We start from the raw sequence: 95291 nt of genomic DNA, 5'->3' as shown, positions 1-95291 counted from the left end.
CAGGTCGGCTACCCGTCGTCGCCTTGGTAGGCCATTACCCCACCAACAAGCTGATAGGCCGCGGGCCCATCTCGCACCGATAAATCTTTCCACCACACACCATGCAGCATGTGGTCATATCCGGTATTAGACCCAGTTTCCCAGGCTTATCCCAGAGTACGAGGCAGATCACCCACGTGTTACTCACCCGTTCGCCGCTCGTGTACCCCGAAGGGCCTTACCGCTCGACTTGCATGTGTTAAGCACGCCGCCAGCGTTCGTCCTGAGCCAGGATCAAACTCTCCGTTGAAGACTCTCAACCAGCCCCGAAGGACCAATCGGAAGTATCTCGAACCAGAGTCCGAAAACCTAACTATAAACGCCAGCCGGAAATTAGCTGACAAAAATGTTCGACACCCACACGGGGGTATGAGCGCCGAAACCAAAATATTTGGCACTGACATTCATCGACACACTATTGAGTTCTCAAAGAACAGGCGCACACCCCATCGGGCCGGTAATCCGACCTTCTGAAGAGGCAACTTTTCCAGCCTAACCACTCGAAGCCGGGGAGTCAAGTCCCAAGTTCGTGTCGGTTTCGTGCTGGCTGTCCGGCGCTCACCGTCCAACCTCGTGTCCCGGCCTCTCGGCCCGGTCGGTGTCCGTGTCGCTCTGACTCGAACCAAGTTACGTGTCGGATAACGCAACGTCAAATCCCCAAGATGAAGATCATCAACGCTGGTCAGAGCGACGCCGATCCGGCCTCCGACCGGCCCGGGCCACCGGATGTGACCCAGGTCATGTCTATCGGTTCGGTGTCCGCCGCACGCCCGCGAAGTTCTTCTTGCCGCGACGCAGGACGAGCCAGCTTCCGTGCAGGAAGTCCGAGTCTCCGGGCGTCCACTCTGGGTCGGACACGCGCGTGTTGTTCACCGACGCGCCGCCTTCGTTCACCGCCCGGCGAGCCGCGCCCCGGCTCTCCGAGAGCCCGGACGCCACGAGCAGGTCCACGATCGTGGCGTCCGTGCCAGCGACCGCGACGCCCCCCTCGCCCGCCGCCTCGGACAACGCGGCCGACAATGTGCCCTCGTCGAGTTCGTGCAGGTCACCCCGCCCGAACAGCGCCTGACTCGCCAGCTGCACCGCCCGCGTATTCGCCTCGCCGTGCACCAGATTCGTCATCTCCGCGGCCAGCCGGCGCTGGGCCTCGCGGGCGTGCGGGCGCTCCTCGGTGGCCTTCTGCAACTCGTCGAGTTCCGCGCGGTCGAGGAAGGTGAACCAGCGCAGGTAGCGCACGACATCGGCGTCGGCGGTGTTCACGAAGTACTGGTACCAGGCGTAGGGGCTGGTCATCTCCGGATCCAGCCACAGGCTGCCGCCGCCGGTGGACTTGCCGAACTTCTTGCCGTCGGCCGAGGTCACCAGCGGAACGGTCAGCGCGTGCACGTGCTCGCCGTCGACGCGGCGGTTCAGCTCGACGCCCGCGATGATGTTGCCCCACTGGTCCGAGCCGCCGACCTGCAAGCGGCACCCGTGCTGACGGCGCAGCTGGAGGTAGTCGTGGGCCTGCAACAGCATGTAGCTGAACTCGGTGTAGGACATGCCGTCGGTCTCGAGCCGCCGCTTGACGGTCTCGCGGGCGAGCATGACGTTGATCGAGAAGTGCTTGCCCACATCCCGCAGGAAGTCGACCGTGCTCAACGGCCCGGTCCACTGCATGTTGTCGACGATGATCGCGCCGTTGCCGGTATCGCCGAGGTCGACGAAGCGGGACAGCTGCCCGCGGATGCGTTCGGCCCAGGCCGCGACCGTGTCGGTCGAGTTCATCGTCCGCTCGCCGACATCGCGCGGGTCGCCGATCAGCCCGGTGGCCCCGCCCGCGAGGACGATCGGCCGATGGCCCGCCTGCTGAAAACGCTTGAGCGCCAACAGCGGAACCAGATGCCCGGCGTGCAGGCTCGGGGCGGTCGGATCGAATCCGGCATAGAGCGTGATCGGACCCTTCGCCAGCTCCGAGCGCAGCTCGTCCAGATCGGTGGACTGGGCGATCAGCCCCCGCCAGGTCAGTTCCTCGATGATGTCGACGCTCACGTCGCCCTATCTTTCCGCACGGCTCCGGTCGCCCGTGCACAGGTCCACCGCCGAGTCTGATCGGCGACGGTCGGGCGGTCCAGCGATTATCAGGCGAAGGCGTCCCGCAAGGACGTCAGGTGGACCCGGCTCGCCGAGGCCGCGGCGGCGGCGTCGCGGCGGCGGACGGCGTCGAGCAGGACCTCGTGCGCGTGGTGGTCGGCGCGGGCGTCGGTCAGCGGGCGGATCCGCAGCATGTCGACCATCGCGTGCCGCGAACGCGGGATGAAGGCGTCGAACATGCCGGTGAGGATGTCGTTGTGCGCGGCGGTGACGACCGCGCGGTGGAAGGCGGTGTCGGCGTCGACGAGTTCCTCGACCGATCCGGTGGCCTCGGCGCGGACGGCCAGGGCCCGCCACAGCGCGCGCAGGTCGGCGGGGGTGCGGCGCGCAGCCGCCAGGGCCGCGGATTCGGCCTCGATCGCCAGCCGCGCCTCGATGACGGCGACGATGTCGGCGCGGCGCAGGATGGCGTCCCAATCCTCGGCGACGTCCAGCGCGGTCACGAAAACGCCTGCGCCCTGGCGACTTTCGAGGACGCCCTTGCCCGACAGTTCCCGGATCGCCTCGCGCAGCGTCGAACGGCCCACGCCCAGTTGCGCGGCCAGCGTGGTCTCGCCGGGCAGCTTGTGGCCCAGCGCCCATTCGCCCGCACGGATCCGCCGCAACAGAAGTTCGGCCGCCTGGGCGGCGAGCGGATGCCGCTGTACGTGCGCCAAAGTTCCCGTACCTCTCTACTTGTCTGAGGACTTTCTCCTCGCTAGTGTAGGCCACATGGGATCCGGTCTGCTTCTCCTTCGCCGCCGCGGCGGGGTCTGATTCGACCGGCACCCTGCCCGCGGGTTGCTTCGCCGCGCCGGTCGTCCCCTCCGACGCGAAAGCACTCATCCCCCATGTCCTGGAATCGCCAACAGCCCTCCGTCATGCCGTCGCACCGGTATCGCGATGTGTACCAACGGGTTTCGGTGCCGCTCACCGAGCGTCGCTGGCCGTCGAACCGGATCACCGCGGCGCCGCTGTGGGTGCCGGTCGATCTGCGCGACGGCAATCAGGCCCTGGCCGAGCCGATGGATCCGCAGCGCAAGCGCCGCTTCTTCGAACTGCTGGTGGCCATGGGCTACAAGGAGATCGAGGTCGGCTATCCGAGCGCCTCGCAGACCGATTACGACTTCGTCCGCCTGCTCGCCGAGACCGATCTCGCCCCCGCGGACGTGACGATCGTGGTGTTCACCCCGGCGCGGCGCGATCTCATCGACCGCACGCTGGAGTCGGTGCGCGGCATCGCCAACGATGTCGTCGTCCACATGTACGCGGCGACCGCGCCGGTGTGGCGCGAGGTCGTGCTCGGCATGTCGCGGGCGGAGACGACCGAGATGATCCTCGCGGGCGGGCGGGCCGTCGCGGCGGGCGCCGGGGACCGGGCCAACATCCGGTTCCAGTTCTCCCCCGAGGTCTTCATGCTCACCGAGCCCGATTACGCGCTGGAGCTGTGCGATCGGATGACCGCGCTGTGGGACGCCACCCCGCAGCGGCCGGTGATCGTGAATCTGCCCGCGACCGTGGAGGTCGCCACGCCCAATGTCTACGCCGACCAGATCGAGTACATGCACCGCAACCTGGCCCGCCGCGACGGTGTCGTGCTGTCGGTGCATCCGCACAACGATCGCGGCACCGGCGTGGCGTGCGCCGAACTCGCGGTGCTGGCCGGGGCGCAGCGCGTGGAGGGCTGCGTATTCGGCAACGGCGAGCGCACCGGCAATGTGGATCTGGCGACGCTGGCGCTGAATTTGCATGCCCAGGGCCTGGATCCGATGATCGACTTCTCCGATATCGACGAGATCCGCCGCACGGTCGAGTACTGCACGCGGTTGCCGATCCCGCCGCGCCACCCGTACGTGGGCGATCTCGTCTACACCGCCTTCTCCGGCACCCATCAGGACGCGATCAAGAAGGGCTTCGCCGAACATCGGGCGCGGGCGGCGAGGGAAGGCGTCGCCGAGCGCGAAATCGATTGGCGGGTACCGTATCTGCCCATCGATCCGGCCGATGTGGGCCGCTCCTACGACGCCGTGATCCGGGTGAACTCCCAGTCCGGCAAGGGCGGCATCGCGTATCTGCTGGAGACGGAGTACGGGCTGCGGCTGCCGCGCCGGGTGCAGATCGACTTCGCCCGGCACGTACAGCGCCACACCGACGGCACCGGCGGCGAGGCGACCGCGGCGCAACTGTACGAATTGCTGCTGGCCGTCTACGCCCCGGAGAATCCGCGAATCCGCTGGGCGGACACCGGCCTCGACATCGACGGCCACGACGTCGGGCACCCGGCCGACGCGGCGGCCGCGGCCGAACTGATCGCCGAGCACGGCCCCCGGGTCGAGGTCCTGTCCGTCACCGACCACCGGGTAGACGACGCCACGGTCGCCTACCTGGAATACCGATCGGCCGGAACCGCCTCCTGGGCAATCGGATTCGGCCGCACCGCGACCGAGGCGGCGTGCCGGGCCGTGCTGTCCGCCGCGCACCGCGCGGCGTCGACCGTGGCGGTCACGGCTTCCTGAATCGCCGGAGCCGCGGGCCGGGAACTCACGCCGACTTCTCGGCTCGCGGCGCGCGCGGACTGCGGCGATACGCCGACACCGCGGGCGAGTCGATCAGCCACAGTCGCCACGGCCGATCCGCGGCCAGGCTGACCCCGACCCGGGGCCCGATCCCGATGGCGCTCGGGTCGGTGATCGGCGTTCCCAATTCGAGCCGGATGGGCGCCCGCGGGTCGAACAGATCGATTCCGTAGTCCCGCAACGAGATTCCGAGGGCGCTTCCGACGTTCCCCGGCCCCCGGGCCAGTGCCGCGTCGGTCCGGGCGGCGGGACGGCGTTCGCGCACCGTCTCGTGCCCGGCGATGATCTCCGCCGCCCGGATGAGCACCGCGCTGGCGACGCCGTCCGGCCCGCTCGTCACGTTCACACAGGTGTGCATCCCGTAACTGAAGTACACGTACAGGTGGCCGGGCGGGCCGAACATGACCGCATTGCGCGGGGTCCGCCCCCGCCCGGAGTGCGCGGCCGGATCGTGCCACGGCCCGGCCGGATCGCCCCCGTACGCCTCCACCTCCACGATCCGTGCGCCGACCGCACCCGACCAGAGGGTCGCGCCCAGCAGTCGGCGGGCGGCGGCAACGGGTTCGACGGCGAGTTCTTCGGCAGACACAACGGACCATTGTCCATTCCGCCATCGCCCGCCCTGCCCGGGGTGGTGGGCGGAGCCGCCTACAAAAAGCGCCACACGCCGCCGTGCCCGGGGCAGTCCACTACAACCAGCGCGACACCCCGCCATGCCCGGAACACGTGCCACTGCGGTGCTGGCTGAAGCTGTAGGTGCCGTCCTTGCACTGGGCCGTCGCCCCGTCGGGCTGGGTGTCGGACTGCTGTGGGCGCGGGACGCAGGCGTTGTCGACATTCTGGTACTCGCCCGCGGGGCAGGCGACGAAGGCGGGCGGCGCGGCGACGGCCGCAGCGGTGGGGGTGAGGACCGCGGCGACGGCCACCCCGACGGCGCAGGCCCAGGACGCGAGCCGAGCTCGCCGATCGGTGTTCATCTGTGAAACTCCCTACAGCAGTACGTCTTTCGTGCGCACCGGTCTCGGTACGGAGGGATCAAGTTACCCATCGCGCCGAGCCGCCACACTCGGATCCGGACAATTGGGGGGTTGTGGGAACCATACGGACCGGTTCCCGGACGTTCCCCGTCACACGTAGGCGCTGTGATCCCCCGCCCGGATGCCCAGATTGTCGTCCGCGATCACCAGCCCGTACCCCACGACAAGCAGCGCGACCAGCTGCCCCCACGCCACCCACGCCACGCCGATCGGCGCGGTCGCCAGCACGGCGAGCGCGACCACCAGCCGGATCCAGGCGCGCGGAATGCCCAGCACCAGCCGGAAACAACTCTGTCCGAAGAAGTACAGCGCCACACCCCCCGACAGCGCCAGCGCCTGGGCCACGGGCACCGGCGAATTGCCGTGCGCCAGAACGGTTCCGATGCCCGCCGCGGTCAGGATGACGCCGAGCAGCATGGGGTACAGGGCGTAGCCGTAGGCCAGCACGGCCGGTCGGCCGCGCCGGGGACCCGCGAGCGCGGCGAGGGCGTGCTCGCCGCGTTCATCGTCGAGCCCGAAGTACGCCCACCACAGCACGTAACTGAGCGTGAGGCCGAGCCCGACCATGGCCACCAGCGGCACGGTCACGGTGTCGGCGTGCAGGCTCGCGCCGACCGCGACGACCGATTCGCCGAGCGCGACCAGCAGCACCAGCCCGTGCCGTTCGCAGAAGTGCGCGGTGCGGATGACGAATCCGCCCGGATCGCTCAGATACGGGGTGGCGATCTGCACGACCAGCGCGACGATCCAGCACCCGTAGCGCGGCCACCCGTGCACACAGCCGCCGACCAGCACCAGAATCGCCGAGACCGCGTTGGGCGGCACGATTCGCAGCGCCGCCGCCGACGCCTGCGTCCCGCCGTTGACCCAGAACAGCGCGGAGTGAACGACATTCACCAGCAGGTAGCCCAGCCCGAAGGCGATGCCCGACCCGGCGAACGCGCCCGGGATCGCCAGCGCGATGACGAAGAACCCGAACATGCCCAGCATCAGCGCGGTCCGGCGCACGGTCGAATTCGGCGCGACCTCGTTGGTCAGCCAGACGTACCCGCTGTACATCCACCACATGATGGCGAAGACCAGGGCCACCCGGCCCAGCGCGGGCCAGCCGGGATGCGCGCCGAAGGCGTGGGTCAGCTGGGTCAGGGCGAAGACGAACACGAGGTCGAAGAACAACTCCAGGGTGGACGCCCGGGTCTGCCCGCCCTCGGCCTCGTCGGAAACAGCACTGCTCACGGGCGAAGACTAATCGGGACTTGCGGACGGCGGGATGGGGGCGCAGAATTCAACGAGCAATGAATTCAACACACGATGAATAGAGGTGGCCCATGGCGGCGCCGGAACTCGCGATCGAGATCACGCACCTGCGGGTGCGGCGCGGCGGACGCGAAGTGCTGCACGACATTTCGCTGACCGTCCCGCGCGGCCGCATCACCGGTCTGCTCGGCCCCTCGGGCTGCGGCAAGACCACGCTCATGCGCAGCATCGTCGGCACCCAGCTCGTCCAGGCGGGCAGCGTGCGGGTGCTGGGCGAGCCCGCGGGCAGTCCGCGGCTGCGCTCGCGCGTGGGCTACGTGACGCAGGCGCCGAGCATCTACGACGATCTGACCGTCACCGACAACGTCTCCTACTTCGCCGCGCTCTACGACCGCACCGACGACGCCGTCCACGCGGCGATCGAGTCGGTCGGGCTCGGCGAGCACGCCCGCCAGCGCGGCAACCAGCTCTCCGGCGGGCAGCGCACCCGCGTGTCGCTGGCGTGCGCGCTGGTCGCCGATCCCGAACTGCTGGTCCTCGACGAGCCGACCGTGGGCCTGGATCCGGTGCTGCGCGCCGAGCTGTGGCGGCAGTTCCACGACCTCGCCGCGCAGGGCCGCACCCTGATCGTGTCGAGTCACGTCATGGACGAGGCCGAGCACTGCGGCGATCTGCTGCTCCTGCGCGACGGCTCCCTGCTCGCCGAACTCAGCCCCGACGAACTGCGCGAACGCACCGGCGAAACCAGTTTGGAGAACGCGTTTCTCGCCCTGATCAGAATGGAGCAGCCGCGATGACCACCGCCCTGACCCGCACCACCCGCTGCTACACCGCGACCACCGTCCGCATTCTCAAACAGCTGCGCGCCGACCATCGCACGGTGGCGATGCTGCTGCTGGTGCCCGCGCTGCTGATCACATTGCTGTACTTCGTCTATCACGACACCCCGGCCGTGCCGGGCATGCCGCGGTTGTTCGACCGGGTCGGCATCAGCATGCTGGGCATCCTGCCGTTCATCGTGATGTTCCTGATCACCGCGATCGCCATGCAGCGCGAACGCAGCTCGGGCACGCTCGAACGGCTGATGACCACCCCGCTGTCCAAACCCGATCTGCTGGCCGGATACGGGACCGCGTTCTCGGTGGCCGCGGCCGCCCAGGCGGGGCTGGCCTGTCTGGTGGCGTTCGGCCTGCTCGGGCTGACCTCGCAAGGCAGCGTGTGGCTGGTACTGCTGATCGCCGTGCTCGACGCGGTGCTCGGGGTGGCGCTGGGTCTGCTCGCAAGTGCCTTCGCGCGCACGGAGTTTCAGGCGGTACAGTTCATGCCGATGATCGTCGGACCGCAATTCTTCCTGTGTGGGCTGCTCGTGCCGCGCGATCAGCTGCCGCGCTGGTTGGAGATCATCAGCGACGTGCTGCCGTTGAGCTACGCCGTCGACGCCCTGCAACAGGTCTCCCGGTCTCCGGGCGCGACCGCGCGGATGTGGTGGGATCTGCTCGTGGTGGCCGGATTCGCCGCCGTCGCACTGGGTTCCGGGGCGGCCACCCTCCGCAGGCGCACGGCATGACCGACACCGGCAACGGCGGGCCCGGGCGCAGCGGTCGCCGCCCCGGGCAGTCCGGCACGCGCGAAGCGATTCTCGACGCCGCCCGCGCACGCTTCGCCGAGGTCGGTTTCGACAAGGCGTCGATCCGTTCGATCGCCGGGGTGGCCGGGGTCGATCCGGCGCTGGTGCACCACTATTTCGGCACCAAGGCCGAATTGCTCACGGCCGCACTGGATCTCCCGATCGACCCGACTCTCATCACCGACCAGATCGCCGCCGTCCCCGTCGACGCGCTCGGCGAGACCATCGTCCGCGCCGTGGTCGGCGTGTGGGACTCCCCCCTCGGCCTCCAGGCCGTGGCGTTCTTCCGCACCGTCCTGGGCGGGGACGCCACACTGGCCCGCCAGTTCCTGCTCGAGGTCGTGCTCAAAGACGTTCGCTCCCGGGTGGATTCGCCCCCCGGCAGCGGCGCGACCCGGGTGGTGCTGGCCGCCTCACAAATGATCGGCGTCCTGGTCGGCCGCAAGATAGTCGGCATCGAACCCCTGGCCTCCATGCCTGTCGACCAACTCGCCCGCATCGTCGGGCCGACCCTACAGCGCTACCTGACCGGCGACATCGGGCTCTGAGTCCCAGTGGTGCCCAGGTCCCTCAACCCTGGGCGCTGAACCTCTCCTGCTCGGCGTCGGACACCTCGCGGGCCTCGTCGACGAGCAGCACCGGGATGCCGTTGTCGATGCGGTAGGCGCGGCGCAGGCGCGGGTTGTACAGCAGGCTCGCGCCGTCACCGTCGTGGACCAGCGACAGCGGGCCCTTGTCCTGCGGGCAGGCCAGCAGGCTCAACAACGTGGAATCCAAGGTTTGCTCCGCCATGATCGATAACTTACCGGTCCTCGGGAACGGGCCGACGCGGCGCTCGCCGGAACGAGAAGTGCCGGTGCCCGAAGAAGCTGCCGACCGCGACCAGACCCATCACGACCAGCGTCGCCGGCGTCTCCGGCAGCCGCCACACCCCGACCGCCACCTGCACGCCCACCGTATTGAGCACCAGCCCGCCGGAGTTCACCAGCACGAACCGGACGAAGTCGCGCAGCACATGCCCCCGCACCCGGAACACCAGCGTGCGATGGGCGAGGAAGGCGAACACGATGCTGACGGCGTAGGCCAGCACCACCGCCACCGCGGGCGGCCAGGCCGGTCCCAGCACCTTCAGCCACAACACGGTCATCGCCATGCCGAGCGCGGTATTGCCCACCCCGACGGCGGCGAAGGCGACCTCCTGCCGCCGGATCAGCCGCAGCAGCGGACCCGGCCGGGCGAGTTCGCCCGTCCCGGTCACGGCCGCGTCGTTCACGAAAGCGCCTCCGCGGGAACGCGTTCCGGCTCCGGATCGGGCGCCGCCGCGGCGGGCTCGTCGTCCTCGGGACGGCGCGAGCGCACGTGCGCCCACTGCAACACCCCGAGCCCGATCAGCCCGGCGACGGCCGCCGCGACGCCGATCTTCCAGCCCGGCGGCCGCCAGGCCACCGTCAGTTCCGCGTCCGTGGTTCCCGCCGGAATGTCCACGGCCACGAACGATTTCGCGACGGTCGTGAACGGAATCCGCTTGCCGTTCAACGTGACCCGATACCCGGGCCAGCCCAGCCGCGCGAACACCACCCGGCCCCCGGCGGGCGAGCTGACCCGGACCGTGCTGGCGGTGTCGGATTCGCCGATCGAGGTCGCGGTCACGTCGTGCGCGTCGGCGACGCGGCCGTTGACCGTGGCGACCGGCCCGCCCTCGCGCTCGAGCACGCTGATCCAGCGCTCGTGACCCGGGTACTCGACCCACTTCCAGCCCTCCGGCGCGGGCCGCGCGTCGGCGTCGGGGAACATGGCCCGCTGCAACACGACTCGATCGACCTTCATCAGATCCACCAGGGTACGGCCGGTGCTCGGCTCGGGGGTGAACACGCGCCGGAACGCGTCCGGGCACACGCTGGAATCCCAGCGCATGCACAGCAGATCACCGAACCAGTAGTGCCCGTTGGGGGTGTAACCGTTGACGTAGTTCAGCTCGAGATCCTTGGCGTAATTGCCGAAGACCAGCGAACCGTAGGCCGCTTGCACGGTACGGTCGCCGGGTTGCAACAGCCCCCGATCACCCAATTGCAGGGTGACGCCGGGAAAGTCGGGGAACGCGGCCTTGGCCTCGGACCGCGACACCGGCAGATTCCACCCCATCGGCGTCGGCTGCGCGGCCGCGACCTGCCCGTAGGCGATGGGGAACATGGCCACGATGGCCAGCGCCGCCGCCGCGCCCGCGCCCCGGCTGCGGCCCAGCCACACCGCCCCAGCGCCCACCGCCGCCACCGCCAGCGCCGAGAGCACATGCCACAACGCGTCGTGCGGATCGGCGGAAAACGTTCGCACCCACAGCAATCCGATCAGCACCGCCGCCGCGACCGCGCGCCCTCGCCAGCCGGACACCGTGCCGAAGCGGCCGATCAGCACGCACACCAGCACCAGCAGCCCGACCGCCAGCATGGGCAGCACGCGTGAGGGCCAGCGCAGCGGCCCGACCGTACCGGGCCCGGCGGTCCACATCAGGAACATGATCGCGAACAGCGCGACCGCGGTCAGCTCCCGCCACGCCGCGCGGGCCCGGCCCCAGTCCACGAAGGCCAGCGCGGGAATCAGGAACCACGCGATATAGGTGACCGGCATCGGCTGGATGTAGCCCCACCACGAGTTGAACGCGGGCAGCGTGGACGGCAGGCTCGCGTTCAGCGATTCCGACCACGGCACGGTGAGGAACTGGTCGTTGTTGATCTGCGAGGTCCCCCGCCAGCTCACCTTCGCCGAGAGCATGCTGGGCAGATACGTCATCAGCCCGGCCAGGCCCGCGCACCCGGCCACCAGCGCCAGCCGCGCCACCGGCCGCCACTTGCGTTGGTACACAAGCTCTCCCACGGCCACCGCGAGCAGCATGAGCGCCGACTCGACGGCCGGGAAGACGTATTCGACCGAGATCGCCAGATAGAGGTAGACGAACACCGGGATCGGCCCGCCCCTGCCCCGGGTGTAGCGCACCGACGCCGCCCACGCGTGCAACATCCACGCGGTCCCCGTCAGCGAGGTCGTCCAGCTGGCCTCGTCGAAGAACAGGAACCAGCCGGTGAGCGGAAAGGCGATGCCCGCCACCGCCGACCACGCCGCGCGCCCGCCGTAGGCCAGGCACACCCGGTACACGCCGAGCGCGGCGATGATCGAGAAGATCAACTTCACGATCGTGGCGTAGAGGGCGATATTGTCCACCGAGGGCGCGATCAGATCGATCAGCAGCTGCGGCGGGTTGAACAGCCCCGCCTCCTCCATGGTGTAGTTGCCGGTCATCCACTGGTCGGGCGCCAGCAGCGGCAGGTGCCCGTCGCGCAGCCGATGGCCGAGCATCACCCACAGCGGGGCGTACTGGGATTCGGTGTCGTCGGTATAGAAATGGCGGGCGTTGGCGAGCAGGACCGCGGCGTAGCCGAGCACCACACCGAGTGCGGTGAGCGCCCCCCACCTGTAGATGTTCTTGCGATCGTCCGCCTGCGCGATCGACCCAGCAGCACTTTCCACCACGAGGACCAGACCCTACAGGGCGGCGGGCTCCCCGCGCCGCCGGGACCGCACGAACATCCACTGCAACACCGCGATTCCGGCGAGGCCCGCCACGAACGTCGCGATGCCGATCTTCCAGCCCGGCGGCCGCCAGCTCACGCGCAGCTCGGCGTCGTTCGTGCCCGCCGGGACGTCCACGGCGACGAAGGACTTCGCGACCGTGGTGAACGGAATCCGCTTGCCGTTCAAGGTGACCCGATACCCGGGCCAGCCCAGCCGCGCGAACACCACCCGGCCGCCGCCCGGCGAGGTGACCCGCACGCGGCTCTCGGTGTCCGATTCCGACAGCGACGCCGCCGTGACGTCCTCGGTCGCAGCGACCCGGCCGCCGACCGTCGACACCGGCCCGTCCACGCGTTCGAGCACCGCGATCCAGCGCTCGTGGCCCGGATAGTCCACCCACTTCCAGCCGGGCGGGGGTTCCTGCTTCGCCGCGTCCGGGAACAGCGCGCGCTGCAAGACGACTCGATCCACCTTCATCAGATCGACCAGCGGGCGGCCCGTCGTCGGTTCCGGGGCGAACACGCGGCGGTAGGCGTCGGGGCAGACGCTGGAATCCCACCGCATGCACAGCAGCTCGCCGAAGTAGTAGTAGCCGGTCGGGGTGTAGCCGTTGACGTAGTTCAGCTCCAGATTCTTGGCGTAGTTTCCGAAAACCAATGAGCCATAGGCTTTTTCGACGCTCTTGTCGCCCGGTTGCAGCAGCCCGCGCTCGCCCAGTTGCAGCGTCTTGCCGCCGAAGTCCGGGAAGGCGGCCTTCGCCTCGGACCGCGACGCGGGCAGCTGCCACGACATCGGCGTCGGCTGCACCGAGGCCACCTGGGCGTACGCGATGGGGAACATCGCGACGAGGGCCAGCGCGCACGCCGCGGCCGTGCCCCGCGCCCGGCCCAGCCACAGCACCCCGGCCAGCAGCGCGCCGACGGCCACCGCGGCCAGCACATGCCACAGCACGTCGTGCGGGTCGGCGGAGAACGAGCGCACCCACAGCGCGAGGATGAGCACCGCCGCCGCGACCGCCCGAGGTTTCCAATCCCGCGTCGCGCCGTACCGGCCGACGAGCACGCACACCAGCACCAGCAGCCCGACGGCCAGCATCGGCAGCACCCGCGCGGGCCAGCGCAGCGGCCCGATGGTGCCGGGGCCCGCGGTCCACATCAGCATCACGACCGAGAACAGCGCGACCCCGCTCAGCTGCCGCCACTCCGCCCGTGCCGCACGCCAGTCGACGAACGCGAGGATCGGGATCAGGAACCACGCGATATAGGTGACCGGCAGCGGCTGGATGTACCCCCACCACGCGCTGAACGCGGGCATCGTGCTGGGCAGGCTGGCGTTGAGCGACTCCGACCACGGCACGGTGAGGAACTGATCGTTGATGATCTGCGAGGTGCCGCGCCAGGTGACCTTCGCCGAGAGCATGCTCGGCAGGAACGTCAGCAGTCCCGCGGCCCCCGCGCACGCGGCCGCCGCGGTCAGCCGGGCCACCGGCCGCCAGGCCCGCTGGTACAGGATCTCCCCCACCGCGACCGCGGCCAGCATGATCATCGCCTCCACCGCCGGGAAGATGTAGGCCGTGGAGATGGTGAGATAGAGGTACACGAAAACCGGTAGCGGCCCGCCCCTTCCGCGCGTGTAGCGCACCGAGGCGGCCCACGCGTGCAGCATCCACGCGGTCCCCGTCAGCGCGGTCATCCAACTGGCCTCGTCGAAGAACAGGAACCAGCCGCTGAACGGGAACGCCACCCCCGCGACCGCCGACCAGGCCGGGCGACCCCCGTAGGCCAGGCACACCCGGTACACCCCGAGCGCGGCGATGATCGAGAAGATCAGCTTCACGAGCGTCGCGTACAGCGCGACGTTGTCCACCGAGGGCGCGATCAGATCCACCAGCAGCTGCGGCGGATTGAACAGCCCCGCGTCGTCCATCGTGTTGTCGCCGGTCATCCACTGGTCCGGCCACATCACCGGGAACCGGCCCGCGCGCAACGCGCGCCCCAGCGCGAGCCACAGCCCGGTGTACTGGGATTCGGTGTCGTCGGTGAAGAAATGACGCACATTGCCCAGCAGCACGGCCCCGTACCCCACGACGACCCCGAGCGCCGTCACCGCTCCCCAGCGGTGAACCCGTCGCCGCGAAAGAGTCTCGGAGTCGTCACCTTCGCTCACAGGTTCCAGACCTTACAGCGGGTTCGGCGCCCGGCTTCTACACCCGCGGCGGCCCGACACCACCGTGCTAGAGTTCTCAGCGGCTCGGGCTCTGGTGACCAGCGAGGAGTACCGGCACGCACCGTCATCGAAAGTTGATCCAGCTGATGCCGATTCCCCCCGAATCCAACGGACACCGCGGGTCCGCCCGGACGCACACCGTCTCCGTGGTGGTCCCGGTGTACCGCGGCGAGCAGACCATCGCCGGACTCGTCGCCGAACTCGCGACCTACGCGCGGCCGACGACCACCCCCGGCGGCGCCACCTTCGTCGTCGGCGAGATCATCCTCGTCCACGACCACGGCCCCGACCGCTCCGACGTCGTCCTGCAGGAGCTGGCCGCCCGCCACGACAACGTGCGCCCGATCTGGCTGTCGCGCAACTTCGGTCAGGACGCGGCCACCATCGCGGGCATGTCGGCCGCACGCGGCGACTGGACCGTCACCATGGACGAGGACGGCCAGCACGACCCCGCCTTCATCGGCGCCTTCCTGGACGCGGCCCTCGCGCAGCGCGCGGACCTGGTCTACTCCAAGCCGATCAACACCCGCCCACACGGCTTCCTGCGCAACCTCACCTCGCGCGGCGCGAAACTCGTGCTGGCCACCCTGTTCGCCTTCCCCGACTCCACCCGGTTCGAGAGCTACCGGCTCATCCGCGGCGACATCGCCCGCCAGCTCGCCGAGGTGGCCTCCAACGGCGTGTATCTCGACGTCGCGCTCACCTGGGTGGTCGACACCGTCGCCCAGGTTCCGGTCGCGCTGCGCGCCGAGGGCCGCGAGGAGTCCGGCTACAACTACCGGCGGCTGTTCTCGCTGTTCTGGAAGATGGTGCTGTGCAGCGGAACTCGCGGCCTGCGCCTGGTCAGCATGTTGGGGGTGACCCTCGCGCTGGGCGGGGCGGTGATGGCCGGGCTCATCGTCTTCGAGGCCCTCACCCGCTCGGACTGGGCGCCGGAGGGCTGGACCTCGACCATCGTGGTGCTGCTGCTCTGCTCGGGCGCGATCCTGTTCTCGCTCGGCCTGATCGCCGAATATCTCGGTGTCGCCCTGCACGTGCTGGTGGGCAAGCCGCTCTATCTCACGGTCGCCTCCCCGACCCCGCGACCCGCGAACCCCACCCCGGACGTGGTAGAGAATCGGGAGACATCCGCGACGATCACCGAGGGGAACGATCGGGTTGACCACCACTGACCGCATCATCTTCAGCCGTCCCTACCGGGCCCGGCGGGAGCTGCCCAACCTCGAGGCCGTGCTGTCGTCGGATCAGAGCCACGGCGACGGTCCCTTCACTCGGTCGGCGACCGAGAAGCTCAAGGCCATCACCGAGGCGCCGCACGCGCTGCTGACCACCTCCTGCACCTCGGCCATGGAGATGGCGGGCCTGCTGCTGGAGCTGGGCCCCGACGACGAGGTGATCGTCCCCAGCTTCGCCTTCACCTCCACCGCGACCGCCATGGCGCTACGCGGGGCGACCTGCGTGTTCGCCGACATCGACAGCGCCACAGGCAATCTCGACCCCGAGGCCGTCGCCGCGGTGCTCACCCCGCGCACCAAGGCGATCATGGTCATCCACTACGGCGGCGTCGCCGCCGACATGGCGGGCCTGCTCGCCCTGGCCAACGCGCACGGCATCGCCGTCGTCGAGGACAACGCGCACGGGCTGGGCGGACGCTGGCGCGGCAGGCCGCTGGGCACCCTCGGCACCCTGGGCGCGCTCAGCTTCCACGACACCAAGAACGTGCACTGCGGCGAGGGCGGCGCGCTGCTGCTCACCGACGAGATCCTGATGGGCCGCGCGGAGATCATCCGCGAGAAGGGCACCGACCGGGCCCGCTTCCTGCGCGGCGCGGTGGACAAGTACTCCTGGCAGGACATCGGATCCAGTTATCTGCCCAGCGAACTCAACGCCGCCGTGCTCGACGCGCAGCTCGACGAGTTCGAGACGATTCAGGCCGGGCGGCACCGGGTCTGGAACGCCTACGCGGCCGCGCTACCCGACTGGGCCGCGCGCAACGACGTTCGGCTCATGCGGGTCCCCGCCGACCGCGAGCACACCGCGCACCTGTTCTATCTGCGACTGCCCACCGAGCAGCGCCGCGACGACTTCATCGGATATCTTGCCGCGCAAGGCATCTCGGCCCCGTTCCACTACGTGCCGCTGGACACCAGCCCGGCGGGTGGCAAGCTGGGCCGCACGCCCCGGCCGTGCGTGCGCAGCGCCGAGTTCTCCGAGACCGTCGTGCGCCTGCCGCTGTGGCCCGACCTCACCGACGCGCAGGTGACGCGGGTGATCGAGGCGGTCACCGCGTTCACGGTGTGAGGACGTAGAGCTTCTCCCGGCCGCCCGCGATGCGCGCCCGGCGCGTGACCCGGGAGCCATAGCGGTCGAACAGCGCGTCGAGGGTGGTCTCGGTGAACCGGTGCGCCTGCGCGCCGTCCCCGGCGTCGGTGCAGCGGCGGGCCAGCGCGGCGACCACGCGGTGCTCGCTGGTGGCGAGATTGCGGATCGGTTCCGTCACGATCACCGCCGTCCCCGCCGCGGCGCGCATCCGGTCCACCACCGGGGCCGCGTCGGGCAGGAAGTGGTACAGGCTGGCCTGCATGACCACGAAATCCGCTGCGGGCAAGGGGGTTTCGTCGCGCACGTCCCACACCCGCCCGTGCCCGCCCGCCGCGATCAGGTCCGCGACGAATCCGGCGTTCCGGTCGAGTCCGGTGTAGTCGATCGACCGGTCGCGCAGGCAGCGGGTGTAGAGGGTCGCGGGGCCGCAACAGACGTCGAGCACGCGCACGCCGTCGGGGATCAGCTCGTCGATCGCGGTGAACCGGGCCGCGTAGTGGGTCCGGTAGAGCCCGCGCATCAACAGCTCGTAGATGCGCCGGTTGCGGTAGACCAGGCTCGTTCTCACCGCCTGTGACCGTACCCGGTCGGGGCCCCGCGCGCCCGCCGGACGCTCTCCGTCCGGGCGCTCAGTCCAGCAGCGCGTCGAGCGCCTCGCGGGTGAGGACCTCGTAGGTCTCGGTGTCGCGGTTGTACCACCAGGTGTTCTCGTCCGGCTCCAGCCGCACCGCCGCCTGCACCGCGCGGGTGGAGGGCCGGTAGGTGGAACTGCGCGGGATCTCGTCGACGACGAAGATCAGGTCCGGCCGCTGGCTCGACTCCAGCGTGCGCAGGCATTCGCTGACGTCCTTGGGCCGCAGCTCGTGTCCCGCGCGGACGCTGATCGCGGCGACCGGCAGCGTGCGGCCCGCGGCGTGCAGGGCGAAGGCCACCTCGGTGTCGACCGCGGTGATGTCGTTGAGCGCGTCCACGATCGGCTGGTTGTACACCGGGCCGCGGTCGGTGAGCACCACGCTGTCGCGGCGGTCCATCAGCCAGTAGTCGCCGTCGCCGTCGCGGCGGAACAGGTTCTCCGTCGGCATCCAGGAGTCGCCGGGGGTGAACACCCCGCGCAGACCGCCCTGGGAGATGTCGACCGTCTCGCCCGCCTTGCCGATCAGCAGCCCCACCTCGTTGTCGGCGGCGCGGCGCGCGAAACCCTGTGCGTCGGTGACGATCCGGCCGCTGTGCGGATCGTAGGAGATGAGTTCCACCCGCGCGGTGCCCGGCACCGGACGGCCCTTGCAGCCGATCTTCACCCCCGCCACGTTCGCCAGCACCACATCGCCCTCGATGGAGGCGTAGAACTCCAGAACCTTTGCGGGCGCGAACCTTTCGAGGGTGCGCCGCCACAGCCCGGCGGGCATGCCCGACCCGATGAACAACCGGATCGGATGCGAATGCCCGTCCGGGAACGGATCGGCGTCGAGGATGTCGCGCATCATCGTCCACGTGTAGGTCACCACGGTGACCCCGTAGCGGTGCACCTCCTCGGCGAAGCGGGCCGGATCCAGCGAGCGGGCCAGCGCGATCCGGCTGCCGCCCGCGACCGCGCCGCCCAGGCTCACCAGCAGCCCCGACGAATGATGCAGCGGCGCCAGGCAGTACACGGTGTCGCGGCGGTCCAGATCGGCCGAGGTGGCGGTGCCGAACGCCGACAGCGCCCAGCGGTGGTTGGTGATGTACTTGGTCTCCAGCTTGTCGCCGGTGCCGGTCACCAGCACGAACGCCAGCTCCCGCGCGAGCCCGGGATCGGGCCGGAACCAGCCGGGCAGCACCACCTTCGACGGATCGATCTGCTCGAGGTCGAGCACGTCCCCGTCCAGCGGCACATCCAGTTCGCGCGTGTCGCCGCCGCCGAGCACCAGCACCCGCGCGCCCGTGGCGCACGCGTCGCGCAAATTCTCCGGATCGGCGATGATCGTGCTCGCCCCGGTCAACTCCACCGCGCGGTCCAGTTCGCCGCCGGGCGGCAGCAGCACCGCGACCGCACCGAGCCGCGACAGCGCCGCGACCGCGGCCAGCGCGCTCGGGCGGGTCTCCATGAGCACGCCGATCCGCGCGGCGGGCCGCACCCCCGCCGACACCAGCCCGCGCACCACGTTGTCGATGCGCCGGTTCACCGCGGCGTTGGTGTGCACCCGGTCGTCGAACAGGAACAGGTCGCGCAGCGGCGCGCGGCGGGCCTGTTCGGACAGCAAGCGCCCCAACGAGATTCGCGTGTGCGGCTGGATCATGCCCAACCGGGTCAGGCGCGGCAGCGCCCGCGCCGCCTCGCCGCCGAGTTCCAGCGAGCCGCGCACCGCGTTGCCGGCGATGCCGCCGAGCGCCGAGCCGAGTCCGGCGCCGGTCTCGGCCAGCGAGGCCGCGGTGTGCACCACGCGGGTGGCGGCGGTGCGCTGCGGGTTGGCCGGTTCGTGCTCGGTCATCGGGGCGATCTGCTCGGGCAGCTCGCCGGTGCCGTCGAGCCACTTCACCCAGTCGCGCACCAGCGGCCAGGTGTGGTTCGTGGCGGTGGACCCGGCGACCAGGCCGAAGTGCCCGGCCACCAGCGTGGCCTCGTAGACGTCGGCGTGCGGCGCGGCGCGCAGGATGCCGCGCACGGCGGCGGGCTGGCCGATGTCGTCGACCTCCCCGACGAACGCCAGGATCGGGCACCTCAGTTCCGCCAGCGACACCGGATGGTCGCGAATCACGAACCCGCCCAACATCATCCGGTTGTGCACCACGAACTGCTTGAGCAGGTCGGCGGCGGCGGGACCGGCGTACCCGACCCAGCCCTCGCGCTCGAGGAAACGCCGCTGCCGCTCCTTGGGCAGCAGCGCCTCGCGGTCGTGCAGCTGGCGCAGGAAGTCCAGCCGGGCCTTGGCGGTCTTGACCGGGTCCAGCATCTGGAAGCCGACCCGGACCATGGCGTCGGTGATCGGCAACCGGGTCAGCACGTGGTCGGCGACGAAATCGGCGACCTCGGAGACGAGACCGTAGGGCAGGCCGAACGGCAGCCCGGCCACCACGTCGACGGGGCTGCCGAAGGTGACGATGCTCTCCACGCCCTTGCCGTAGCGGTAGGCGGCGGTCTGATAGGTGAACATGCCGCCCTGCGAGTAGCCCATCAGGTGCACGTTGTGCCCGGTCAGCTCGTTGACGGTGTCGATCGCGCTGGACAGCGCCAGCACGTGGTCGGCCAGGTCGCGCTTCCAGCCGCCCTCCTCGGTGGCGGGCGAGCCGAAATCGACCACCCAGCAATCGATTCCGGCGCGGTGCAGGATGCCGACCGCGCCGCCCTCGACGTTCACGTCGTAGACGTCGGCGTTGACCATGAGCGGGGGGACGAGCACCGCGACCGGGCGGCCCGGGGTGGTGTCGTCGGGGAAGTAGTGCCGCAGCCGGTACATGCGCTTGCGCTCGGTCACCTCGTACGGCGACGACTCGACGTCGTGGGTCAGCCCGCCGAAGCGGATCACCTCGAGCCCGTTCTGCGCGGTGGCCATCAACCGCTGCACCGACTCGACGACCGACCTCCGCGTCAATCTCACCATGGCTCCCAGCCTATCCGTACCCACCCAGCCCCGGACCCCGATCGGCTACCGGTCGGTCTGGAAATCGAGGCGCCTTGCCGTTTCGTTACCGCCCAATGAAATTCGCGGCCGTTCGAGCGATTTCGCCGCGAACCGGACCGCTGGCGTCCTACCATCGAGGGGCCGGATCGCGATGTCACACTGCTCCGGAACGCGCTGTCGCACATAAATATTCGTTCGCGCCACCTACTTCGCAGGTGTGTCTCCGCCTGCCTGCTCGCCCTGCAAGTAACCGTTCGGTGCCGCCGGACGGCCACCTCGATGTGAGGACTGAGGCATGACCATCGAATTGCCGATCGAAACCGAGAATCACGCACGCAAGAGTCTGTCGACGGGCGCCGCCCAAGTGCTGGCGCACTCCACCAAATCCGAACCGCAGATGCAGGGCATCTCCTCGCGCTGGCTGACCCGCGCGCTGCCCTGGGTCCAGGTGCACGGCGGCGTCTACCGGGTCAACCGCCGCCTGACCCACACGCTGGGCAACGGCGAGATCGAATTCGACGTCGACGGCCCGCGCGCCACCGTCATCCCGGAGGAACTGCGGGAAATGGCCGCCCTGCGGGAATTCGAGGACGAGGAGGTGCTGGCCGCCCTCGCCCGCCGTTTCGAACAAAGCGATCTCGATCCCGATACGGTCGTCGCCGAATTCGGCAATCCGATGGATCAGATCATTCTGGTCGTGCACGGAAAACTCAGCAAGATGGGCACCGGTAAATTCGGCGAGGTGACCCGGCTGGGCATTCTCTCCGACGGCGATTATTTCGGCGATTCCATGCTGCTGGACAACGACGCGATCTGGCCCGCCACGGTGAAAACGCTCACCCCCACGACCGTGCTCACATTGGCGCGCGCGGATTTCGAGCGCATCGCCGACGAGGCGCCCGCATTGCGCGAGCAATTGTCGCGGGTGTCGGCGCGATCGCAACGCCCGCAGAACAAGCACGGCGAGGCGAATATCGAGATCGCCTCCGGGCACTCCGGCGAACCCCTGCTCGAGGGCACCTTCGTCGACTACGACGCCTCCCCGCGCGAATACGAGCTCAGCCTCGCCCAGACCGTGCTGCGCGTGCACACCCGCGTCGCGGATCTGTTCAACGAGCCGCACAATCAGATCGAGCAGCAACTGCGCCTGACCATCGAGGCGCTGTACGAACGCCGCGAGAACGACCTGGTCAACAATCCCGACTTCGGCCTGCTGCACAACTGCGATCTCAAGCAGCGCATCTACAGCGAGTCCGGCGGGCCCACCCCCGACGACATGGACGAACTGCTGTCCATGCGGCGCAGCACCAAACTGTTCCTGGCCCACCCCAAGGCGATCGCCGCGTTCGGCCGCGAATGCAACAAGCGCGGGCTCTACCCCGATCCGGTGGAGGTCGACGGCCACCGCGTCCCGGCCTGGCGCGGGGTGCCGATCTTCCCGTGCGGCAAGATCCCGGTCAGCGAGGCCCAGACCACCTCGATCCTCGCCCTGCGCACCGGCGAGAAGGAGCAGGGCGTGATCGGGCTGCACCAGACCGGCATCCCCGACGAATACGCCCCGAGCCTGAACGTACGGTTCAAGGGCATCGACGACCAGTCGATCATCTCCTACCTGATCAGCTGCTACTACTCGGCCGCGGTGCTGGTGCCCGACGCGCTGGGCATTCTCGACAACGTCCTGGTCGCCCGCCACGCGGCCGAGTGAGGTGAGCGACCGTGTCGGTGTTGTCGCGCATCGCGGCGCCGCCCGCCACCCACGAGGTGGCCGCGACGGTGACCGCGCTGCTGACCGATCTCGAGCACGCGCCGCCCGCGGTGCTGCTGCCGAATTCCGATGGGGGCGAGGCGCTTTCCCCCGCCCTCGCGGCCATGCTGGCCGGCGGCGCGCCGCGTCGGCTGCTCGGTCCGTCCGGGGTGGGCGCGTCGGGTCTGCTGTCCCCGCCGCGCGCTCCCGCGCGGATCCCGTCGCCGGACCGGGCGGCGCCCCGAATACCGTTGGGGCCCACCGGAATCGGCACCACGGCCGGGGTGGTCCGCCCGGCCGCGCCCGGGCGACGCGCGATCCCCCCGCTCTACTGCCCGCCGCCGGTCCGCGACGATCCGGCGCTGGCCGAGGCGGTCAACGCGGGCATCCTCGCCTGGGCGGAGTCGATCGGGCTGTACGAGGGCAAGATGGACGAGCTGCACCGCGCCGACTTCGGGCGGCTGGTCATGCTCTGCCATCCCGACTGCGACGATCCGGATCCGCTGCTGGCCGCGGCCAAATGCGCGGTGTCGGAGTGGTCGGTCGACGACTACTACTGCGAGGAGGACGCCGACGACCGCGCGCCGGACGGCACCCCCTCCAGCGCGGAGGCCGAACTCGGGCCCCGGCTCGAATTGGCCATGGCCGCCCTCGATCCGGTGGCCCTGCCGCGCGGCTATCAGGCGCAGCTGGACCGCGCGCTCGAGGCCGACCCGATCCTGCGGGCCTTCCGCACCTCGTTCGAACATCTGGCCCGCTACGCGAGCCCGGCGCAGCTGGCCCGCCTGCGCACCGAGATCGCGGGCTGGTTCATCGCGCTCGGCGCGGAGGCCGGCTGGCGTGGGGCGCACCGGATGCCGCCGGTGTGGGAGTACCTGACCAACCGGCAGCCGCACAGCTTCCTGCCCTGTATGGCGCCGATCGACGCCGTGGGCGGGTACGAGCTCGATCCCGCCGAATACAGTCATCCGGCCGTGCGCCGGGTGACCACCACCGCGGCGCTGGCCGCGCAGATGGTCAACGACCTGTATTCGATGGCGCGCGAGGATCTTTCGAACGGGCGGGAGTTCAACCTGCCCACGGTCCTCGCCGCCGAGGAGGGCTGTTCCCGGCAGGAGGCGGTGCAGCGCACCGCCGAGGTGCACGACGAACTCGCGCACCGCTTCGAGACCGAGGCGCGGGCGCTCGCGGCGACCGCGTCCCCGCCGCTGCATCGCTTCCTCACCGGGCTGTGGGCGTGGATGGGCGGCAACCGCGCCTGGCACGCCGACAGCCGCCGCTATCACGACATCGATTGAGCGCCAGCGTTGTACCCATCGAGAGGATGTTCCGCCATGACCATGCTCGAACCCCAGGCCGGCCCGGTCCCGCTCACCCCGTATCAGCGGTCGGTCGCCGAATACTGGAACAACAATCCCAACGACGACCGCGTGAACACCAAACTCGGTGAGGTCGACGGCCTCTACCACCACCACTACGGCATCGGCGAACCCGATCTGTCCGTGCTCGAGGGCCCCGAGGACACCCGGCAGGAGCGCCTCGTGCGCGAACTGCACCGGCTCGAGACCGCGCAGGCCGATCTGCTGCTCGACCACCTCGGCGATGTGCGGCCCGATGATCGGCTGATGGACGCCGGATCCGGGCGCGGCGGCACCAGTTTCATGGCCAATCAGCGGTTCGGCTGCCAGGTCGACGGGGTCACCATCTCCGAATACCAGGTCGGCTTCGCCAACGAGCAGGCCGCCGCGCGCGGGGTGTCCGACCGGGTGCGGTTCCATCTGCGCAATATGGTCGACACCGGTTTCGACTCCGCGGTGATGCGCGGCATCTGGACCAACGAGACCACCATGTACGTGGATCTGACGGATCTGTTCGCCGAATTCGCGCGGCTGCTGCGGCCCGGCGGGCGCTACGTGTGCATCACCGGCTGTTCCAACGACGTCACCGGCGGCCGCTCGGCGGCGGTGAGCTGGATCGACGCCCACTACGGCTGCATGATCCACCCGCGCGGCGAGTACTTCCGGGCGCTGGCGGCCAACAACCTGGTACCGGTGAACGTGGTCGATCTCACCGCGGCCACCATCCCCTACTGGGATCTGCGCACGCACTCCGAGCTGGCCACGGGCGTGGAGAAGCCGTTCCTCACCGCCTATCGCGAGGGGAGTTTTCAATACCTGCTGATCGCCGCGGATAAGGTGGGACGGTGACCTCCACCGCCGAGACGACCGATCGCGAGGCCCTGCTCGTCGAGCTCGTGGACGAGCAGGGCCGCGCGACCGGCGCGTGCCCGGTCGCCGCCGCCCACGCCGCCCCCGGCCGCCTGCACCGAGCGTTCTCGGTGCTGCTGTTCGACGAGTCGGGCCGCGTCCTGCTGCAACAGCGGGCCGCCACCAAGACCCGCTTCGCCCTGCGCTGGGCCAACACCTGCTGCGGCCACCCCGCCCCCGGCGAATCGGTCGCCGAGGCCGCGGTCAAACGCCTGCACGAGGAGCTGGGCATCGACGCCGCCGTCCACGAGATCGGCACCTTCCGCTACCACGCCGACGACCCCACCACCGGCCGCGTCGAATTCGAGTTCGACCACGTCCTGATTGGCCGCTTCGACGGCGAACCGCCCCGCCCCGATCCGGCCGAGATCGCCGACTACGCCTGGGTGCGCCCGGAAACCCTCACCGACGCCCTCGACACCCGACCCGAGATCTACACCCCGTGGCTCGGCGGGGTGCTCATGGTCATCGACCGCTCGAACGCCTGACCCGAGACCTACACCCCCCGACTCGGCCGGGTGCTCATGGTCATCGAACGGTCGAACGCCTGACCCGAGACCTACACCCCCCGACTCGGCCGGGTGCTCATGGTCATCGAACGGTCGAACGCCCAAGCCGAGATCCACACCCCTGACCCGGCGGGGTCCCATGATCATCGACCACTCGAACGCCTGACCCCGGGCGCGACCGACATCTCGCCGGGCTGCGCGAGCAGGCCCAGATCCGTTGGGAGCGTGGCGATCACGGTTTCGAGGCGGCGGTGGTGCCGCCGCGCGACCGCGAGCAGCCGATCCACATCGCGGGCCAGGAACGCGTCCAGCAACAGCGCGTGATCGGTGTGCAGCCGCACCCGATCGGCGCGGGTCACATGCACCATCGACTGCACGGGTTCGGTGACGTTCCAAGCGGATTCGAGCATGTGCAGCAGCCGGAACATGCGCGAGGGCCGGGTCAGCGCGAGATGGAACTCCCGCGAGCGCCGATGATAGGCGGCCGGATCATCGTCCCGAATCGCCTGCTCCAGCAGCGCGTTCACCTCCCGCAGCGCGTCGCGGTCCGCCGCGGTCGCGCACGCGGCCGCCGCCGCCAACGCAGCCTCCTCCAAAGCCTCCCGCGCCACATACATTTCGCGCAGCTCCGCCGAGGTCAGTTGTGCCACCGCATATCCCGCGTTCGGCTGATGCGCCACCAGCCCCTCCCCGATCAGCGTCTTCAACGCCTCCCGCACCGGAATATGACTGACATCGAACAACTCCGCGATCTCCCGCAACGGAATCGCCGTCCCCGGCGGCACCGCCCCATCCAAGATCACCCGGCGCAACTCACCGAGAATGATCTGCGGCCGACCAGGCTCATCGACCACCAGTTTCGCCAACAGCGCCGATCGTCGTCGTGGGGGCATGAACCCAAAGGTAGAACCCCGATGTTTGCGCCGATGTTCGCGGATGTGACGATCAGGCAACACGAAGGCACCAGTTCCGTCTGGCAGCATGACCCCCTATGGAGCTGATCGGAGTGGAGCGCATCGAAGCGGCGGCGAAGCTGCTGGCGCCGGTCATTCGGCGCACCCCGGTGGTCGCCTCCCGGGTGCTGTCCGAGCGGACCGGGCACGAGGTGCGGCTCAAGTGCGAGAACCTGCAACGCACCGGATCGTTCAAACCGCGCGGGGCCTACAACCGAATCGCGAATCTGCCCGCCCCCGAGCGGGCGCGCGGGGTGGTCGCGGCCAGCGCGGGCAATCACGCCCAGGGCGTGGCCTGGTCGGCGACGACCCTCGGCATCGACGCCACGGTGTTCATGCCCGAGGGCGCGTCCCTACCCAAACTCGTCGCCACCCGGGCCTACGGCGCGACCGTCCACCAGGTCGGCGAGACCATCGATCGATCCCTCATGGCCGCACGGGAATTCGCCGATCAGACCGGCGCCACGCTCATCCACCCGTTCGACCACGCCGATATCGTGGCCGGGCAGGCGACCGTCGCCCTGGAACTGCTGGATCAGTTTCCCGACGTCGGCACGGTCCTGGTGCCCACCGGCGGGGGCGGCCTGCTGGCGGGCATCGCGATCGCCCTGCGTCACCTCGCCCCCGGCGTCCGGGTGGTCGGCGTGCAGGCCGCCCGCGCCGCGGCCTGGCCCGCCTCCCTGGCGGCGGGCGAACCCGTTGCGCTGGAACGCATGTCGACCATGGCCGACGGCATCGCGGTCGGCCTACCCGGCGTGGTCCCGTTCGCGCACGTCACCGAGTACGCCCCCACGATCGTCACCGTCGACGAGGACGCCCTGTCCGGCGCCCTGCTGCTGTGCATGGAACGCGCCAAACTCATCGTCGAACCAGCGGGCGCCGCCGCCGTCGCCGCCCTCATGTCCCTCGACCCCGCCGAACTCGACCTCACGGGCCCGGTCTGCGCGGTCCTGTCCGGCGGCAACGTGGACCCCCTCCTCCTGACCCGCCTCATCGGCCACGGCCTCAGCGCCGCCGGCCGCTACCTCGCCGTCCGCGTCACCATCTCCGACCACCCCGGCAGCCTCGGCCGCCTCCTGGCCACCGTCGGCGCGACCCGAGCCAGCGTCGTCGACGTCGTCCACTCCCGCACCGGCGCCTGGCTCGGCATCGACGAGGTCGAAGTCCTCCTCACCCTCGAAACCCGCGGCCCCACCCACCGAGACGACGTCCTGTCCACCCTCACCGACGCGGGATACGCTGTGCGCGTCCAGGATTGACCAAGCGCCCCTTCAGGATTGATGCGCCCCACCGAGTTCGAGGGCGAGCACCCCGAGGATCACCAGCGCGATCCCGCCGAGTTGGACGGCGGTCAGGGACTCGTTCAGGAACAGCGCGCCGATGGCGGCGACCGCGGCCACCCCGATGGCCGACCAGATCCCGTAGGCGACCCCGATCGCCATGCCCCGCTTCAGGGCCTGGGACAGGAAGAAGAACGCGGCGACATACCCGATCACCACCACCACCGACGGCACGAGTTTGCTGAATCCCTCGGAGATCTTCAGCGACACCGTCGCGGTCACCTCGGACACGATGGCCAGGCCCAGCAGCAGGAAGGTCATTTCCGCACAATAGCCAAACCGGTCACCGGGCCAACTCGGCGGCCGACCCCACGACAACGCCGTACAGGTCGGCGACGGTGGCGAGCGCGGCCCGATGCAGCGTCTCGGCCTCCACCCCGGCGACCGGCCGCGTCGCGCACGCGTCCGCCACGACGGTCGGCCGATTGCCGCGCAGGAACGCCCCGGCCGCGGTGTAACTCACGCACATGTGCGTCATGAAACCCGCGATCACCACGTTCTCGTGACCCGCGGCATCGACGTGCGCCCCGAGGTCGGTGCCCACGAACCCGTCGGGCACGGACTTCACCACGACCGCCTCCCCGTCGCGCGGCGCGACCAGCGGATGCGGCCGCCCGACATCGGCGCGCACGTCGTAGAGCGTCCCCGGCCCGCCGTCGTTGATCACGTGCACGACCGCCGCCCCGGCCGCGCGAGCGCGCGCCAGCAGCTCGGCCCCGGCCTCGAGCGCGGGCCGCCACCCGGTGAGTTCGAGCACGCCCCGGGTGTAGGTGTTCTGGTAGTCGATCAGGATCAGCGTCGAATCGGCCAGCGCGGGCGCGGTGCGATCGAGGCCGTTGAGTTCGCGAAGTGTCATGGTGCTCATACCGATCGACGCTATGGCCCGACGGCCGTGTCGGAAATGTCATGTAAGGTGCAGATTCGGACACGGCACGGCGAGGAGCGATGAGCGGTATCGAACGGTTGATCGTCGTCGTCCTGTTCGAGGGCGTCGACCTGCTCGACGTCACCGGCCCACCCGAGGTCTTCGCCCTGCTGGCCCGCGAGATGGACGAGCCGAGCGGCTACCGCGTCGTCCTCGCCGCCGAATCCCTCGACCCCGTCACCACGGCCGCCGGGGTCCGGGTGCTGCCCGACGTGACCTTCGCCGATATCGCCGACCGCCGCATCGACACCCTGCTCGTGCCCGGCGCGGTCGAACTCGACGCCGAGCGCCGCGTCCGCGCGATCACCGAACCCGCTGTGGTGCAACGGGTCCGGACGCTGGCCCCCGTCGCGCGCCGGGTGGCGTCGGTGTGCGTCGGCGCGCACGTGCTCGCCGCGGCCGGACTCCTCGACGGCCGCCGCGCGACCACCCACTGGTCGACCGCCCGCCAGCTCGCCGCCGACCATCCCGCGATCGAGGTGGACGCCGACCCGATCTTCATCCGCGACGACCACGTGTGGACGGGCGCGGGCATCACCGCCTGCCTGGACCTCACCCTCGCCCTGATCGCCGAGGACTTCGGCGACCAGTGGGCCCTGCGCGTGGCCCGCCAACTCGTGATGTACCTCAAACGCCCGAGCGGCCAAAGCCAATTCAGCGTCCTACTCGACCCCGTGTCCACGACCCGCCGCATAGAAGCCTTGCGCCACTACATCTCCCGCAACATCACCGCCCCCCTCACCGTCGCCGACCTCGCCGCCCAAGCCCACCTCAGCGAGCGCCAACTCACCCGAGTCTTCAAAACCGACCTCGACACCACCCCCGCCGCCTACGTCGAGGCCGCCCGCGTCGAACTGGCCCGCCACGGCCTCGAAACCACCGACGACACCCTCGACCGCATAGCCACCACCTGCGGCTTCCACACCCCCGACACCCTCACCCGAGCCTTCCGCCGCACCCTCAACACCACCCCCACCGCCTACCGCCACCGCTTCCGAACCACCCCTTAACGCAACCCAGCCGCACCCTTTATTCGAATCCGCACCCGTTCCAGGGCTACACAAGGGGTGCGAATCCGAATAAAGGGTGCGGCTGTACTGCCGTACCCCGAGGGTGGCCCACGCTATCCAGAGGGCTCAGCGCAACCAAGCGCGAGCACCGGCGGTCGCCTCGCCGATCTCCTCGAGCTGCCGGACCACCTGCGGACCAGCCGTGCCCCCGCGCGCGTCACGGGAAGCGATCGACCCCTCCACGGTCAGCACCGAGCGAACCTCGGGCGTCAACGCCGGATCGATGCCCGCGAATTCGGCATCGGTGAGATCGTTCAACCCCACCCCACGCCCCTCGGCGGCCCGCACGCACGCACCCGCCGCCTCATGCGCCACCCGGAACGGAACACCCTGCCGCACAAGCCATTCCGCGATATCCGTGGCAAGCGTAAACCCGGCGGGCGCGAGCTCCGCCATCCGGTCGGTGTGAAACGTCAGCGTCGAGACCAGCCCCGCGATGGCGGGCAACAACAATTCCAGCTGAGCCACCGAATCGAACAGCGGCTCCTTGTCCTCCTGAAGATCCCGGTTGTAGGCCAACGGCTGCGCCTTCAGCGTCGCGAGCAGCCCGGTGAGATTGCCGATCAACCGCCCCGCCTTACCCCGGGTCAACTCCGACACGTCCGGATTCTTCTTCTGCGGCATGATCGACGAGCCCGTGGACCAGGCGTCCGCGAGGGTGATGTACCCGAATTCCGGTGTGCTCCACAGGATCACCTCCTCCGCCATCCGCGACAGGTCGACCGCGATCATCGCCAGCACGAACGCGGCCTCGGCGGCGAAGTCCCGCGCGGAGGTCGCGTCGATCGAATTGGCCGCCGCCGCATCGAAATCCAGTTCGGCGGCGATCGCCTCCGGATCCAGCCCGAGCGAGGACCCGGCCAGCGCGCCGGACCCGTACGGCGACACCGCCGCCCGCTTGTCGAAGTCGCGCAACCGATCCACATCCCGCAACAACGGATGCGCGTGCGCGAGCAGATGATGCGCCAGCAACACCGGCTGGGCGGCCTGGAGATGCGTCTTGCCGGGCATCACCGCGTCCGGATGCGCCCGCGCCTGCTCGACCAGCGCGTCCACCACATCCAACACCCCGGCCGCGACCCGTCGCACCCCGTCGCGCAGCCACATCCGGAACAGCGTCGCCACCTGATCATTGCGCGAGCGCCCCGCCCGCAACCGCCCGCCCAGCTCCGCGCCGACCCGTTCGATCAGCCCGCGCTCGAGCGCCCCGTGCACGTCCTCATCGGATTCGGCCGGACCGAACGCGCCCGAATCCACATCCGCCGCAAGGCGATCCAGCCCCGCCAGCATCTCGGCGAGATCGCTCTCCGACAGCAGCCCGGCCTTGTGCAGCACCCGCGCGTGCGCCTTGGAGGCGCGAATATCGTAGGGGGCCAACGCCCAATCGAAATGGGTCGACTTGCTCAACGCCGCCATCGCCGCCGCCGGGCCGGACGCGAAGCGCCCACCCCACAGCGCCCCCTGATTGGTGCTGCCGCCCTCGCTCATCGCTCTCCTGTCGGTGAAATCGCGGTCATCAGAATCTGTCTGCGCATGTCCTCGGCCACCTCGTCGGGCACCGCGCGGCCGCGCTCGGTCAGCACGGCCACCGGATCCGCCTGTGCCACAACCCATCCGGCGGCAGCGAACCAGTCCCGCGGATCGCTGCGACCCTCGTCGGAGTACCACAGCGAGTTCAACACCAGCCCCGGATCCAGCTGCTGCACCGCCTCGGCGCGCTGGCGGCGCGCCTGTTCGCTCCCCGGCTCACCCCGTCCGATATTGAGCGCCATCCGACTACCGGGCGCACTCAGCGCCGCCACCGCCTCGAACAGCCGGTCCTGCGCCGCGGCGGGCAGATACCGCAACAGCCCCTCGGCCAGCCACGCGGTCGGCGCGGACGCGTCGAAACCGTTGCGCCGCAACGCTTCCGGCCAATCCTGCCGCAGATCCACCGCGACCTCGCGCCGCTCCGCCGCCGGGGCCATGTCCGCGAGCGTGGCCGCCTTATACGCCAGCACCTTCGGCTGATCCAGCTCGAACACCACCGTCCCCGGCGGCCACGCCAGGCGATAGGCCCGCGCGTCCAGCCCCGACGCCAGGATCACGACCTGCCGAATGCCCTGTGCCGCAGCGCTTTCGAAGTACGCGTCGAAGTAACAGGTCCGCGCGATGGCGAAGTTGCCGATCGTCCGGTAGAGCCGCCCGGCCCGGTCGTCGCCGGAGTCCACCTGTCCCCGCACGATCCCCTGCCAGCCGCCCTCACCCACGCCGGTGACGAGCCGTTCCGCGTACGGATCGCGGAACAGCGCGTCCGGCCGCCGCGTCTCGGCCGCGCGCAGTGCCGCGATGCCGAGCGCGGTCACCCCCACGCTCTCGGTGATGTCCCAGCTGTCGTCGTCGGTGCGCACGGGCGCAGGCTACTACTTCTTGCCGAGATCCCGGCGCGCCGCGACCTTGGACGACAGGCCGTGGATCTGCACGAAGCCCTTGGCAAGCGACTGGTCGAAGCTGTCGCCCTCGTCGTAGGTGGCCAGGTTGAAGTCGTAGAGCGACTCCTCGCTGCGCCGCCCGTTGACCACGACGGTGCCGCCGTGCAGCACCATCCGCACCTCGCCGGAGACGTGCTGCTGGGTGTCGCCCACGAACGCGTCGAGGGCGCGCTTGAGCGGGGAGAACCACAGGCCGTCGTAAACCAGCTCGCCCCACCGCTGTTCGACCTGGCGCTTGTAGCGACCCAGCTCGCGCTCGATGGTGACGGCCTCGAGCTCCTGATGCGCGGTGATCAGCGCGATCGCGCCCGGCGCCTCGTAGATCTCGCGGCTCTTGATGCCCACGAGCCGGTCCTCGACCATGTCCAGGCGGCCCACGCCCTGGCGGCCCGCGCGGGTATTGAGTTCGGTGATGGCCTCGTACACGCTGACCGGGCGGCCGTCGATGGCGACCGGCACACCCTTGTCGAAGGTGACGATCAGCTCGTCGGGCGCCTCGAAGTTGATCGTGGGGTCCACGGTGTAGTCGTAGACGTCCTTGGTCGGCGCGTTCCACAGATCCTCGAGGAAACCGGTCTCGACGGCCCGACCCCACAGGTTCTGGTCGATGGAGAACGGCGACTTCTTGGTGACGGTGATCGGGAGCTTGTTCTCCTCGGCGAAGGCGATGGCCTTCTCCCGCGTCCACGCGTAGTCGCGCACCGGCGCGATGACGTTCAGATCCGGTGCGAGCGCCCCGATCCCGACCTCGAACCGCACCTGATCGTTGCCCTTGCCGGTGCAGCCGTGCGCGACGGTCGACGCGCCGTGATACTCCGCGGCGTCCACGAGATGCTTGACGATCAGCGGCCGGCTGATGGCCGACACCAACGGATACCGGCCCATGTACAGCGCGTTGGCCTGAATCGTCGGCAGGCAGTACTGATCGGCGAACTCCTCGCGCGCGTCCACCACGATCGCCTCGACCGCCCCGCAGTCCAGCGCGCGCTGCCGCACCACGTCCATATCCTCGCCGCCCTGCCCCAGGTCGATCGCCACGGCGACGACCTCGGCCCCGGTCTCCTTGCCGATCCAGCTGATGGCGACGGAGGTGTCCAACCCGCCGGAATAGGCGAGTACGACGCGATCGGCCATGTCGATGAGCTCCTCAGGGTTCGTGGTGCCAAGCTGCAAATGATTATGCATCACCATGCAAGCTCATTCATAATCGGGGTGAGGCAATCCAGTGGCAATTGCCGCATTCGTCCCGGATCCCGTTGCGGGACACGACGATATCCGCACGATAGCGCCGACCATATGCCACGCTGAGACCATGATGACGAGTCTGGCCAGCTACTTCTCGGAGATCGGCTCGGACGTGCTGGGGGTGGCCACGTCGGTCGTGCAACTCATCGCCGACCTGCTCGGGGCGGTCGGCACCGGGCCGGGCGGCGCCTACCCGCCCGGGCAGTACCCCCTGGCCTGACCCCTCAGGCCAATTCCTCGATCTTCGCCGCTAGCTCGGCTCCCGTCAGCGGCTCGCGCGCGATAACCGCGATCGTGTCGTCACCCGCGATGGTCCCCACGATCTCGGGCAGCGCCGCGCGGTCCAAAGCGCTGGCGAGGAAGTGCGCCGCGCCCGGCGGAGTGCGCAGCACGGCGATATTGCCGCTGTGATCGGTGGAGACCAGCAGATCCCCGAGCAGTTTCGACAGCCGAGCCGTGCCACCGGTGACCCCCCGCACGGGACTCCCGTCCTCGGGCACGACATAGATCCCCGCACCCCCGTCGGCCGCGCGCAGCTTCACCGCGCCCAGTTCATCCAGATCGCGCGACAACGTCGCCTGGGTGGTCTCGATGCCCTCGGCGGCCAGCAGCGCGGCGAGTTCGGTCTGGCTGCGCACGGCGTGCGCGGTCAGCAGTTCGACGATGCGCTGCTGCCGCCCGGCTCGCGTCCGGGCGATGACCGGTCCGCTCACGCCGGCTCCCCTCGCTTGGCCAGTAACCACACCAGCAGCGCCTTCTGCGCGTGCAGGCGGTTCTCGGCCTCGTCCCACACCGCGCTGTGCGGGCCGTCGATGACCTCGTCGGTGATCTCCTCGCCACGGTGCGCCGGAAGACAGTGCAGCACAACGGCATCGGCGTCGGCGCGGGCCAGCAGCTCGGCATTGAGCTGGAACGGCCGGAACGGGCCGACGCGGTCGCGGCCGTCGTTCTCCTGCCCCATCGACGTCCAGCAGTCGGTCACCAGCGCGTCCGCCCCCGCCGCGGCGGCGATCGGATCGTCGGTCACCCGCACGCTCGCCCCGGTCTCGGCGGCCCGCTTGCGCGCGGCCTCGAGCACCCACTCCTCGGGCACGAAACCCGTTGGGGCGGCGACGGTCACGTCGATTCCGGCCGTCACCCCGCCCAGCAACAGCGAATGCGCCATATTGTTCGCCCCGTCGCCGAGATAGGTCAGCCGCAACCCGCGCAGCTCACCCTTGCGTTCGCGCAACGTCTGGAGATCGGCCAGCACCTGGCACGGATGGAACTCGTTGGACAGCGCGTTGACCACGGGAACCGTTGCGGCCGAGGCCATCTCGTCGAGCCGCCGCTGTTCGAAGGTCCGCCACACCACCGCCTCGACGTAGCGCGACAGCACCCGCCCGGTGTCGGCGAGGGTCTCCTCGCGCCCGAGCTGGGTGTCGCGCCCGTCCACCACGACCGCGTGCCCGCCCAGCTGCGCGATGCCCATCTCGAAGGAGAACCGGGTGCGGGTGGAGTTCTTCTCGAAGATCACCCCGACCCCGCGCGGCCCGTCGAGGGGCCTGCGCGAGAACGGCTCCGCCTTCAATTCCGCTGCGAGCGTGAGGACTTCGAGCTGCTCGGCGGGCGAGAGATCGTCGTCGCGCAGGAAATGCCGAATGGTCACTGGGCTCCCTCCGCCAGCGCGGCATCCAGGATGCCGGGTAGATCGGCCACGAAGTTCTCGGCCTGGGTCTCGGTGAGGATCAGCGGCGGGGCGAGCCGGATGACATCGGGTTTGGCGGGATTCACCAGGTACCCCGCCGCCCGCGCGGAAGCCTCCACCCGAGACGAAACCTGTTGTGTCAGTTGGATTCCGATGAGCAACCCCGCGCCGCGCACATGGTCGATGAGCGGATGCCCGAGATCGGCGATGCCGTCGACGAGCGTCTTGCCCAGCGCCTGTACGTGCGGCAGCAACGCCTCCTCGTCGAGGGTGCGCAGCACCGCCAGCGCCGCCGCCGCGCACACCGGATTCCCGCCGAAGGTGGTCCCGTGCAGGCCGGGGGTGAGCAGGTCGGCGGCCCGGCCCTGCGCCAGCACGGCCCCGATCGGCAGCCCGCCGCCGAGCCCCTTGGCCAGGGTGATGACATCGGGCACGATCCCCGCGGCCTGATGGGCGTAGAAGTGCCCGGTGCGCCCCATACCGGTCTGCACCTCGTCCAGGATCAGCAGCGCGTCGTGCTCGGCGGTGAGCGCGCGGGCGCGGGCCAGGTAGTCCGCGGGCGGCACCACGACCCCGCTCTCCCCGAGGATCGGTTCGAGGAACACCGCGGCCGTCTCGTCGTCCACCGCCGCGGCCAGCGCGTCGGCGTCGCCGTAGGGCACGTGCACGACCTGCGGCGGCATCGGCTCGAACGGGGCCCGCTTGGACGGCTGTCCGGTCAGCGCGAGCGCGCCCATCGTGCGTCCGTGGAACGCCTCCTCACACGCGATGATCTTGGTGCGCCCGGTGAGCCGCGAGATCTTGAACGCCGCCTCGTTGGCCTCGGTGCCGGAGTTGCAGAAGAACGCCCGCCCGTGCCCGTCGCCGAAGTGCGCGAGCAGCCGTTCGGCCAGTTCCACGACCGGTTCGCTGGCATACAGATTCGACACGTGGCCGAGCGTGCCCAGCTGCCGGGTGACCGCCTCGACGACCGCCGGGTGGGCGTGGCCGAGGATGTTGACGGCGATGCCGCCGAGGAGATCGACGTAGCTCTTGCCGTCCGCGTCCTCGACCACCGCGCCCGCGCCGCGCACGAGCGCCACCTGCGGGGTGCCGTAGTTGTTCATCAGCGCGGCCGACCACCGCTGCCGTAGTTGCTCGGTACTCATGGTGTGGTTCCTGACTCGGCGGGGGTCACCATCGTTCCGATGCCTTCCCCGGTGAACAGTTCCAGCAGGACCGCGTGCGGCACCCGCCCGTCGATCACGTGCGCGGAGGGCACGCCGCCCTCGACCGCGCGCAGGCACGCCTCCATCTTGGGCACCATGCCCGCGTCGAGGGAGGGCAGCAGGGCGGCCAGCGCGGCCGCGTCGATGTGGGTGGTCAGCGAATTGCGGTCGGGCCATTCGGTGTACAGGCCCTCGACATCGGTGAGCACCACCAGTTTCTCCGCGCCGATGCCCTCGGCGAGCGCGGCGGCGGCGGTGTCGGCGTTGATGTTGTGCACCACGCCGTCGGCGTCGGGCGCGATGGTCGACACCACCGGGATGCGGCCCGCGGCGATGAGATCGTGCACCGCTTCGGGATTCACGGTGGTGACGTCGCCGACCAGGCCGATGTCGAGCGGTTCGCCGTCCACCACGACGCTGCGGCGGGTGGCGGTGAACAGGTGCGCGTCCTCACCGGAGATGCCGACCGCGTACGGTCCGTGCGCGTTGATCAGGCCCACCAGTTCGCGCCCGACCTGACCGAACAGCACCATGCGCACGACATCCATCACCTCGGGCGTGGTGACCCGGAACCCGCCCCGGAACTCCCCGCGCAGACCGAGTTTCGCGAGCATGGCCGAGATCTGCGGCCCGCCGCCGTGCACGACCACCGGATGCACCCCGACCGTGCGCAGGAACGCCATATCCGCGGCGAAGGCCCGTTTGAGTTCGTCGTCGACCATGGCGTTGCCACCGTATTTGACGACGACGATCTTGTCGCGGAAGCGCTGCAACCACGGCAGCGCGTCGGCCAGCACCCGCGCCTTGTCGAGCGCGGACAGCTCGAACGCGGTCATGAGCTGTAGGCCGAGTTCTCTTCCACGTACCCGTGCGACAGGTCCGTGGTTCGGATGGTGGCCGTGCCCTCGCCCAGGCCCAGATCCACGACGACCTCGATATCGGGCCCGGACAGATCGACCTCCCGCGCACCGGGCGCGCCCGTGCCGTTCACGCAGACCGGACTTCCGTTGAACGACACCGAGATTCGATCCGCCTCCAGGGTGATCGGGGCCATGCCGACCGCGGCCAGCACCCGTCCCCAGTTCGGGTCCGAGCCGAAGAACGCGGTCTTGACCAGCGAGTCGCGCGCGACCGTGCGGGCCGCGACGAGCGCCTCGTCCTCGCCGACCGCGCCGGTGACGGTGACCCGCACCCGTTTGGTGACGCCCTCGGCGTCGGCCATGAGCTGTTCGGCGAGATCGTCGCAGACCGCGAGCACCGCGGCGTCGAGATCGTCCTGGGTGGGAGCGACCGAACTGGCGCCGTTGGCCAGCAGCAGCACGGTGTCGTTGGTGGAGCAGGAGCCGTCGACATCGAGGCGGTCGAAGGTGCGGGCGGTGGCCTTGCGCAGCGCCCGGTCCAATTGCTCCGGGGTGGCGGCCGCGTCGGTGGTGAGCACCACGAGCATGGTCGCCAGCGACGGGGCCAGCATGCCCGCGCCCTTGGCCATACCGCCGACGTTCCACTTGTCGCGGTGGTGGAACGCCACCTCCTTGGGCACGGTGTCGGTGGTCATGATGGCGTGCGCGGCGTCGGTGCCGCCGGACAGCCCGCCGCCCATCTCGCGCACGATCTCGGTGACCGCGGGCAGCAGTTTGTCCATCGGCAGCCGGTCGCCGATCAAACCCGTTGAGCAGACGGCGATCTCACCGGCGCCGGTCTCGGTTCCCCAGTTGCTCAACGCCTTCGCCAGTTCCTCGGCGGTGGCGTGGGTGTCCTGGAACCCGCCCGGCCCCGTACACGCGTTCGCCCCACCGGAATTGAGGATCACCGCGCGCACCTGCCCGCCGCTCAGCACCTGCTGCGACCACAGCACGGGCGCGGCCTTGACCTTGTTGCGGGTGAACACCCCCGCCGCCGAGTACTCCGGCCCCTCACTGAAAACCAGTGCCAGATCGGGCTTTCCGGTGGCCTTGATCCCGGCGGCGATCCCGGCCGCGCGGAAACCCAGGGGTGCGGTCACGCCCTGGTTGCGAACCAGTTTCCCGCCGCTGACGTCGGTCACGGTGCCACTCCTACGGTGGAAAGTCCGGCGGTCTCGTCGAATCCGAGCGCCAGGTTCATGGACTGCACCGCGCCGCCCGCGGTGCCCTTGGTGAGGTTGTCGATCGCACCGATCACCACGAGCAGTCCGGCGTCGGCGTCCACGGCGACCTGAAGGGTGACGGCATTGGAGCCGAGCACCGAACCCGTCTGCGGCAGAACGCCTTCCGGCAGCAGATGCACGAAAGGTTCATCGGCGTAGGCTTTCTCGTAGACCGCGCGCGCCTGCGCCGCGTCCACCGTCGTCGGGGCCGAGCAGGTCGCCAGGATGCCGCGCGGCATGGGCGCGAGCACCGGGGTGAACGCCACGCTCACCTCGGAATCGCTGACGGCACTGAGGTTTTGGATGATCTCCGGCGTGTGCCGGTGCGCGCCCGCGATATTGTAGGCGCGGGCCGACCCCATCACCTCCGACCCGAGCAGCCCCACATCGAGCTTGCGCCCCGCCCCCGATGTCCCGCTCACCGCGACCACATTCACCCGCGGCTCCACGATCCCCGCCGCCACCGCCGGGGCCATCGCCAGACTCGCCACGGTCGGATAACACCCCGGCACCGCGATACGCGTCGCCCCCCGCAACCGCTCCCGCGCCCCCGGCAGTTCCGGCAGCCCGTAGGGCCAACTCCCCGCGTGCGGGCTCTTGTAGTACTTCTCCCACGCCGCGCCATCGGTCAGCCGGAAGTCCGCCCCGCAATCGAGAATCACCGTCGACTCCGGCAACTCCCGCGCGATGGCCGCCGGCTGCCCGTGCGGCAACCCGAGGAACACCACGTCATGCCCGGAAAGGGTCTCCGGAGTGGTCTCCTCCAACACCCGCTCGGCCAGCGGCAGCAAATGCGGTTGCGACTGCCCGAGCGGGGTACCCGCACTCGAGCCCGCGGTCAACGCCCCGATCTCGAGCCGCCCGGATCGGTACGCCGGATGCTGCAACAACACCCGCAGCACCTCCCCACCCGCGTACCCACTGGCACCGGCCACCGCGACCCGTAAGACAGGCCCACTCCCGCTCTCCATGTGATGATTATGCACGAGTGTGCAAGCTCATGCATAGGCGGGTCGGGGTCACCGGCTCCCGGGCGCGAGATCCTGCGTCCCGAGCACACCGAGCAACTCGAGCTGTTCCACCGAGTCCGTCCCCACCGCCTGGGTGAACCACAACAGCCGCTGACGCCCGTCCTCACTGAACAGATTGAGACAGTTGACCTCGAGCACCCCGAGCACGGGATGCACGATGCGCTTGCGATCGTTCCGCCGAACCGCGACCTCCCGCCGCTCCCACAACTCGGCGAATTCGCCACTGCGCGAACGCAATTCCGCGACCATCCCCTCGGCCTCCCCATCCGCCCCGCCCCGCCGAGCGACCGCCGCCGTCAGATCGGCCACGAACGAGCGCGAATGATACGAGTGATCGGCCTCCGGATAGAGCCCCCGAGCCGCCGGATCGGTGAACCAGCGGTAGACGAAACTCGCCCGGAACCCACTCGCGACCGGTGCGGGACCAAGCAGCGCGACGGCCAGCCGATTCTGCACGAGCGTCACATGCAGATCCGTGATCACCTGCGCCGGCGTCGTCGTCAGCCGATCCAGCAGATCGAGCATCCCCGGATGCACATGCGCCGCGGCACTGCCCGCGGGCGGCACCGGACGCCCCGCGAGGTGATAGAGGTGATCCCGTTCATCCCGCGTCAACCGCAGCGCCCGAGCCAGCGCGGCCACCATCTGCTCGGAAGGCTGCGCCCCACTCCCACGTTCGAGCTCGATGTAATAGTCCACCGAGGCCCCCGCCAACTGAGCCACCTCATCCCGCCGCAACCCCGGCACCCGCCGCCGCGGCCCACCCGGCAACCCCACATCAGCGGGCCGAATCCGGTCCCGCCGCGACTTCAGAAACGCCCCGAGTTCGGCCAGGTTCACCTGATCAGTCTGCGCCCCCACGAACAGAACGAGCCAGGGGCTACCAACCCCCGGGTACACAACCACCGGTCCACCGCGCCCGCGCTCTGAGAGTAGAGACCGTCAAGATCCTGGCGAGTTCACATATAAAGATTGTGGCGCATTGATTTCCATTAGAACTCCGCACCAGCGACCATTCAGGCGGCATGCACATATGCCTGAAGCGTCTCACGCATATCATTTGCTCGTCCCGATCCCGGAAAGTGTTTCTCGAGAAGCCCGTCCAGCTGGTTGAGACGTTTCCGCACCCAGGAGAAATGGGCCGACAGCGGCTGAGCCAGTACCGGTTGAACAGCCTCGAGGCTGCCGTCCAGATTGCTCAGACGCGCGTACGCCGACGCCAGGTAGATCTGGCTCAGCATCTCATCCCCAGGCGAGCGCTGGACTTGCCACGCAGCGATAGCGTCGTTGGATGCCTTGACCGACTTCCTGAGGATGCGCTTGTCCTCTGCCCACATCAGAGAGAAGCCGTGGTAGTAGATCTGTTTCGCCGGACTGAAGCTGAACAGCCCCGGAATCTCATCCTTACCGGCTCCGTCCCGCGCACGGTCGGCTTGCTCCAGCAGCTCGAGCGCGCCTTGCGAATCCCCCAGGTTCGCCACCGACGCAGCAAGACCGCACAGCAATCGCGGCTCCGCCGTGCCGGTCGAACCAGTGACGTAATTCAGACCGTCGATCGCAGCGTCCCGGGCTCTCTCGAAGTCCTTGGTGAACCGGAACGCCAGGGCCTGTGTCCCCCGCGACCATGCGCGCAACTGATCATGATTCGCCCGATCGCCGAGCTGAAAGGCAGCTTGCGCGTGTACTCGAGCCGTGTCGGCTTGGCCGAGATCCAACGTCAGGTACGCCAGCACGCCGCACACTCGACCAAGAGCAACGTACAACTCGCGAATCTCCTCGGGACGATGGGCACCGTCCCGTATCCGCCGCATCAGTTCCGAACGAAGTAGCTGCGCTCGAGAAAGCGTTTGGTCGTAGGGCTCGAACCGGGCATTCCTCGCGACATCGATAAGGCCGTCTTGGAGTTCGTCCAGATCCACACCGTCAGGCGCGACCAAGAGCGATTCGGAGTCGCGGCGTGCCTGTTCCAACATGCGCACCGTGTCGGCCGCGCGGGCTCGCTCTCGCTGGTCAGCATCCCACGCAGCTACCAGAGCACCGCCGCCGCCTAGATGGAGGTCCGCCTGCTCGACCCAACCCCGATCCTTCGGCCAACGACGTCCCGCTTCGATGTTGCACAACCACGAGTAGTCCGCGAAGAGAACAGCGGCCAGCTCCCGCAGGCTCAGGCCGCGCGCTTCACGTAGTTGCCGAAGCATCTTCCCAGTGCGTTTCGCGTCCATCCCTGGCAATGCTGCCTTTGCTGAGACCACCGGTTCACGCCCCCGTGTTTTCAGTCCACATATGGCCGATATGGAAACAGCGTAGTGCTTCCGAGCAGGTGTTGGGCGTGATGCTCTGAACATGGCCCCGACGCCATGTGACGCCCTACGCGGCGTCGGGTGCCACCACTTCGCAGGGGATTCAGACAGGGGCCAACGATGGATCGAACGACCAACGCCAATGCGGCAACCACGCCGCCGTCCGTTTTGGACACCGTTCCCGAGGCGTTGACACCCCAACACCGCTACTTCGCGGCGTTGCAGTGCTCCGAACGGCGGGGTGATCATCAGCGGGCCGCCAAATTGCGGACAGCCGGGCCACCGCCCGCCGAACCTCGAGACGGCCTTTTCGGTGCACTGGCTTACTACCGCCACCGGGCCGCCCAAGGCGATCGCGACGCCGCGGATTTCGTCCACCGACATACGTTCTCGGCCGTTCCTCCGCTGCGGGGGTAGGCCGCCGAACCTATAGCCCTGTCTATGCGAAAGATGTTGTAGCAGTGGGTAATTCACTTCGCGAATACGACCCGCGCGATTTCACGCCGTCGCAGGTGAACGCGGTGGTTGCGTTGGGTCGGGCGGGCAAGCCTCAGACGATCGAGCAGTTGGCCAAGGTGGGCAACCAGCGCACGCACGCGGTGCGGAGCACGGTCAATTGGTTGGTGGCGCGCGGGTTGGTGGAGCGGTGGTTTCGTTCGGGGCCGGGGGTGGGGACCGACCCCGAACGATGGATGCTCACCGCCTCCGGGCACAGCCTGTTCCGCACCCTCGGCGCGTATCTGCCCGCTCAGGCCGCCCGCAGGCGAGGCCATCAGCGATGAAAACCCGGCATCAGGGTTCGTTGCCCTTGCTTCGGATTCGATCGGTGCCGGTAACCACAACCGAGCGAAAGGACCTGTGACAGTGAATGTTTCGTACCCGGGCATCGTCACCGGTGAGGCGAGGATGGGGGACTATTCCCGACCGCAGATGACCGTGATCGCGGCGTTGGGGGACGCCGGGGGTCCGCTCACGCTGAAGCAGCTGGCCGGGAACCGGCAGCCGCGCGGAGTCCGCAAGACGGTGAATTGGTTGGTCACCCACGGCTTTGTCCAACCGCATCCCGACAGCACCGCACCCGTCACCGAATGGGTACTGACCAACGACGGGCGCGTCCTGTTCGACCGCATCGTCGAGCGGCGGCAACGCGGAAACAGCAGGAAACGAGCGTGAGCCCCGCGCGTGCCCCCGCACCCGTTACCGGTCCCGCTCTCGTCGACGCCGAGACCCTGGCGGTTGTTGCCAGCGACCCGACCGGCGGCGAGGTGAAAGCGCTCGCCGCCCGCGCCCGCGCCGCCGGATATCGGCTCACCCGCGACCGCCGCGCCCCGCATTGGTGGCTGTTGCGGACGAAATCGACCGGGGCACACGTGCTTTCGGCCTGCGTGCTCGCGCACGTCGAGGCGTGGCTGGACACCTGACACCAACCACCACCGCAGAAGCCCGTATCTCACGAGAAGGACACTGTTTTGCACACTGCCGCAACGATTTCGGACCTTCCGAAGATCATCGACACCAGCGAGCCGTGGATAACCAGCGACCTGTGTCAGTTCGCCATCGCCGACGCCGAGACCAAAGTGTTGCTGCAGGTGGTGTGTCCGGCATGGAACTGTCAAGGCACGGCCCCGGTCGTCGGCAACCGGATCGGCAACCACCATGGCAACAGCGCCGAATTCCAGGTCGTGTTCGGTCCGTGCCAATGGATCGGCACCCAGATCGTCCACATGACCCCGGTAACGCAGTCCCAGCCCGGACCGCTCCCGAACGCCAGCGACTTCCTTGCCGTGTTGAACGGGCACCGGCAGCCCGACACGCCGATATTCGCTCTGGCCGTCGCGATGCGCGAGCACTGGACGCTCACCATCGACGCCTACACCCGAACCGGCGTGTGGGACCCGGCCCAGTTGCGGCAAGTGCGGTTGTTCAGCGATTACCTCGCCGCCGAAGTCCGCGCCGTGCTCGCGGACGGCCCCACACCCGAACCCGACGCCCCCACATCCGGAATCCGCTACGGCGACGAGATTTCCGACCTCACCCGGCTCGTCGTGCTGCTGGCCTTGACCGAGAAAAGCGGCGAAACCCTCGACAAAATCCAGACCATGATCACCGACCAAACCGAATTCCTCAACCGCGCCGTCGACGACATCCGACGCGGCGAAAAACGACTGACCACCACCCAGCCTTACCCGAAACGACCGGAAGGAGGTGGAGGTATAGCCGAATCGACCAGCGGCAAGTAGCCGCCGCAGACCTGTACTACGGGACAGGCACATTCCAGCGGCGTTCGTGCCGGGCCACCACATTCCTTGTGCAGCCCTTCACACAACCGACACGAACGCTGCTGTCTCGCAACAGATTTCACCCGACCCCGACGACAACACCCTTATCCGAGCGAGCGGAGAACCTCCGATGCTCTTGTACGAAACCATGGGCCACGCCACCCACAGAACCGACCTCGGAGACAAGATCGCCGTGTGGGAAGTCGATGGCAGCGGCGTACCGCGGATTCTGTTCCTCCACGACCACACCACCGGCCGCCCCGCCTACCGCTGGCCGGGCACCCCCCTGCGCGGATACCCCAGCGGGCACATCTCGTTCGGCCCCGACACCTACCCCACCCTCGCGACCGCCATCGCGCTTCTCCCCGAGTACGAGGCGACGCTGTGGGAAGCCGTCCGGGCCGAACACCGCGCCACCGACACCAGCCGCGACGAACGGACGAGCTGAATGCAAGCCTGGGAGGCCGACGCCATCTGTCACACCCACCCGCCGGACCCGTGGTTTCCCAACTCGACCGGAGCCCAGCGCAACGCCGACGCCGCCCGAGCCATCGCCATCTGCCGGACCTGCCCCGTGCTGCGACAGTGCGCCGATTTCGCCTTGGTCCACGAAATGCGGGCCGGAATCTGGGGCGGACACGACCTCGGCAACCCCGGCCAACCCCTCAGCGACAGAAAACGCAAAGCACTCGCCAAACCGCAGGACGGACCCTATGAACCTCCCGCGACGCCAACCCCGCCGAGACTTCCCCGACCTCACCGCGCCGCTACCGCCACCACCAGAAGACCTCTGCCGCCGCCTCGCCGCAGCCCTGCACGACTGGACACCCCAACCACGGCCCCCGTCCCCGACCGACCGTGACGGCCCCAGTACCCGAGAATGGACCCCGGAAGAGATCGACCGCATCGCACGAGAGGCAGGACTATGGGCGAATACCGTCCCCACACCGCAGCTGAACTTGCGCGCATGGAGCAGGACCAACACGACCCGAAATGGCTCGCATGGGTCGCACCCGAACTGATGGAAACCCAGCTCCGCAAGTTCCTCACCGACACCGTGCCCGACATGCCCGACGATCCTTGGACCGCCGAAGGACTGGCACAGGCCGAATGCGTCGCTTTGGAACTGTTCCCGACGATGCAAGCGACCAGATCGCCCGAAAACCGCGACGTTGCCGATCAATTCCACAGATTCATCGGTGAGGTATTCCGTCGAAATTTCGAAGGAAGTTGGTACAACGTCCCTTCATTCGATGACAGCCAAGGTACCCACGGCTTCGGTCCTGTCATCAAACTTCCGTTCGCGGAATTCTACTTCACGGTAATACAGCAGCTGACAACTGTCATCGACAGACACACCGGAAAACAATGGGCGTGGATTTATGCGCAGCAGCAGAAGAACTATGACGACTGGAAGAACAGCGGACGTCTTCCCCTTTCGGAATGGCAAGCGCTCAAACAGGCACGGTAGCGCCGCGCCCGACGTTTCGGGGAAATGATGCCCGAATGGAACGACAATCTGGAACAGCAATACCGCCGCTACGGCGGGAACAAGTGGATGCAAGGATTGCCCGCCCGGAGCCGTGAGAACTGGCTCAAAGCGAGAAGTCAATGGATCAGGGCGCGTGAGGTGGGCAATCGCTTCCGTGACGGCATGGCCGCCCTGAATGGGCAAACGCCCCAAAACGGCTACAAGAAAGAGGTTCGCCTCCAGACGTCGCTCGGCGTCAGGGTCGCTGATATCGCCAACCCGGACAGTGCGAGAACCATCGAGTACAAATCCGGGGGAATGGAGAAATCGACAGCCTTGGCGCAATTAGCCAAAGATGAAGAACTTATCCAGTTCGGCTGGAGTTCAACTTGGACAATAGTTGAAGGCGCGCGAATCGACAAAGAAGTCCAGGAACGCATTAGGGAACTTCAAACCCGATACCCCGGACAATTCGTCGTCCGGGAAGTAACACGCGAACAACTCCGCATAGCGCTCACTGTTGCCAAGAATCTGGAAAAGAAGCAGAAGGCGAAAGAGAAGGAAGCGCGACAACTCGAGAAGGCGCAGGAGAACCGCCGCAGGCAGGCCGAGAAGGCAAAAGAGCTTGCCAAGCAGAAAGAAGCTCTCACCCGCACTGTCCAGCAAACAACACAGCAGCTCGCCGTTGCTCAGGAGCAAAGTTTGTCCGTCGATGCCGCGACCGTCGCCGAAGCGCACCAGTCGGCGAAGGATCAGCTTCGGTCGGTCCGCAAGGCCGAGCGCGGCCAAACCAAAGACATGCTGCGAGAGATCGGCGTTCAGGGCGAACACGCCCGCGCTATGGAACAGATCCTTGCCCAGGGCCGGGAGAACCAGCGCCAGGAGATCGTCCAAGGTATCGAGGCCATTGGCCACGCCGCCGCCCGGGAGGCGCAGGCCCAAGCCGCCCGCGAAGCCGCCCTCGCCTGGCAGCGCCAACAAATGGAGCTGGCGAAACAACGCGGCTACGCCCCCGAACTGCAAGCCATCATGGAATTGATGAACCAAGGCCGACCCGCCCCCGGCGTCGCCCTGCCCGGCGCACCAGCCGAGGCCCCCGAGGTCACCCGCGACGGCCGAGCCAAACAACACGCCCTCGAACTGGCCAAGCAACAAGGCTTGGACCCCCGCGGACTGCGCTAGCCCCCGCTCGAACAGTCCCAGCCGCCGCGACGACCACCGGTGCCGGATTCGGCGGCCTCCATACCCGGGTCCCTGCACCCGGGGATGCCGCCCGCTCGCGTCGCTGATCAGGCGGGAGAACCGATCCATCCCGCGAAATCCGTTGTGCCGCAGTCTTGTTGGTTCCTGTGTAGAGATGCGAAGAAGTGAGAGACCCCCGGCAGAAGAAAGAAAAAAGAAGCGGGAAAGCCCAACGAAAGAATTTGCCGAATTTCCCCTCTACAGAATCAAGAGCGGCGCGCAAGCGCGCCGCCCGGGGCGTCCGCCCTACCGCTCCGCTCCCGGGCGGGCGCCCTGGCGCAAACCCAGAGTAAGTACCTGAACCGCTGCGACGGCACTTACATGCCCGTGAAGAGATGCGGGGGTACTGCCGCGCCCCTCCGGGGCTTGCCACCGAAACCCTCGCGGACGTTCGGCCGGAGGCCGTTTGTCCGTCCGCGGTCGTCAGACACTAGCTCAGAGGTGTCAACACCACGAAATTGAACACGCGATCCATGGGCACGTGCCAATGATTCTCATACGCAGGTCGTCCATCAACTTCTCCATGACGGAGCCATAGGGTGACTCCAGGTGCCTTTCCCTCTCGGACTACTCGATAGTTCAACAACTTAACCTGATAGTTCGCACCGGTAGCTTCATCACCATTCTGGAAATAGCGGCCAATATCCGCTGGGCTGAGTTCATCTGCCCGAACAGGTGTCAGTTCAACCTTTCCCCGAGTGTAAGGGCCGCTCTGGGTCAGGTCGATTTCAAATGTCTCCGTCCGCCTTCCTTCCGGAAGCGATGCATACTTGCTCGGATCGGCGATAAGTTCAGCAGCAGCAGTATCCGGTGCTGCTTTCGTTGTGGCATCTTCAGTGATCGTAAGTTCTGCGTCAAATGTAATTTTGACATTCTCGACATATGCATCAGTCGCTGGCGTTTCCGCCCATTCGATCTTGGTCAACCAGACCCCCTGGGGGTCGGTGACTATAGGAATAATATCCAAAATGCGGCCGGGTTGTTGATATCCATTCTTAGACCGTACGATGAGAGTCCCTCGACTCGATTGCGAGAGATCTCGACCATGTATGTTCCGTTCGGCGGAGCTGGGGTCGTTCGTCATCTAACCAACCTCACTTCCTGAACTTGGCACCAGTTTTGGCGCGGTCGCGGCGAGGTAGCCCACAGTAGGACCAGAGTCGAACATATGTGCGCCCCTCTCGGTGAGGGATACTACACCTTGTGCCAGCAAATCTGAGGACCACTACATGTGGCGTGTCGCGCTGTTTGCTAGTTCAAAGGTGTGTCTGTGGCCGTTGAGGAGTGCGTTACCGACATGTGACCCCCGCCAGCTGAGCCACCTCATCCCGCCGCAACCCCAGCACCCGCCGCCTCGGCCCACTGGGCAACCCCACATCAGCGGGGCCGAATCCGGTCCCGCCGCGACTTCAAAAACACCCCGAGTTCGGCCAGGTTCACCCACAACCAGTCTCCGCCCCCACGAACAGAACGAGCCAGGGGCTACCAACCCCCGGGTACACAACCACTGGTCCACCCACGCCCCTACCCGCAGAGTAGACACAGTCACCGATCGGAAGGGAGCACCTCATGACCCCCAAAGTCGCCATAGTCACCGGCGGCTCCCGAGGCATAGGCCGCGCGATCGTCACCCGCCTGGCCGCCGACGGTTTCGCCGTCGTCGTCGGCTACGCCGGGCGTAAGGATCGCGCCGACGAGGCGGTCGCCGCCGTCGAAGCCGAAGGCGGGCAAGCCGTGGCCGTCCAGGCCGACGTCGGCGACGAACACGCCGTCTCGGCCTTGTTCGACGCGGCCGAAACAACCTTCGGCGGCATCGACGTAGTCGCCCACGCGGCCGGAAAGATGATCCTCACCCCCGTGGCCGACCTCGCCCTCACAGACCTGGACACCCTGTACCACACCAACATTCGCGGCACCTTCGCCGTAGCCCAACAAGCCGCCCGCCGCCTGCGCCCCGGCGGCTCCCTCATCATGTTCTCCACCTCGGTCGTCGGCCTGGCCTTCCCCGAGTACGGCGCCTACACCGCCACCAAGGGCGCGGTCGAGGCACTCACCCTCATCCTGGCCCGCGAACTCCGCGGCCACGACGTCACGGTCAACACCATCGCCCCCGGCCCCACCGCCACCGACCTGTTCCTCGACGGCAAGGACGAGCAGACCATCGCCCGCCTCGCCGCCCAACCCCCACTCCAACGCCTCGGCACCCCCGAGGACATCGCCCACGTCGCCGCCTTCCTCGCCTCCCCCGAAGGCCACTGGGTCGACGGCCAAATACTCCGCGCCAACGGCGGAATCATCTGACCCCCACCACAATTCGAAGGAGAAACCCCATGCCGTTCGCCAACTTCAAGGTCCCCGCCGGAACCCTCACCCCCGAACAGAAGGAACTCATCGTCCACCGCACCACCGCCCTCTACGCCGAGATCTACGGCGACCGAGCCCGCCCCAACACCATGGTCCTCGTCGAGGAGGTCGCCGACGGCGGCTGGGGCATCGGCGACATGGTCCTCACCAAAGCCATGCTGGAGGGCCACCAGTAACGGCGTACCGTCACCCCATGAGCATCTCCGAGCGGTTCCGCGAACTCCATCAGCCCGGCCGCCCCCTGATCCTCCCCAACGCCTGGGACTACTGCTCCGCCGCCGCCCTTGTCGCCGAAGGCTTCCCCGCCATCGGCACCACCAGCCTCGGCGTCTCGGCGGCGGCGGGAGTGCCCGACGCGGCCGGAGCCACCCGCGCGGAGACCATCGACCTGGCCCGCAAACTGGCCCGCCTCCCGGTCCCGATCACCGTCGACATCGAAGCGGGCTTCGGCGACGCCCCCGAGGTGGCCCACGAGCTGGCCGAGGCCGGTATCGCGGGCGTGAACGTCGAGGACGGCCGAGGATCGGAACTCGCCGATCCGAACACCCAGGCCGAACTCATCGCCGCGATCAAGTCACGCACCCCGCCCCTGTTCGTCAACGCCCGCGTCGACACCCACTGGCTCGGCCTCCACCACGATTCCACCATCGATCGAATGCGCCGCTACGAAAAGGCCGGAGCGGACGGCCTTTTCGTCCCCGGCGTCCGCGACCCCGCCGAGATCGCGCGCCTCGTGAAAACCACCGCCCTGCCCCTCAACGTCCTCTACCTCCCCGGCGGCCCCTCGGTCCGCGAACTGGCCGCGCAAGGCGTAGCCCGAATCAGCACCGGCGGCTTGCTGTTCCGCGCCGCCGTCGCCGCCACGGTCGACACGGCCCGAGCCATCCGCGACAACCTGCCCACCCCACCGAACATCCCCACCTACGCCCGCATCCAAAACCTCGTCAACTGACCACAGCGAACAACACCGCCGCCACCGCGAAACTCACCACCGACAGAATCGTCTCCAACACCGACCACGTCATCAACGTCTGCTTCACCGTCATATTGAAGAACTTCGAAATGATCCAGAACCCACCGTCATTGACGTGACTCAAAATGATCGACCCCGCCGCGATGGCCATGGCGATCAACGCCAGCGACACCTGCGAATAGTCGTGCCCCGGCAGCAGCGGCGCGACGATCCCACCCGTGGTGACGATCGCGACCGTCGCCGACCCCTGCGCGATCCGCAATCCGCAACTGATCAGATACGCCAGCACGATCACCGGCAGCCCGGCCTCGGACATGGTGTGCGCCAACGCGTCCCCGATCCCGGTCGCCGAGATCACCTTCCCGAAGAACGCCCCCGCCCCGACCACCAGCAACAACATCCCCACCGGCCGCAGCGAATCCGCGGTGAGCGCGTTCAACTCCGCCACCGACGACCCGCGCCGCACCCCGAGCACATAGAACGCCACCAGCACCGCGATCAGCAACGCCACCGCGGGCGTCCCCAGGAACGTCAGCACCTGCAACGGCCGAGATCCCTTGTGCAGCAACTGTGTTCCGAACGTCGCGCCGAGAATCAGCACCAGCGGGATCGCGATGATCACCCCGATCAACGCCGCCGACGGCGGTTTCCGCTCCGCCGCAACGTCTTCCACGGGTTCGGGCCGCACCAGGAACTCCTCCGGCACCTCCACCTGCACGCGCTTGCCGATGAACGACCCCCACACGATGCCCGCCGCCACGAACCCCGGCAGCCCGCACACCAACCCCATCAGGATCAGCCACCCCAGACTCACCCCGAGCAGCCCGCCCAACGCCACCGGCCCCGGATGCGGCGGCAGGAACGCGTGCGTCATGGACAACCCGGCCACCATCGGCAGGGCGTACAGCACCAGCGACCGTCCACCGCGCTTGGCCGCCACGTAGATCAGCGGCGCCAGCACGAAGATGCCGATATCGAAGAACACCGGGATACCGAAGATCAACCCGACCAGCCCCATGGCGACCGGAGCGCCCTTGGGCCCGAACAGCGTCAGCAGCCGTTCGGTGAGCACGTCCGCGCCGCCGGATCGTTCGAGGATCGCGCCGAGCACGGTCCCCAGTCCGATGATCACCGCGATATGCCCGAGGATCGACCCGAATCCCGTTTCCAGCAGGGAGTCACCGGATTTGAGCGCGGTGCCCACGATCTTCTCGACCGGCAGCCCGGCCGCCAGCGCCAGCGCGAGCCCGGTGAGCAGCAGCGCGATGAACGGTTCCAGCTTGACGCGGATGATGGCCACGAGCAGGACGGCGATGGCCAGGCCGCACAGCACCAGCAGTCCCGGTGTGGTGGTGCGCAGCCAGTCGACGGCGGACCCCATGATGTACCTCAATTCATGGATCGAACGAAAGACGCCGCGCGCGAGGCGATGACGGACCATCGGCCCGCGGCGACGTCATCGGGTGCCACGACATCGGTGCCCGCGGTGACCGCGGCCGCGCCGTGTGCGAGAAAGTCGGCGGCATTCCCGGCATTGACACCGCCGGAGGGAATGAACGCCGTATCGGGAAAGGGCCCGCGCAGATCCCTCAGGTATCCGGGCCCGAGCGCGCGAGCGGGAAAGATCTTCACCGCCGCCGCCCCGAGATCCAGTGCGGCCAGCACCTCACTGGGCGTGAAAGCCCCCATCACGACCGGTATTCCGTGCCGCGCGGCCACCCCCGCCACCTCGGCCCGAATCCCCGGCGTCACCAGGAACCGCGCCCCCGCGTCGATCGCGGCGGCCGCCTGGTCCCCGGTCAGCACCGTCCCCACCCCGCACACGGCCCGCTCCGACCCCGCCGCCGCCCGCACCGCCGCGAGCACGTCCGGCGTCGTGAAAGTCAGTTCGACACAACGGATTCCGGCACCGGCAAGCGCGTCGGCGAGCGCTCGGGGATCGGGAATCCGCGGCGCACGCACCACCGTCAGCACCCGATCGGCCAGCACGACGTCCAACGCCGAGGTCATCGCGTCTCCTTCCGCACCGAATCCATCCGCAACGCCCGCCCGGCCAACCGCCCCGTGGCCTTCCCGTCCTCGATCGCGAACTCCCCGTTCACCAACACCTGTTCGATCCCCCGCGCCTGCCGCTTCGGATCCTCGAAAGTCGCTGTGTCCCGGACGGTTTCGGGATCGAACACCACCAGATCCGCCGCGTACCCCACCCGCACCAACCCTCGTTCCCGCAGCCGCAGCCGCCGCGCGGGCCGCCCGGTGAGGTGATGCACACACTCCTCGAGCCCGAACACCCCGAGTTCGCGCGCGTAATACCCGAGGTAGCGCGGGAACGTCCCCCACGCCCGCGGATGCGGCCGCTCCCCCACCAGCAGCGCGTCACTGCCGCCCATGTGCCGGGCGTGCCGCATGATCGCGCGCACGTTCTCCTCGTGCCCGACGTGTTGCAGGATCGTCGTCGCCAGCTCGTCGCGCACGAGCAGATCGAAGAACACCGCCACCGGTTCACGTCCCTCGTCCGCCGCGATCTCGGCGACCGTCCGCCCCACGTACCCGCTCAATGCCGCGTCGCCGACCCCGCTGATCTGGATCGTCTCCCACGCCACGGTCACCCCGTGACACCCGTCGGAGCCAAGCACACTCACATCGAACGTGATCCGTTCCCGCGCAACGGGATCCGCGAGCCGCGCCAGCGCCGCGTCCGGCCCACCCGACATGGCCCAGCTCGGCAGCAGCGCCGACAAGGTCGTCGCGCCGGGCAGATACGGGTAGGTGTCGAGACTGATATCGCACCCCTCCGCCAGCGCCGCGTCCACCAGCGCGAGCAATTCCCCCGCCCGCCCGCGATTCTCGGCGAAGTTCATGGTGGCGTGCGTCAGATGCAGCGCGCACCCGGTCCGGCGCGCCAGCCCGATCATCTCCGCGTACGCGTCGAGCGCCCCGGCCCCGTAGGAGCGGGTGTGCGGCGCGTAGAACCCGCCCGCCTCCGCCACCACCGCGCACAGCGCCGCCAATTCCGCTGTGTCGGCGTACATTCCGGGAGGATAGGTCAACCCGCTCGACATCCCCACCGCGCCCTCCGCCAGCCCTTGGGCCAGCAGCGCGCACATCCGGTCGATCTCCGCGGTCGTGGCCGCGCGCCGCTCGGCGCCCACGACCAGCAACCGCAGCGTCCCCTGCGGCACCAGATACGCCGCATTGGGCGTAATCCCCCGATCCAGCCGCTCCAGATACTCCCCGACCGTCCGCCAGGAGAAGTCCAACCCGGCGGGATCACCGTTCCACCCGGCGATCTGCCGCCGCACCATCGCGAGGGTGACATCGTCGACCGGCGCGTACGACAGCCCGTCCTGCCCGATCACCTCGGTGGTGACGCCCTGGCTGATCTTCGCGAAATGCCCCGGCTCGGTCAGCAGATGCAGATCCGAATGCGCGTGCATATCGATGAAACCCGGTGTCAGCACGAGCTTCTCGCCGTCGATCACCCGCCCGGCGCCCTCGATCGCGCCCGGGGCCGCGATATCGGCGATCCGCCCGTCCTCCACCACGACATCCCCGCGATAGCGCGGATCACCGGTGCCGTCGACAACGGCGATATCCCGGAACAACAAGTAGCTCATACGTTCTCGCCGAATCAGAAGAAGGTGTGCACGAAATCGATCACGCGAGGTCGCTCGGCGTCGGCATCGTCGACGACCGGCACCAGCCGCCACTTGTCCATGGCCGTGCACGGATGCGACAACCCCAACCGCACTACCTCACCGACCGCGAGCTCCCCGCCCTCCGACAGCTCCAGAAACGTGTGCTGATCGGCCAACTTGGTGACCCGCGCCGACCCCGAAATCCGTTGCGGCACCGGCAATCCCTCATCGAACGGCTGATCGCGCTTCCCCGCGTCCAGCAACGCCAGCCCCGGCTCCGGCCGCGACAGCACCCGCGCCCACATGTGCATGGCCGACCGCAACCCGGAGATCGGTGTGATCCCCGCGTAGAACCCGTCGTCGTGGATCACATACGCCCCCGACCGCAGCAACACCGTGGTGTCGCCCCCGTCCGCGAGCGACGCCAGCCGCTCCACCACCAGATCGGGATACGCGCTGCCGCCCGCGGACACGATCGCGGGCCGCTCGTACGCACCGGCCAGCTCCCAATGCAGCCGCACGAAGGTATCCAGGTAATCCCGCAGCGCCGCAACCGATTCCGCCGCCCGGTCGTGCGCCAGCGCGCCCTCGTACCCGCCGATCCCGGCCAGCTCCAACCGCTCCGACGCCCGCACGGCCTCGGCCACCGTCCGCGCCGCGTCCAGTCCGCGCGCCCCCGTCCGCCCGTGCGGCCCACCGAGTTCCACCAGCACCGGCAGCCGCACCCGCGCGCCCGCCTCGGTGAGCACCCGATCCATCGCCGCCACGGTCTCGACGCTGTCGGCCCAGCTGACCAGCTCGAACGGCGGTTCCAGCGCGGATTCCGCCGCCGCCCACCGCAATCCGACCGGATCGAGCAACGGGTTGGCCAGCAGCACCCGATCCACCCCGAACGCCCGCGCCACCTGCGCCTGCCACGGGGTGGCCACCGTGATCCCCCACGCGCCCGCGGCCAGCTGCTCGGCCCACAGCCGCGGGGCCATGGTGGTCTTGCCGTGCGGGGCCAGCCGCACCCCGGCCGCGGCGGCCCACTCGGCCATGACGGCGATATTGCCGTCGAGCGCGCCCCGGTCCAGGGTGAGCACCGGCGTCTGGAGATCGTCCAGACGCGGTGCGGTGTCGAGGAATTCGCGCACCGTCGTCCCCCAGGCGCGCGGCGGCAGCGCCTTGTGCTCCGGGCCGATCACCAGATCGGCGAGCGTCGCGACCGCGGCGGTATCGATGCGACCCGACCGTTCCACGCTTCTCCCGCTCTCGATGGACACGGCGCTCCTTCCGATCGGGCCAAAATACTTTCTCGCTATTGCATATTTTGCAACTCGCATTGCGTATCTTGTTTTCCGTGGTTATTCTGCACAGCGACATCGCGACCCGCAAGCGTTCCGAGGAGTTTCCGTGACCCGCCCCACGCCGACCCCGCCGCGCGCCGTCACCGTGGGCGAGGGATTGGCCGTGCTGGTCGCCCGCCCGGGGCCGTTGGAGGATTCCCCCGTCTTCGACCGCACCGCGGGCGGGGCGGAGGTGAATGTCGCGACCGTGCTCGCCCAGCTCGGCGTGCCGACCGCGTGGATATCCCGGGTCGGCGACGACGGTTTCGGCCGCTACCTGATGCGGCATCTGGCCTCCCGGGGCGTGGACACCAGCGCGGTCCACGTGGACCCGGCCCGCCCGACCGGCGTGTACGTCAAGGAGCGCGGCGGCGGCTCGGACCGGCCCACCGATCTCGCGGCGGGCGCCAGCCGGATGCTGTACTACCGCACCGGGTCGGCGGCCAGCGCGCTGTCCCCCGCCGACCTCACCGCCGCCGCACCCCTGCTCGACCGCGCCGCGCTCGTCCACTTCACCGGCGTCACCACCGCGCTCTCCCCGTCGGCCACCGCGCTCACCGAGGCGCTGCTGGACCGCCAGCGTGGCGATCGCCTGATCGGCTTCGACGTGAATTACCGTCCCGCCCTGTGGATTCGGCGTCCGGAGTCGGCGGCCGACGTGCTGGCCGCGCACGTCCGCCGCGCCGACGTGGTGTTCGTGGGCGCGGACGAGGCCGAGGAGGTCTTCGGCACCGGCGATCCGGCGCGGCTGCGCGAGATGTTCCCGCGCCCACGGCATCTGGTGGTCAAGAACAGCGGGCACTCGGTCACCGGTTTCCTCGGCGAACGCTGGATCGAGGTCCCGGCCCTGCGGCTGGAGGTGACCGAGGCGATCGGCGCGGGCGACGCCTTCGCGGGCGGCTATCTGGCGGCCCTGCTGCACGGCCGCCCGCACGAACAGCTGCTGCGCTTCGGTCACCTGTGCGCGGCGGCGGCGCTCACCGGGACCGGCGACGTGGCCGAACTGCCGCCCCGGCAGCGACTCGAAAGGCACGCCGCCGCACCGTGTTCGGAGTGGGCGCGGATACGGGTGGAGGGAACGTCGTGAGCCAGAGCCTGCGCCGAGCGCTGACGATCCTCACCGAACTCGGCGAGGACGCCCGCAGCCTGGACCAGCTGGCCGCCGCGCTGGGCGTGCACAAGTCGACGGTGCTGCGCCTGTTGCAGACCATGGAGGCGCAGCGGTTCGTCACCCACGGCAGCGATCATCGATACACGTTGGGGGCGCGGCTGTTCGAGCTGGCCAACCGCTCGCTGGAGCGCCGCGACGTGCGCACGGTGGCCCGCCCGCATCTGGAGGCGCTCAACGCCGCCACCGGTCAGACCGTGCATCTGGCCACCTACGAATCCGGCGAGGCCGTCTACATCGACAAACTCGACGCCACCCAGAGCGTGCGCATGTACTCGCGGGTGGGCCGCCCCGCGCCGCTGCACTGCACGGCCGTGGGCAAGGTGCTGGTGGCGGGGCAACCGCGGGCGCGGTGGCGCGAGATCGCGGAGCGGATCGACTACCGCCGCTTCACCGAACACACCCTCGGCGACCCGGACAGCTACCTCGCGGAGCTGGAAACCGTTGCCGCGCAAGGCTTCGCCGAGGACCGCGAGGAGCACGAGAGCTTCGTCAACTGCGTGGCGGTCCCGATCCGCGACGGCACGGGCGCGGTGACCGCCGCGCTGTCGGTGTCGGTGCCGGATCTGCTCCTCGATCACGACCAGGTGCTGGGCCTGCTGCCCCGCCTGCGCGCCACCGCCGACAGTGTGTCCGCCGGGCTCGGCTGGAGCCCCGAACCCCGAAAGGCCGTCCATGACCGATAAACTCGCCGTCCGCACCGCCGCCGCGCCCGCCCCGGCGCACACCTTCTCGCAGGGCGTGCGCAAGGGCCCGTTCGTCCAGGTGTCCGGGCAGGGCCCGGTCGACCCGGCCACCGGCGACTACGTCCATCCCGGCGACGTGGCCGCCCAGACCGTCCGGACCCTGGAGAACGTGCGGGCGATCGTCGAGGCGGCGGGCGCGCGCTTCGACGACGTGGTGATGTTGCGGGTGTACCTCACCCGCCGCGAGGATTTCCCGCTCATGAACGACGCCTACGGCGCGTTCGTCGGGAACCACACGACGGGTGACGTACTCCCGTGCCGCACAACGGTCTTCACCGGCCTGCCCCGCCCGGAGATGCTGGTGGAGATCGACGCGCTGGCGATCGTGGACTGACCGGACTCAGCCGGGCAGGTCGTTCACCGCGGCGGACTCGTTGCGCGACAGCGTGATTCCGAGATTGGCCGCGGTCCGGTCGATGTCGTCGTCGCCGGTGTTCAGCTCGACGGCCGAACCCGCCGACAGCACCTCGACATTGAGGCACAGCGACTGGAGCTCCTTGAGCAGCACCTTGAACGATTCGGGCACCCCGGCCTCGGGCACGTTGTCGCCCTTGACGATCGCCTCGTACACCTTCACGCGACCGACCACGTCGTCGGACTTGATGGTGAGCAGTTCCTGGAGCGTGTAGGCGGCGCCGTAGGCCTGCATGGCCCAGCACTCCATCTCGCCGAAGCGCTGACCACCGAACTGCGCCTTACCACCGAGGGGCTGCTGGGTGATCATCGAGTACGGACCGGTCGAACGCGCGTGGATCTTGTCGTCGACCAGGTGGTGCAGCTTCAGGATGTACATGTAGCCCACGGCGATCGGGTACGGGAACGGCTCGCCCGTGCGGCCGTCGAACAGCGTCGCCTTGCCGTCCTCACCGACCATGACCTCCCCGTCGCGATTGGGCAGGGTGGACGACAGCAGCCCGGTGAGTTCGTCCTCGCGCACCCCGTCGAACACCGGTGTCGCCACCTTGGTGTCGGGGTCGGCCGCCAGCAGATCCTCCGACAGCCGCCGCGCCCAATCCGGTCGCGCCCCGTCGGCGAGCCGAACATCCCAGCCCGCCTTGCCGATCCAGCCCAGATGGGTCTCCAGGATCTGGCCGATGTTCATACGACGCGGCACACCATGGGTGTTCAAGATGATGTCCACCGGGGTCCCGTCGGGCAGGAACGGCATATCCTCCTTCGCGAGGATCTTGCCGATCACACCCTTGTTGCCGTGCCGACCCGCGAGCTTGTCGCCGTCCTGGATCTTGCGCTTCTGCGCCACATACACCCGCACCAGCTCGTTCACACCCGGAGGCAGATCGTCGTCGTCCTCGCGGGAGAACACGCGGATACCGATCACCTTGCCGGACTCACCGTGCGGCACCTTCAGCGAGGTGTCGCGGACCTCGCGGGCCTTCTCACCGAAGATCGCGCGCAGCAGCCGCTCCTCCGGAGTCAGCTCGGTCTCACCCTTCGGGGTCACCTTGCCCACCAGGATGTCACCGTCACGAACCTCCGCGCCGATGCGCACGATGCCGCGCTCGTCCAGATCGGCGAGCACCTCATCGGACACATTCGGGATATCGCGAGTGATCTCCTCGGCACCCAACTTCGTGTCGCGGGCGTCGATCTCGTGCTCCTCGATGTGGATCGAGGTGAGCACGTCTTCCTCCACGAGACGCTGCGACAGGATGATCGCGTCCTCGTAGTTGTGACCCTCCCACGGCATGACCGCGACGAGCAGGTTCTTGCCCAGCGCCATCTCACCGTTCTCGGTGCACGGCCCGTCGGCGAGAACCTGGCCCTTCTCCACCCGCTGACCCTCGTCCACGATCGGACGCTGATTCGCGCAGGTGCCCTGGTTCGACCGCGCGAACTTCCGCAACCGGTAGCTGCGCCGCGTGCCGTCGTCGTGCATGACGGTGATGTAATCGGCCGAAACCTCCTCCACCACACCGTCTTTCTCGTTCACCACGACCTCACCGGAATCGATCGCGGCGCGCACCTCCATCCCGGTGCCGACGATCGGGGCCTCCGAGCGGATCAGCGGGACGGCCTGCTTCTGCATATTGGCGCCCATGAGCGCGCGGTTGGCGTCGTCGTGCTCGAGGAACGGGATCATCGCCGTGGCGACCGAAACCATCTGCCGCGGCGACACATCCATGTAGTCGATCGCGGCGGCGGGCACCAGCTCGACCTCGGAGTTCTTGCGCCGCACCGCGATTCGGTCGGCGACGAAACGGCCGTCGGCGTCGAGCGGCTCGTTCGCCTGCGCGACCACGTGCAGGTCCTCCTGATCGGCGGACAGATAGTCCACCTCGTCGGTGACCCGGCCGTCGACGACCTTGCGGTACGGGGTCTCGATGAACCCGAACGGATTGACCCGCGCGTACACCGACAGATACCCCATCAACCCGATGTTCGGGCCCTCCGGCGTCTCGATCGGGCACATCCGGCCGTAGTGGCTGTAGTGCACGTCGCGGACCTCGAGGCTGGCCCGCTCCCGATTCAGGCCGCCCGGACCCAGCGCCGACAGGCGACGCTTGTGGGTCAGGCTCGCCAGCGGATTGCGCTGCTCCATGAACTGCGACTGCTGCGAGGTGCCGAAGAACTCCCGCAGCCCCGCGACCACGGGCCGGATATTGATCAGCGTCTGCGGGGTGATCGCCTCCACGTCCTGGGTCGTCATACGTTCGCGCACAACGCGTTCCATGCGCGACAGGCCGACCCGGAACTGGTTCTGGATCAGCTCGCCGACCGTGCGTAGTCGGCGGTTGCCGAAGTGGTCGATATCGTCCACGTCCACGGGCACCTCGATGCCCCCGGGCGCGGTCATCGTCGTCTCCCCGGCGTGCAGCCGCAGCAGGTACTCGATGATCGCGACGAGATCCTCCTCGGTGAGCACCGGCGCGCCGACCGCCTCGCCGGTGTGGATCCCGAGCTTCTTGTTCATCTTGTAGCGGCCCACCCGCGCGAGGTCGTAGCGCTTCTCGCTGAAGAACAGGTTCTCCAGCAGCGTCTGCGCGGACTCCTTGGTCGGCGGCTCGCCCGGCCGCAGCTTGCGGTAGATGTCGAGCAGCGCCTCGTCCTGGCCCGGGGTGTTGTCCTTCTCCAGCGACGACAGCAGGATGCCGGAGAACCCGAACCGTTCGGTGATCCGCTCGGTGGTCCAGCCGAGCGCCTTGAGCAGCACGGTCACCGGCTGGCGACGCTTGCGGTCGATGCGCACGCCGACGGTGTCGCGCTTGTCGATGTCGAATTCGAGCCAGGCGCCGCGCGAGGGGATGATCCGCGCGCTGTGCAGCGTCTTCTCGGTGGACTTGTCGATGGTCCGGTCGAAGTAGACGCCCGGGGAGCGGACCAGCTGGGAGATGATGACCCGCTCGGTGCCGTTCACCACGAAGGTGCCGGTATCGGTCATCATCGGGAAATCGCCCATGAAGACCGTCTGCGACTTGATCTCGCCGGTGTTGTTGTTGATGAACTCCGCGGTGACGAACAACGGCGCCGCGTAGGTCATGTCCTTGTCCTTGCACTCGTCGACCGAGGCCTTGACCTCCTCGAAACGAGGCTGCGACAGCGTCAGCGACATCGTCTCGCCGAAGTCCTCGATGGGGCTGATCTCGTCGAGAACCTCGGCCAGACCCTCTTCGACCAGCCATCGGAACGAATCGGTCTGAACCGACAGCAACTGCGGAACCGCCAGTGGCTCACGGATTTTCGCGAACGAGACCCGCCCGGTATGACTCGAGACTGCCAAGATGCGTCCTTCCCCACGGTATGCGTTTGGGTGCGGTGAATTGATTGCGCACCGTGCCGGACGCCACCCGAACATGCCTCGACAACGACGGGTAGAGATGTTTCATTCTGGCGAGAGTTGGACAGCACGCGCCCCGGCGCGAGGTCTCAAACTACACGGAAAGAAGAGATATGTCGAGAGCACGACGAAAGAGACACTTGAATGCTTCTGTGTCTTCCCATTTTTAGAATGGCACGGGATCAGGGATTAGTCAAATCGAGAATGCCCAGCACCTGGTCGGAGGTGTAGAAGGGTTCGAGCCGTTCGCGAATCCGGGCCGCCAGCACGCCGTCCCGCTTGGCGGCCTCGATCACCGCGGGGCCGTAGCGCAGGATCTCCTCGCTGATGTCGTCGGGGGTGAGGCCGAGTTCGGGCAGCAGCCCGGCGAGGGTGTGGTCCCCGTACCGGGCGAAGAAGACCTCCACCGACTCGTCGAGCAGCAGGCCGACGTATTCCTTGTTGCGGCTGGTCTTCACGATCTCGTGCACGAGCAGCACCAGCTCGCGCAGATCGGCCTGGCTCAGGTAGTCGCGCAGGCCGCTGACCGGTTCGCCCGCGTGCAGATCCCAGAACTCCATGGCCGCGCCGTGCACGGGCGCCTCGCGCAGGGTCTCGCGGATGGCGTTGGTGACCCGCTTGAGCGCGTAGAGGGTGCCGCGGGCGGCGAGGTCGCCGACGCGGCTGTTCTCCACGGCCTTGCGCGCGGACTTCACCGCGGACTGGCCCAGCGACATCAGCGAACCCGCGCCCGGCACGCGGCCCGCGATCTTCTTGTTCGCCTCGAGGATGTCGTCGATGAGCATGTCGGAGAACTTCGCGGCGACCGGTCCGGCGGTCGGGGCCTCGCTGAGGCGGTCGAGCAGGCGTTCCTGGGTGCCGTACATGCCGAGGATCTTCTCGAGCAGGGCCTCGACCGGTTCGCGCTCGACGACGTCGCCGAGGGTGTAGTCGTCGTTGCCCGCGATGTGGTCGTACAGCGAATTCGCCAGCACGCCGAGCAGTTCGCGCAGCAGCGGGCTGTCGCCGCCGTGGTCGACGACCTTGCGCACGGTCAGCTTGGCCTGGTCGACGGCGACGACGTCGCGGAAGACGATGGTGTCGGCCACCTCGAGCACGGTGGCCACGTCGCGGGCGACGACCTCGGCGAATCGGTCGCCGGACACCTCCGAGAGGATGAAGTCCACCTGGGCGTCGAGCAGTCGTTCGGCGATCTCCCGCGGTTCGGTCATCGGTACCCTCGATTCGTCCGGACCGCCGGACTAGCCGGAGTCGTTGCGGCGCATCGAGTTCCGAATCTCGTCCAAACGGTCGCGCGCGGCCTTCTCCCGCGCTTGCCACTGTTCGTCGGCACTGCGGCCCGCCGGTGTCTGCCGATCGAGTTCGCCCATCCCCTGTGCGGTACCGAAGCGCTGCTCGACCTTATCGCGAACTGACTCGAAAGTAGGTACGCCCCCGGGAGAATAACCCCCGACTTCCCCGATCCCACCGGGCGACATCCCGGTTCCACTCACAGGCGCGACCTGCCCGTATGTCGCAGGCGTGGCATCCGCCACCCCCGGCCCCGGGTCGCCCGTGGTCGAAGTCACATCCCCCCGCACCTCGATATGACCGGTGTGCCCGGCCAATTCGACCGCCACCAGATGCAGCCGATCCAACGCGGGCCGACCGGTGGTCGCGGTAGCGACAACGGCCAGCAGATCCTCATCCTTCAGAGCCGCCAACAGCGCCGCGAAATCCCCGATCTCAGACATACTTCCAGGCTACGCACTCCGCGCACCCCACAGCCCGGGCGCGCACCTATGGCCCAGCCGTGCACGTCACCGCCCTCAAGCGGCCTGTGGCGCGGGCCCGCCGCGCAGGTCCTCGTGGGCCGTGCGGTGCGGGACGCAGCGGTGGACGGGGCCGGGGGTGACGAAGGCCGGATCGAGTCGTTGTACGAAGGTGAGGTTGTCGCGGCGCCAGCAATCGATGCAAACCGGCTCGTTCATGGCGTTCTCCTCGGTCCCTAGCGCTCGAACACGCTGTGCCAGTGGGATTCTCGAACTAGTACCCCACCGGACCCCCGAGATCACCTCCCCGGCGAACCCGCCGCCGAATCGTTATGAACCTCGCCGCCCCGCGAGCCTCCTCGATGGCCCCGGGAAAGTCCCCGCTGCTCAACCACCCTCTCGGGCGGCACCGAATCGCGGTGCCGCCCAGCCTCGCCCGCGAGTCAGCGCAGCGCGGCCCCCACGGCATCGGCGGCCGCGGCCACGGCGGCATCGCGGGCCGCGCTGGCCTCGTCCTCGGTGAGGGTGCGGTCGGGGGCGCGGAAGCGCAGGGCGTAGGTGAGGGAGCGGCGGCCTTCTCCGGCCTGCGCGCCCTCGTAGACGTCGAACAGGGCGATGTCCTCGAGCAGTTCCCCGGCCCCGGACCGCAACGCGGATTCGACCGAGGCGGCGGGCACCGCCCGGTCCACGCTCACCGAGACGTCCTGCAACACCGCCGGGAACGGCGACACCGCGGGCGCCGGGCGAATCTCGCGCAGCGGCAACGCGTCCAGATCCAGTTCGAGGGCGCAGGTGCGCGGCGGCAGACCCGCCCGCTCGAGCACCGCCGGATGCAACTCCCCGGCGTGGCCGACCACCCGGCCCTCGACGACCAGCTCCGCGCACCGGCCCGGATGCCACGGCAGATACGCCGCCGCCCGCCGCTCGATCCGCACCCCGGCCGCATCGCCGATGGCGTCCACGAGCGCGAACGCGTCGGCGGCCTCGGCGGCCCGCCCCGGCCCCCACGGACCGCGCGGTTCGCGCCGCCCGGCCAGCACGGCCGCGACGTGCACCGGCTGTTCGGGCAGCGAATTCAACAGCGCCGCAATCTGTTCGTCGGTCGGCCGCCGGTCCACCGGCAGGGGCTCCACCGGACCCGTGTGCGGCGTCGGCAGCACCACCTGCGCGATCCCGTAGACGGCCAGATCCCGCTCGCCGCGAGAGATGTTGCGCGCGGCCACTTCCAGCAGTCCGGGCAGCAGCGTCGTCGCCAGCTCCGCCCGCTCCACGTCGAGCGGATTGAGCACCCGCAGGGCGTTGCGCCGCGGATCGTCGGCGTCGAGCCCCCACGTGTCGAACGCGGCGCCCGGCATGAACAGCGACACCGGCACCTCCACGGTCCCCGCGAACGCCAGCGCCCGGCTGACCGCTCGCCGCCGCCGCTGCGTCGCGGTGAGTCCCCGTCCGGCGGGCGCGCTCGGCAACACCGACGGAATCTTGTCCAGCCCCTCGAGCCGCAGCACCTCCTCGACCAGGTCGGCGGGCTGGCTCAGATCCGGCCGCCAGCTCGGCGGGGTGACCACCAGCTGCCCGTGCCCGGACTCGCTGACCCCGACCTCGACCGCGCACCCGATCTGCGCGAGCCGCCGCGCCGAACTCCCGGTCGGATACGCCACGCCCGCGGTCCGATCGGCGAGATCGATATCGATGCGGATCGGCCGCGGTCCCGGCGTCGGCACCCGCACATCGGTGAGCGCGGATTCGACCGTGCCCCCGGCGATCTCGGCCAGCAGCGTCGCGGCGCGATCCAGCGCGGCCACATTGATCTCCGGATCGACCACGCGCTCATAGCGTTTCGCGGCCTCGGAGGGCAGCTTGTGCCGCCGCACGGTCCGCGCGATCGCCACGGGATTCCAGGTCGCGGCCTCGAGCAGGATGTCGGTGGAATCGTCGGCCACCTCGGTGGCCGCGCCGCCCATCACCCCCGCCAGCGACTGCACCCCGGACTCGTCGGCGATCACCACGTCCTCGGCGTCGAGCGTGCGCTCCACGTCGTCGAGCGTGCGCAGCGTCTCACCCTTGTGCGCGCGCCGAACCACCAAGCCGCCGTTGAGTTTCCCGGCGTCGAACGCGTGCAGCGGCTGCCCGAGCTCGAGCATCACGTAGTTGGTGACGTCCACGGCCGGCGAGATCGGCCGCACCCCCGACAGCAACAGCCGCCGCTGCAACCACCACGGGCTCACGGCCTTCGGATCGATGCCGCTCACCCGCCGCGCCGCGAACCGCGTGCACAGGGATTCGGGCTCCAGCGTGACCGACCACGCGGGCCCCTCTTCCAGGGCCCCGGCATGCCCTTCGCCGGGGCCGGGCAGCGTGCGCACCGCCGGATCGGCGTACTCGAGATCGAAGCCGCACGCCAGCTCCCGCGCCAACCCGCGCACCGAGAACGCGTACCCCCGATCCGGCGTGATCGCCAGCTCCACCACGGTGTCCCCGAGCCCGAGCAGTTCGTTGGCGTCCGCCCCCGGCTCGGCGGTCCCCGGCTCCAGCACCAGGATCCCCGAATGATCCTTGCCGATGCCCAATTCGGCCACCGAGCAGATCATCCCGTGCGAGGTGTGCCCGTAGGTCTTGCGCGACGAGATGGCGAACCCGCCCGGCAGCACACCGCCCGGCAACACCACCACGACCAGATCACCGACCGCGAAATTCGTTGCGCCGCAGATGATCTCCTGGAGATCAGGCTTGCCGATGTCGACCTTGCAGAACCGGATCGGCTTCTTGAACTCGGTCAACTCGGTGATCTCGGCGACCCGCCCGACCACCAGCGGCCGCTCGAGGTCACCGGTGACCGGCGCGAGGGTCTCGATCTCCTCGACCTCGAGGCCGACCCGGGTGAACCCGGCGTCGAGCTCCTCCGGCGTCACCGACCACCCGGGCGTGGTGCGCTGCAGGACTTCGGCCAGCCAGGACTGTGCTACTCGCACTTGACGTTTCGCTTTCTCGTGGGAAGACGGTCAGGACTGGACACCGAACGGCAGCGTGAAACGCACGTCGCCTTCGACCATGTCGCGCATATCGGGAATCCCGTTGCGGAACTGGAGCGTGCGCTCGAGGCCCATGCCGAACGCGAAGCCGCTGTAGACCTCCGGGTCGATGCCGCTGGCGATGAGCACCCGCGGATTGACCATCCCGCAGCCGCCCCACTCGACCCAGCCCGCGCCGCCCTTCTTGTCCGGGAACCACACGTCCACCTCCGCCGACGGCTCGGTGAACGGGAAGTAGCTGGGGCGCATCCGGGTTCGCGTGTCGGGCCCGAACAGCGCCCGCGCGAACGCGTCCAGGGTGCCGCGCAGATGCGCCATGGTCAGGCCCTTGTCCACCGCCAGCCCCTCGACCTGCGAGAACACCGGGGTGTGGGTGGCGTCGAGCTCGTCGGTGCGGAATGTGCGACCCGGGCACACCACATAGATCGGCAGCTCCCGCTCGAGCAGCGAGCGGACCTGGACCGGGGAGGTGTGCGTGCGCAGCACCTGCCGCGACCCCTCGGGCGCGACGTGGAAGGTGTCCTGCATGGTCCGCGCCGGGTGGTCGGGCAGGAAGTTCAGCGCGTCGAAGTTGAAGTGCTCGGTCTCGACCTCGGGCCCCTCGGCGACCTCCCAGCCCATGGCCACGAACACGTCGGCGACCCGCTCGGACAGCGTGGTGATCGGATGCCGCGCGCCCACGGGCTGCCGTCGCGCGGGCAGGGTGACGTCGATGGCCTCGGCGACCAGCACCGCCTCGTCGCGCTCGGCCTGCAACTGCGCGTGGCGCGCCTGATAGGACTCGCTGACCCGGGCGCGCGCGACGTTCACCCGCTTACCCGCGTCGGCCTTCTGCTCCTTGGGCAACGAGCCGAGCGAGCGCTGCGCCAACGAGATCGGCGACTTGCCGCCCATGTACTCGGTCTTGGCGGCGGCGAGCTCGTCGAGGGTGGTGGCAGCGGCGAACGCCTTTTCCGCCGCGTCGGCCGCGGCGGAGAGCGACTCCTCGCTCAGTGCCTCGTTCTGCTCGGCTGCGTTGTCGTCGGCCACGATGGTTCGTCTCTCCCCTGCTGCTCCGGGTGCTGCGGGCGCTCTGCCCCACGGACATTGTTGCTGGTCGAATCGTAGGCGATGCAGGCAGGCCGCCTCATCCGGTTATCGACTGGTCTGACCACTTGACCTCTTACCAATCTCGGGGCTAGCGTGGGCGAATGGCATTGCAGCGCATCGACCGTCGCACCGTGCCCGACACGGTCTTCGAACAGCTGGTGGACGAGGTGCTCGACGGCGAACTGCCCCCCGGCGCGGCCCTGCCCGCCGAGCGGCAACTGGCCGAGACGCTGGGCGTGTCGCGGCCGACGGTGCGGGAGGCGTTGCAGCGGCTGGCCCATACCGGCCTGGTCGAGGTGCGTCAGGGCGGGGCGACGACCGTGCGCGATTTCCGGCGGCACGCCGGGGTGGACATGCTGCCGCGGCTGCTCGTGCGCAAGGGGCGGCTGGACACCGCGGTCGTCCGCAGCATCCTCGAGACGCGCTCGGCGATGGGCCGCGAGGTCGCCGCGCTCGCGGCCGAACGGGCCGACGCCACCCGCGCCGACGCCCTCGACGACGCGGTGGATTCCCTTGCGCGCCAGGGGGATCCGGTGGAGCAGCAGTGGGCGGCGCTGCGGTTCTGGGAGGTGCTGGTGGACGCCGCCGATTCCGTCGTGTTCCGGCTGCTGTTCAACAACCTGCGGGTGGTCTACGAGCCGACCATGGCCGCCCTGGCGCAGGTCATGGTCGCCGAGGTGAGCCGGATCGAGCGGTATCGCGCGGTGGCCGGGGCCGTGCGCGCCGGAGACGCGGCAGCGGCCCGGCGGGCGGCGGGGGAACTGTTGTCGGCCGCGGCGGCGGAATTCGAGCCGGTGCTGCGCGGCCTGGACGAGTCAGGAGTGAACGGATGACGACAAGGACCGATCGCGGGCGGTTCACGCTCGGCGCGGCGTTCGCGGTGTTCGTGCGGCGACCCTCGCCGTGGATCATCGCCGCCATGCTCGCCGGGGCGCTCGTCGCGCGGCTGATCGTGGGCGGCTGGGGCCTCGGCGACGCGGTGGTTCCGCTGGTGATGCTGGCGGTGTTCCCGTTCGCGGAGTGGGTGATCCACGTATGCGTATTGCATTGGCGCCCAAGGCGTCTCGGCCCCCTCACCATCGATTCCCTGCTGGCCCGCAAACACCGTGAGCACCACGCCGATCCCCGCGACGTCCCGTTGGTCTTCATCCCGTGGCAGACGTTCCTGTGGCTGCTCCCCGCCCTGATCGCGATCGCCCTGCTGGCCTTCCCACACCCCGGCCTCGGCCTGACCTTCCTGGTGGTCCTCGGCGTCCTGGGCCTCAACTACGAGTGGACCCACTACCTCATCCACACCGACTACCAGCCCCGCACCCGCCTGTTCCAGGCCGTCCGCCGCAACCACCGCCTACACCACTTCAAGAACGAACACTACTGGTTCACCGTCACCACCTCCGGCACCGCCGACCGCCTCCTCCACACCCACCCCGACCCCACCACCACCCCCGCCTCCCCCACCACCAAATCCCTCCACCCCTGACCTTGTTTCAGCCACCCCCCACCCGGCAACCCCGCCCCCGTGACGAAACCCAACCAAGGCGACGAATACAGCGACGAGGTCCCCATCAAACCCGACCGCGACAAAACCCCACCCACCCCCGACGACAAAACCCCCGCCCAAACCCCCACCCCCGAACCCGCCACAGACACCACCGAGGGCTCAGGCGAACCCCCGGACTGACAACCGTCACGTCCCCACTGAACCCACCCCGCGTGATACGAATCGTCCGTGATTCCGGGGTGGGTTCAGTGCCTGATCGGGCGAGGGGGACCGTCCTCGGTGCGCGTGCGGCGCAGGCGTTTTAGAGTGCCTCCGTGCCGCGATCACCTCGCTTTCCGGATCTGTTGGATGATGCCGCGCTGTTGTCGTTCGAGCATCGGGTGTACCTGGGTGAGGTGTTGGGGGAGCATTCCTGGCGGGTGGATATGCGGGCGGGGGTGTTCGCGTTCGACACCGAGCGGGGGGCGATCGAGTGCCCGCGGTTCCATTTCCTCGGGTCCGCGGCGGTGGGGGCCGGGACGTGGATGTGGGCGTGGGCGAACCCGTCGGGGTTCCCGCCCGCGGTGTCCAAGCTGTCGGAGACGGTGCGGGACTTCGGGATCGCGCACCGGATCGCCGAATTGGCCACGGCGGAACTGCCGTTCGACGCGTTCCCCGGCCCCCGCCCCCTCCAGGTCGCGACCGCCCAGACCGAGGCGGCCAAGGCCGTGACGGGCCGGTGGACCAGCTACCTGGGTGCGGGCGCGGACGGCACCACCGTCGCCTTCCTCGTCGAACACCCGGCCTTCCGCCTCCCCGCCCCCGACCCGACCCGCGTCGTGCGCACCCTCACCGAGGGCCTCACCACCCTCTCCCTGCGCGACCACCGCCGCGCGATCACCCGCTATCTGGTGCTGCGCGGCATGAACTGGACCTTCACCCCGGACTACACCCTGCTGACCGTCGACTCCCCCACCCTCACCGGCACGATCACCTTCGACGCCCGCGGCCGCGCCGAAGCCCTCGACCTGAGCGTCCCCGCCCGAACCTGAACGCCCACAACCGATTTCCGAGGCCCGGGATACAAACGCCGACCGTGAGACCGTGGCTCGATCAGCCCGCCGCCCCGAACCACCGCGTCACCTGCGCGACCAACCCGTCCTGATCCTCCCCGACCCACGCCACATGCCCATCGGGCCGCAACAACACCGCCGGAACATCGAGTGCCGCATCGACATCCACCAGGTGATCCACCCGTTCGGCCCACCCGTCGACCGACAGCTTCCCGGTCCGATCCAGCAGCAGCCCTCGCCCGCCCCGCATCGACTCGTACAGCCGCCCGCCCGTCAACGGCACGTCGCGCAACCGCCGCCCGAGCAGTTCATGTCCCGTACCGAAGTCGTAGCGCACCCCGATCGCGGTCACCTTCTCGATCAGATACCGGTTCACCTCGTCGAAATCCATCAACTCCGCCAACAGCTTTCGCACCGCCTGCGGCCCCGGCTCGGTGGCCAGCAACTCCATCTGCGCGCGCGTGTTGTTCAACACGTCCGCGGCCACCGGATGCCGTTCGGTGTGATAGCTGTCCAGCAGTCCCGCCGGGGCCCACCCCGCGACCTCCGCTGCCAGTTTCCAGCCGAGGTTGAACGCGTCCTGCACCCCGAGATTGAGCCCCTGCCCGCCGGTGGGCGGATGCACGTGCGCCGCGTCCCCCGCCAGCAGCACCCGCCCGACCCGATACCGCTCGGCCAGCCGCGTCGCGTCGCCGAACCGGGACAGCCACCGCGGCGAATGCACCCCGAAATCGGTCCCCGCGGTCGCCCGCAACTGCCGCTTGAAATCGTCGAGAGTCGGTGGCTCCGAAGGGTTTTCACTCACCCCGTCGGCGGGCACGACGACGCGGTACCGCCCCTCCCCCACCGGCCCGAGCCCGAACCGCTTCTGCACCTCCCGCACCCGGATCACCACCTCGGTGACCGTCTCCGGCGAGACGCCCACCTCCATCTCCCCCAGCAGTGTCTCGACCCGCGTCGGCTCCCCCGGAAACCCGACCCCGAGCAGTTTGCGCACCGTACTGCGCCCGCCGTCGCAACCCACCAGATAGCGCGAGCGCACCTCGGTCCCGTCCGCCAGCCGGACGGTCACGCCCTGCTCGTCCTGGGTCAGCCCGACGAGCTCCGCGCCCCGCCGGATCTCCGCCCCGACCTCCGCCGCGTGCTCGAGCAGCAACCGGTCGGTGACCGTCTGGGGTATGCCGAGGGTGTAGGCGTGCGCGGTGTCGAGCCCCTCGGGCGCGGGCTTGGTGAGCGCGGCGAAGAACCCGCCGACCGGAAAGCGGCGGCCGTGTTCGAGAAACCGCTCGAGCAGACCACGCTGATCCATCACCTCGATGCTGCGCACATGCAGGCCGAGCGCCCGCACGAACGCGGGCGGCTCGGCGTCCCGCTCCACCACGAGCACATCGACCCCGTGCAACCGCAGCTCCGCGGCGAGCATCGCGCCCGTCGGTCCGGCCCCGGCAATGATGACGTCGAACATGAACCGCCTATCCGTCGATTTCGGCTGAGGCGGGTTATTCTGCGGCACCCCCGGGGCCTTGCCGCAAGGCCCCCTGTCGGCTATATGTTGAAAGTGGAGGGGAGTTCAGCGATTCATCGCGCCCGCCGCCCGCCGACTCCGGCGTACCCGCCGCGGCGACCAGATGATCGAAAGTGCCTGTGAGACCGAGCATTCGGTCCAGCACCGGCGGCCGGTTGTCCAGATACAGCTCGATACCCGCCGCCTCGGTGAGCCGGCGGATCAACAGCAGCGCGGACAGCCCGGTCGAGTCGCAGAACGTCAACTCGGTGCAATCCAGATGCAATCGCGTGGTCTCCGGCCGCTCCGCGAGCAACCGCTCCACCTCCGCCACGAACGCGTCGGCGTTCTCGTAGTCGAGATTCCCGGCCACCGGCACCGTGCGCCTCATGCGGGCGTCCCCAGTCCGGCGCCCGGCAGCGCGTCGCTGTCGAGCGCGGCGCGCGCGGCCGCGAGCAGGGCCAGCGCGCGCGGGAACTCCGTCAGCTGCCCCGCCAGCACCTCCAGCGCCGGGGGCAGCGCGCCCGGCGGCACCCCGCGCGCACCGAGAATGCCCGCGGTCCAGGTGATGAACCCGGTGAACAACTCCTCGTCATCGATGTAGAGCGCGGTCGTCAGGAACTCGACGATGTGCGCGACGTCCTCCGCGGTGTGCTGCGTCTGCCGGGCCGTATAGGCCCGCAGCGCCGGGAACCGTTCCGCCAGACCGGCCATGGTCGCCCGCACCAACTGCCCCGAGATCCGGCTGACCAGCGTGTACTCCTGATCGGCCAGATGCGGCAGCTCATCGATGGGTTGCAGGGTCGGCGAGCTGTGCACCCGCGAAAACCCTTGCGCCAGACGGTCGGCCGCCGCGCGGGCGTCCCCCGCCCACCCGTCGGCGCCCAGCTTCCGCGCGTACCGCCCGTCCGGCCCGAAGGCCGCCCCACCCACCAGCACCGGCACCCCCGCCGCCTGGCACGCGGTGATCGCCGCGTGCGCGGTCGGCAGCCGCGTCGCGATCGACGACGACAACGCCACCGCCTCCGACCCGTGCTGATGCAGATGCGCGATCAGATGCGGCGTAGGCACATGCGCCCCGAGAAAATCCACCTCCCACCCCCGCAACCGCAACACCTCCGCCAAAATCCGCGCCGGCAACGCATGCCACTCCCCATCCACACACGCCACCGTCACCCGCCCCCGCCGCCCCACCGAATCCCGTTGCGGCGCAACGCTGTCAGCGCTCCGATGCGCCAACGCCGCGATCACCCGATCATTGATCGCCGTCGCCGCGTGCTCCTGCGCGACCGTCAACCGATCGGCCGCCCACTCCGTCCCGACCCGATGCTGTACGGGCGCGATCACCTCGAGCAACACCTCCTCCGCCGACATCCCCGCGTCCAACGCCGCGAAAACCGCCGCGACCGCCGCGTATTCGTCCCGGGCGACCACGGCCTCCCACAGCCGTTCCGTACTCATCCCGCACACCTTTCCGAGCCCCCACTCCGACAACACACCGCACGCCGGGTCCCACCGCGACCCGCCGCCCCCACGCGACGCACGCTCACGCCGTATACCTCCCCGCCGTCCGCCCATCCACCGCACTCAGATACGTCCGATGCGGCGCGGTGATCGCCACCATCGCGATGTCGTCGTGCTTGCGTTTGCCGATCCATTGCGAGGTGAGCATCTGGATCCGTTCCACCACCGCCTCGGCGGGCAGGCCCGCGCATTCGGCGAGACCGGCGGCGAGGCGTTCCTCGCCGAACAGGTCCTCGCCCATCGGCCCGCCGCGGGCCTCGGTGACCCCGTCGGTGTAGAGCAGGCAGGTCTCCCCGGGCGCGAGGGTCGTGCGGAAGGTCTGCGCGGAGATCTTCGGCAGCGCGCCGATGAGAGTGCCTCGCGTGTCGGCGGTTTCGACGCGGCCGTCGGTGCGCACGATCAGCGGTGCCGGATGCCCGGCGCAGGTCAGCCGCAACCGGACCTGACCGTCGCGGCGGGCCACCGACGCCAGCACCAGCGTGGCGAACCGGGTGTGGTGCGAGGACAGCATCGCGCTGTTGAGCAGCCGCAGCACCCGCTCGTGGTCGACAGCCATGGGCGTCAACGCGTGCAGGGTGTTGCGGATCTTGCCGGTCAGCACCGCCGCCTCGAGCCCCTTGCCGCACACGTCCCCGAGCGCGACCAGCGTCTCCCCGTCCTCGTCGCGGGCGGGATGGACGTCGTAGAAGTCCCCGCCGATCACCTCGTAGTGCTCGGAAGCCCGGTAGCCCCCGGCGAATTCGACGCCGTGCGCGCGTTGCAGCTTGGGCGGCAACAGATCTCGCATGAGCGTACCGGTGATCGCGGCCTGTTCGGCGTAGAGCCGCGCGGCCGACAGCGCGGCGCCCGCCCGCGCGGCGAACAGCCGCGCGAACACCTCCTCGCCCTCGCTGAACGCCATCTGATCGGTGTGCCGCAACAACACCAGCGCCCCCGCCGGAACCCCGTGACCGGGCAGCGGGGTGATCACCACCGACCCGACCGGCCCGGCGAAATCATCGGGAATCAACCACTCCGGCACACTCGCCGGATCGATCCACCGCGACGGCACCGGCGGAAATCCGCGCAGCGCCTCGGTGAGTCCCGCCACCGCGTCCGGATCGGCGATCACCGTCCGCTGCCGCACGCTGCCGTCGGCACAGCCGTGCACGATCGGAAGTCGTTGTCCCTGTGCGGGAGCCACGAGCACCGCGGCGTCCGCGAGATGCCGCGCCGCGAGCCGGACCGCGGCGGCCATGCACCGGTCCACGTTCAGCGACGACATCAGCACCGTGGACGCCTCGGCGAGCAGCGCGGCTCGTTCCCGCTCGCGCGCCAGGGCCGCCTCGGCCTCCCGCAGCAACCGGCCGGTGTCCTCCACCAGCCACCACATCACCTCACCGCCGGGCAATGCCACGGGGTGGGCGTCGAAATCACGTCCGGCCACACTGCCGGACACCGCCACCGGTTCGTCCACCTCGTGCGCGCCGCACAGCCACTCCGGCCCCACATCGCGCAGGGCCGCGCCCGGCGAAACACCGGGTAACACCGTTCGAACGGGATCGTTGACCGTCACGACGACACCCGCGGAATCGACCACGAGCACCGGATACGGAAGAGCGGTCCACGAATTACCGAGACCAGTCTCGACTTCCACGAAAGCCCCCTTGGGCGTTGGTGATCTGCCGCGGGGGACAGCGAGCTGCTTCACCGACCCGAGAGCACACCAGCCGAAGTCGTTCTCGTTCGAAGCTATCGCGTGGAACCAGTGGAGACAAATCCAGCCGTCGGGGGCGACGACGGACACCTGCGTGTCCTCCGACAACCGTACCCCGCCGAATACCCGCGTCGGTCAGCGGGGAATCGGGGCGGCGACGCACCGGGCGGAAAGCGCGGTCGCCCCTCGAGAAATCCGAACCGGCCCGCCGGTCGCATACCGGCGGGCCGACAATCGAATTCGGGCTCAGTCCAGCCCCGTCACCTCCTGCGCGATCGCGGCCACCCGCGTCTGCGCGGCCGAGACCACACCCTGCCGCTTCTTGTGCGCCTCCTCATAGGCGAGCACCACCCGCACATCGGCCGGATCGTCCAGCTGCTTGATCGCCGCCACGGCCTGATTGGTGGTCAGGTTGTCGTAGTCCGGAATCGGCAGCTCACCGGGCTCGAGCACGCCGACCGCGGCGCGGGTCGCGTGCAGGCTGTCGGCCGCCTCGTCGGCCCCCTCGCGGCGGGTGACCCGCTCCGCCGCCTCGAGCGCGGCGTCGCGGGAGGCCGTGACGGTCTCGGCCGCCACCTCGCCCGCGCGCGCCCCCCGTGAGAACAACTCGTTGAGCGTGGGCGGCGTATTGCGGAACGCGTCCAGCGCACGGTCCAGCCCACGCGTATACCAGGTGACCGGGATGACCACCAGCTTCACCACCGTCCCCGTGGCCGCCTGGAAAGGCGTGCGGCGCAAGGCCGCCGGGCCGCCGAGCGCGTCCTCGGCCAGCACCGTGGTCAGCCAGTCGACGGTCGCCGCGTGCGCGGTGACCAGCCGATCCGCCAACTCGACCACCTCGGGCCGTTCGGCGGTGGTGGCCAGCGCCTTGACGTAGCGCGCCCGGTCGAGCAGCTGATGTTCCAGCGCGAGGTCCCCGAGCAGGGCCTCGTCGAACGGCTGGGCCTGCTCCGCGATCGCCTTGACCGTGGCGGCGGCCCGGCCGAGAAGGGGACCGACCACCTCCGGAACACCGCCCAGCTCGCGGATCGCGGCCTCGATATCGGCCGCGCGGGCGCGCGCGTTGTCGGCGTTCTCCGTCAGCTCGCGGCGCACGGCCTCGGTGCGCGCCTGCGCGATCCGCGTCTCGGCCACTTGGGTTTCGGTGTGGGTGAGCTCGAGGATCGCGCGTAACTGGGTCAGCAGGGTGGTGGTGTCGTGTGTGCTCATGGATCTCGTCCTTCGACGTCGACTCTCGATGCGGCGCAACGATGCACCAGTGATTCGGCTACCCGTCCCCGTCGCGGGATAACGTCAGGCGCGGTGAATCGTCGTCAACTCCGCCAGACCGGACAGCTCGAGCACCGGTTCGAGCAACGAGGTCGCGATCAGCTCGAGCCGGTCGGCGTGCTGCAACAGCAGACTCAACCCCGCGCTGTCCAGGTATTCGACGCCGACGAGATCGACCACCAGCGGACCGGAGTCCCGATCCAGTTCGGCGGCAAAGGTTTTCGCGTTGGACATGTCGATCTCGCCGATCGCGGTGAGCACGGGCGTCCCGTCGGCGCGGCGGCCGTGCGCGAAGGAGAGGGGCGTGGGCATCAGGAGATCCTCGTCTTCATGGCGACGGTCGTTCCGGTGGGCGTGGAGGTGATGTCCACGTGTTCCATGAGGGCGCGCATCAGATGCGTTCCGCGGCCGCGGTGGGTGTTGCGGACCGGATCGGGCGTCTTCCAGCGGCCCGTGTCGGAGACGGTGAGCTCGAGCCGATTCATCGACACCTCGGCCCGCAGCCGGATGTCCTGACCGGGCGCGTCGCGGTGACCGTGTTCGATGGCGTTGGCGCACGCCTCCCCCGCGGCGACGAGGATGTTCTGGGCGAGTGCGCGCGGAATATCGCTGCGCCGCAACCAGTCTCGTAACGCGTGCCGCACCGGCGGGATCTGCGCGGCGATCGCGGGGAAGACGATGTCCAGCGGCGCGGGATGCCGGTAGAGCAGCAGCGCCACGTCGTCGACGAATCCCTCCCGGGGCGCCATGCGCGCCATGATCCGGGTGGCCAGTTCGTCGACGATCAGGCCGCGACCCTCCCGCAGCGCGTCGCCCGCCTGCTCGATGCCGACGGTCAGCGAGCGGCGGCGGCGTTCGACCAGTCCGTCGGTGTAGAGCATCAGCGTGGCGCGCGGCGGAATACGGCAATCCGCTTGCGGGCGAACGTTTCCCGGCCGCACCGCCAGCGGGAGCGAGCGGCCCGCGTCGAGCAGCGCCACGGTGCCGTCGCGCCGGGTGAGGATCCCCGGCGGATGCCCCGCGCTGGCGTAACTCAGCTCCCCCGTCTCGGGCGTGAGAATGCCGCAGAACACGGTGGTGAACCGCGCCCCCGGCACACCCGCCGCGAACTGGTCGAGCGCCGCGAGAGTCTGTGCGGGACTTGTCTGTTCGAGCAGCAGGGCGCGACACGCGCTGCGCAACTGCCCCATCACAGCGGCCGCCGCCAGCCCGTGCCCCACACAGTCGCCCACCACGATCCCGATCCGCTCGTCCGGCAACGGCACCACGTCGTACCAGTCCCCGCCGACCTCCAAAGGCCGCGTGGCGGGTTCGTACCGCACGGCGAACCCCTCCGGCAACCGCGCGGGCCCCAGAATCGCCCGCTGCAACGCGATGGCCGTAGCCCGCTGCTGATCGATAGCGTGCGCCCGAGTCAACGCCTGCGCCACATGCCCCGCCAGCAACCCCAGCAACTGCTCGTCCTCCCGCCCGAACGCACCCCGCCTCCCCAACTCCACCACCACCGCCAACCGCCCCTCCGGATGGCCCACCCCCACCCCCACCCAACTCCCCTCCCCCACCACCCGCAAAGGCGCCTCCCCCGCCACCCGCTCCAAAACCCCCCGAACCGCCTCGTCCAACACCTCCCACCGCTCCCCACTCCCCCACTCGGACAACACCTCTGAACCCGACACCCCCTCAGGCTCGACCAGAGACTCCCGACCCGACAGCGCTTCGCCGCCGGTCGGCGAATCGGATGACGACTCCCCCTCGGCCCCAATCTCCCGCTCCGACAACGGCTCCCGACGCGGCGACACCTCGCCACCGGTCGTCCCCGGACGTGCGGACGCCTCGGCGCGGACCGTCGGCGACCTTCGCGGCCGCTGGTCCTCGGTGCTCGTGATCGTGGGGGCCTCATCGTCGGTGAACAGCGCGGCGATGACCTCGTCCGCATGCCAGAGGCGTTTCAGTTCATCGATAGCCACGGCTACCACGGCGCTCGGATTGGTGGCGTCGGCGATGCGGGTGCTCAAAGCGGCGAGGGCCGTTTCGCGTTGGGCGGCATAGCGTTCGGCGGTGACGTCGCGGAGGGTGCCGACCAAGGCGCGGCGGCCGGTGTCGGGGTCGCGGACCTCGTTGCAGGCGAGGCGGAGCCAGAGGCGGCGGCCGTCGCGGTGGACGGCGGGGACGGTGTGGGTGCCGCGGCTCTCGCGGCGGGCGCCGGCGAAGACGCGCTCGATCAGGGCGACGGCCTGGGGGTCGGATTCGGCGCGCGGCCACCACGGGTGGATCGGCCGGTACGGCAGGCCCTCGGGGCCGTAGCCGAGGGTGTCGGTGAACGCCGCGTTGATCTCGATGACCGCGCCCGTCGCGTCGCAGACGAAGAACGCCTCCTGCAACGAGTCGATCAGCGCCGCACGCCACCGCGAATGGTGCCCGCGCAGCCGGGCCAGCTCGATGGTGGCGCGCACCCGGGCCAGCAGATCGGCGGCGGCGAACGGCTTCACGAGGTAGTCGTCCGCCCCGGCCCGCAGCCCCTCCGCGGACGCCTCCTGCCCCGCGCGGGCCGACAGCAGCACCACCGGCACCGACGCCGTGCGCGGATCGGCGCGCAGCGCGTTCACCAGCGCCAACCCGTCCAGACCGGGCATCATCACATCGGCGACGACCAGATCCGGCACCCCCGCGCGCACCGCGTTCAGGGCCTCCCGACCGTCGGCGACCGCCTCGGCCCGATAGCCCGCGCCGCGCAGCAGCCGGGTCAGGTAATCCCGCATATCGGCGTTGTCATCGGCCACCAGCACCCGCGCGTCGGGCGAATTACTCACCGCCGCAACGACTTCGGCATGCGGATCGGCGTCCGGCAGCCACCGCCACGCCTCCTGCACATAGGGTTCGGCGCTGTCGTCCGCCACGGGCGCCTCACCGGGCGCGGCGATCGCGTCGTCGGCCAGATGCGCCCGCCCGAAGGGCAGCCGCACCGTGAAACTGGTCCCGACCCCTTCGGTCGATTCCGCGTCGATGCTCCCGCCGTGCAGCACGACCAACTCCCGCACCAACGCCAACCCGATGCCGCTGCCCTCGTGCGAGCGGGCGCGGGCGTTCTCGACGCGATGGAACCGCTCGAACAGCCGCGGCATCTCCGCCGCGGGCACCCCCACCCCGGTATCGGCGACGGTCACCACGGCCTCCCCGCCGTCCTCCCGGACCGCCACCCGAATCGTTCCCTCGAAGGTGAACTTCAACGCGTTCGACAGCAGGTTCAGGATCACCTTCTCCCACATCCCCCGATCGACGTACACCGGCCGCGGCAGCGGCGGGCAGTCGACCTCGAGCCGCAGCCCGGCCTTCTCCACCGCCGAGCGGAACACGCTCGCCAATTCGGCGGTGAGCCCGGCCAACTCGACCGGCTCGTGACGCGCCCGCATCCGCCCGGCCTCGATACGCGAGAAGTCCAACAGCGAATTCACCAGCTTGCCGAGCCGTAAACCGTTGCGGTGCACCAGTTCCAAATCCGCGCGCACCGCCGGATCGGCCTCGCCCAGCCGCTCGCGCAACTCCCGTACCGGATCCATGATCAGGGTGAGCGGCGTACGGAACTCATGACTGATATTGGCGAAGAAGATGGTCTTGGCCCGATCGAGTTCGGCCAGTTCCTCGGCGCGGCGGCGCTGTTCGGCATACCCCCGCGCCCCCGCGATCCCCGCCGCGAGATGCCCGGCGACGAGCTGGACGAAATCCCGGTACGCCGCGTCTATCGGCCGATACCTGTTCAACCCCGCCACGAGCAGCCCCAGCGGCGAATCCCCTTGCCGCCGAAGCGGAACCACCAGGGCGTGGGTCGGCGGTTCGGCCCATTCGCCGGTCGGCAACTCCCCGAAGCGCGGATCGTCGAGCGGGATCGGCTCGGGGCCCGCCGCCAGCGGCCACGGGTCCGTCGGGTCCGCGGTCAGCTCCGCCGGGGCCGCCGGATGTCCCGTACCGATCCCGCTGCTCGCCCGTAGCCGGGCCCGGCCGTCGCCGTCGAACAGATAGAGCAGGGTGAAGGGCAGATCGCGGGGGTTGCGGGCCAGTTGCGCCGCGACGAAATCCAGCATCTCCCCTTCGGTACGGATCACGGACGGGTCCGAGCCGAGATCGCGCAGCGTCGCCATCCGCCGCGCCCCGATGACCCGTTCGGTCTCCTCACTGACCACGCACAGCATCCCCACCACCGCGCCCGCGTCGTCGCGCAACGGGCTGTAGGAGAAGGTGTGATAGGTCTCCTCCCGATACTCCGACCGTTCCAGGAACAGCAGCAGCGCCTCGTCCCAGGTCGCCTCGCCGGTGGCCAGCACGCTCTCGATGCGCGGGCCGATGTCGTGCCAGATCTCCGCCCACACCTGCCGCGCCGGACGCCCCAGCGCCCACGGATACTTCCGGCCCAGCGTGTCGCGGCGGTAGGCGGCGTTGCAGAAGAACGTCAGCTCCGGCCCCCACGCCATCCACATCGAGAACCGGGACGACAGCAGGATGTTCACCGCGGTCCGCAGACTCTGCGGCCAGCCCCGCGGATCGGCCAGCGGCGTGGCGGCCCAATCCACCGCCGCCAGATCGCGTCCCACTTCGTCGTCCGCGGCGAAGACGCCCCGGCTGCCCGCCATCGGCTGTCCTCTCTTCCGGCCTCGCGCGAATGATCGTTCCACTCCCGCTATCGAAGCGTAGGCACAATGGCATAACTTCGACGAAGCTGGGCATGCTGATCACCGACCCCGAACTACCAGGAGAACCGTGACCAGACCGACTCTCACCATCACCCACGACGTCCGCCGCAGTGACATCCAGGTACTGACGGTGAGCGGGGAACTGGATCATTTCACCTCCCCCCAACTCACCGCCGTCCTCGACGACCTCCCCTTCACCCCCGGCGGCGGCGTGATCCTCGACCTCTCCCCCCTGCTCTACTGCGATTCCACCGGCATCTCGGTATTCCTCACCGCCCACCAGCGAGCCGAATCCGCGAACTGCCCCCTCCTCCTGGCCGCCGCCACCCCCGACCTCCGCCACCTCTTCGAGGTCGTCGGCTTGGACCGCATCCTCAACTTCACCCCCACAGTCGACGAAGCCCTCACCCACCTCACCCCGGAATCCGACTCCCACGCCTGCTGATTCAGCGGGGCCACAAGCCCCGACTCCCGCGCCTGCTGACTCGCCGGGGCCACAAGCCCACCGACTCCCGCGCTGCCCATTAAGCGGAGGCGCAAGGCCCGCCTCCCACGCCTGCTGATTCACCGGGCGAGCCCATCGACTCGCACGCCTGCTGATTCAGCAGGGGCGCAAGGCCCCACTGTCGCGTCCGCCGGTTCGCCGGGCCACAAGCCCCCGACTCAGCGCACCGGCACCACGGCTCCCGCCGTGATCGCGGGCGCTACCCAGCGGCGCAGGAACGCGCGCAATTCGGCCCCGTTTCGAGTGGTGGGCATGGGGTCGACCACGAACGAGAGCAGGACGCGCAGTAGGTATTCGATGGCCTCGGTCAGGGTGGGGCCGGTGTAACCGTGTGCCGCCCAATCGATCTCGGAGCGCTCGAAGAGGCGGCGGGAGATGTCGAAGGCGACCTCGCCGGTGGCGGCGCGGGAGAAGACCGTGGGCTGGCCCGCGGACAGCAGCAGGCCGAGGTAGCGGTCGTGGGGCAGGCGCTCGACGGTGTAGGCGACGGCCTCCACGGCCATCTCGGCGGGATCGGTGATACCGCGCAGGTGGGTGAGGAGGCGCTCGAGATACTCCTCGGCGGCCGCGTGGCCGACCGCCGCGAAAAGGTCCTCGGTACTGGGGAAATGGCGATAGACCGTCTGCCGGATCACGCCGAGTTCGGCCGCCACGTCCGACAGCCGCGCCTTACCCGCGCCGTGCCGGTCGATACAGCGCATCGCCGCGTCGATGATGCGGGCGCGCGCCTCGGCGGAATCCCGTGGCGGCGAACCGTTCCAGGGCGCCCGCCTCATACGGCCGCGTACCGCCGGTCGGTCAGCGTGCGCAGATTCCGCAGGAAGCGGCGGAACGTCAGATTCATCACCGGCCGGAACAGCCGCAGCGACACCTCGGTCGCCCGATCCCCGCTCATGGCGAGCGTCCAGGTCAACCGGCAGCCCTCGGCGGTCGGCACGATATCGTAGTTCTCCGCGAACGCCGTGATCCCCTTGACCGTCGAGGCGTTGAACCGAAAAGCCATGCGCCGGAACGGTTCCCATACCAGGAACTCCTCGTCGCCGACCATCCCCGCCCGCATCCGCACGGTGCGCGTCGTGCCCACCCCGCGCGGTTCCGGACTGGTCCACTCGACATGGGTGATCACCGACGCCCACTTCGGCCAGGTGTCGGCCTCGGCCAGCACCTCGAACACCTGCTCGGGCGTGACGGCCAGCTCGACGCTGTTGACGAAGCGGTGCCGCGCGGTCGCGGTGAACGACGCGTCGACGAGTTCGCACGGATGGAGTTCGGGCACGGGTTACCTCTCGATCGTCTACGGGTTCGGCGGGGTCAGGAGGTGAGCCGACGGCCCAACTTGGTACCGAACCCGTACCGAATCATGCTTTCCAGATTGCGAATCGCCTTCTCCGAGTACGGGTATCGAATGCTGCCCTGCTCGAAACCGCGATCGATGAGCACGGGCTGGGCGTGCGTGAACCCCAACAGCCCGTCGGTCCCGTTGACCCGCCCGACCCCGCTGTCCTTGCGCCCGCCGAACGGCGCCTCGGGCACCCCGTACACGACCGACGCGTCGTTGTGCACCACCGAACCGGTGTGCAGCCGGGCGGCGATGCGGCGTGCCTTGGCGGCGTCCTTGGTGAACACCGAGCCGCTCAGCCCGTACCGGCAGTCGTTGGCCAGCCGGATCGCCTCGTCCTCGTCCCGTACCCGGGTGATGGTGACGATCGGCCCGAAGGTCTCCTCGGTCATGAGCTGCATCTCGTGCGTGGCGTCGACGACGACGGTCGGCTGGAAGTACAGCCCCTCCCCGGTCGCGGGCGCGCCGCCGACGATGATGTCGGCCCCCTTGGTCTTCGCGTCGTCCAGATGCCGGGTGATGACATCGAGCTGACGATCCCAGAACAACGGACCCATATCGGCCTCGCCGGGCCCGTAGGTGACCGCGCGCGCGATCTCGGTGACGCGCCGGACGAATTCGTCGGCGACGCTGTCGACCACGTAGATCCGCTCGACGCTCATGCACACCTGCCCGGTGTTGAACATCGACAGATACACCGCGCCCGCCGCGGCCTGCTCGATATCGGCGTCCGCGCAGACGATCATGGCGTCCTTGCCGCCCAGTTCGAGCGTGTAGGGCAGCAACCGTTCGGCGCACGCGGCGGCGATCTTGCGGCCGGTGCCGACGCTGCCGGTGAAGCACACCTTGTCGATGTCCGCGCCGACCAGCGCCGCCCCGGTCTCGCCGTCGCCGTGCAGGACCTGCAACACATCCTCGGGCACCCCGGCCTCGTGCAGGATGCGCGCGACCCATTCGCCCGAGCGCGGCGTCACCTCGGAAGGCTTGAGCAGCACCGCGTTTCCGGCCAGCAGCGCCTGCACCACCGGGTTGAGCGAGAGCACGAACGGCCCGTTCCACGGCGTGATCACCCCGACCACGCCGAGCGGCTGTTGCTGGATGTAGAGCTTCTTCAGCATCCGCAGCGACCCGTGCAGCCTCTGCCGCCGGGGCCGCAGCGTCTTGTCGGCGTGCGCGCTCCAGTAGTTGATGAAGTCGCACGACGGCACGATCTCCACCATCAGCGCCTCGACCCGCGGCTTACCGGTCTCCGCGCACACGGTGGCGACGACCTCGTCCCGCCGCGCCACGAGCACCTCGACCGCCGCCCGCACCACGGCCGCCCGATCCTTCACCGACCGCGCACCCCACTCCGCCTGCGCCGCACGCGCTTTCGCCACGGCGCTCGCCACATCCGCGGCGGTGGCGACCTCGATCTCATCGATCGGCCGCCGGTCGACCGGACTGTCCAGAGCGAGCCGACGGCGCCCGTCGGCGGTCTCGGGAACCGAGCGAACGATGGCCATGAGCTCTCCTCGAACGTGAAACGCGTTTCTCTTCACTACCCGTCATGCCTGGCAGACGCCACCGAATCATACGTACGCGAGACACGTGTATGACCGATTCGACGGATCTGTCCCGCTGAGTGGACAACTCGATGTTCGGGGTGATCGACAGTCGGCTACGGCTTGGATACGGGCAACGACGCCACAAACGCGTCGGCCTCGCGATGCGAGCGCACCCGCACAAACGTCAAATGCGCGAACGCCGGATCCCGCTCGGCGGCGAGGAACCGGGCGCGATTGGTCGCGTGGGATCGGTACGCCCACATGATGATCGAACGCTGCGGGTCGCGGGAGAGCAGGTCGCGCCAGCGCTCCCGGTTGCCGTTCCACAACTCGCGCCGCAGCACCAGGCGCAGCAGGGTCCGCCGAACGACCTGCGTCATCACCAATGCCAGCGGCAGATCGAACCACACCACGGTATCGGCCTGCCGCCAGACCAGATCCCCCAGCTTCCCCCGATAGTTCCCATCGGCGACCCACCCCCCGACGGCGAGCCGCTCCGCCACCACGGCCCGAAACTCGCTCTCCGACAACGGCTGCCAATCCGCCTGATGATGAATGGCATCCAGCTCCACGTAGGCGACCCCGAGCCGCTCCGAAATCCGCCGCGCCAGCGTGCTTTTCCCCGACCCCGAGGTCCCCACCACCGAAATCCGCCGCGTCACACCCACCGGGCCATTAGACCTCGAACCCCGCGCGACGGCCACGAAGCCAGCCCTACACCTCCAACTCCTGCTCAATAGTCTTCAACCGATGCCGAGCCAAAGCGAGGTTGCCACGGGCGCGGTCGAGGGCGAGGTAGAGGAACAGCCCCTTGGAGCGGGCATCGGTCATCGGCCGGATGATGTGGTACTGGCTGGACAGGCTGATGAGGATGTCCTCGATGTCGTCCTGCATCCCCAGCTGCTCGATGGTGCGCAGCTTCGCCCGCACCACTTCGGTATTGCCCGCGGCGGCGACCTGGAGGTCCAGGTCCTTGGAGCCGCCGAGCGTGCCCAGTGCCATCCCGCTGTGGTAGTCGACCACGGCCGCGCCGAGCGCGCCGTCCACCGACATCATGTCCTTCAGCGCGACATCCATATTCGACATGTGCTTGATTCCCTTTATCCGTTCGGTTCCTGGAGGGCCGAGATGATCTTCTTCGCCGCCGCGCTCAGCCGACCGAGGTTCACCGCCTGCGCGGTCCCCACCACGAGCAGCACGGTGCTGCTCATCGGGTAGATGCCGACGCAGCCGCGCTCGGATTCGAACAGCGTGGATTGCAGCCGTCCGTGCGACGACAGCACCGCGAAATGGTCGCCGATGCCGATCGCCGCGGACGCGAGCGCCGAACCCCGCAGCGCCACTTCGCTTTCCGACGCCTCGTCGGCCGCGCCACTGGCCGCGATGACCAGCCCGTCCCGGCTCGCGAGGAAGGCGTACGCCGCGTCGTCGATGTCGGCGCACACCGCGGTCAGCAGGTCGGCGACCTTGCGCGGTTCGCTCAGGGCGATGGTCAGCCGCCGGCTCACACCTGAACCGCCTGTTCGATCCCGCGCAGCAGATGCCGGGCCAGGGCGAGATTTCCCCGTTTCCGGTCGAGCACGAGATACAGGAACAACGAGCCTCGATCCGCCAACGGCATGATGATGTGATATTGCGACCCGAGCGTGACGAGAATATCCTCGACCTCGTCGTCGAGTTGTAATGCCTCGATCGCATTGACCTTGGCTCGGAATACCTCGGTGAGCACGGCCCCCGCCACATCCATATCGAGCAGAGAATTGCCCCCCTGCTTACCGAGAATCATTCCACTGGTGTGATCGACCAGCGCGATACCCAGCGCCCCGTCCACGGACATGCCATCCCTGAGGGCATCGTCCAAATTCACTTTTACTCCAACGTGATAGCCGCGCACTATGGCAGACGGCCCAATACCGGATTCGCACAGTACCACCCGTTCAGCGGGGGCGACAAGCGCTGTAAGAATGCCATCGCGGGCGCGCGGTCATATCCTTCGACTATCGCGCGAATCAATTCCATATCGCGACCCCAGGACGCAATCTTGCGTCTTCAATATTGGACCGTCACGACCTGCGCCGCGCTCGCGGGGCTCGCCACCGATAGCGCAACGCGAGCACGCGCACGGTGACGACCGCCAGGATCACGAGCGTCCCCGCCAAACTCGAGTAACGCCCGTAGTGCAGCAGTACCGCGGTGGCGGTCGCGCCGAGCAGGGCGGGGATGGCGTAGATCTCGCTGTCCCGCCGCAGGATTCGCGGGATCTCGTTGGCGAGCACATCGCGCAGCGCGCCGCCGCCGACCGCGGTCGCCGCGCCGAGCAGCACGGCCGAGGGCCCGCCCAGTCCGGCGCGCGCGGCCACCAAAGTGCCTGTCACACAGAACACCCCGAGACCGATCGCGTCGGCGACATCGAGCGGGCGGCCGGTGAGCCGTTCGGGCGGATGCCACACGAACACGCACAGCGCGGCCACCACCGCGATGCCCAGATACGACAGATCGGTGAACGCGAGCGGCGGATGCGCGCCGATCACCAGATCGCGCACGATGCCACCGCCGACCGCCGTCGCCGCCGCGAGCGTCACGATCCCCACGATGTCGAACTTCTTCTCCACCGCCAGCAACGCCCCCGACACCGCGAACGCGAAGGTGCCCAACCGGTCGCCCACCTGCTGGGCCGTCGTCACCGCGGAATCCAGCTGCGAGGTCCCCGCCAGGGACGCGCACATCGAGATCAGCACATCTGTGGCTACCACGCCTGCGGGCCGCGAGACAACCTCGCCGAATCCGGTCAGGAATCGAGAAGCCCGGGAGCGCCCCGCCGCCATAGCGTTTCCCCCATGACGAACACACTGGACGCGATCCTCTACCCCGTGACCGACATCGACGCCGCCAAGGCCCAGTTCACGACGCTGCTCGGCGTCGAACCGGCGATCGATCAGCCCTACTACGTCCACTTCGAGACCGCCGCGGGCCTCGCGGTCGGCCTGGTCCCCAACGGCGCCGACCGCGGCATGACCGGCGCCACCCCCTTCTGGTCCGTCGACGACATCCAGGCCCACGTCAAATCCCTGGTCGAAGCGGGCGCCACCGTCACCGAGGAGCCCCACGACGTAGGCGGCGGCAAGCAGGTAGCCATCGTCAAGGACCCCCAGGGCAACATCATCGGCCTCGCCCAATCCTGAAGCCCCCACCCCTCACCCATCCCACGCGAGCACCAACCACGAAACCCGTTGCGGCGCACCGAGCCCCACGCCCGGTGCGCCACAGGGCCGTGTCACCCCCGCATCAAGCCCCCCGCCCGGTCCGCTGCTGCAAATCATCGATGAGCTGCGAAGCCTGCGCCTTCGTCAACCCCTCCGGCACCTCCTCGCCCGCCTCCTGCGCCAGCGTTTGCAGGTAGGACTCCTGCGGCCCCGTCATCGGCTCGTCACCGGTGGTCCACTCCTCGGGATCCTTCTCCGGATTCGGCTGCACCATGATCCCTCCTCACAGTCGGCTGAACATGTGTTCGACCGCCGATTACCCGAGCGCCCGATCTTCAATCACATCCCGGCGAACGGCCCCGGCCGGGACACGATCCCGGCGTCAAACCCCTTGCGGCGCAAGGCGCGGGAACCCGACCCCGGTCAACTCCGCCGACACCTCCCACAGCCGACGGGCCGTCTCGGCGTCGCGCGCCCGGTCCGAGCGACCGACGAGCTTCGGCGCGCCGCGCCCCTCGAGGAACCCGCTCGGCCCCGCGTAGCTGTTGCCCGGGACCTCCGCCACCGCCGCGAACAGGGTCGGCAACGCCCCGTCCGCGTCGCTCTGGGCCAGGAGTCCGGCGATCGCCTTCCCCACGAGGTAGCGCACCCGCCGCCCGTCGAACCGCACCAGATTCGTCGCCGCCACCCCGGGATGCGCGGCGGTGGCGATCACCGGCGACCCCGCCTCCTCGAGCCGCCGCTGCAATTCGGCGGTGAACAGCAGATTCGCCAATTTCGACTGCGCGTACGCGCCCATCGACCGATAGGTCCGGCGCTCCCAGTTCAGATCGTCGAAGTCGATCGACCCCGCCCGATGCCCGTTCGACGACACCGTCACCACCCGCCCCCGAATGCGCGGCAGCAGCAGATTGGTCAGCGCGAAATGCCCGAGATGGTTTGTGCCGAACTGCAATTCGAAGCCGTCACGGGTCCGCGTCAGCGGCGGGAACATGACGCCCGCGTTGTTGATCAGGACGTCGACCGGCTCGGTGAACTCCGCGGCGAACGCCCGCACCGAGTCGAGATCGGCCAGATCGAGCCGCCGCACCTCGGTGCGCCCGCCCATCTCGGCCGCCGCCGCCCGCCCCTTGTCCGGATCGCGCACGGCGAGCACCACCCGCGCGTCCTTGGCGGCCAGCGCCCGGGCCGCCGCCCGGCCGATCCCGCTGTTGGCCCCCGTGACCACGATCGTGCGCCCCGCCTGCGAGGGAATGTCCGAAACCGAGAATGTTGTCATGAGCTACAAAGTAGTCACTGGAAACAATGTCGTCAACGGAAACATGTTTGCTAGCATGTGTCTCGTGCCCGACGACCGCCCCTATCACCACGGCAACCTCCGCACCGCCCTGCTCGACGCGGCCGAACGCGGCCTGCGCGAGCGCGGCGCGGACCAGGTGACGCTGCGGGATCTGGCCCGCGAGATCGGCGTCAGCCACGCCGCCCCGCGCCGTCATTTCCCCAACCGCCAGGCATTGCTCGACGCCCTCGCCGAATCCGGTTTCGCCCGAATGGATTTCGCGCTGCGCGCGGCGCTGGCCGAGGCCGCCGACGACTTCCCCGCCCGCGTGCTGGCCACGATGACGGCCTACATCCGCTTCGCCGTCGACAATGCCGCCCTGCTGGAGTTGATGTACGCCGGTAAGCACCGCCCCGACGCCGCGCACCTCGTGGCCGCGGCCGAGGCGCCCATGGGCCTGATGAACGACCTGATCGTGCAAGGTCAGCGACAGGGCGACCTCGAGGCGGGCCCGCCCGAACGGATCGGCGTCGTCCTGTTCGCGACCATGCAGGGCATCGCCTCGCTCGTCAACGGCGGCATGGTCCCCCCGGAATCCCTCGACGAGATCGTCGCGACCGCCGCCACACAGTTCCTGCGCGGCGCCCGCCCCTAGACCGCGAACACCCACTCCCCCGGCGCGAGCCGCTCCACCCGCCGAGAGACCAACGCGCACAACTCCCACGGCCGCTTCATATCCCCAGTAGCCTTACCGCTGGTCAAAATCGCCCCCGACAACCCCCGCGCCGGATCGGCCCACCCGTACTGCGTCGTCAAACCGCTCCTCCCGAAATGGTTTTCGGTGTGCCGCCCGAATTTCGACCGCCGCCCGCCCAACTCGAACCCCGCCCGGCTCACCCGCCCCGCCACCCCCGGTATCCGCTCGGCGGGCGCGATCGCCCACCGCAACGTGTCCGGCCGCAGAATCCACTCACCGTCCAATTCCCCTCCGCGCGCGAGGATTTCGTAGAATCGCGACAGCTCGTACGCGGTCGTCACGAGATTCCCGGACGGCAGTTCCGCGGTGAGGAACGCCCGCGTCGCCTCCTCCGACATGCCACCCATCCCGCCGCCGAGCGCCTTACGCGCCAGCGCGCGCCACACCCGCGACGGCCCGGGACCGACCCGCACCCCCGCCACCACCGCGTCCACATCCGCGGGCGCGATCCCGAAATTGGTCCACCGGAAGCCCAACGGCCGCAACACCCGTTCGCGCAGATGCTCGCGCATCCGCTTACCCGTCGCCCGCCGCACCAGCAACCGTTGGATCAACCCGCTGGTCAACGCGTGATACACCCGGAACCGTCCCGGCGGCCAGCTCGGCCGCAGCTCGGTCAGCGCCCGCACCGCCAACTCCTCGTCCACCACCGTGTCGAACCCGCGATACGGACCGGTCAGGAACGGCACTCCCGCCGAATGCGACAGCACGTGCCCGATGGTGATCGCGCCCTTCCCGTTCGCCGCGAACTCCGGAATGTACTGGCACACAGGATCTTCCAGCGCGAACACGCCGTCCTCGACGAGCATCGCCATCACCGTCGCCGCCACCCCCTTGGCCGTGGAGAACCCGCAGAACGGGGTGTCCGGCGTGGCGAGCACCTTCTGCGCGTCCGGTCCGTCGCCGGGATCGTTGCCCCGCCCGTGCCCGATGGCCCGGTTCAGCACGATCTTCCCGTTGCGTCGCAGGCACACCTGGATGGCGGGCGTGGTCCCCAGCCGGTACCACCCGCGCACCGACTCCCACACCGCCTCGACCGTCCCGTCGGTGAGTCCCGCCGCGCCCGGCTCGTCCTCGGGCCCGACGGTCGTCACCGCGTCGAGATCCCCGGCGATGGTCACCAACGAGTCAACAGCCATCCGCCCATCCTAGAGATCCGGCCGCACGAGCCGGATGTGCGCGGCGAGGCCCCGATGGTCCGAGCCGGGCAGCGGCACCGTCTCCACCCGCGCGGCGTGCCCTCCGGCGACCAGGATGTGATCGATGCCGACCAGCGGCGGCCAGCGCTTGTCGGTCGGGTAGGTGACCAGATGCCCGGCCCCGGCCTGTTCGGCGGCGTCGCGGAACCGTCCGGAGGCCAGCGTCCGGAACTGCCGATGATCGTAGGTGGCGTTGAAGTCGCCGCCCACGAGCACGGGCCGATCCGCGGGCGCGCGCCCCAGAACCGCACGCAGCCTTGCCAATTCGTCCGCCCACACCCCGGCGTCGAGCACCGGCGGAATCGGGTGGAACGCGTACACCGACACCGGTCCGACATCCGGTATCGCGGCCGTCGCCGAGAGCTGATTGAGCACATACCCGTCGTACTCGACGGTGTCCGACAACGGATATCGACTCCAGATCCCGGTCCCGGCGGCCGTGCGCGCGGGCGAGACGTACCGATACGGCAGCAGCCGATCCAGCCCCGCCCGCCCGAGCGCCTCGACCGCCCCCACCGTGACCTCGTTCACGGTGAGCACCTCCACCTCCCGGGCGCGCACCAACTCGACGAACGCCGCCGGATCGGCCCCGTCGAACAGCAGATTGGCCTGCATCACCACCACCTGCCGCCCGCCGCCCGCGTCCGCCCCGCCCACGTACAACGGCGCCTGCGTCGCCAGTGCGGCGGCCACCACCGCCAGCGCGACACCCGCCCCGATCCACCGCCGCTGCACCGCGAACGCCACCGCCCCCAGCACCGCGACGGCCATCGCGTAAGGCGCGACCGAGGCCGCCAGAACGGCTGGCCGCCAGGACAATCCACTGAAATGCGCCGCGACCCCGACCGCCCCCGTCACCGTCGCGATCCACGCCAGCACGGCCACGACGATCGCGAACACCGGCCGCCGCCGCGCCGACCCCGTCACCACGTGTCCACCCCCACCCGCCGCCGCGCGTTGATCCACCCGTCCCGTGGCGGTCCCGGTCGCGACAGCAGCGCCGCGGCGAGCACGTCCCGCGTCTCGACCGGATCGATGACCTCGTCGATCTCCAGATGCCGCGCCGCGTTCACCGCGCTGCCGTGCTCGTAGGCCGCGGCCACCAGCGCGTCGAACCGCCGCCGCCGTTCCGCCTCGTCCTCGATCGAGGCGAGGTGGTCGCGGGCGCCCAACCGCACCGCGCCCTCGAGTCCCATCCCGCCGAATTCCCCTGTGGGCCAAGCGATCGTGAGCGCGGTGTTGTGGAAACCCCCGGCCGCCATGGCGAGTGCCCCGAGCCCGTATCCCTTGCGCAGCACGATGGTCGCCGTCGGCACGGTCATATTGCCGCCGAGCACGAACAGCCGCGCGAACCGCCGCACCCCCGCGTCCTTCTCCGCCTCCGGACCGACCATGAAACCCGGTGTGTCACAGAGCGATACGACCGGCAACGCGTAGGCGTCGCACAGGTTCAGGAACCGGGCCAGCTTGTCGGCGGCGGGCGCGTCGATCGCCCCGCCGTTCACACTCGGCTGATTGGCGACGACCCCGACCGGTCTGCCGTCGAGCCGCGCGAGCGCGGTGATGGCCGCGGGTGCGAAATCCCGCCGCAGCTCCAGCACCGACCCGAGATCGAAGAGGGTGTCGATCGCGGCGCGAATATCGTAGGCGCGCTTGCGATCCGCCGGAACGACGTGCCGCAACAGCCGTTGGTCGGCGACATCACCCGTGGGCAGATCCCCCTGGAAATAGGACAGATACCGCCGCGCCACCCCCGCGCCCTCGGTCTCGTCGGCCACCACCACATCGACCACGCCGTTGCGGCGCTGCACCCCGATCGGCCCGATGTCCTCCGGCGCGAACATCCCCAGCCCCCCGCCCTCGATCATGGCGGGCCCGGCCATGCCGATATTGCTGTTCTCGGTCGCGATCACCACATCGCACAGCCCGAGCAGCGCGGCATTGCCCGCGAAGCAGCGGCCCGCCACCACCCCGACCGTCGGCACGGTGCCGCTGAGCCGGCCCATGGCGGCGAAGGTCGGATAGTGCAGCCCCGCCACGATGGGCGCGTCGGTGTCGTTGGGCCGCCCGCCCCCGCCCTCGGCGAAAAGCACGACGGGGAACCGTCTTTCGCGCGCGACGTCGAGCACCCGATCGGTCTTCTGATGGTTGTAGTACCCCTGCGTGCCCGCCATGACCGTGTAGTCGTAGGCGAGGATGGCGCAGGTCGACCGCTCACGGTCGAACACGTCGCCGTTGATCCGGCCCAGCCCGGTGACGATGCCGTCCGCGATCGTCTTGGCCTCCAGCTCCGCCAGCGATCGGTGCGCGCGCTGCGCCGCGACCGCGAATCCGCCGTACTCGACGTCCAATCCGGAATCGGTGACCGCCGCGATGTTCTCCCGCGCCGTCCGCATCCCGAGCCGGTGCCGCTTGGCGACCGCGTCCGGCCGCGTCGCGTCGTACCGGAGCGCCCGCCGCGCGAGCAGCTCCCCGACCACCGGCGGCATCTCCTCGGGATCGATCCGCGCGTCGGTCACCGAATCCCCTTCCACCGCACCGGGTTCCAGCGCGACCAGCGCCGTGCCCTCGGATACCACGCTGCCCACCGCGACCGGAATCGCGAGCACGGTCCCCGCCACCGTCGCGACCACCGGATGCCGCATCTTCATCGCCTCGATCAGCAGCAGCGTCTGACCGCGAGCCACCACGTCGCCCACCCCGACCAGCACCTCGACCACGGCCCCGCCGGTGGTCGAACGCACCACCTCCCCCGCGAGGTCGTCGCCGAGATCCGGGACGGTTTCGGTCGTCGGATCGATGAATTCCTTTGCCCGCGCGCGTAATTCGGGCAGGTTCCGCTCGAACCAGGCCGTATCGCACACTCCCGCACGGAAGTCCGGATGCTCGAGGACGGCACGCTGCAATCCGAGCGTGGTCTCGACACCGCCGATCCGGCTCTCGGCGAGCACCCGCCCGGCCAGCCGGGCCGCCGCGTCGAGATCGCGGCCGTGCACGATCACCTTGGCCACCAACGAATCGAAGCGCGGATTCACCGTCATCCCCCGATACCCACTCACCTCCGTGCGCACCCCCGCCCCGGCGGCCAGGTCGAATTCGGTCAGCGCACCGCCCGACGCCGCCACGGTTCCGTCGTCGAGCAGCGTTTCCGCATTGATCCGGACCTGCACGGCGACCCCGCGCGGCCGCGTCCCGGCGAGATCCAGCGCGGCCAGCGACTCGCCCGCGGCGAGCCGGAACTGGATGTCCACCAGGTCGATTCCCAGCACCTCCTCGGTAACGGTGTGCTCGACCTGGATGCGCGGATTGACCTCGAGGAAATAGAACTCGCCCTCCGGCGTGGCCAGGAATTCCACGGTCGCCACCCCGCGCAGGCGGGCGCGTTCGGCGATCGCCACCGCGGCGTCGAGCAGTGCGGCCCGGCGCGGTTCGGGCAGCACCGCGCTCGGCGCGATCTCGATCAGCTTCTGATGCCGCCGCTGCACACTGCAATCGCGGTCCCACAGATGCGTCACCGCGCCGGACGCGTCGCCCGCCACCTGCACCTCGACATGCCGGGCGCGGCGCAGGAAGCGTTCCACGTAGAGCGAGTCGTCGCCGAACGCGGCCCGCGCCTCGGCCGCGCAATCGGCCACGGCCCGTTCGAGTTCCGCGGCGGCCCGCACGACCCGCACGCCCCGGCCCCCGCCGCCGGAGATCGCCTTGACCATGATCGCGGCATCGCGTTCGGCGGCCTCCCGATCCCAGAAGGCCCGCGCCTGCGCGAGGGAGGTCGCGCCCTCGGTGCCCGGCAGCACGGGCACCCCGGCCTCGATCGCCAGCGCCCGGGCGCGCGCCTTGTCGCCGAACAGGTCCAGCGTCTCCGGCGACGGCCCGACGAACGTGATCCCCGCGGCCGCGCACGCCCGCGCGAATTCCGCGCTCTCGGAAAGGAATCCGTACCCGGGATGCACCGCGTCCGCCCGCGCGGCCGTCGCGGCCGACACGAGCGCCGCGACATCCAGATACGCCGCCGGTCCCGCGCCGGGCAACTCCACGACCTCATCGCACCGCCGGATGTGCAACGCGTCCCGCTCGTCGGCGGAGCGGACACCGAGGGTCGTCAGCCCCGCCGACGCCGCGGACCGGAACACGCGACACGCGATCTCCCCCCGGTTGGCCACCAGCAGACGCTCGAAACGCAGGTTGTTCACCGGGAGACCGTATCGAGACCAGGCGTCCCGTGGCACGGCCGGTGGCCCATTCCTTGTGGACCGCGCGGCCCGTGCCACGTGCGCCCCGCGGGTCAGCCCTGGGCGGCCGGTTCGTACAGACTGAACGGAGTGCCCTGATCGTCGCGGCAGTGCGCGATCCGCCCGACGCCCGGTACGGCCTGCGCGCCGTCGCTGCTGCCGCCGAGTTCGTGCAGGCGCTTGATCGACGCGTCGATGTCGTCGGTGGCGAAGTACACCCGCGGCTGGGTGAACCCGTCCGCGCGCGGCGCGATGGCCCCGGCCGGGCCGTTGCCGATCACGTGGTAGTCGTCGCCGAATTCGTCTGTGCCCCAACCGAACAGGCCGCCGTAGAAGGCGCGGGCCTGGGCGGTGTCGGCGGCGGGGATCTCGAGCCAGTTGATCTGTCCGGGCATGATGTGGTCCTCTCAGTGATCGTCGGTTGACGTACCGGAGGACGAACGGCCGCGGTCGTTCTCGACAACCCCGGCGTCGAAAGTTTCCAGTGCCGCGCCGACGGCGGCCCCGACCGTCACTTCGAAGATCTCGTCCTCGGAATGCCCGGCAGCGGTGAGCCGGTCGATGTCGGCATCGGTGATCCGATAGGAGGCGTCCCGCACGAGCGCGACATAGGACGGCCACGGTTCGGGCAGCTCCGCCCCGGTGAGCGCCAGCTCCCGCAGCTCGTCCACCGGATCGGCGTGTTTCGCGGCGGGACCACCCGCGAGCAGGAACCCGGGGAACCGATAGCCGAACCGGTGCAACGCCCGCGTGCCGCTGTGCAACTGCCCCTCCCGCAGAACGAATCCGAACGCGTTGGCCAGCCGGTTGACGATGTTCCAAACCAGATTGACGCGCAACGCCTCTCGCACCGCCGCGCGCGGAATCCCCTCGACCATCCCGATATCCGCGCGCTCGGGCGTCCGGCCGAGCACCTCGAGAAAGTCCCACACCGCCCGCAGCTCCGGCCGCGCGGACGACGGATCATCGGGATCGATCTCCCCCTCCCCAGCAATGCGGGTGAGTTCGGCGTGGGAGTCGATACAGAACGGGCACCGGTGCAGCCGAGCGGTACTCATCGCGAGGTACTCGCGCTCCCCCGCCGTCCAGTACGACGGCCCGCGCATCGCGTCCGCCGTCAGGTCGAGCAGCGGGCAGGTGAGGAAGCCGGGCCGATACAGCAGCGTCTTCACGATGTCCGGGCTGTCGGTCCGCGAGGTCGCGGAGGTCAGCGCCATGAACACCTTGGCGCGGCGGCGATGACCGTGGTCGAGGATGGTCAGTCTCATGAGGTCTCCGGAAGGTCGAGGTCGCGCAGCCGCCCGGCGAGGAAGCGGCGGTCGGCGGGATTGGCGGCCAGTTCGTGGGCGCGCCGGTACGCGGCGGCGGCCTCGGCGGTGCGGCCGAGGCGGCGCAGCAGATCGGCGCGGGCGGCGTGCAGCAGGTGATAGCGATCGAGTCCATCGATACCGTCGATGAGCGCCAAACCCGTTGCGGGAGTGGACGCCTCGGCCACCGCCACCGCGTGATTGAGCGCGATCACCGGCGACGGGGACAGGGCAAGCAGCCGCTCGTACAGGGCGGCGATGCCCGCCCAGTCGGTGTGCTCGGCGTCGGGCGCCTGCGCGTGCAGGGCGGCGACGGCCGCCTGCACCTGATACGGTCCCGGCCTGCCCAGCCGCAGGGCGCGGTCGAGAACGCCGACGGCCTCGGCGATTTCGTCCCGATCCCAGCGCGACCGGTCCTGATCGGCCAGCAACACCGGCTCCCCGGTCTCGTCGTAGCGGGCGGCGCGGCGCGAATCCTGGAGCAGCAGCAGCGCGACCAACCCCAGCGCCTCGGGTTCGTCGGGCATGAGCGTCGCGACCAGTTTGGCGAGCCTGATCGCCTCCCGCGGCAGCGCGCGCCG

93 protein-coding genes and 1 rRNA gene (1 of these 94 running past the window's edge) are annotated in these 95291 nt (G+C 69.3%); 34 read left to right on the top strand and 60 right to left on the bottom strand.

Annotated features, from left to right (window positions below):
- From ACFYTQ_RS18745 to ACFYTQ_RS18735, 3 genes are all read right to left on the bottom strand, one after another.
- Window positions 1-289, bottom strand: a 16S ribosomal RNA gene (locus tag ACFYTQ_RS18745); the annotation flags it as partial.
- A 494-nt stretch (window positions 290-783) separates the two neighbouring features.
- Complete coding sequence (tyrS, locus tag ACFYTQ_RS18740; RefSeq protein WP_387362262.1) at window positions 784-2070, bottom strand: tyrosine--tRNA ligase; 1287 nt, start codon at window positions 2068-2070, stop codon at window positions 784-786.
- Between the two features lie 89 nt (window positions 2071-2159).
- A complete protein-coding gene (locus tag ACFYTQ_RS18735; protein WP_387362261.1) occupies window positions 2160-2828 on the bottom strand; it encodes a FadR/GntR family transcriptional regulator in 669 nt (222 codons plus the stop codon).
- 204 nt (window positions 2829-3032) lie between these two features.
- Here ACFYTQ_RS18735 and ACFYTQ_RS18730 point away from each other — a divergent pair, with 204 nt between their 5' ends.
- Window positions 3033-4667 carry a 2-isopropylmalate synthase gene (locus tag ACFYTQ_RS18730; RefSeq protein WP_387362259.1) on the top strand — a complete coding sequence of 545 codons (1635 nt, stop codon included), beginning with the start codon at window positions 3033-3035 and terminating at the stop codon, window positions 4665-4667.
- 25 nt (window positions 4668-4692) lie between these two features.
- On the opposite strand, the gene ACFYTQ_RS18725 is transcribed toward ACFYTQ_RS18730, so the two are convergent.
- The 3 genes from ACFYTQ_RS18725 to ACFYTQ_RS18715 form a co-directional block, all read right to left on the bottom strand.
- Window positions 4693-5316 carry a DNA-3-methyladenine glycosylase gene (locus ACFYTQ_RS18725; RefSeq protein ID WP_387362257.1) on the bottom strand — a complete coding sequence of 208 codons (624 nt, stop codon included), beginning with the start codon at window positions 5314-5316 and terminating at the stop codon, window positions 4693-4695.
- A gap of 100 nt (window positions 5317-5416) precedes the next feature.
- Window positions 5417-5704 (bottom strand): DUF3761 domain-containing protein, encoded by a 288-nt coding sequence (locus tag ACFYTQ_RS18720; RefSeq protein ID WP_387362255.1) that lies wholly within the window; start codon window positions 5702-5704, stop codon window positions 5417-5419.
- Between the two features lie 150 nt (window positions 5705-5854).
- On the bottom strand, window positions 5855-7000 hold the full coding sequence (locus tag ACFYTQ_RS18715) for a low temperature requirement protein A (protein WP_387362253.1): 1146 nt from the start codon (window positions 6998-7000) through the stop codon (window positions 5855-5857).
- 92 nt (window positions 7001-7092) lie between these two features.
- Between ACFYTQ_RS18715 and ACFYTQ_RS18710 the strand changes: the two genes are divergently transcribed.
- From ACFYTQ_RS18710 to ACFYTQ_RS18700, 3 genes are read left to right on the top strand one after another with little or no spacing between them, the layout of a single operon-like run.
- Window positions 7093-7818: an ABC transporter ATP-binding protein gene (locus ACFYTQ_RS18710; RefSeq protein ID WP_387362251.1), complete on the top strand. Its 726-nt coding sequence runs from the start codon at window positions 7093-7095 to the stop codon at window positions 7816-7818.
- Entirely contained in the window at window positions 7815-8588 is a 774-nt protein-coding gene (locus ACFYTQ_RS18705) for an ABC transporter permease (protein WP_387362249.1), read from the top strand. Before ACFYTQ_RS18710 ends, ACFYTQ_RS18705 begins: the two co-directional genes overlap by 4 nt.
- Window positions 8585-9196, top strand: coding sequence for a TetR family transcriptional regulator (locus ACFYTQ_RS18700; protein ID WP_387362247.1), 612 nt, complete (start codon window positions 8585-8587; stop codon window positions 9194-9196). Before ACFYTQ_RS18705 ends, ACFYTQ_RS18700 begins: the two co-directional genes overlap by 4 nt.
- Window positions 9197-9218: 22 nt before the next feature.
- On the opposite strand, the gene ACFYTQ_RS18695 is transcribed toward ACFYTQ_RS18700, so the two are convergent.
- The 4 genes from ACFYTQ_RS18695 to ACFYTQ_RS18680 form a co-directional block, all read right to left on the bottom strand.
- Window positions 9219-9440: a Trm112 family protein gene (locus ACFYTQ_RS18695; RefSeq protein ID WP_387362245.1), complete on the bottom strand. Its 222-nt coding sequence runs from the start codon at window positions 9438-9440 to the stop codon at window positions 9219-9221.
- Window positions 9441-9450: 10 nt separating this feature from the next.
- The gene (locus ACFYTQ_RS18690; RefSeq protein WP_387362243.1) at window positions 9451-9921 is read right to left on the bottom strand and encodes a GtrA family protein; all 471 of its coding nucleotides are present in this window, start codon (window positions 9919-9921) and stop codon (window positions 9451-9453) included.
- The gene (locus ACFYTQ_RS18685; protein ID WP_387362316.1) at window positions 9918-12122 is read right to left on the bottom strand and encodes a hypothetical protein; all 2205 of its coding nucleotides are present in this window, start codon (window positions 12120-12122) and stop codon (window positions 9918-9920) included. Before ACFYTQ_RS18685 ends, ACFYTQ_RS18690 begins: the two co-directional genes overlap by 4 nt.
- A gap of 63 nt (window positions 12123-12185) precedes the next feature.
- Complete coding sequence (locus ACFYTQ_RS18680) at window positions 12186-14381, bottom strand: hypothetical protein (RefSeq protein ID WP_387362241.1); 2196 nt, start codon at window positions 14379-14381, stop codon at window positions 12186-12188.
- A gap of 146 nt (window positions 14382-14527) precedes the next feature.
- On the opposite strand from ACFYTQ_RS18680, the gene ACFYTQ_RS18675 reads away from it, so the two are divergent.
- A complete protein-coding gene (locus tag ACFYTQ_RS18675) occupies window positions 14528-15613 on the top strand; it encodes a glycosyltransferase family 2 protein (protein WP_387362239.1) in 1086 nt (361 codons plus the stop codon).
- A complete protein-coding gene (rffA, locus tag ACFYTQ_RS18670) occupies window positions 15600-16742 on the top strand; it encodes a dTDP-4-amino-4,6-dideoxygalactose transaminase (RefSeq protein WP_387362237.1) in 1143 nt (380 codons plus the stop codon). Before ACFYTQ_RS18675 ends, rffA begins: the two co-directional genes overlap by 14 nt.
- Here rffA and ACFYTQ_RS18665 read toward each other — a convergent pair.
- A complete protein-coding gene (locus ACFYTQ_RS18665) occupies window positions 16732-17331 on the bottom strand; it encodes a class I SAM-dependent methyltransferase (RefSeq protein WP_387362235.1) in 600 nt (199 codons plus the stop codon). The genes rffA and ACFYTQ_RS18665 overlap by 11 nt on opposite strands.
- A gap of 61 nt (window positions 17332-17392) precedes the next feature.
- The gene (locus tag ACFYTQ_RS18660; protein ID WP_387362233.1) at window positions 17393-20341 is read right to left on the bottom strand and encodes an AMP-binding protein; all 2949 of its coding nucleotides are present in this window, start codon (window positions 20339-20341) and stop codon (window positions 17393-17395) included.
- Window positions 20342-20657: 316 nt separating this feature from the next.
- Here ACFYTQ_RS18660 and ACFYTQ_RS18655 point away from each other — a divergent pair, with 316 nt between their 5' ends.
- The 4 genes from ACFYTQ_RS18655 to idi are packed head-to-tail and all read left to right on the top strand — an operon-like array spanning window position 20658 to window position 24861.
- Window positions 20658-22067, top strand: coding sequence for a family 2B encapsulin nanocompartment shell protein (locus ACFYTQ_RS18655; protein WP_387362232.1), 1410 nt, complete (start codon window positions 20658-20660; stop codon window positions 22065-22067).
- 11 nt (window positions 22068-22078) lie between these two features.
- Entirely contained in the window at window positions 22079-23404 is a 1326-nt protein-coding gene (locus ACFYTQ_RS18650; protein ID WP_387362230.1) for a family 2 encapsulin nanocompartment cargo protein terpene cyclase, read from the top strand.
- 36 nt (window positions 23405-23440) lie between these two features.
- Complete coding sequence (locus tag ACFYTQ_RS18645; RefSeq protein WP_387362228.1) at window positions 23441-24313, top strand: geranyl diphosphate 2-C-methyltransferase; 873 nt, start codon at window positions 23441-23443, stop codon at window positions 24311-24313.
- The gene (gene idi, locus ACFYTQ_RS18640; RefSeq protein ID WP_387362226.1) at window positions 24310-24861 is read left to right on the top strand and encodes an isopentenyl-diphosphate Delta-isomerase; all 552 of its coding nucleotides are present in this window, start codon (window positions 24310-24312) and stop codon (window positions 24859-24861) included. Before ACFYTQ_RS18645 ends, idi begins: the two co-directional genes overlap by 4 nt.
- A gap of 164 nt (window positions 24862-25025) precedes the next feature.
- Here idi and ACFYTQ_RS18635 read toward each other — a convergent pair whose 3' ends face one another.
- A complete protein-coding gene (locus tag ACFYTQ_RS18635; protein ID WP_387362224.1) occupies window positions 25026-25775 on the bottom strand; it encodes a GntR family transcriptional regulator in 750 nt (249 codons plus the stop codon).
- 98 nt (window positions 25776-25873) lie between these two features.
- On the opposite strand from ACFYTQ_RS18635, the gene ilvA reads away from it, so the two are divergent.
- Window positions 25874-27094: a threonine ammonia-lyase gene (gene ilvA / locus ACFYTQ_RS18630; protein ID WP_387362222.1), complete on the top strand. Its 1221-nt coding sequence runs from the start codon at window positions 25874-25876 to the stop codon at window positions 27092-27094.
- A gap of 12 nt (window positions 27095-27106) precedes the next feature.
- Here the strand turns inward: ilvA and ACFYTQ_RS18625 are convergent, their stop codons facing one another.
- Window positions 27107-27436 carry a DMT family transporter gene (locus ACFYTQ_RS18625; protein ID WP_387362220.1) on the bottom strand — a complete coding sequence of 110 codons (330 nt, stop codon included), beginning with the start codon at window positions 27434-27436 and terminating at the stop codon, window positions 27107-27109.
- Between the two features lie 22 nt (window positions 27437-27458).
- Entirely contained in the window at window positions 27459-28040 is a 582-nt protein-coding gene (locus ACFYTQ_RS18620) for an isochorismatase family protein (protein WP_387362218.1), read from the bottom strand.
- 80 nt (window positions 28041-28120) lie between these two features.
- On the opposite strand from ACFYTQ_RS18620, the gene ACFYTQ_RS18615 reads away from it, so the two are divergent.
- A complete protein-coding gene (locus ACFYTQ_RS18615) occupies window positions 28121-29110 on the top strand; it encodes a GlxA family transcriptional regulator (RefSeq protein ID WP_387362217.1) in 990 nt (329 codons plus the stop codon).
- A 126-nt stretch (window positions 29111-29236) separates the two neighbouring features.
- Here ACFYTQ_RS18615 and argH read toward each other — a convergent pair whose 3' ends face one another.
- The 3 genes from argH to ACFYTQ_RS18600 are packed head-to-tail and all read right to left on the bottom strand — an operon-like array spanning window position 29237 to window position 32775.
- Entirely contained in the window at window positions 29237-30658 is a 1422-nt protein-coding gene (gene argH, locus ACFYTQ_RS18610) for an argininosuccinate lyase (protein WP_387362215.1), read from the bottom strand.
- Window positions 30655-31560: an SAM-dependent methyltransferase gene (locus ACFYTQ_RS18605; RefSeq protein ID WP_387362213.1), complete on the bottom strand. Its 906-nt coding sequence runs from the start codon at window positions 31558-31560 to the stop codon at window positions 30655-30657. The genes argH and ACFYTQ_RS18605 overlap by 4 nt, the downstream gene beginning before the upstream one ends.
- Before the next feature lie 12 nt (window positions 31561-31572).
- Window positions 31573-32775, bottom strand: coding sequence for an argininosuccinate synthase (locus ACFYTQ_RS18600; RefSeq protein WP_387362211.1), 1203 nt, complete (start codon window positions 32773-32775; stop codon window positions 31573-31575).
- A gap of 178 nt (window positions 32776-32953) precedes the next feature.
- On the opposite strand from ACFYTQ_RS18600, the gene ACFYTQ_RS18595 reads away from it, so the two are divergent.
- Entirely contained in the window at window positions 32954-33106 is a 153-nt protein-coding gene (locus tag ACFYTQ_RS18595) for a hypothetical protein (protein WP_387362209.1), read from the top strand.
- A gap of 4 nt (window positions 33107-33110) precedes the next feature.
- On the opposite strand, the gene ACFYTQ_RS18590 is transcribed toward ACFYTQ_RS18595, so the two are convergent.
- The 8 genes from ACFYTQ_RS18590 to ACFYTQ_RS18555 form a co-directional block, all read right to left on the bottom strand.
- Window positions 33111-33599 carry an arginine repressor gene (locus tag ACFYTQ_RS18590; protein ID WP_387362207.1) on the bottom strand — a complete coding sequence of 163 codons (489 nt, stop codon included), beginning with the start codon at window positions 33597-33599 and terminating at the stop codon, window positions 33111-33113.
- On the bottom strand, window positions 33596-34534 hold the full coding sequence (gene argF, locus ACFYTQ_RS18585) for an ornithine carbamoyltransferase (protein ID WP_387362205.1): 939 nt from the start codon (window positions 34532-34534) through the stop codon (window positions 33596-33598). The genes ACFYTQ_RS18590 and argF overlap by 4 nt, the downstream gene beginning before the upstream one ends.
- Window positions 34531-35721 carry an acetylornithine transaminase gene (locus ACFYTQ_RS18580; protein ID WP_387362203.1) on the bottom strand — a complete coding sequence of 397 codons (1191 nt, stop codon included), beginning with the start codon at window positions 35719-35721 and terminating at the stop codon, window positions 34531-34533. Before ACFYTQ_RS18580 ends, argF begins: the two co-directional genes overlap by 4 nt.
- The gene (gene argB / locus ACFYTQ_RS18575; RefSeq protein ID WP_387362201.1) at window positions 35718-36617 is read right to left on the bottom strand and encodes an acetylglutamate kinase; all 900 of its coding nucleotides are present in this window, start codon (window positions 36615-36617) and stop codon (window positions 35718-35720) included. Before argB ends, ACFYTQ_RS18580 begins: the two co-directional genes overlap by 4 nt.
- The gene (gene argJ, locus ACFYTQ_RS18570) at window positions 36614-37825 is read right to left on the bottom strand and encodes a bifunctional glutamate N-acetyltransferase/amino-acid acetyltransferase ArgJ (protein ID WP_387362199.1); all 1212 of its coding nucleotides are present in this window, start codon (window positions 37823-37825) and stop codon (window positions 36614-36616) included. Before argJ ends, argB begins: the two co-directional genes overlap by 4 nt.
- Window positions 37822-38877 (bottom strand): N-acetyl-gamma-glutamyl-phosphate reductase, encoded by a 1056-nt coding sequence (argC, locus tag ACFYTQ_RS18565; RefSeq protein WP_387362197.1) that lies wholly within the window; start codon window positions 38875-38877, stop codon window positions 37822-37824. Before argC ends, argJ begins: the two co-directional genes overlap by 4 nt.
- A 48-nt stretch (window positions 38878-38925) precedes the next feature.
- Window positions 38926-39777 (bottom strand): helix-turn-helix transcriptional regulator, encoded by an 852-nt coding sequence (locus ACFYTQ_RS18560; RefSeq protein WP_387362195.1) that lies wholly within the window; start codon window positions 39775-39777, stop codon window positions 38926-38928.
- Window positions 39778-39953: 176 nt separating this feature from the next.
- Window positions 39954-41159, bottom strand: a complete 1206-nt coding sequence (locus ACFYTQ_RS18555) for a multiprotein-bridging factor 1 family protein (RefSeq protein ID WP_387362193.1) — start codon at window positions 41157-41159, stop codon at window positions 39954-39956.
- 539 nt (window positions 41160-41698) lie between these two features.
- Between ACFYTQ_RS18555 and ACFYTQ_RS18550 the strand changes: the two genes are divergently transcribed.
- From ACFYTQ_RS18550 to ACFYTQ_RS18515, 8 genes are all read left to right on the top strand, one after another.
- The gene (locus tag ACFYTQ_RS18550) at window positions 41699-42019 is read left to right on the top strand and encodes a MarR family transcriptional regulator (protein ID WP_387362191.1); all 321 of its coding nucleotides are present in this window, start codon (window positions 41699-41701) and stop codon (window positions 42017-42019) included.
- An 82-nt stretch (window positions 42020-42101) separates the two neighbouring features.
- Window positions 42102-42410 carry a hypothetical protein gene (locus tag ACFYTQ_RS18545; protein WP_387362189.1) on the top strand — a complete coding sequence of 103 codons (309 nt, stop codon included), beginning with the start codon at window positions 42102-42104 and terminating at the stop codon, window positions 42408-42410.
- On the top strand, window positions 42407-42658 hold the full coding sequence (locus ACFYTQ_RS18540; RefSeq protein ID WP_387362187.1) for a hypothetical protein: 252 nt from the start codon (window positions 42407-42409) through the stop codon (window positions 42656-42658). Before ACFYTQ_RS18545 ends, ACFYTQ_RS18540 begins: the two co-directional genes overlap by 4 nt.
- Before the next feature lie 48 nt (window positions 42659-42706).
- The gene (locus ACFYTQ_RS18535) at window positions 42707-43477 is read left to right on the top strand and encodes a hypothetical protein (RefSeq protein WP_387362185.1); all 771 of its coding nucleotides are present in this window, start codon (window positions 42707-42709) and stop codon (window positions 43475-43477) included.
- A 169-nt stretch (window positions 43478-43646) separates the two neighbouring features.
- Entirely contained in the window at window positions 43647-43964 is a 318-nt protein-coding gene (locus tag ACFYTQ_RS18530) for a hypothetical protein (protein ID WP_387362183.1), read from the top strand.
- Complete coding sequence (locus ACFYTQ_RS18525) at window positions 43965-44378, top strand: WhiB family transcriptional regulator (protein ID WP_387362181.1); 414 nt, start codon at window positions 43965-43967, stop codon at window positions 44376-44378. It begins immediately after the preceding gene.
- A 63-nt stretch (window positions 44379-44441) separates the two neighbouring features.
- The gene (locus ACFYTQ_RS18520) at window positions 44442-44987 is read left to right on the top strand and encodes a hypothetical protein (protein WP_387362179.1); all 546 of its coding nucleotides are present in this window, start codon (window positions 44442-44444) and stop codon (window positions 44985-44987) included.
- 24 nt (window positions 44988-45011) lie between these two features.
- Entirely contained in the window at window positions 45012-46169 is a 1158-nt protein-coding gene (locus ACFYTQ_RS18515) for a hypothetical protein (protein WP_387362177.1), read from the top strand.
- Between the two features lie 490 nt (window positions 46170-46659).
- Here ACFYTQ_RS18515 and ACFYTQ_RS18510 read toward each other — a convergent pair whose 3' ends face one another.
- The gene (locus ACFYTQ_RS18510; protein ID WP_387362175.1) at window positions 46660-47154 is read right to left on the bottom strand and encodes a hypothetical protein; all 495 of its coding nucleotides are present in this window, start codon (window positions 47152-47154) and stop codon (window positions 46660-46662) included.
- Between the two features lie 644 nt (window positions 47155-47798).
- On the opposite strand from ACFYTQ_RS18510, the gene ACFYTQ_RS18505 reads away from it, so the two are divergent.
- The 3 genes from ACFYTQ_RS18505 to ACFYTQ_RS18495 are packed head-to-tail and all read left to right on the top strand — an operon-like array spanning window position 47799 to window position 49545.
- Entirely contained in the window at window positions 47799-48530 is a 732-nt protein-coding gene (locus tag ACFYTQ_RS18505) for an SDR family oxidoreductase (RefSeq protein ID WP_387362173.1), read from the top strand.
- Window positions 48531-48559: 29 nt separating this feature from the next.
- Window positions 48560-48769, top strand: a complete 210-nt coding sequence (locus tag ACFYTQ_RS18500; protein WP_387362171.1) for a 4-oxalocrotonate tautomerase family protein — start codon at window positions 48560-48562, stop codon at window positions 48767-48769.
- A gap of 17 nt (window positions 48770-48786) precedes the next feature.
- Window positions 48787-49545, top strand: a complete 759-nt coding sequence (locus ACFYTQ_RS18495) for an isocitrate lyase/phosphoenolpyruvate mutase family protein (protein ID WP_387362169.1) — start codon at window positions 48787-48789, stop codon at window positions 49543-49545.
- Here ACFYTQ_RS18495 and ACFYTQ_RS18490 read toward each other — a convergent pair.
- From ACFYTQ_RS18490 to ACFYTQ_RS18475, 4 genes are read right to left on the bottom strand one after another with little or no spacing between them, the layout of a single operon-like run.
- A complete protein-coding gene (locus tag ACFYTQ_RS18490) occupies window positions 49538-50947 on the bottom strand; it encodes a GntP family permease (RefSeq protein ID WP_387362167.1) in 1410 nt (469 codons plus the stop codon). The two genes, ACFYTQ_RS18495 and ACFYTQ_RS18490, sit on opposite strands and share 8 nt — an antisense overlap.
- An 8-nt stretch (window positions 50948-50955) precedes the next feature.
- On the bottom strand, window positions 50956-51576 hold the full coding sequence (locus tag ACFYTQ_RS18485) for a bifunctional 4-hydroxy-2-oxoglutarate aldolase/2-dehydro-3-deoxy-phosphogluconate aldolase (RefSeq protein ID WP_387362165.1): 621 nt from the start codon (window positions 51574-51576) through the stop codon (window positions 50956-50958).
- On the bottom strand, window positions 51573-53183 hold the full coding sequence (locus ACFYTQ_RS18480) for an amidohydrolase family protein (protein ID WP_387362163.1): 1611 nt from the start codon (window positions 53181-53183) through the stop codon (window positions 51573-51575). The genes ACFYTQ_RS18485 and ACFYTQ_RS18480 overlap by 4 nt, the downstream gene beginning before the upstream one ends.
- 14 nt (window positions 53184-53197) lie before the next feature.
- Entirely contained in the window at window positions 53198-54469 is a 1272-nt protein-coding gene (locus ACFYTQ_RS18475; RefSeq protein ID WP_387362161.1) for an amino acid deaminase, read from the bottom strand.
- 130 nt (window positions 54470-54599) lie between these two features.
- Here ACFYTQ_RS18475 and ACFYTQ_RS18470 point away from each other — a divergent pair, with 130 nt between their 5' ends.
- Genes ACFYTQ_RS18470 through ACFYTQ_RS18460 form a run of 3 tightly spaced genes read left to right on the top strand, consistent with a single transcriptional unit; the run spans window position 54600 to window position 56780 of the window.
- On the top strand, window positions 54600-55619 hold the full coding sequence (locus ACFYTQ_RS18470; RefSeq protein ID WP_387362159.1) for a sugar kinase: 1020 nt from the start codon (window positions 54600-54602) through the stop codon (window positions 55617-55619).
- Window positions 55616-56386 (top strand): IclR family transcriptional regulator, encoded by a 771-nt coding sequence (locus tag ACFYTQ_RS18465; protein WP_387362157.1) that lies wholly within the window; start codon window positions 55616-55618, stop codon window positions 56384-56386. Before ACFYTQ_RS18470 ends, ACFYTQ_RS18465 begins: the two co-directional genes overlap by 4 nt.
- Window positions 56376-56780: a RidA family protein gene (locus ACFYTQ_RS18460; protein ID WP_387362155.1), complete on the top strand. Its 405-nt coding sequence runs from the start codon at window positions 56376-56378 to the stop codon at window positions 56778-56780. Before ACFYTQ_RS18465 ends, ACFYTQ_RS18460 begins: the two co-directional genes overlap by 11 nt.
- 6 nt (window positions 56781-56786) lie before the next feature.
- On the opposite strand, the gene ACFYTQ_RS18455 is transcribed toward ACFYTQ_RS18460, so the two are convergent.
- From ACFYTQ_RS18455 to pheS, 6 genes are all read right to left on the bottom strand, one after another.
- On the bottom strand, window positions 56787-60185 hold the full coding sequence (locus ACFYTQ_RS18455; RefSeq protein WP_387362153.1) for a DNA-directed RNA polymerase subunit beta: 3399 nt from the start codon (window positions 60183-60185) through the stop codon (window positions 56787-56789).
- Between the two features lie 239 nt (window positions 60186-60424).
- Window positions 60425-61453, bottom strand: a complete 1029-nt coding sequence (locus ACFYTQ_RS18450) for a hypothetical protein (protein WP_387362151.1) — start codon at window positions 61451-61453, stop codon at window positions 60425-60427.
- A 30-nt stretch (window positions 61454-61483) separates the two neighbouring features.
- Window positions 61484-61975, bottom strand: coding sequence for a hypothetical protein (locus ACFYTQ_RS18445; protein WP_387362149.1), 492 nt, complete (start codon window positions 61973-61975; stop codon window positions 61484-61486).
- Window positions 61976-62050: 75 nt separating this feature from the next.
- Window positions 62051-62212 (bottom strand): hypothetical protein, encoded by a 162-nt coding sequence (locus ACFYTQ_RS18440; protein ID WP_387362147.1) that lies wholly within the window; start codon window positions 62210-62212, stop codon window positions 62051-62053.
- A 224-nt stretch (window positions 62213-62436) separates the two neighbouring features.
- Window positions 62437-64962 carry a phenylalanine--tRNA ligase subunit beta gene (gene pheT, locus ACFYTQ_RS18435; protein WP_387362145.1) on the bottom strand — a complete coding sequence of 842 codons (2526 nt, stop codon included), beginning with the start codon at window positions 64960-64962 and terminating at the stop codon, window positions 62437-62439.
- A 30-nt stretch (window positions 64963-64992) separates the two neighbouring features.
- The gene (gene pheS, locus ACFYTQ_RS18430) at window positions 64993-66051 is read right to left on the bottom strand and encodes a phenylalanine--tRNA ligase subunit alpha (protein ID WP_387362143.1); all 1059 of its coding nucleotides are present in this window, start codon (window positions 66049-66051) and stop codon (window positions 64993-64995) included.
- Between the two features lie 161 nt (window positions 66052-66212).
- Here pheS and ACFYTQ_RS18425 point away from each other — a divergent pair, with 161 nt between their 5' ends.
- From ACFYTQ_RS18425 to ACFYTQ_RS18410, 4 genes are all read left to right on the top strand, one after another.
- Window positions 66213-66944 (top strand): FadR/GntR family transcriptional regulator, encoded by a 732-nt coding sequence (locus tag ACFYTQ_RS18425; RefSeq protein ID WP_387362141.1) that lies wholly within the window; start codon window positions 66213-66215, stop codon window positions 66942-66944.
- The gene (locus tag ACFYTQ_RS18420) at window positions 66941-67591 is read left to right on the top strand and encodes a sterol desaturase family protein (protein ID WP_387362139.1); all 651 of its coding nucleotides are present in this window, start codon (window positions 66941-66943) and stop codon (window positions 67589-67591) included. Before ACFYTQ_RS18425 ends, ACFYTQ_RS18420 begins: the two co-directional genes overlap by 4 nt.
- A 39-nt stretch (window positions 67592-67630) precedes the next feature.
- On the top strand, window positions 67631-67792 hold the full coding sequence (locus tag ACFYTQ_RS18415; protein WP_387362137.1) for a hypothetical protein: 162 nt from the start codon (window positions 67631-67633) through the stop codon (window positions 67790-67792).
- Between the two features lie 134 nt (window positions 67793-67926).
- Window positions 67927-68643, top strand: coding sequence for a DUF6882 domain-containing protein (locus tag ACFYTQ_RS18410; protein ID WP_387362135.1), 717 nt, complete (start codon window positions 67927-67929; stop codon window positions 68641-68643).
- Window positions 68644-68704: 61 nt separating this feature from the next.
- Here ACFYTQ_RS18410 and rox read toward each other — a convergent pair whose 3' ends face one another.
- From rox to ACFYTQ_RS18375, 7 genes are all read right to left on the bottom strand, one after another.
- Window positions 68705-70129 (bottom strand): rifampin monooxygenase, encoded by a 1425-nt coding sequence (rox, locus tag ACFYTQ_RS18405; RefSeq protein ID WP_387362133.1) that lies wholly within the window; start codon window positions 70127-70129, stop codon window positions 68705-68707.
- A gap of 34 nt (window positions 70130-70163) precedes the next feature.
- Window positions 70164-70559 (bottom strand): STAS domain-containing protein, encoded by a 396-nt coding sequence (locus ACFYTQ_RS18400; protein WP_387362131.1) that lies wholly within the window; start codon window positions 70557-70559, stop codon window positions 70164-70166.
- Window positions 70556-71629, bottom strand: coding sequence for a B12-binding domain-containing protein (locus ACFYTQ_RS18395; RefSeq protein WP_387362129.1), 1074 nt, complete (start codon window positions 71627-71629; stop codon window positions 70556-70558). Before ACFYTQ_RS18395 ends, ACFYTQ_RS18400 begins: the two co-directional genes overlap by 4 nt.
- An 85-nt stretch (window positions 71630-71714) precedes the next feature.
- Window positions 71715-73328, bottom strand: coding sequence for a PP2C family protein-serine/threonine phosphatase (locus ACFYTQ_RS18390; protein ID WP_387362127.1), 1614 nt, complete (start codon window positions 73326-73328; stop codon window positions 71715-71717).
- A gap of 306 nt (window positions 73329-73634) precedes the next feature.
- A complete protein-coding gene (locus tag ACFYTQ_RS18385; protein ID WP_387362125.1) occupies window positions 73635-74597 on the bottom strand; it encodes a ferritin-like domain-containing protein in 963 nt (320 codons plus the stop codon).
- Window positions 74598-74681: 84 nt separating this feature from the next.
- Window positions 74682-74969, bottom strand: a complete 288-nt coding sequence (locus ACFYTQ_RS18380) for an STAS domain-containing protein (protein WP_387362123.1) — start codon at window positions 74967-74969, stop codon at window positions 74682-74684.
- Window positions 74969-79282 (bottom strand): SpoIIE family protein phosphatase, encoded by a 4314-nt coding sequence (locus ACFYTQ_RS18375; RefSeq protein ID WP_387362121.1) that lies wholly within the window; start codon window positions 79280-79282, stop codon window positions 74969-74971. The genes ACFYTQ_RS18380 and ACFYTQ_RS18375 overlap by 1 nt, the downstream gene beginning before the upstream one ends.
- 127 nt (window positions 79283-79409) lie before the next feature.
- Between ACFYTQ_RS18375 and ACFYTQ_RS18370 the strand changes: the two genes are divergently transcribed.
- Window positions 79410-79787, top strand: a complete 378-nt coding sequence (locus tag ACFYTQ_RS18370; RefSeq protein WP_387362119.1) for an STAS domain-containing protein — start codon at window positions 79410-79412, stop codon at window positions 79785-79787.
- Between the two features lie 218 nt (window positions 79788-80005).
- Here ACFYTQ_RS18370 and ACFYTQ_RS18365 read toward each other — a convergent pair whose 3' ends face one another.
- The 8 genes from ACFYTQ_RS18365 to ACFYTQ_RS18330 all read right to left on the bottom strand — a co-directional run bounded on the left by ACFYTQ_RS18365 (window position 80006) and on the right by ACFYTQ_RS18330 (window position 85459).
- Window positions 80006-80623 carry a TetR/AcrR family transcriptional regulator gene (locus tag ACFYTQ_RS18365; protein WP_387362117.1) on the bottom strand — a complete coding sequence of 206 codons (618 nt, stop codon included), beginning with the start codon at window positions 80621-80623 and terminating at the stop codon, window positions 80006-80008.
- Window positions 80620-81123: an SRPBCC family protein gene (locus ACFYTQ_RS18360; protein ID WP_387362115.1), complete on the bottom strand. Its 504-nt coding sequence runs from the start codon at window positions 81121-81123 to the stop codon at window positions 80620-80622. The genes ACFYTQ_RS18365 and ACFYTQ_RS18360 overlap by 4 nt, the downstream gene beginning before the upstream one ends.
- 35 nt (window positions 81124-81158) lie before the next feature.
- Complete coding sequence (locus ACFYTQ_RS18355) at window positions 81159-82691, bottom strand: aldehyde dehydrogenase family protein (protein ID WP_387362113.1); 1533 nt, start codon at window positions 82689-82691, stop codon at window positions 81159-81161.
- A 155-nt stretch (window positions 82692-82846) separates the two neighbouring features.
- A complete protein-coding gene (locus ACFYTQ_RS18350) occupies window positions 82847-83401 on the bottom strand; it encodes a hypothetical protein (protein WP_387362111.1) in 555 nt (184 codons plus the stop codon).
- Between the two features lie 46 nt (window positions 83402-83447).
- The gene (locus ACFYTQ_RS18345; RefSeq protein ID WP_387362109.1) at window positions 83448-83819 is read right to left on the bottom strand and encodes a hypothetical protein; all 372 of its coding nucleotides are present in this window, start codon (window positions 83817-83819) and stop codon (window positions 83448-83450) included.
- A 14-nt stretch (window positions 83820-83833) separates the two neighbouring features.
- Window positions 83834-84241, bottom strand: a complete 408-nt coding sequence (locus tag ACFYTQ_RS18340) for a roadblock/LC7 domain-containing protein (RefSeq protein WP_387362107.1) — start codon at window positions 84239-84241, stop codon at window positions 83834-83836.
- The gene (locus tag ACFYTQ_RS18335) at window positions 84238-84600 is read right to left on the bottom strand and encodes a hypothetical protein (protein ID WP_387362105.1); all 363 of its coding nucleotides are present in this window, start codon (window positions 84598-84600) and stop codon (window positions 84238-84240) included. The genes ACFYTQ_RS18340 and ACFYTQ_RS18335 overlap by 4 nt, the downstream gene beginning before the upstream one ends.
- A gap of 196 nt (window positions 84601-84796) precedes the next feature.
- The gene (locus ACFYTQ_RS18330; protein ID WP_387362314.1) at window positions 84797-85459 is read right to left on the bottom strand and encodes a trimeric intracellular cation channel family protein; all 663 of its coding nucleotides are present in this window, start codon (window positions 85457-85459) and stop codon (window positions 84797-84799) included.
- Between the two features lie 111 nt (window positions 85460-85570).
- Between ACFYTQ_RS18330 and ACFYTQ_RS18325 the strand changes: the two genes are divergently transcribed.
- Complete coding sequence (locus tag ACFYTQ_RS18325; protein ID WP_387362103.1) at window positions 85571-85915, top strand: VOC family protein; 345 nt, start codon at window positions 85571-85573, stop codon at window positions 85913-85915.
- A 103-nt stretch (window positions 85916-86018) separates the two neighbouring features.
- On the opposite strand, the gene ACFYTQ_RS18320 is transcribed toward ACFYTQ_RS18325, so the two are convergent.
- Both ACFYTQ_RS18320 and ACFYTQ_RS18315 read right to left on the bottom strand, forming a co-directional pair.
- On the bottom strand, window positions 86019-86210 hold the full coding sequence (locus ACFYTQ_RS18320; protein ID WP_387362101.1) for a DUF3072 domain-containing protein: 192 nt from the start codon (window positions 86208-86210) through the stop codon (window positions 86019-86021).
- A 108-nt stretch (window positions 86211-86318) separates the two neighbouring features.
- Window positions 86319-87215, bottom strand: a complete 897-nt coding sequence (locus ACFYTQ_RS18315; protein WP_387362099.1) for an oxidoreductase — start codon at window positions 87213-87215, stop codon at window positions 86319-86321.
- A 64-nt stretch (window positions 87216-87279) separates the two neighbouring features.
- Between ACFYTQ_RS18315 and ACFYTQ_RS18310 the strand changes: the two genes are divergently transcribed.
- The gene (locus ACFYTQ_RS18310; RefSeq protein WP_387362097.1) at window positions 87280-87870 is read left to right on the top strand and encodes a TetR/AcrR family transcriptional regulator; all 591 of its coding nucleotides are present in this window, start codon (window positions 87280-87282) and stop codon (window positions 87868-87870) included.
- Here the strand turns inward: ACFYTQ_RS18310 and ACFYTQ_RS18305 are convergent.
- The 6 genes from ACFYTQ_RS18305 to ACFYTQ_RS18280 form a co-directional block, all read right to left on the bottom strand.
- The gene (locus ACFYTQ_RS18305; protein ID WP_387362095.1) at window positions 87867-89111 is read right to left on the bottom strand and encodes a serine hydrolase domain-containing protein; all 1245 of its coding nucleotides are present in this window, start codon (window positions 89109-89111) and stop codon (window positions 87867-87869) included. The two genes, ACFYTQ_RS18310 and ACFYTQ_RS18305, sit on opposite strands and share 4 nt — an antisense overlap.
- 9 nt (window positions 89112-89120) lie before the next feature.
- Entirely contained in the window at window positions 89121-90101 is a 981-nt protein-coding gene (locus ACFYTQ_RS18300) for an endonuclease/exonuclease/phosphatase family protein (protein ID WP_387362093.1), read from the bottom strand.
- Entirely contained in the window at window positions 90095-93364 is a 3270-nt protein-coding gene (locus tag ACFYTQ_RS18295; protein WP_387362091.1) for a carboxyl transferase domain-containing protein, read from the bottom strand. The genes ACFYTQ_RS18300 and ACFYTQ_RS18295 overlap by 7 nt, the downstream gene beginning before the upstream one ends.
- A 92-nt stretch (window positions 93365-93456) precedes the next feature.
- Window positions 93457-93798, bottom strand: a complete 342-nt coding sequence (locus ACFYTQ_RS18290) for a VOC family protein (protein WP_387362089.1) — start codon at window positions 93796-93798, stop codon at window positions 93457-93459.
- A 12-nt stretch (window positions 93799-93810) separates the two neighbouring features.
- Complete coding sequence (locus ACFYTQ_RS18285; protein WP_387362087.1) at window positions 93811-94671, bottom strand: hypothetical protein; 861 nt, start codon at window positions 94669-94671, stop codon at window positions 93811-93813.
- Window positions 94668-95291, bottom strand: partial view of an RNA polymerase sigma factor gene (locus ACFYTQ_RS18280; protein WP_387362085.1) — the 3' portion only. 618 nt of this gene lie beyond the right edge of the window; the window shows 624 of its 1242 coding nt (coding positions 619-1242); its start codon lies off the right edge, out of view — the gene reads right to left on this strand; its stop codon occupies window positions 94668-94670. Before ACFYTQ_RS18280 ends, ACFYTQ_RS18285 begins: the two co-directional genes overlap by 4 nt.

This window comes from Nocardia sp. NPDC004068 (genome assembly GCF_042874315.1).
Taxonomy (GTDB): domain Bacteria; phylum Actinomycetota; class Actinomycetes; order Mycobacteriales; family Mycobacteriaceae; genus Nocardia.
Note: the sequence above shows the minus strand (reverse complement) of the source record. Positions and strands in the feature narration are given on the sequence as shown.

Excerpts from the sequence above, each read along its gene's own strand:
- ACFYTQ_RS18730 (WP_387362259.1), top strand. The coding sequence starts at position 3,033 with ATGCCGTCGCACCGGTATCGCGATGTGTACCAACGGGTTTCGGTGCCG.
- ACFYTQ_RS18720 (WP_387362255.1), bottom strand. The coding sequence starts at position 5,704 with ATGAACACCGATCGGCGAGCTCGGCTCGCGTCCTGGGCCTGCGCCGTC.
- ACFYTQ_RS18710 (WP_387362251.1), top strand. The coding sequence starts at position 7,093 with ATGGCGGCGCCGGAACTCGCGATCGAGATCACGCACCTGCGGGTGCGG.
- ACFYTQ_RS18705 (WP_387362249.1), top strand. The coding sequence starts at position 7,815 with ATGACCACCGCCCTGACCCGCACCACCCGCTGCTACACCGCGACCACC.
- ACFYTQ_RS18700 (WP_387362247.1), top strand. The coding sequence starts at position 8,585 with ATGACCGACACCGGCAACGGCGGGCCCGGGCGCAGCGGTCGCCGCCCC.
- ACFYTQ_RS18695 (WP_387362245.1), bottom strand. The coding sequence starts at position 9,440 with ATGGCGGAGCAAACCTTGGATTCCACGTTGTTGAGCCTGCTGGCCTGC.
- ACFYTQ_RS18675 (WP_387362239.1), top strand. The coding sequence starts at position 14,528 with ATGCCGATTCCCCCCGAATCCAACGGACACCGCGGGTCCGCCCGGACG.
- ACFYTQ_RS18660 (WP_387362233.1), bottom strand. The coding sequence starts at position 20,341 with ATGGTGAGATTGACGCGGAGGTCGGTCGTCGAGTCGGTGCAGCGGTTG.
- ACFYTQ_RS18655 (WP_387362232.1), top strand. The coding sequence starts at position 20,658 with ATGACCATCGAATTGCCGATCGAAACCGAGAATCACGCACGCAAGAGT.
- ACFYTQ_RS18645 (WP_387362228.1), top strand. The coding sequence starts at position 23,441 with ATGACCATGCTCGAACCCCAGGCCGGCCCGGTCCCGCTCACCCCGTAT.
- ACFYTQ_RS18635 (WP_387362224.1), bottom strand. The coding sequence starts at position 25,775 with ATGCCCCCACGACGACGATCGGCGCTGTTGGCGAAACTGGTGGTCGAT.
- ilvA (WP_387362222.1), top strand. The coding sequence starts at position 25,874 with ATGGAGCTGATCGGAGTGGAGCGCATCGAAGCGGCGGCGAAGCTGCTG.
- ACFYTQ_RS18625 (WP_387362220.1), bottom strand. The coding sequence starts at position 27,436 with ATGACCTTCCTGCTGCTGGGCCTGGCCATCGTGTCCGAGGTGACCGCG.
- ACFYTQ_RS18620 (WP_387362218.1), bottom strand. The coding sequence starts at position 28,040 with ATGAGCACCATGACACTTCGCGAACTCAACGGCCTCGATCGCACCGCG.
- ACFYTQ_RS18615 (WP_387362217.1), top strand. The coding sequence starts at position 28,121 with ATGAGCGGTATCGAACGGTTGATCGTCGTCGTCCTGTTCGAGGGCGTC.
- argH (WP_387362215.1), bottom strand. The coding sequence starts at position 30,658 with ATGAGCGAGGGCGGCAGCACCAATCAGGGGGCGCTGTGGGGTGGGCGC.
- ACFYTQ_RS18600 (WP_387362211.1), bottom strand. The coding sequence starts at position 32,775 with ATGGCCGATCGCGTCGTACTCGCCTATTCCGGCGGGTTGGACACCTCC.
- ACFYTQ_RS18595 (WP_387362209.1), top strand. The coding sequence starts at position 32,954 with ATGATGACGAGTCTGGCCAGCTACTTCTCGGAGATCGGCTCGGACGTG.
- ACFYTQ_RS18580 (WP_387362203.1), bottom strand. The coding sequence starts at position 35,721 with ATGAGTACCGAGCAACTACGGCAGCGGTGGTCGGCCGCGCTGATGAAC.
- argB (WP_387362201.1), bottom strand. The coding sequence starts at position 36,617 with ATGACCGCGTTCGAGCTGTCCGCGCTCGACAAGGCGCGGGTGCTGGCC.
- argC (WP_387362197.1), bottom strand. The coding sequence starts at position 38,877 with ATGGAGAGCGGGAGTGGGCCTGTCTTACGGGTCGCGGTGGCCGGTGCC.
- ACFYTQ_RS18555 (WP_387362193.1), bottom strand. The coding sequence starts at position 41,159 with ATGGACGCGAAACGCACTGGGAAGATGCTTCGGCAACTACGTGAAGCG.
- ACFYTQ_RS18530 (WP_387362183.1), top strand. The coding sequence starts at position 43,647 with ATGCTCTTGTACGAAACCATGGGCCACGCCACCCACAGAACCGACCTC.
- ACFYTQ_RS18525 (WP_387362181.1), top strand. The coding sequence starts at position 43,965 with ATGCAAGCCTGGGAGGCCGACGCCATCTGTCACACCCACCCGCCGGAC.
- ACFYTQ_RS18520 (WP_387362179.1), top strand. The coding sequence starts at position 44,442 with ATGGGCGAATACCGTCCCCACACCGCAGCTGAACTTGCGCGCATGGAG.
- ACFYTQ_RS18515 (WP_387362177.1), top strand. The coding sequence starts at position 45,012 with ATGATGCCCGAATGGAACGACAATCTGGAACAGCAATACCGCCGCTAC.
- ACFYTQ_RS18505 (WP_387362173.1), top strand. The coding sequence starts at position 47,799 with ATGACCCCCAAAGTCGCCATAGTCACCGGCGGCTCCCGAGGCATAGGC.
- ACFYTQ_RS18500 (WP_387362171.1), top strand. The coding sequence starts at position 48,560 with ATGCCGTTCGCCAACTTCAAGGTCCCCGCCGGAACCCTCACCCCCGAA.
- ACFYTQ_RS18495 (WP_387362169.1), top strand. The coding sequence starts at position 48,787 with ATGAGCATCTCCGAGCGGTTCCGCGAACTCCATCAGCCCGGCCGCCCC.
- ACFYTQ_RS18490 (WP_387362167.1), bottom strand. The coding sequence starts at position 50,947 with ATGGGGTCCGCCGTCGACTGGCTGCGCACCACCACACCGGGACTGCTG.
- ACFYTQ_RS18485 (WP_387362165.1), bottom strand. The coding sequence starts at position 51,576 with ATGACCTCGGCGTTGGACGTCGTGCTGGCCGATCGGGTGCTGACGGTG.
- ACFYTQ_RS18480 (WP_387362163.1), bottom strand. The coding sequence starts at position 53,183 with ATGAGCTACTTGTTGTTCCGGGATATCGCCGTTGTCGACGGCACCGGT.
- ACFYTQ_RS18460 (WP_387362155.1), top strand. The coding sequence starts at position 56,376 with ATGACCGATAAACTCGCCGTCCGCACCGCCGCCGCGCCCGCCCCGGCG.
- ACFYTQ_RS18450 (WP_387362151.1), bottom strand. The coding sequence starts at position 61,453 with ATGACCGAACCGCGGGAGATCGCCGAACGACTGCTCGACGCCCAGGTG.
- ACFYTQ_RS18445 (WP_387362149.1), bottom strand. The coding sequence starts at position 61,975 with ATGTCTGAGATCGGGGATTTCGCGGCGCTGTTGGCGGCTCTGAAGGAT.
- ACFYTQ_RS18440 (WP_387362147.1), bottom strand. The coding sequence starts at position 62,212 with ATGAACGAGCCGGTTTGCATCGATTGCTGGCGCCGCGACAACCTCACC.
- ACFYTQ_RS18425 (WP_387362141.1), top strand. The coding sequence starts at position 66,213 with ATGGCATTGCAGCGCATCGACCGTCGCACCGTGCCCGACACGGTCTTC.
- ACFYTQ_RS18420 (WP_387362139.1), top strand. The coding sequence starts at position 66,941 with ATGACGACAAGGACCGATCGCGGGCGGTTCACGCTCGGCGCGGCGTTC.
- rox (WP_387362133.1), bottom strand. The coding sequence starts at position 70,129 with ATGTTCGACGTCATCATTGCCGGGGCCGGACCGACGGGCGCGATGCTC.
- ACFYTQ_RS18400 (WP_387362131.1), bottom strand. The coding sequence starts at position 70,559 with ATGAGGCGCACGGTGCCGGTGGCCGGGAATCTCGACTACGAGAACGCC.
- ACFYTQ_RS18395 (WP_387362129.1), bottom strand. The coding sequence starts at position 71,629 with ATGAGTACGGAACGGCTGTGGGAGGCCGTGGTCGCCCGGGACGAATAC.
- ACFYTQ_RS18385 (WP_387362125.1), bottom strand. The coding sequence starts at position 74,597 with ATGAGCACACACGACACCACCACCCTGCTGACCCAGTTACGCGCGATC.
- ACFYTQ_RS18380 (WP_387362123.1), bottom strand. The coding sequence starts at position 74,969 with ATGCCCACGCCCCTCTCCTTCGCGCACGGCCGCCGCGCCGACGGGACG.
- ACFYTQ_RS18375 (WP_387362121.1), bottom strand. The coding sequence starts at position 79,282 with ATGGCGGGCAGCCGGGGCGTCTTCGCCGCGGACGACGAAGTGGGACGC.
- ACFYTQ_RS18365 (WP_387362117.1), bottom strand. The coding sequence starts at position 80,623 with ATGAGGCGGGCGCCCTGGAACGGTTCGCCGCCACGGGATTCCGCCGAG.
- ACFYTQ_RS18355 (WP_387362113.1), bottom strand. The coding sequence starts at position 82,691 with ATGGCCATCGTTCGCTCGGTTCCCGAGACCGCCGACGGGCGCCGTCGG.
- ACFYTQ_RS18345 (WP_387362109.1), bottom strand. The coding sequence starts at position 83,819 with ATGTCGAATATGGATGTCGCGCTGAAGGACATGATGTCGGTGGACGGC.
- ACFYTQ_RS18330 (WP_387362314.1), bottom strand. The coding sequence starts at position 85,459 with ATGTGCGCGTCCCTGGCGGGGACCTCGCAGCTGGATTCCGCGGTGACG.
- ACFYTQ_RS18325 (WP_387362103.1), top strand. The coding sequence starts at position 85,571 with ATGACGAACACACTGGACGCGATCCTCTACCCCGTGACCGACATCGAC.
- ACFYTQ_RS18320 (WP_387362101.1), bottom strand. The coding sequence starts at position 86,210 with ATGGTGCAGCCGAATCCGGAGAAGGATCCCGAGGAGTGGACCACCGGT.
- ACFYTQ_RS18315 (WP_387362099.1), bottom strand. The coding sequence starts at position 87,215 with ATGACAACATTCTCGGTTTCGGACATTCCCTCGCAGGCGGGGCGCACG.
- ACFYTQ_RS18305 (WP_387362095.1), bottom strand. The coding sequence starts at position 89,111 with ATGGCTGTTGACTCGTTGGTGACCATCGCCGGGGATCTCGACGCGGTG.
- ACFYTQ_RS18290 (WP_387362089.1), bottom strand. The coding sequence starts at position 93,798 with ATGCCCGGACAGATCAACTGGCTCGAGATCCCCGCCGCCGACACCGCC.
- ACFYTQ_RS18285 (WP_387362087.1), bottom strand. The coding sequence starts at position 94,671 with ATGAGACTGACCATCCTCGACCACGGTCATCGCCGCCGCGCCAAGGTG.